This is a genomic window from Vibrio jasicida 090810c, from assembly GCF_002887615.1.
GTDB lineage: Bacteria > Pseudomonadota > Gammaproteobacteria > Enterobacterales > Vibrionaceae > Vibrio > Vibrio jasicida.
The window spans coordinates 2,190,851-2,299,042 of the sequence record NZ_CP025793.1; the positions used below are offsets into that span (position 1 = coordinate 2,190,851).

General features: G+C 46.0%; 94 protein-coding genes, 6 tRNA genes and 3 rRNA genes (1 of these 103 running past the window's edge). 38 read left to right on the forward strand and 65 right to left on the reverse strand.

Features of this window, described 5'->3' with window-relative positions; genetic code table 11:
- Together C1S73_RS27205 and C1S73_RS27210 are read right to left on the reverse strand one after the other, a co-directional pair.
- Positions 1-866, reverse strand: the 5' portion of a protein-coding gene (locus C1S73_RS27205; RefSeq protein WP_038868244.1) for an FAD-dependent oxidoreductase. The gene continues 535 nt to the left of window position 1, outside the view; 866 of the gene's 1,401 nt are visible here — the first part of the coding sequence; its start codon is at positions 864-866; the stop codon falls past the left edge of the window.
- A 257-nt stretch (positions 867-1,123) separates the two neighbouring features.
- A complete protein-coding gene (locus C1S73_RS27210) occupies positions 1,124-1,483 on the reverse strand; it encodes a DUF3316 domain-containing protein (protein ID WP_038868241.1) in 360 nt (119 codons plus the stop codon).
- Positions 1,484-1,966: 483 nt separating this feature from the next.
- Between C1S73_RS27210 and C1S73_RS27215 the strand changes: the two genes are divergently transcribed.
- Together C1S73_RS27215 and C1S73_RS27220 are read left to right on the forward strand one after the other, a co-directional pair.
- Positions 1,967-2,872 carry a VirK/YbjX family protein gene (locus C1S73_RS27215; protein ID WP_038868239.1) on the forward strand — a complete coding sequence of 302 codons (906 nt, stop codon included), beginning with the start codon at positions 1,967-1,969 and terminating at the stop codon, positions 2,870-2,872.
- Between the two features lie 37 nt (positions 2,873-2,909).
- On the forward strand, positions 2,910-3,461 hold the full coding sequence (locus C1S73_RS27220) for an outer membrane beta-barrel protein (RefSeq protein ID WP_038868237.1): 552 nt from the start codon (positions 2,910-2,912) through the stop codon (positions 3,459-3,461).
- Positions 3,462-3,553: 92 nt separating this feature from the next.
- On the opposite strand, the gene C1S73_RS27225 is transcribed toward C1S73_RS27220, so the two are convergent.
- The 5 genes from C1S73_RS27225 to C1S73_RS27255 all read right to left on the reverse strand — a co-directional run bounded on the left by C1S73_RS27225 (position 3,554) and on the right by C1S73_RS27255 (position 11,081).
- Complete coding sequence (locus C1S73_RS27225; protein WP_038868236.1) at positions 3,554-4,459, reverse strand: EamA family transporter; 906 nt, start codon at positions 4,457-4,459, stop codon at positions 3,554-3,556.
- A gap of 58 nt (positions 4,460-4,517) precedes the next feature.
- Positions 4,518-5,222, reverse strand: a complete 705-nt coding sequence (gene phnR / locus C1S73_RS27230; RefSeq protein WP_005442366.1) for a phosphonate utilization transcriptional regulator PhnR — start codon at positions 5,220-5,222, stop codon at positions 4,518-4,520.
- A gap of 9 nt (positions 5,223-5,231) precedes the next feature.
- The gene (locus C1S73_RS27235) at positions 5,232-6,956 is read right to left on the reverse strand and encodes a putative 2-aminoethylphosphonate ABC transporter permease subunit (protein ID WP_038868233.1); all 1,725 of its coding nucleotides are present in this window, start codon (positions 6,954-6,956) and stop codon (positions 5,232-5,234) included.
- 8 nt (positions 6,957-6,964) lie between these two features.
- Positions 6,965-8,071 carry a putative 2-aminoethylphosphonate ABC transporter ATP-binding protein gene (locus C1S73_RS27240; protein WP_005432488.1) on the reverse strand — a complete coding sequence of 369 codons (1,107 nt, stop codon included), beginning with the start codon at positions 8,069-8,071 and terminating at the stop codon, positions 6,965-6,967.
- 1,999 nt (positions 8,072-10,070) lie between these two features.
- Positions 10,071-11,081, reverse strand: coding sequence for a putative 2-aminoethylphosphonate ABC transporter substrate-binding protein (locus C1S73_RS27255; protein ID WP_102778995.1), 1,011 nt, complete (start codon positions 11,079-11,081; stop codon positions 10,071-10,073).
- Between the two features lie 266 nt (positions 11,082-11,347).
- On the opposite strand from C1S73_RS27255, the gene phnW reads away from it, so the two are divergent.
- From phnW to phnX, 3 genes are all read left to right on the forward strand, one after another.
- Positions 11,348-12,451 carry a 2-aminoethylphosphonate--pyruvate transaminase gene (phnW, locus tag C1S73_RS27260; RefSeq protein WP_038873158.1) on the forward strand — a complete coding sequence of 368 codons (1,104 nt, stop codon included), beginning with the start codon at positions 11,348-11,350 and terminating at the stop codon, positions 12,449-12,451.
- Positions 12,452-12,477: 26 nt separating this feature from the next.
- Positions 12,478-13,857, forward strand: coding sequence for an aspartate aminotransferase family protein (locus C1S73_RS27265; protein ID WP_038873154.1), 1,380 nt, complete (start codon positions 12,478-12,480; stop codon positions 13,855-13,857).
- Between the two features lie 357 nt (positions 13,858-14,214).
- Positions 14,215-15,030, forward strand: a complete 816-nt coding sequence (gene phnX / locus C1S73_RS27270) for a phosphonoacetaldehyde hydrolase (RefSeq protein WP_038873151.1) — start codon at positions 14,215-14,217, stop codon at positions 15,028-15,030.
- A gap of 86 nt (positions 15,031-15,116) precedes the next feature.
- Here phnX and C1S73_RS27275 read toward each other — a convergent pair whose 3' ends face one another.
- Positions 15,117-15,479, reverse strand: a complete 363-nt coding sequence (locus tag C1S73_RS27275; RefSeq protein ID WP_038873148.1) for a hypothetical protein — start codon at positions 15,477-15,479, stop codon at positions 15,117-15,119.
- A 9-nt stretch (positions 15,480-15,488) separates the two neighbouring features.
- On the reverse strand, positions 15,489-17,864 hold the full coding sequence (locus tag C1S73_RS27280; RefSeq protein WP_038873145.1) for a S8 family serine peptidase: 2,376 nt from the start codon (positions 17,862-17,864) through the stop codon (positions 15,489-15,491).
- 434 nt (positions 17,865-18,298) lie between these two features.
- On the opposite strand from C1S73_RS27280, the gene C1S73_RS27285 reads away from it, so the two are divergent.
- Positions 18,299-19,558, forward strand: coding sequence for an SGNH/GDSL hydrolase family protein (locus C1S73_RS27285; RefSeq protein WP_102778996.1), 1,260 nt, complete (start codon positions 18,299-18,301; stop codon positions 19,556-19,558).
- A 127-nt stretch (positions 19,559-19,685) separates the two neighbouring features.
- Complete coding sequence (locus tag C1S73_RS27290) at positions 19,686-20,537, forward strand: DUF3626 domain-containing protein (RefSeq protein WP_038873162.1); 852 nt, start codon at positions 19,686-19,688, stop codon at positions 20,535-20,537.
- Here the strand turns inward: C1S73_RS27290 and C1S73_RS27295 are convergent.
- Positions 20,534-21,037, reverse strand: coding sequence for a hypothetical protein (locus C1S73_RS27295; protein WP_038873139.1), 504 nt, complete (start codon positions 21,035-21,037; stop codon positions 20,534-20,536). The two genes, C1S73_RS27290 and C1S73_RS27295, sit on opposite strands and share 4 nt — an antisense overlap.
- Positions 21,038-21,219: 182 nt before the next feature.
- Between C1S73_RS27295 and C1S73_RS27300 the strand changes: the two genes are divergently transcribed.
- The 3 genes from C1S73_RS27300 to C1S73_RS27310 are packed head-to-tail and all read left to right on the forward strand — an operon-like array spanning position 21,220 to position 22,355.
- A complete protein-coding gene (locus C1S73_RS27300; protein ID WP_038873136.1) occupies positions 21,220-21,558 on the forward strand; it encodes a hypothetical protein in 339 nt (112 codons plus the stop codon).
- Between the two features lie 18 nt (positions 21,559-21,576).
- A complete protein-coding gene (locus tag C1S73_RS27305; protein ID WP_038873133.1) occupies positions 21,577-21,897 on the forward strand; it encodes a DUF4377 domain-containing protein in 321 nt (106 codons plus the stop codon).
- A 35-nt stretch (positions 21,898-21,932) separates the two neighbouring features.
- A complete protein-coding gene (locus tag C1S73_RS27310) occupies positions 21,933-22,355 on the forward strand; it encodes a hypothetical protein (RefSeq protein ID WP_038873130.1) in 423 nt (140 codons plus the stop codon).
- Between the two features lie 136 nt (positions 22,356-22,491).
- Here C1S73_RS27310 and C1S73_RS27315 read toward each other — a convergent pair whose 3' ends face one another.
- Positions 22,492-23,031 carry an NUDIX domain-containing protein gene (locus C1S73_RS27315; protein WP_038873125.1) on the reverse strand — a complete coding sequence of 180 codons (540 nt, stop codon included), beginning with the start codon at positions 23,029-23,031 and terminating at the stop codon, positions 22,492-22,494.
- A gap of 259 nt (positions 23,032-23,290) precedes the next feature.
- Between C1S73_RS27315 and C1S73_RS27320 the strand changes: the two genes are divergently transcribed.
- Entirely contained in the window at positions 23,291-23,782 is a 492-nt protein-coding gene (locus tag C1S73_RS27320; protein ID WP_005442324.1) for a hypothetical protein, read from the forward strand.
- 281 nt (positions 23,783-24,063) lie between these two features.
- Here C1S73_RS27320 and C1S73_RS27325 read toward each other — a convergent pair whose 3' ends face one another.
- Positions 24,064-25,077, reverse strand: coding sequence for an IS110 family RNA-guided transposase (locus C1S73_RS27325; protein WP_102778931.1), 1,014 nt, complete (start codon positions 25,075-25,077; stop codon positions 24,064-24,066).
- A gap of 113 nt (positions 25,078-25,190) precedes the next feature.
- On the reverse strand, positions 25,191-25,865 hold the full coding sequence (gene yjjG / locus C1S73_RS27330; protein ID WP_038868567.1) for a pyrimidine 5'-nucleotidase: 675 nt from the start codon (positions 25,863-25,865) through the stop codon (positions 25,191-25,193).
- A 150-nt stretch (positions 25,866-26,015) separates the two neighbouring features.
- Between yjjG and C1S73_RS27335 the strand changes: the two genes are divergently transcribed.
- Complete coding sequence (locus tag C1S73_RS27335; protein WP_038868565.1) at positions 26,016-26,924, forward strand: LysR family transcriptional regulator; 909 nt, start codon at positions 26,016-26,018, stop codon at positions 26,922-26,924.
- A 131-nt stretch (positions 26,925-27,055) separates the two neighbouring features.
- The gene (locus C1S73_RS27340) at positions 27,056-27,238 is read left to right on the forward strand and encodes a hypothetical protein (RefSeq protein WP_005445428.1); all 183 of its coding nucleotides are present in this window, start codon (positions 27,056-27,058) and stop codon (positions 27,236-27,238) included.
- A 67-nt stretch (positions 27,239-27,305) separates the two neighbouring features.
- On the opposite strand, the gene C1S73_RS27345 is transcribed toward C1S73_RS27340, so the two are convergent.
- The 3 genes from C1S73_RS27345 to C1S73_RS27355 form a co-directional block, all read right to left on the reverse strand.
- Complete coding sequence (locus tag C1S73_RS27345) at positions 27,306-27,539, reverse strand: hypothetical protein (RefSeq protein WP_038868564.1); 234 nt, start codon at positions 27,537-27,539, stop codon at positions 27,306-27,308.
- Between the two features lie 149 nt (positions 27,540-27,688).
- Positions 27,689-28,243 carry a sugar O-acetyltransferase gene (locus tag C1S73_RS27350; RefSeq protein ID WP_038868563.1) on the reverse strand — a complete coding sequence of 185 codons (555 nt, stop codon included), beginning with the start codon at positions 28,241-28,243 and terminating at the stop codon, positions 27,689-27,691.
- 111 nt (positions 28,244-28,354) lie between these two features.
- Positions 28,355-28,753: an OsmC family protein gene (locus C1S73_RS27355; RefSeq protein WP_038868562.1), complete on the reverse strand. Its 399-nt coding sequence runs from the start codon at positions 28,751-28,753 to the stop codon at positions 28,355-28,357.
- Positions 28,754-28,938: 185 nt separating this feature from the next.
- On the opposite strand from C1S73_RS27355, the gene msrB reads away from it, so the two are divergent.
- A complete protein-coding gene (gene msrB / locus C1S73_RS27360; protein WP_038868576.1) occupies positions 28,939-30,081 on the forward strand; it encodes a peptide-methionine (R)-S-oxide reductase MsrB in 1,143 nt (380 codons plus the stop codon).
- A 37-nt stretch (positions 30,082-30,118) separates the two neighbouring features.
- Positions 30,119-30,265, forward strand: coding sequence for a DUF2256 domain-containing protein (locus C1S73_RS27365; RefSeq protein WP_005374142.1), 147 nt, complete (start codon positions 30,119-30,121; stop codon positions 30,263-30,265).
- A 61-nt stretch (positions 30,266-30,326) separates the two neighbouring features.
- On the opposite strand, the gene C1S73_RS27370 is transcribed toward C1S73_RS27365, so the two are convergent.
- From C1S73_RS27370 to C1S73_RS27380, 3 genes are read right to left on the reverse strand one after another with little or no spacing between them, the layout of a single operon-like run.
- On the reverse strand, positions 30,327-31,034 hold the full coding sequence (locus tag C1S73_RS27370; protein ID WP_038868561.1) for an SDR family oxidoreductase: 708 nt from the start codon (positions 31,032-31,034) through the stop codon (positions 30,327-30,329).
- The gene (locus C1S73_RS27375) at positions 31,034-32,578 is read right to left on the reverse strand and encodes a cryptochrome/photolyase family protein (RefSeq protein ID WP_038868560.1); all 1,545 of its coding nucleotides are present in this window, start codon (positions 32,576-32,578) and stop codon (positions 31,034-31,036) included. Before C1S73_RS27375 ends, C1S73_RS27370 begins: the two co-directional genes overlap by 1 nt.
- Positions 32,578-33,930, reverse strand: a complete 1,353-nt coding sequence (locus C1S73_RS27380) for a DASH family cryptochrome (RefSeq protein ID WP_038868559.1) — start codon at positions 33,928-33,930, stop codon at positions 32,578-32,580. The genes C1S73_RS27375 and C1S73_RS27380 overlap by 1 nt, the downstream gene beginning before the upstream one ends.
- A 298-nt stretch (positions 33,931-34,228) precedes the next feature.
- On the opposite strand from C1S73_RS27380, the gene gefA reads away from it, so the two are divergent.
- A complete protein-coding gene (gene gefA, locus C1S73_RS27385; RefSeq protein ID WP_038868575.1) occupies positions 34,229-35,242 on the forward strand; it encodes a diguanylate cyclase GefA in 1,014 nt (337 codons plus the stop codon).
- A 102-nt stretch (positions 35,243-35,344) separates the two neighbouring features.
- Here gefA and C1S73_RS27390 read toward each other — a convergent pair whose 3' ends face one another.
- The gene (locus tag C1S73_RS27390; protein WP_038868558.1) at positions 35,345-35,923 is read right to left on the reverse strand and encodes an aldolase/citrate lyase/malate synthase family protein; all 579 of its coding nucleotides are present in this window, start codon (positions 35,921-35,923) and stop codon (positions 35,345-35,347) included.
- Between the two features lie 174 nt (positions 35,924-36,097).
- Here C1S73_RS27390 and C1S73_RS27395 point away from each other — a divergent pair, with 174 nt between their 5' ends.
- Positions 36,098-37,654 (forward strand): DUF3612 domain-containing protein, encoded by a 1,557-nt coding sequence (locus C1S73_RS27395; RefSeq protein ID WP_081634765.1) that lies wholly within the window; start codon positions 36,098-36,100, stop codon positions 37,652-37,654.
- 372 nt (positions 37,655-38,026) lie between these two features.
- Here C1S73_RS27395 and C1S73_RS27400 read toward each other — a convergent pair whose 3' ends face one another.
- On the reverse strand, positions 38,027-39,385 hold the full coding sequence (locus C1S73_RS27400) for a diguanylate cyclase (protein ID WP_038868556.1): 1,359 nt from the start codon (positions 39,383-39,385) through the stop codon (positions 38,027-38,029).
- Positions 39,386-39,525: 140 nt separating this feature from the next.
- Here C1S73_RS27400 and C1S73_RS27405 point away from each other — a divergent pair, with 140 nt between their 5' ends.
- Complete coding sequence (locus C1S73_RS27405; RefSeq protein WP_038868554.1) at positions 39,526-40,134, forward strand: alpha-ketoglutarate-dependent dioxygenase AlkB family protein; 609 nt, start codon at positions 39,526-39,528, stop codon at positions 40,132-40,134.
- 69 nt (positions 40,135-40,203) lie between these two features.
- The gene (locus C1S73_RS27410) at positions 40,204-41,289 is read left to right on the forward strand and encodes a DUF3541 domain-containing protein (RefSeq protein WP_038868553.1); all 1,086 of its coding nucleotides are present in this window, start codon (positions 40,204-40,206) and stop codon (positions 41,287-41,289) included.
- 24 nt (positions 41,290-41,313) lie between these two features.
- Here C1S73_RS27410 and C1S73_RS27415 read toward each other — a convergent pair whose 3' ends face one another.
- The 3 genes from C1S73_RS27415 to C1S73_RS27425 all read right to left on the reverse strand — a co-directional run bounded on the left by C1S73_RS27415 (position 41,314) and on the right by C1S73_RS27425 (position 44,913).
- The gene (locus C1S73_RS27415) at positions 41,314-42,111 is read right to left on the reverse strand and encodes a helix-turn-helix domain-containing protein (protein WP_038868552.1); all 798 of its coding nucleotides are present in this window, start codon (positions 42,109-42,111) and stop codon (positions 41,314-41,316) included.
- Positions 42,112-42,222: 111 nt separating this feature from the next.
- Positions 42,223-43,497, reverse strand: a complete 1,275-nt coding sequence (locus tag C1S73_RS27420) for a sugar phosphate nucleotidyltransferase (protein ID WP_038868551.1) — start codon at positions 43,495-43,497, stop codon at positions 42,223-42,225.
- A 207-nt stretch (positions 43,498-43,704) separates the two neighbouring features.
- The gene (locus C1S73_RS27425) at positions 43,705-44,913 is read right to left on the reverse strand and encodes a NupC/NupG family nucleoside CNT transporter (protein WP_038868550.1); all 1,209 of its coding nucleotides are present in this window, start codon (positions 44,911-44,913) and stop codon (positions 43,705-43,707) included.
- A gap of 561 nt (positions 44,914-45,474) precedes the next feature.
- On the opposite strand from C1S73_RS27425, the gene C1S73_RS27435 reads away from it, so the two are divergent.
- Both C1S73_RS27435 and C1S73_RS27440 read left to right on the forward strand, forming a co-directional pair.
- A tRNA-Leu gene (locus C1S73_RS27435) sits at positions 45,475-45,558 on the forward strand.
- Positions 45,559-45,588: 30 nt separating this feature from the next.
- Complete coding sequence (locus tag C1S73_RS27440; protein WP_038868549.1) at positions 45,589-46,200, forward strand: DUF2913 family protein; 612 nt, start codon at positions 45,589-45,591, stop codon at positions 46,198-46,200.
- A gap of 99 nt (positions 46,201-46,299) precedes the next feature.
- On the opposite strand, the gene C1S73_RS27445 is transcribed toward C1S73_RS27440, so the two are convergent.
- Both C1S73_RS27445 and C1S73_RS27450 read right to left on the reverse strand, forming a co-directional pair.
- On the reverse strand, positions 46,300-47,700 hold the full coding sequence (locus C1S73_RS27445) for a tryptophanase (protein ID WP_038868547.1): 1,401 nt from the start codon (positions 47,698-47,700) through the stop codon (positions 46,300-46,302).
- 294 nt (positions 47,701-47,994) lie between these two features.
- Positions 47,995-49,239 carry an NADH:ubiquinone reductase (Na(+)-transporting) subunit B gene (locus C1S73_RS27450; RefSeq protein ID WP_038868546.1) on the reverse strand — a complete coding sequence of 415 codons (1,245 nt, stop codon included), beginning with the start codon at positions 49,237-49,239 and terminating at the stop codon, positions 47,995-47,997.
- Between the two features lie 169 nt (positions 49,240-49,408).
- Between C1S73_RS27450 and C1S73_RS27455 the strand changes: the two genes are divergently transcribed.
- A complete protein-coding gene (locus C1S73_RS27455) occupies positions 49,409-49,816 on the forward strand; it encodes a cystatin (RefSeq protein WP_038868545.1) in 408 nt (135 codons plus the stop codon).
- A gap of 32 nt (positions 49,817-49,848) precedes the next feature.
- Here the strand turns inward: C1S73_RS27455 and C1S73_RS28175 are convergent, their stop codons facing one another.
- The 4 genes from C1S73_RS28175 to C1S73_RS27475 all read right to left on the reverse strand — a co-directional run bounded on the left by C1S73_RS28175 (position 49,849) and on the right by C1S73_RS27475 (position 55,702).
- Positions 49,849-51,015 (reverse strand): glycoside hydrolase family 19 protein, encoded by a 1,167-nt coding sequence (locus C1S73_RS28175; protein ID WP_227740535.1) that lies wholly within the window; start codon positions 51,013-51,015, stop codon positions 49,849-49,851.
- A gap of 223 nt (positions 51,016-51,238) precedes the next feature.
- Positions 51,239-52,471, reverse strand: a complete 1,233-nt coding sequence (gene lhgO, locus C1S73_RS27465; RefSeq protein WP_038868544.1) for an L-2-hydroxyglutarate oxidase — start codon at positions 52,469-52,471, stop codon at positions 51,239-51,241.
- 8 nt (positions 52,472-52,479) lie between these two features.
- Complete coding sequence (locus tag C1S73_RS27470) at positions 52,480-54,603, reverse strand: TRAP transporter permease (RefSeq protein WP_038868543.1); 2,124 nt, start codon at positions 54,601-54,603, stop codon at positions 52,480-52,482.
- Positions 54,604-54,691: 88 nt separating this feature from the next.
- Entirely contained in the window at positions 54,692-55,702 is a 1,011-nt protein-coding gene (locus C1S73_RS27475; RefSeq protein ID WP_038868542.1) for a TAXI family TRAP transporter solute-binding subunit, read from the reverse strand.
- Between the two features lie 836 nt (positions 55,703-56,538).
- On the opposite strand from C1S73_RS27475, the gene brnQ reads away from it, so the two are divergent.
- Positions 56,539-57,849 carry a branched-chain amino acid transport system II carrier protein gene (brnQ, locus tag C1S73_RS27485; RefSeq protein ID WP_038868541.1) on the forward strand — a complete coding sequence of 437 codons (1,311 nt, stop codon included), beginning with the start codon at positions 56,539-56,541 and terminating at the stop codon, positions 57,847-57,849.
- A gap of 62 nt (positions 57,850-57,911) precedes the next feature.
- On the opposite strand, the gene C1S73_RS27490 is transcribed toward brnQ, so the two are convergent.
- Entirely contained in the window at positions 57,912-59,261 is a 1,350-nt protein-coding gene (locus C1S73_RS27490; protein ID WP_038868540.1) for a sigma-54-dependent transcriptional regulator, read from the reverse strand.
- A 178-nt stretch (positions 59,262-59,439) separates the two neighbouring features.
- Here C1S73_RS27490 and C1S73_RS27495 point away from each other — a divergent pair, with 178 nt between their 5' ends.
- Both C1S73_RS27495 and C1S73_RS27500 read left to right on the forward strand, forming a co-directional pair.
- Positions 59,440-61,500 (forward strand): sensor histidine kinase, encoded by a 2,061-nt coding sequence (locus tag C1S73_RS27495; protein ID WP_038868538.1) that lies wholly within the window; start codon positions 59,440-59,442, stop codon positions 61,498-61,500.
- Positions 61,501-61,647: 147 nt separating this feature from the next.
- A complete protein-coding gene (locus C1S73_RS27500) occupies positions 61,648-63,039 on the forward strand; it encodes a glycoside hydrolase family 1 protein (RefSeq protein ID WP_038868537.1) in 1,392 nt (463 codons plus the stop codon).
- A 111-nt stretch (positions 63,040-63,150) separates the two neighbouring features.
- On the opposite strand, the gene C1S73_RS27505 is transcribed toward C1S73_RS27500, so the two are convergent.
- On the reverse strand, positions 63,151-65,187 hold the full coding sequence (locus C1S73_RS27505; protein ID WP_038868536.1) for a PhoX family protein: 2,037 nt from the start codon (positions 65,185-65,187) through the stop codon (positions 63,151-63,153).
- Between the two features lie 219 nt (positions 65,188-65,406).
- Here C1S73_RS27505 and C1S73_RS27510 point away from each other — a divergent pair, with 219 nt between their 5' ends.
- Entirely contained in the window at positions 65,407-65,745 is a 339-nt protein-coding gene (locus C1S73_RS27510; protein ID WP_005438242.1) for a YggL 50S ribosome-binding family protein, read from the forward strand.
- A gap of 689 nt (positions 65,746-66,434) precedes the next feature.
- Here C1S73_RS27510 and C1S73_RS27515 read toward each other — a convergent pair.
- Complete coding sequence (locus C1S73_RS27515) at positions 66,435-67,301, reverse strand: helix-turn-helix domain-containing protein (protein WP_038868534.1); 867 nt, start codon at positions 67,299-67,301, stop codon at positions 66,435-66,437.
- 167 nt (positions 67,302-67,468) lie between these two features.
- Between C1S73_RS27515 and C1S73_RS27520 the strand changes: the two genes are divergently transcribed.
- Both C1S73_RS27520 and C1S73_RS27525 read left to right on the forward strand, forming a co-directional pair.
- Positions 67,469-67,714, forward strand: coding sequence for a hypothetical protein (locus C1S73_RS27520; RefSeq protein WP_038868532.1), 246 nt, complete (start codon positions 67,469-67,471; stop codon positions 67,712-67,714).
- A 526-nt stretch (positions 67,715-68,240) separates the two neighbouring features.
- Complete coding sequence (locus C1S73_RS27525) at positions 68,241-69,140, forward strand: LysR family transcriptional regulator (RefSeq protein WP_038868531.1); 900 nt, start codon at positions 68,241-68,243, stop codon at positions 69,138-69,140.
- Here the strand turns inward: C1S73_RS27525 and C1S73_RS27530 are convergent.
- Together C1S73_RS27530 and C1S73_RS27535 are read right to left on the reverse strand one after the other, a co-directional pair.
- Entirely contained in the window at positions 69,108-69,452 is a 345-nt protein-coding gene (locus tag C1S73_RS27530) for a DUF5329 family protein (protein ID WP_038868530.1), read from the reverse strand. The two genes, C1S73_RS27525 and C1S73_RS27530, sit on opposite strands and share 33 nt — an antisense overlap.
- A 96-nt stretch (positions 69,453-69,548) precedes the next feature.
- Positions 69,549-70,562, reverse strand: coding sequence for an MBL fold metallo-hydrolase (locus C1S73_RS27535; protein ID WP_038868528.1), 1,014 nt, complete (start codon positions 70,560-70,562; stop codon positions 69,549-69,551).
- A gap of 155 nt (positions 70,563-70,717) precedes the next feature.
- On the opposite strand from C1S73_RS27535, the gene C1S73_RS27540 reads away from it, so the two are divergent.
- From C1S73_RS27540 to C1S73_RS27555, 3 genes are all read left to right on the forward strand, one after another.
- Positions 70,718-71,332, forward strand: a complete 615-nt coding sequence (locus C1S73_RS27540; protein ID WP_038868526.1) for a TetR/AcrR family transcriptional regulator — start codon at positions 70,718-70,720, stop codon at positions 71,330-71,332.
- 323 nt (positions 71,333-71,655) lie between these two features.
- Positions 71,656-72,561: a 30S ribosomal protein S6--L-glutamate ligase gene (gene rimK, locus C1S73_RS27550; RefSeq protein ID WP_005438260.1), complete on the forward strand. Its 906-nt coding sequence runs from the start codon at positions 71,656-71,658 to the stop codon at positions 72,559-72,561.
- 61 nt (positions 72,562-72,622) lie between these two features.
- Positions 72,623-73,051, forward strand: a complete 429-nt coding sequence (locus C1S73_RS27555; RefSeq protein WP_005432588.1) for an ATP-dependent zinc protease family protein — start codon at positions 72,623-72,625, stop codon at positions 73,049-73,051.
- Between the two features lie 59 nt (positions 73,052-73,110).
- Here C1S73_RS27555 and C1S73_RS27560 read toward each other — a convergent pair whose 3' ends face one another.
- Positions 73,111-73,860: an MBL fold metallo-hydrolase gene (locus C1S73_RS27560; RefSeq protein WP_038868572.1), complete on the reverse strand. Its 750-nt coding sequence runs from the start codon at positions 73,858-73,860 to the stop codon at positions 73,111-73,113.
- A 336-nt stretch (positions 73,861-74,196) separates the two neighbouring features.
- Here C1S73_RS27560 and speA point away from each other — a divergent pair, with 336 nt between their 5' ends.
- From speA to C1S73_RS27580, 4 genes are all read left to right on the forward strand, one after another.
- The gene (gene speA, locus C1S73_RS27565; RefSeq protein ID WP_038868570.1) at positions 74,197-76,107 is read left to right on the forward strand and encodes an arginine decarboxylase; all 1,911 of its coding nucleotides are present in this window, start codon (positions 74,197-74,199) and stop codon (positions 76,105-76,107) included.
- Position 76,108: 1 nt separating this feature from the next.
- Positions 76,109-77,029 (forward strand): agmatinase, encoded by a 921-nt coding sequence (gene speB / locus C1S73_RS27570; protein ID WP_038868525.1) that lies wholly within the window; start codon positions 76,109-76,111, stop codon positions 77,027-77,029.
- A 261-nt stretch (positions 77,030-77,290) separates the two neighbouring features.
- The gene (gene emrD, locus C1S73_RS27575; protein WP_038868524.1) at positions 77,291-78,496 is read left to right on the forward strand and encodes a multidrug efflux MFS transporter EmrD; all 1,206 of its coding nucleotides are present in this window, start codon (positions 77,291-77,293) and stop codon (positions 78,494-78,496) included.
- Positions 78,497-78,762: 266 nt separating this feature from the next.
- Positions 78,763-80,928, forward strand: coding sequence for a S9 family peptidase (locus C1S73_RS27580; protein ID WP_038868523.1), 2,166 nt, complete (start codon positions 78,763-78,765; stop codon positions 80,926-80,928).
- A gap of 109 nt (positions 80,929-81,037) precedes the next feature.
- On the opposite strand, the gene C1S73_RS27585 is transcribed toward C1S73_RS27580, so the two are convergent.
- The 20 genes from C1S73_RS27585 to C1S73_RS27680 form a co-directional block, all read right to left on the reverse strand.
- Positions 81,038-82,018: a porin gene (locus tag C1S73_RS27585; RefSeq protein ID WP_038868521.1), complete on the reverse strand. Its 981-nt coding sequence runs from the start codon at positions 82,016-82,018 to the stop codon at positions 81,038-81,040.
- Between the two features lie 216 nt (positions 82,019-82,234).
- The gene (locus C1S73_RS27590; RefSeq protein WP_038868520.1) at positions 82,235-83,104 is read right to left on the reverse strand and encodes a metal ABC transporter solute-binding protein, Zn/Mn family; all 870 of its coding nucleotides are present in this window, start codon (positions 83,102-83,104) and stop codon (positions 82,235-82,237) included.
- Positions 83,105-83,120: 16 nt separating this feature from the next.
- Positions 83,121-83,996, reverse strand: a complete 876-nt coding sequence (locus C1S73_RS27595; protein WP_009705126.1) for a metal ABC transporter permease — start codon at positions 83,994-83,996, stop codon at positions 83,121-83,123.
- Positions 83,996-84,730 carry a metal ABC transporter ATP-binding protein gene (locus C1S73_RS27600; protein WP_038868519.1) on the reverse strand — a complete coding sequence of 245 codons (735 nt, stop codon included), beginning with the start codon at positions 84,728-84,730 and terminating at the stop codon, positions 83,996-83,998. Before C1S73_RS27600 ends, C1S73_RS27595 begins: the two co-directional genes overlap by 1 nt.
- Positions 84,730-85,656 carry a metal ABC transporter solute-binding protein, Zn/Mn family gene (locus C1S73_RS27605; RefSeq protein WP_038868518.1) on the reverse strand — a complete coding sequence of 309 codons (927 nt, stop codon included), beginning with the start codon at positions 85,654-85,656 and terminating at the stop codon, positions 84,730-84,732. Before C1S73_RS27605 ends, C1S73_RS27600 begins: the two co-directional genes overlap by 1 nt.
- A 23-nt stretch (positions 85,657-85,679) precedes the next feature.
- Positions 85,680-86,234, reverse strand: coding sequence for a DUF6162 family protein (locus C1S73_RS27610; protein WP_038868517.1), 555 nt, complete (start codon positions 86,232-86,234; stop codon positions 85,680-85,682).
- Complete coding sequence (locus C1S73_RS27615) at positions 86,231-86,551, reverse strand: hypothetical protein (RefSeq protein ID WP_005438283.1); 321 nt, start codon at positions 86,549-86,551, stop codon at positions 86,231-86,233. Before C1S73_RS27615 ends, C1S73_RS27610 begins: the two co-directional genes overlap by 4 nt.
- Before the next feature lie 44 nt (positions 86,552-86,595).
- Positions 86,596-87,426 (reverse strand): DUF4198 domain-containing protein, encoded by an 831-nt coding sequence (locus C1S73_RS27620; RefSeq protein ID WP_038868516.1) that lies wholly within the window; start codon positions 87,424-87,426, stop codon positions 86,596-86,598.
- 16 nt (positions 87,427-87,442) lie between these two features.
- Positions 87,443-87,982, reverse strand: coding sequence for a DUF2271 domain-containing protein (locus tag C1S73_RS27625; protein ID WP_038868515.1), 540 nt, complete (start codon positions 87,980-87,982; stop codon positions 87,443-87,445).
- Positions 87,983-88,005: 23 nt separating this feature from the next.
- Entirely contained in the window at positions 88,006-88,635 is a 630-nt protein-coding gene (locus C1S73_RS27630; RefSeq protein ID WP_038868514.1) for a PepSY-associated TM helix domain-containing protein, read from the reverse strand.
- A 137-nt stretch (positions 88,636-88,772) separates the two neighbouring features.
- Complete coding sequence (locus C1S73_RS27635) at positions 88,773-89,630, reverse strand: CPBP family intramembrane glutamic endopeptidase (protein WP_038868513.1); 858 nt, start codon at positions 89,628-89,630, stop codon at positions 88,773-88,775.
- Positions 89,631-89,803: 173 nt separating this feature from the next.
- A complete protein-coding gene (locus tag C1S73_RS27640; protein WP_038868511.1) occupies positions 89,804-90,976 on the reverse strand; it encodes a tetratricopeptide repeat protein in 1,173 nt (390 codons plus the stop codon).
- Complete coding sequence (locus C1S73_RS27645) at positions 90,973-91,593, reverse strand: energy transducer TonB (protein ID WP_038868510.1); 621 nt, start codon at positions 91,591-91,593, stop codon at positions 90,973-90,975. The genes C1S73_RS27640 and C1S73_RS27645 overlap by 4 nt, the downstream gene beginning before the upstream one ends.
- Positions 91,593-91,997, reverse strand: coding sequence for an ExbD/TolR family protein (locus tag C1S73_RS27650; RefSeq protein ID WP_005438299.1), 405 nt, complete (start codon positions 91,995-91,997; stop codon positions 91,593-91,595). The genes C1S73_RS27645 and C1S73_RS27650 overlap by 1 nt, the downstream gene beginning before the upstream one ends.
- On the reverse strand, positions 91,994-92,548 hold the full coding sequence (locus tag C1S73_RS27655; protein WP_009705136.1) for a MotA/TolQ/ExbB proton channel family protein: 555 nt from the start codon (positions 92,546-92,548) through the stop codon (positions 91,994-91,996). Before C1S73_RS27655 ends, C1S73_RS27650 begins: the two co-directional genes overlap by 4 nt.
- Positions 92,548-93,915, reverse strand: coding sequence for a MotA/TolQ/ExbB proton channel family protein (locus tag C1S73_RS27660; protein WP_038868509.1), 1,368 nt, complete (start codon positions 93,913-93,915; stop codon positions 92,548-92,550). The genes C1S73_RS27655 and C1S73_RS27660 overlap by 1 nt, the downstream gene beginning before the upstream one ends.
- Positions 93,916-94,683 carry a DUF3450 domain-containing protein gene (locus tag C1S73_RS27665; RefSeq protein ID WP_038868508.1) on the reverse strand — a complete coding sequence of 256 codons (768 nt, stop codon included), beginning with the start codon at positions 94,681-94,683 and terminating at the stop codon, positions 93,916-93,918.
- Between the two features lie 75 nt (positions 94,684-94,758).
- Entirely contained in the window at positions 94,759-96,849 is a 2,091-nt protein-coding gene (locus tag C1S73_RS27670; protein WP_038868569.1) for a TonB-dependent siderophore receptor, read from the reverse strand.
- 206 nt (positions 96,850-97,055) lie between these two features.
- Positions 97,056-98,429, reverse strand: a complete 1,374-nt coding sequence (locus C1S73_RS27675; protein WP_038868506.1) for a sensor histidine kinase — start codon at positions 98,427-98,429, stop codon at positions 97,056-97,058.
- Positions 98,429-99,094, reverse strand: a complete 666-nt coding sequence (locus tag C1S73_RS27680; RefSeq protein ID WP_038868505.1) for a response regulator transcription factor — start codon at positions 99,092-99,094, stop codon at positions 98,429-98,431. The genes C1S73_RS27675 and C1S73_RS27680 overlap by 1 nt, the downstream gene beginning before the upstream one ends.
- A 287-nt stretch (positions 99,095-99,381) precedes the next feature.
- Here C1S73_RS27680 and C1S73_RS27685 point away from each other — a divergent pair, with 287 nt between their 5' ends.
- Positions 99,382-100,089, forward strand: a complete 708-nt coding sequence (locus C1S73_RS27685; protein ID WP_038868504.1) for a glycerophosphodiester phosphodiesterase family protein — start codon at positions 99,382-99,384, stop codon at positions 100,087-100,089.
- Positions 100,090-100,118: 29 nt separating this feature from the next.
- Here the strand turns inward: C1S73_RS27685 and C1S73_RS27690 are convergent, their stop codons facing one another.
- Complete coding sequence (locus C1S73_RS27690; RefSeq protein ID WP_038868568.1) at positions 100,119-100,601, reverse strand: L,D-transpeptidase family protein; 483 nt, start codon at positions 100,599-100,601, stop codon at positions 100,119-100,121.
- 176 nt (positions 100,602-100,777) lie between these two features.
- Between C1S73_RS27690 and C1S73_RS27695 the strand changes: the two genes are divergently transcribed.
- Together C1S73_RS27695 and C1S73_RS27700 are read left to right on the forward strand one after the other, a co-directional pair.
- Complete coding sequence (locus C1S73_RS27695) at positions 100,778-101,773, forward strand: 2-hydroxyacid dehydrogenase (RefSeq protein ID WP_038868503.1); 996 nt, start codon at positions 100,778-100,780, stop codon at positions 101,771-101,773.
- A gap of 85 nt (positions 101,774-101,858) precedes the next feature.
- On the forward strand, positions 101,859-102,215 hold the full coding sequence (locus C1S73_RS27700) for a YibL family ribosome-associated protein (RefSeq protein ID WP_038868502.1): 357 nt from the start codon (positions 101,859-101,861) through the stop codon (positions 102,213-102,215).
- A gap of 349 nt (positions 102,216-102,564) precedes the next feature.
- On the opposite strand, the gene C1S73_RS27705 is transcribed toward C1S73_RS27700, so the two are convergent.
- The 8 genes from C1S73_RS27705 to C1S73_RS27740 form a co-directional block, all read right to left on the reverse strand.
- A tRNA-Ser gene (locus tag C1S73_RS27705) sits at positions 102,565-102,655 on the reverse strand.
- A gap of 90 nt (positions 102,656-102,745) precedes the next feature.
- Positions 102,746-102,862, reverse strand: a 5S ribosomal RNA gene (rrf, locus tag C1S73_RS27710).
- A 90-nt stretch (positions 102,863-102,952) separates the two neighbouring features.
- A 23S ribosomal RNA gene (locus C1S73_RS27715) occupies positions 102,953-105,843 on the reverse strand.
- A 327-nt stretch (positions 105,844-106,170) separates the two neighbouring features.
- Positions 106,171-106,246, reverse strand: a tRNA-Val gene (locus tag C1S73_RS27720).
- Between the two features lie 35 nt (positions 106,247-106,281).
- Positions 106,282-106,357, reverse strand: a tRNA-Ala gene (locus C1S73_RS27725).
- Between the two features lie 9 nt (positions 106,358-106,366).
- Positions 106,367-106,442 (reverse strand) — tRNA-Lys (locus C1S73_RS27730).
- A gap of 2 nt (positions 106,443-106,444) precedes the next feature.
- Positions 106,445-106,520, reverse strand: a tRNA-Glu gene (locus tag C1S73_RS27735).
- Between the two features lie 126 nt (positions 106,521-106,646).
- Positions 106,647-108,192, reverse strand: a 16S ribosomal RNA gene (locus C1S73_RS27740).
- The 16S, 23S and 5S rRNA genes sit together here with 5 tRNA genes alongside, the layout of an rRNA operon.

The window sequence follows — 108,192 nt, forward strand, 5'->3', positions numbered from 1 at the left end:
TAGTGGACGAAGATACGTGAATCCAACACGCTAGAACCTGACTGCCAACCAGATTGAGTCAGCGCGTCACCAAGCGGTTTGGTGATCACCATGTCGGAAGAAACCACCACGATACTGCTTTTGAATTGCTTAAACTGCTCCACCATCCAAGCGTTTAATGCCAACACCACCTGCTGCGCTTGAATATTCCCTTTAGGTGTAGAAACAGTAGCAGGTTTTCCATAATCTAAACGCGTCATCGGCGTGTTCTCATAGATCTCAACACCCAACTCCATTGCGACGCGTCTTAATCCTCTCGCCAACAAAGCAGGCTGAACACTGGCTGCAACCGGAGAGTGAAAGCCTTCTATATTGCGCGGCGATCCTGCATTGGCACGCAATTCCTCAGATTGACAGCGGCGCCAGCTGTTCACATCTAGACGCTTTAACTCGTCTACCACTGGCTGCATTCCCCCCGTCTGAGACTGATTGGTCGCCGTGTAGTAGACGCCTTTTAACGACAATTGCGCATCGATATTGTACTGCTGACAGAATTCGTCAATCTCCAATACCGCTTGCTCCGATTCCTTCACCAACCACGCTGCGTGTTCTTCACCAAATAAACGCTTTAATGTAGGGAACTTAGTCGACCATGTCAGCATGCAACCGCCATTAGCCCCGGAAGCACCGCTACCGCACAAGCCTTTTTCAACCACTATTATGTGTTTCTCCGGCGATTGTTGCTTGATCATGATTGCCGTCCAGAGCCCAGTGTATCCACCACCAACAATGGCGACATCAGCTTGGATATTTTGTTGAAGTGGTTTGGCGGTTTCTGGTTGCTCGGCTTCAAGCGCTTGCTTAAACCAATATGAAGGGTGAGTCATTACGTATCCTTTGTAAGTGTGCGCATACAATGTTGCTTTGTTGCCACTTTACAAACGATCCAAATCATCAACGAGCTAGAAAAACTGACGCTGAGCGTTAGAAAATATTAAACCTAAATTAGTCATTTATTTCATTCACCATAATTATGTATATTAAAATAATAAAAAAGGGGAGCAAAACTCCCCAAATTCAATAAGAATAAATATATGGCAACGATAATATTGAAAACAAAATATTTTGCTAGCGAGTAGATGTATTAACGATTACCTGGCTCACGCATGCGGTATTCATATTTCACATTCAATATTGGTTGATAGGCAATCTGACCGTTATCTTGAAGAAACTCATCAACGGTAACTTTTGCATTAGTAATGGAAAACGACTGACGGTCTACCATATCAAATGCACTCTTAAACTCATCTCGTAGCTCTTTAGAAGACTTGCTTTGGTAGTTTTTAATCATTTCAAAACCCATGTCGTAGGCAGCTTGCTTACTATCCACAACATTACCTTGGATCGTTTTGCTGTTATTCGTCCATTGGTAACCACCAGCGAATGCCGCGACAGGAGTGGCAGTTAATACGATAAGACTGACTAGAGAGATTAAACGTTTCATAATATGCTCCTTACTTACCTTTTAAAATATCGAGTTCCAAATACTCGATGAATGTAGGTTACGTATAGAGACCTTTAGCTCGTCAAATTAATTTCAAAAAACATTCAATTATTTTTCAAGTTATTTTTAATTAAACGTAAGGCATAAAACTGCCATTTATTATTCATAATAAAAATATCTTAAAAAGCAGTCACTAAATAGCTTTTATTGTCTTATAAAGAAACCTTTATGGCTACTTTGCCACTCAGCCATGACACTCCCTTACCAAGCCATACAATACCTCTTGCCCCTTTTCTCTTAGAATCCTGCACAAACGAACACCGTTCAAAACGATCGTAATGGCACTGCGTCTGACACCAGAACACCACCTTTTGATGCCTCGGCGTCCTCTTTATCTTTTGGTGTTTTTCGACCATGACCAACAAGGCACTGCACAGATAACGAACTTAGGCTCGCCGAAAAGCCAGTCTGGAGTGAAATGACATGAATAAATCTATCCTTCATCACAGCAAAACCATTTACTCAGACGAGTACGCTGAGATCTATCACCCTATTTGGACATACCGCGCTAAGTTTATCGCGCGTGCACTGTTCTATCGCAAGTCATTCAACTATCTGGCGGACAATATTGAGGCGTCACTTCTAGAGATGCTTTGTTCTCGTACGCATCGTTTCTTAGAAAAGCCATTTCGTCCGTATATCGTAAAAAATAGCCCTGCGATTGATCGTTCAGCGCTTGTGGTTGATCACTACAACACTGTGTCGGAACTCGTCTCGCCTGATCTAATGAAACAGATCTATACCGATGCCAAGGGGCTCACTCTGATGACCTTTGAGATCGAGGATATTCTCTACACGGTCAAATTGGTTTATGAAGCTCGCTACCAAAAAGAAGGCGACATGAGCTTGGTATTACACAGCCAAGAAGATGGCCACTTCTATACTCTGTCGTTCACATTGGGACACGAGAACGGCGCTCGCAGCATCATGATTGGTGGCTTACAAGGCCCACGCAGCAACGAAAATAGCAATGAAAAAATCAAAAAGCTGACTCGTAAATTGTACGGTCAACGCCCAAAAAGTTTGATGGTCAGTCTGCTGGATCTTCTGGCTCAGATTTGGGGTGTTGAAACCATTCTTGCAGTGAAAACCCAGTCACACACTTATGCCGCTAAACGTTATAGCAAAGGACGAATCAAAACGGATTACGATGCATTGTGGAAGGAACTTGGCGGTACTGAGTACGATCGCAACTTCTACTCACTCCCAGTGAATGCTCCGCGTCGTGATATTGAAGGTATGTCGCGATCTAAACGTTCGATGTACCGTCGTCGTTATGAATGGCTAGACAACACCAAAGCAACATTCGAACAAGTACTAAGAAACTAAAAAAGCTAAAAGGCTAAAAAGCTGAGGAGAAACGTTCATGCGTTATTCATTCGTTGCTGCTCTGGTGTTGTCGACTCTTTCCCTATCGGCGAACGCTAGTACAAGCCAGCACATCATAGGCACGAACCTAGGTTATGGCGGTGTAAGCTATGACGCCCCCGCAAGTGAAGAATCCGGTGATATGTTTCTTGGTGAAGTTTATTACCGATACATGCCGACGCAAAACTTCGGGATTGAAGCGGGCTTCAAAGGGGCGTTTGATGGTATTGGTTCAACGCTGTTAAGCCCAATTTCAGAGGTTACCGACACGAGCTTTTCTGGCCCACGATTAAGCGGTTATGCCAGCTATCCACTTGGTGCCGGTTTCGAACTTTATGGTAAAGCAGGTATGACGCTCTACACCCTTGAGTACACTTACAAGGTGAATGGACAGAGCCGAAACATTGAACACACTAGCGTTGGTGGTGAAGCAGCAGCAGGATTAGGATGGAGCTACAAGCACTTTGGTTTAAACGCAGAGTATGTGTACTCAAAGAACAGTGATTTTGATTCTGGTGGCGTGATGTTCGGCGCTCAATTGCGTTTCTGACGTCCCTTATACTCCTACCCCTTCCCCAAAAACTAAAAAAGAAAAAGGCAGCGATGGCCTGAGTCGCTGCCTTTTTCTTTCATCAATACGAGTCAGTTCGTCAACGCAAGAATGATCCCCGCCACGATCGAAGTAACGCCAAGCCCTCGGGTGAGATACCATTTCTCAGACAAAAACCAAATCCCCATAAACAATCCAAACACAATGCTGATTTGCCTTAGTGCTACGACCAAGCTCACGTTGTCGGTCATGGTCATCGCAAACAGCACCAAGCCGTAGGTGGATGCCATCATTACCCCTGCCATGCTGGCTGTTTTGCGGATCTGCCACGCTGTCTTAATCTCATCTGGCTTGCCCATAACTAAGCACCATACAAGGGCTGGAATACCAATCGCCCAAAACTGCACGCCCAAGTAGAAGATTGCACTGTACTGATCATTCAAGATCTCTGATGCTTGTCCTGTGAGTAAACTCAGCGCTTCTTTATCGACTACCGAGTAACCCGTTGTGCCTATTGCGGCAATCAATGCCCAGAACACACCAACGTTCAAATAAGAGCCCAATGTCATCTGACGAAAATTCGTCAGTGGTACCAGCATACAACCAAGAGTAATTAGTAAGAATCCAAGCCACTGCTGACTAGATAATTCATGTCCCAATGCAACACTGATTGCGCCGACCATCATCACAGGCAGTGCCCGAGCAATCGGATAAACCACCCCCACATCAGCGTGCTTATAAGCGACAATCAAACCGACCAGATAAACCATTTGTGAAATGCCGCTAATGAACAGCAATCCCCAAAATTCACTCGGTAATGATGCCCAGCCAATGGTTACCAAATACCAAATCAAATAAGGGGTAAGGATGAAACATGCAGAAAAGCTGGCCGCCATGGTAAACGCGAGCCCAGAGCCAGAATTGCTTTTACCAAGGATATTCCAACCCGCATGGAGAACAGCAGAAAAAACGACGAGACCAATCGCCAACAAATCCATTTCAATGTTCCTGTCTGAATAAAATAAAGGCCCCGAGATGGAGCCTTAGATAATCCACTTAACGATTGAGTTCCGCCAGAGATTCAATGCTGATGGCATCGTGTCGCCAATACTCGATATCGCAATCAATCAACTCGCCGTGTTGGTTGTAGTTGATGCGCTCGACCACCATCGCTGGCGTACCGGCTGTCGCGCGCAATGCCTGAGCCATTTCACCTAACAAAGTGCTGGTTGAAATGCGGTATCGAATCTTTTGATATGTAACGCCATAATGATCGCGATAAATGTCCGTCAGTGAATTTGATAAATCGTAGTCCAGCAGGTTCGGAAACAGCTCTGGGCGAATGTAGTTTGTTACGAATACCACAGGTCTGTCTTCAAGGTATCGCACACGGTCGACTCGATACACGTCCGAGAAAGGTTGCAAGTCCAGCAAGCGCGCCGCTTGTTTGTTTGCCAACGTTCCTTTTGCTGCGACCAACTCCGTTTTTGGCACGCGATTTTGCGCTTTCGCCATGTTCGGGAAGTTCAGCGTTTGGGTTGGGTCGTAACGCAATGGCTCAGGTGAGATAAACCAACCTCGGCGATCTTCGCGATAGATTCGACCTTCCGCTTCTAGCAATGATAAAGCTTCACGCAGAGTGACGCGTGTAGTATCGAACGACTCCGCCAACTTACGCTCTGCTGGCAGTTTTTGACGCGGCGATAGCATGCCCGCTTCAATCTGTTCAACAATCGAATCTTTAATTTTTACGTATTGCACGAAGTGTCCTTATCTTTTGCGCCAAGCTTGTGTGCGATTCTCTAACAATTTACCCAAAGTCATCTGAACAGTCTTCGCAATTGCGGCAGCAATCATGATCATCACAGCCATCGCTGCTGCAGCGCCAGTTTGACCTGCATCGTCCATATTCAGAATTGAGACCGAAGCCGGAATCGTATCAGTTGAGTAAAGGAATACTACCGCAGAAGTGGTGGTCAATGCATTAACAAACAAGTAAGTCGCAATGTCCAAAATCGCAGGTAAACACACAGGTAATGTCACTTTAAAGAACAACTTGTATTGAGGAAGCTTCACCGATGCCGCCGTGGCTTCAATCTCCGATGGCAACTGCTTTAGCGCTGTCAGGGCGGTCATGTGACCCACTGTGTAGTAATGCACTACCGTGTTAATCACCAAGAATGCCATGGTGCCATAAAGTACGTTCAGAGGATTGTTCGCATCGTTGAAGTAAAAGATGTAACCCAAGCCAAGCACCATACCCGGAACCGCCATTGGCACCACGCTAAGCATTTGCATCACCTGACGAATTGGACCAAACGCACGCCCTTTCTCAATGCAGTAAGCACCGACAAAGATAATGGCTGTACCAATAACTGCCGTCCAACCTGCCAGCGTTAGCGAGTTGAAGAATGGGCTCCAACCGTAAGTGCTCATTTCGGCAAAGTTGTAGTTGTTTAGCGTCAGCGCTTTGTTCCAAGGCCAGAACGTAACTAACGAGCCATACACCGCCATGCCAAGCACAGCCAACACTGCGATAGAAATGATGCTGCAGTAAACCAAACAAATGCTGTCGCGCCCTTTGTTGGGCTCTGGCTGATATGGCACCGAGCGAGTGTCAAATAAGCTCTTTTGTTTTTTCTGTACCCAGCGGTCTGCGCCGAACGCCATTACCGCAGGGAATAGAAGCATAATGCTTGTCACCGCACCCATGGCAAAGTTTTGCTGTCCCACAACTTGTTTGAAGATGTCAGTCGCCAAAACGTTGTAGCTGCCCCCAATCACTTTCGGCACACCAAAATCCGTGATAACTAGCGTAAAGACGACGATAAGCGTACTGATCAAACCGTATTTCGCCGCAGGTAACGTCACCATAAAGAAAGTTTTGATGGGTGAAGTTTTAAGTGCGCGGGCTGCTTCATACAAACGGGCATCTGAAGTGCGCAGTGAAGTGGTCAAAATCATCAATGCATGAGGGAAGGTCCAGAAAATCAAACCCATCGAGATACCAATCACGCCATAAATCGAGTTTCCTAACAGTATCTCTTTAGCAATGCCTTGATTGCCGAAAAGGAAGATCAAACTGATCGCCGGCAACAACGAAGGCGCAAGGATCGGCGCAGTACCTAGAATTTGAAACAAACCTTTAAACGGCATGCATGAACGAGTCAGCGCGTAGGCATAACCGAACGCAAGCACACCCACTACCGAGGTCACTATCACGCCCAAAGTGAAGGTGTTGCCCACTGACACCCACAAGCTTGAAGAGGAAAAGTATGTCGCAAAGTTTGCCAATCCGACAAATTCGCCATTGGCATTTTGCACACTCTTGGTCAACATTGCCCAAAGCGGCATTAAGATGAACAACACCATCATGGTCGACAAACCAGCAAGCAAACCAAACAACACAAGGTTGTCGCGGCTAACACGTCCGAGTAAGGATTTTGCTTTGTCTTGTGTGGTCAGGCTATTCATCGTCATTGTCTTCGCATCCATGTTTACACCTACGCTGCTAGCGCTTTATCAACCGAGGGCACGGCGTAACCATGCAGCCCTTCTTCAGCAAACTGGATGTAACGTACATCGCCCGCCTTGATATTGAGTTTTTGAACCGTTTCCACAGGCACATCCACGACGATGGTTTTCGTTGAGCTGTCGTTTTGCAATACGCAATCAATGCGGAAAAACGCCCCCAAAAACTCGGTTGCCGTAACTCGCACAGGTAAAGAGTTGGTGTAGTTTTCAACGAACTTGATGCTTTCAGGACGCACCGCAAGGTCGAAGCGATCACCACGTTGGATCTTACGATTGGTCAAGCTTGGCGCTGGCATTAGGGTTTCCGCAATGCGCACTTGGGAGTCGGTTGCGACTGAAGTTTCTATAAAGTTCATGCTGCCGACAAACTCAGCGACAAAGCGCGTAGCTGGTTGTTGGTAGATCTCTTGAGGTGTGCCGACTTGCTCAATCACACCATGGTTCATTACCACGATACGATCCGCCATCGACAGCGCTTCGTCCTGATCGTGCGTAACCATGATGGTGGTGATGCCAAGCTTACGTTGCAGCTTACAAATCTCGTCACGTAAGTGAACACGTACTTTTGCATCCAGCGCTGACAGCGGCTCATCAAGTAACAGTAGACCCGGAGACAACGCTAATGCGCGAGCGAGTGCCACACGCTGCTGTTGACCACCAGAAAGTTGGTTAGGAAATTTCTCGCCGGAGGTTGGAAGACCAATGGTTTCTAACCAATAATCCACCTTCTCTAACGCTTCTTTGGTCGACATGCCTTGGTTCTTCAAACCCACCGCAATGTTCTCTTGCACAGTTAGGTTCGGAAACAGCGCGTAAGATTGGAATACGATGCCGAAATCGCGCTTCTCTGGCGGTAGGAATGTGGTCTCTTGACCGTTTTGAAAAATCGCACCAGACGTTGGCAAGTCTAAACCTGCAATGGCACGTAGCAGAGTGGTTTTACCGCAGCCAGAAGGACCAAGAAAACAAACAAACTCGCCCTTTTCAATCGCTAGCGAGATTTTCTTTAATGCAGTGAACTGTCCGAATTGCTTCACTACATTTTCGATATTTAGGTAATGTTGGTTAGTTGACATAACACACGCTCCAAATGGTATATACCAACTTTAGTTTTGGAGTGTTACGTTCCAATGACAAATTTATAGCCAGAAGATGACAAATAGATGAAGGGCGATGAGGTTTGTTTCTACGCTTGCAACCCCCTCCAACTCCCCCTTTTCTTGACATGATTTGCCAAGCATTTGAATGTGGTTATCAAGGGGGAGAGCTTTTCTTTGCTGCGGTGAGCTCCGTGCTTTCCCAACGTCATTCTGAAGGAGCCTAGGCGAGTATTCAGAATCTACTTGAAGCGCGTTGGATGTTGCATTGTGAATTAAATTATCCACCAATGCAGAACCAGTCCCTCCCCTTTACCAGCACGACTATTATAGTTTCCCGAAGTTGAAGCCAAGGGGAGGTTAGGTGGGGTTGGTGGTTTAACGTTGAGTTATGTGCTTCCAACCCCCTCCAACTCCCCCTTTTCTCGACATGCTTTGCCAAGCATTTGAATGTCATTATCAAGGGGGAGAGCTGTTCTTTGCTGCGATGCGCTCCGTGCTTTCCCAACGTCATTCTGAAGGAGCCTAGACGAGTATTCATAATCTACTTGAAGCGCGTAGTGATGTTGCATTGTGAATTAAACTATCCGCGAATGCAGAACCAGTCCCTCCCCTTTACCAGCATGACTATTATAGTCCCCCGTAGGTAAAGCCAAGGGGAGGCTAGGTGGGGTTGATGGTTTAACGTTGAGTTAGGTGCTTCCAACCCCCTCCAACTCCCCCTTTTCTTGACATGATTTGCCAAGCATTTGAATGCGGTTATCAAGGGGGAGAGCTGTTCTTTGATGCGGTGAGCTCCGTGCTTTCCCGACGTCATTCTGGAGGAGTCTAGGCGAGTATTCAGAATCTACTCGAAGCGCGTTGGATGTTGCATTGTGAATTAAATTATCCGCGAATACAGAACCAATCCCTCCCCTTTACCAGCATGATTGCTGTAGTCCCCCGAAATTAAAGCCAAAGGGAGGTTAGGTGGGGTTGGTGGTTTAACGCTAGGTTCGGTGCCTACAACCCCCTCCAACTCCCCCCTTCTCTCGACATGGTTTGCCAAGCATTTGAATGCGGTTATCAAGGGGGAGATCTGTTCTTTGCTGCGGTGAGCTCCGTGCTTTCCCAACGTCATTCTGAAAGAGCCTGGGCGAGTATTCAGAATCTACTTGAAGCGCGTTGGATGTTGCATTGTGAATTAAACTATCCGCGAATGCAGAACCAGTCCCTCCCCTTTACCAGCATGACTGTTGTAGTCCCGCGAAGTTGAAGCCAAAGGGAGGTTAGGTGGGGTTGGTGGTTTAATGCTAGGTTCGGTGCCTACAACCCCCTCCAACTCCCCCTTTTCTTGACATGATTTGCCAAGCATTTGAATGTGGTTATCAAGGGGGAGAGCTGTTCTTTGCTGCGGTGAGTTCCGTGCTTTCCCAACGTCATTCTGAAAGAGCCTAGGCGAGTATTCAGAATCTACTTGAAGCCCGTTAGATGTTGCATTGTGAATTAAACTATCCGCGAATGCAGAACCAGTCCCTCCCCTTTACCAGCATGACTATTGTAGTCTCCCGAAGTTGAAGCCAAGGAGAGGTTAGGTGGGGTTGATGGTTTAACGTTGAGTTAGGTGCTTCCAACCCCCTCCAACTCCCCCTTTTCTTGACATGATTTGCCAAGCATTTGAATGCGGTTATCAAGGGGGAGAGCTGTTCTTTGCTGCGGTGAGCTCCGTGCTTTCCCAACGTCATTCTGAAAGAGCCTGGGCGAGTATTCAGAATCTACTTGAAGCCCGTTGGATGTTGCATTGTGAATTAAATTATCCGCGAATGCAGAACCAATCCCTCCCCTTTACCAGCATGACTATTGTAGTCTCCCGAAGTTGAAGCCAAGGGGAGGTTAGGTGGGGTTGCTGCTTTAAGGCTTTTGACTCTCGCCTCTTCTAAAAACAAAAAATCCACCTCAACCGAGGTGGATTTCAATATTCAAATCAAAGCAAATTCAATTAAGACTTTGGCTCTGATTTCGCGTCGAACTTCTCAGACCATGCAGCTAGGATTTCTGCACGCTTACTGCCCATTTGCGCGAAGTCCATCTTCGCCATGTTCTCTTGAACGTTCGGGAAGTTAGACACGGTCGCTTTCACTTCTTTATGTGCAACCACTGGGTACATTTCTACGTAAAGCTCGTTTGCTGCTTTAGAGATTGACCAGTCGACAACACGCTTCGCTGCATCCGACTCTTTTACTAGACCAACGGCTTCTGATTCCCAGCCGATGCCTTTTGGTGTGATTACCGCTAGTGGTGCACCTTGTGTTTTCAGCTTCGCGCCGCGGCTTGCCATCGAAATACCGATAGCCACTTCACCCATACCCGCTTGAACACATGGTTTAGAGCCCGAGTGCGTATAGTGTGCAATGTTCTTATCTAAGTCACGCATGTAGTTCCATGCCTGATCTTCTCCCATGTTTTGTAGCCAAGCAGAAACCTGCATATAGCCAGTGCCTGAAGAAGCTGGGTTCGGCATTGCAATGTGACCTTTGTAAACCGACTTTGTTAGGTCTCCCCAAGACGTTGGTTTCGGTAGGTTAAGTTGTTTCGCTACCGCTTCGTTGAAACAAACTGCGTTAAAGAACGCATCGTTACCGAACCAAGCTTGGTTTGATTGAGGGTCGTTTAGATTCGCATGCAGCTCTTCCAAACCTTTTGGTGTGTAAGGCTTAAGAAGACCTTCATCTTTAAGCAGTGCCATTGACGAGCCAGCAAGACCCCAAACCACTTCCGCTTGAGGGTTGTTCTTTTCTGCCAGCAATTTCGCCGTCATGATACCGGTTGAATCGCGAACCCACTTAATCTTGATATCTGGGTTATCTTTCTCAAACGCAGACTTGTATTTCGCAAGAATGTCAGTTTCGAAAGCGGTGTAAACCGTGACTTCCTGTGCTGCCATTGCATTCGTAGCTAGCAGAGAAACAAGTGCAGCCAGCGATCCTTTCATCAAACGGTTTTTCATCATTTTCTCCAGTTAATTTGGCTAAGCTTTAATTTGGTCTGTACCAGTTGACGATATACACCCTACTGAGCCTTTATGACGAATTCATGACCATTAAATGGCAGTTTTACGAAAATTATCGATGAATAATCGTTCAATTGATCCGCCATTTTCTGGATATTAAAGTTTTATGAAATTGGATATTCGCCTATTTACTGCCCTTTTCTTCCTAGCTAGAGTGAACTTGAAATTTGGTGTAGACCAATTAGCCTATTCTGATGGAAATCGAGATGAAAAACGAATACCTACTACTGACTCCAGGTCCTCTATCTACTTCTGAAACGGTACGTAAAGCCATGCTTAAAGACTGGTGTACTTGGGATGATGAATACAACAAAGACGTCGTAGAAGTGATCCGCACTAAGCTTGTAAAACTGGCGACGGAGCAAGACGGCTACACCAGCGTACTAATGCAAGGTAGCGGCACCGCATCAGTAGAAGCGACGATAGGCAGCGCCATTGGCAAAGATGGAAAATTGTTGGTTGTCGACAACGGTGCTTACGGTGCGCGTATCGCTCAGATCGCTGATTACCTAAATATTCCATGCCATGTAGTTTCCCCAGGCGAAACATCACAGCCACACTTGAACGAGGTGGAAACTGCATTGGCATCGGATCCTGCGATCACACACGTGGCGATTGTTCACTGTGAGACAACCACTGGCATGCTTAACCCAATTGAGGCATTTGCTTCTGCGGCAAAAGCACACAGTAAAGTGGTGATTCTCGATGCCATGTCGAGCTTTGGTGGCATTCCTATTGATATCGCCGACCTAGGCATCGATTTTATGATCAGCTCTGCAAACAAATGTATTCAAGGCGTGCCGGGCTTTGGCTTTGTGATTGCGAAACAAACTGAGCTCGAAAAGTGCCAAGGTCAAGCGCGTTCTTTGAGCCTTGATCTTTACGACCAATGGCATTGCATGGAAATGAACCACGGCAAATGGCGTTTTACGTCTCCAACGCACACGGTTCGCGCTTTCTACCAAGCATTGTTAGAGCTAGAACAAGAAGGCGGAATCGAAGCCCGTCACGACCGCTACCAGACTAACCAGAAAACACTGGTTGCAGGTATGCGCTCTTTGGGGTTTGAGCCACTACTGAGTGATGACCTTCATTCGCCAATCATCACTTCTTTCTACTCTCCGACGCACAGTGATTACCAGTTCAAAGCGTTCTACACACGTTTAAAAGAGCAAGGTTTTGTGATTTATCCGGGTAAGGTATCGAACGCAGATTGCTTCCGTATCGGCAACATTGGCGAAGTTTACCCAGCAGATATCGAGCGCTTAATCGGTGCAATTGAAAAAGCAATGTACTGGCAAGTTGCGTAAAGCAGCCTTCTGATTGAGAGAGCGTTATGACTCAGAATATCAAACCGACCCATTTCCGCAGCGAAGGCGATGTCAACACAACACCAGCGCGCCAAGCTTGGAATGCATCGATGGACGACGAACGCACGCAAGCATTATTGAAGCGTGATTCGGAGGTCTTTCTTCATCAAGCCATGTCGACGCCTTGCTTAGATACCTTGGAAGCAGCAGAAGGCATCTACATCCAAGATGCCACCGGCAAAAAGTACATGGACTTTCATGGCAATAACGTCCACCAGCTAGGCTATGGTCATCCGCATGTGATTAACCGTGTGCAAGAGCAAATTTCCAAACTGCCGTTTTCACCACGTCGTTTTACCAATGAAACTGCGATTGAATGTGCCGAAAAACTCACCCAAATCTGTGGCGGCGAATTGAACCGCGTGCTGTTTGCTCCGGGTGGCACATCTGCGGTTGGTATGGCTCTTAAATTAGCACGCCACATCACGGGCAACTACAAGGTGGTGTCGTTGTGGGACTCCTTCCACGGCGCATCATTGGATGCCATTTCAGTAGGTGGCGAAGCGTGTTTCCGCCAAGGTATGGGACCATTAATGGCAGGTGTTGAGCGCATTCCACCAGCGGTGTCTTACCGCGGTGCTTTCCCAGTCGCGGACGGCAGCGATGTGCATTACGCCGATTACCTCGAATACGTGATTGAGAAAGAAGGCGGCGTGGGCGCGTTTATCGCAGAAGCAGTTCGTAATACCGACGTACAAGTGCCGAGCAAAGCCTACTGGAAACGCATTCGCGAAATCTGTGACAAACACAATGTCATGTTGATCATCGACGACATCCCGAATGGCATGGGTCGCAGTGGTGAATGGTTTACCTACCAAGCCTATGACATCGAGCCAGATATGCTCTGCATCGGTAAAGGTTTGGGCGGAGGGTTAGTGCCTATCGCTGCCATGGTAACCAAAGACAAATACAACACTGCTGAGCAAATCTCCATGGGTCATTACACTCATGAGAAAAGCCCTATCGGTTGTGCTGCAGCACTGGCAACCATGGAAGCCATTGAGCAAGACGACTTGCTAGATAAAGCCAAAGCCGACAGCCAGTTCATGCGTGAAAAGCTGCTAGAGATGAAAGCCAAATACCCAGTGATTGGTGATGTGCGTGGCATCGGCATGTTATGGGGCATTGAACTGGTCACTGACCACGAAAGCAAAGCACGCGCGTATGACGAAGCGGAAGCTGTGTTGTACCAATGCCTCAACAACGGCGTGAGCTTCAAGGTGTCTCAAGGTAACGTGATTCAACTCAGCCCACCGCTGATCATCACTCGCGAACAACTAACAGAAGCGTTGGCAATTTTCGAAGAAGCCATCGCCAAAGTGTGTAAAGACTTTAACTACATTTAGGTTTTGTTGACCTTTTGAGCTGATTTTTGCAGCAGTTTGTGGGTTCTTTATGCAAGGCAGAGGCTTTGAGTTGTAGCTGTTCTACCTGATAAGCCGATAACGCAGAAGAAAGGAACCACAAACGCTGCCCGAAGGGTTCGGCTAAAAGCGTTTTACTCTTTGTTGTGAGGTGTTGTGCTTAGAATGACTAGGCTACAAACCTCTCGCCGCGATTAAAACGCTTTTATCTCGAACAAAATTTAACCGCAAAAGGTCAACAAAACCTAGAGTCAATAGACCTCAACAAAAACCCATTTACCCAGAGCGCGGTTCCAACGTGTAGGCAAGCGCTCTAGTAAGCAAGAAAAAGGATTGAACATGAGCAACTCACCAATTCAAGCAGTGATCTTTGACTGGGCTGGCACTATCGTCGATTTCGGCTCTTTTGCGCCAACCAGCATCTTTGTAGAAGCATTCAAACAAGGTTTTGATTTTGATATCAACCTTGAAGAAGCTCGCGAACCAATGGGGCTTGGTAAATGGGATCACATCCAAGCTGTGGGTCGCATTCCTGCGGTTGATAAGCGTTGGAATGATAAGTTTGGTCGCTCAATGACCAGCGAAGACATCGACGCTATCTACGCGGCATTCATGCCTCTGCAAAAAGCAAAAGTGGCTGACCATGCAGACCCAATCCTTAATGCGATTGACGTTGTAAACGGTCTGAAAGACAAAGGCATCAAGATCGGTTCTTGTTCTGGTTACCCTCGCGAAGTGATGGACGTGCTGATTCCAGTGGCAGCGGATTACGGTTACAAACCGGATTACGTGGTAGCAACGGATGACCTGCCTCAAGGTGGTCGCCCAGCACCATTTATGGCACTGAAGAACGTGATTGAGCTGAATGTTACCGACGTTAATGCGTGTATCAAAGTGGATGACGCCGCCCCGGGCATCGATGAAGGTCACAACGCCGGTATGTGGACCGTTGGTCTGCTGCTTTCTGGTAACGAAGCGGGTCTGACATTTGAGGAATACCAAGCTGCGGACGAAACAACACTTAATGCTGCTCGTGAAAAAGCGCGTGCAAAATTGCTCATGAGCTCGCCGCACTACCTCATCGATACGATTGCTGACTTCCCAGAAGTAGTTGCAGATATCGAACGTCGCCTAGCAGCAGGTGAACGTCCGTAATCTTCATCTTCCACCAATAAATGAAAACAAACGCCCCTCACGTGAGGGGCGTTTTTCTTTTTGACGCTATCTTAAAGAGGCTAGGCTTATTGAAGCGTACTTCCATTAGATAGCAGCTTCCTTGTCGGCTCTTGCTCGGTGTATTCGACCGCATCTTGATCCGCGAGCTTATCGACTTCCGCCTGTTCACCCACCACAACCAACACGTGTTGTTTCACCAGAGCGTCGACCACTTCAATGTTGTGCTGACGAAGAAGCGCTCTCACTTCGCTCTCTTTTCCTTCATGATACTTAACAAAGTAACGTGCAGGTTGCTGCTCGGCTTGATCTTGGCGTTCATCCACGAGAGGAAATCCTTGATTGTTTGCCAAGCAGCTTGAGCTCAGTCCGATTGCCAATAGTGCGGTAGCACCTACCGCAGACAAAGAAAGTAAGGTCAACTTCTTCATAGTCACTCCTTATTGAAAGGTCAGAGTCCAACTGTTGATGGTGCCTGTGTCTCTTCTGGCATTGTCCACCGCTTTAAGTTCCCATGTGCCTTGTGATTCAAAACCAGAGAAATCCGCTTGGAAATTGGTTTTAATGTCGTTTGCACCACCACCCGCATTGTCGTGCAGTACTACTTGACCACCGTCAGGTGACGTTAGCGTGACACGAAGATCGCCAATGTAGGTGTGAGTGATATCCAAGTCGATAGTCACTGAACCTGCATCGCCAGAGCGAGCCACATCTAATGGGCTTACGATACCTGCAGAGCTGTTGTCAGGAATCGCTACTGCATTCGAGTTGGTGTAGCTAGAAGGTGCAGAACCGCCACCTGATGAATCGCCCGAACCGTTGTGCGCTGCAACAAGAGAAACACCAGAGTACGCACTGTAGCCGTAAACCAATACTTCATATTGCCCTGCACCAGATACGTTCAAGCTACAGCTTTCGCCATTACCGCCCGCCCATGAACGACAGTCGTAAGTGCTGGTGCTTGGTGTGCCATTAAAACGCACGTAAAGGTCAGCATCACCAGAGCCGCCACTCATGTTGAATGTCGCTTGCGTTGCATCCGCAGGGACGTCAAACACAAATACAGTGCTTGATTTGCTGCCACCAGAAAGCTGCGTCTTCGCCACGCCATTTTCTAGAACGTTGTCGTTGCCAGAGCCGCCGCCATCCGGACCATTACAACCTGCGTCTAAGTATTGTTTCGCGGCTTCAGCATTCACAAGACCGTGACCAGTGCGGTTATCACGACCTGTTACGTCGATGTCCGTTGCGGTCTTGATCAGTGCATTACGTACTTGCGCAGCGGTACAAGTTGGATGGTAGCTCCACACCAAACCCGCAACACCCGTTACGTGCGGCGTAGCCATCGAAGTACCGTTGTAGTACTCGTAGTCTTCACCCTTGGTGGTCGATACGGTTATGTCTTGACCAACATAGCCCAACAGTTCCTGACCGAAGGCACGATCAACCGTCACTGACACAATACGCGCCGCGTTGTTTTGATCGACGAGGAAAGGATTCTGCAAACCCGGTAGCTCAGAGTTACTGTACACAATCGCCGCACTTGCGCCTGCGTTGTAACACGCTTGAACTGCATCGATTTCTGGGTAGTTGCCCGATGATTGGTTACTCACACGCTCGGTCAAACAGATCTTGCCCGACATATCGCCACAGCTGAAGCTGCTACCGGATACATCACAGCTTGCTAGTGTCGCCGTGATGGAACCGGCTACTGGATCAGGACCGTAACTGCCGCCCGATTGGATCAAGCGGTTGTGAGGAACGATGCCACGATCGAACTGGCTAACACCGTTCAAGCGAATGTCTGAAAGCTTACCCTCGCCCACTGTCACCGTAGACAGAATTGCTACACCCGGACCTGCGATTTCAACTTGGTCTGTCGCTTGAGAAAACGCCGCGTGATCACGCTTATCATCCACTGCCGCAACCGACATTACTGAATCGTAAGACGCTGGGTAGCTGTGCGCAGTATTACCATCGTTACCCGCAGCGGCAATCAGCAGCACGCCTTGGTCGTAAATGGTTTGCAACGCGTTTTTCTCCGTCACACTCGATTGGCTACCACCAAGGCTCATGTTGACGACGTTCGCGCCGTTGTCAGCACAAGTTTGTACCGCTTTCACCAAGCTGGATGAGTAGCCCCACCCCGCTTCATTGAACACCTTTACGATGTGCAAATTCACGTTTTGGTTTGGCATAACACCTTTGATGCCTTCCGTGTTGGCAATCGCAGCAATCGTACCTGCTACGTGCGTCCCGTGAGCGTTGTTGTTCCCCGGAACACTCCAAGAGCCGGTACCGCTGTCGTTTGTACCCGACACTCGGTTACCACTCAGATCGTTGTGCGCCAGATCGTAACCCGAGTCGATGATACACACGGTGCGATTCCCTGCGTTCGAGTCATCCAGAAGCTGAGCGTTCACCGCCTCATAGCCCCAAGGGATAGTCTCACTTAACAGATAACGCGGTGGGTCAATTTCAACGTATTCCACATCGCTGCGGTTACGCAATTGCCCCAATTCCGAGTCTTCCATCTCCACGCTGTAGATCGCGCGGTTTCCTAGCTTTTCCACTTTACGCGCTTTGAGCTGATCTAATACCGACTCTTGCGCGATGCGTGGCCCCCAGAATGAGTTCCCACCCAATGCTGAAGGACTGGACGTATCTTCTTTAAATTTGACGATGTATTTGGTCGGCAAGTTAGATTCGTCGAACCCCGTTAGAGGAGCCGCATGCGCTGACATCGAAAATGTCAGTGCTACTGCAACGGCAGACAATGAAAACAAGCCATTTAATTTAGTTGTTGTGTGATGCATTTGCTCTATTCCTTGTTGAGCTGATTTTTATTCACTTTTTACTCATGAAAAGTCATTCAAACCTCATTAACATGAGTTATTCAGCTATAGGTTATTTGTTAAAAAATCCAAACAATTCATTTTATGAATACATAATTGTTAATAAAAGATCATTTAATAAACAGAAATAGTGAACATTTAAAATCAACCAATTTACTTATAAAGCAATTACTTATTAACAAGAAAAGTGCATGTTAAATTAATGTTAGTGAGTAATTATTCTAGATTTTATAAAATTGTTCTATTTACCAAATCTATTGAAATACGATTGCGGTACCAAAATTGACAATTTGAATAATTAGATATTTGACTGAATAGCGTATTTACCCAGAATGAGGAGAGTTGATGAGATAACTTCTCATCTAAATCATGACGATAATCATTATAGAGAGTGAATCATGAACAAAACCATTACGTTACTTAGTGCATTATTACTACCACTCAATCTTGCTCACGCTGCCGAATCAACACTGTCTCCGGAGATGATCAGTGCTTCACAAGTAAGAAGCACACAAGACAAGCAAACTTACACATACGTTCGCTGCTGGTATCGAACTAGTTATTCACACGATGACCCAGCAACTGATTGGGAATGGGCAGAAAACCCAGATGGCAGCTACTTCACTATTAACGGTTATTGGTGGAACGCACTCTCATTCAAAAACATGTTCTATACCGATACGCCACAAAATGTTATCAAACAACGTTGTGAAGAAACGCTCGATCTAGCGAATGAAAACGCCGATATCACTTTCTTTGCCGCTGATAATCGTTGGTCATACAATCATTCGATCTGGAGTAACGATCCTGTAATGCAGCCAGATCAGATCAACAAAGTGGTCGCGTTGGGCGATAGCTTGTCGGACACGGGCAACATCTTTAACGCATCACAATGGCGCTTCCCGAATCCAAATAGCTGGTTCTTAGGGCATTTCTCTAACGGGTTTGTATGGACAGAGTACATTGCTCAGGCGAAGAACCTACCGCTCTACAACTGGGCTGTAGGTGGCGCTGCGGGTGAAAACCAATACATCGCTCTGACAGGAGTGGGTGAGCAAGTTTCCTCTTACTTAGCGTATGCGAAACTGGCAAAAAACTACAAACCAGCCAATACCTTATTTACCCTTGAGTTCGGTTTGAATGATTTTATGAACTATAACCGCAGCGTTCCAGAGGTAAAATCAGACTACGCTGAAGCTTTGATCAAGCTGACGGATGCAGGCGCAGAAAACTTTCTCCTGATGACGCTACCCGATGCCACGTATGCGCCTCAGTTTAAGTATTCCACTCAAGAAGAGATCGCAACTATTCGAGCAAAAATTCTTGAGATGAACGAATTTATCAAAGCACAAGCTGATTACTACTCAGCGCAAGGTTTAAACATCACATTGCACGATACTCATGCACTGTTTGAAGGCCTAACAGCAAACCCTGAGCAACATGGGTTTGTAAATGCAAGCCAAGCCTGCCAAGACATCAATCGCTCATCGGCAGCAGACTACTTGTACAAACATTCGCTACGTTCTGAGTGTGCCTCTTCGGGCTCAGACAAGTTTGTATTCTGGGATGTGACTCACCCAACTACGGCCACGCATCGCTACGTAGCAGAGAAGATGCTAGAAAGCAGTGATCAGCTATCAAACCACCCTTTCTAAGCGGTCTATTAGAACCTCTCAAATATTGAGAGGTTCTGTCCTCTAAATCTCTCTTTACATTCATAGTCTGAGATTGAATTAGCAGGCTGAACTCGGTAAGTTGAAAGAAAAACCAGAGGTCAATGTCGTGCTCGATCATCCATTTACTCAACGCGCTCTTGATGTGATTCGCTCGAAATCCGCAGGAGTACCGCAGTCACATCCTTTCGCAGTGACCATCAACTTTCATCCCGATCGAACCACTTCTGAGGGCGAACCGCTGCTTAAAGCAATAGCCCAAGATGGTAAGCTCAAATCCCAATTTGAAACCGGTACAAGCAACGGCGGACTGACGGCTTACGAAGGTGGGGAGCGTTGGCGTTGGGAGCAGCGCGTGTTTGATGGTGTTTACGACAATAGCCAACCAAATCAACGCCCAAAGTATGGCGCGTTAAACTTCTCTAGTTCAGAAGTTGGCGCATCACCAAGATTTGGTTCTAGCTACTTCTTATTGAAACCAGAGATCAGCAAGCGAGCGACATTTTGTTATCCAGATAGCTTCTTCGAGCCAGAGCACTTCGCCACTATTGAACGCATTCACCCCTTGTTGGATGAGTTAAACGCACAAGCGCCAGACAGGTTGGACGCCTATATCGAAACTCAAATCCACGGCGATTTGCACTTGAAGGAAGATATTCAAGCCTTGGTGCTCGACCCTTCATTTAAAGGCACTGAGGTAGAAGGTTACGCTCGTGAGTTACCAGTTGAGATTCGTTGGCATAGTGGTTTTTGTGTCTCAATAGAAGACATCAATCTTTATCCAGATTATCGAGGACAAGCCATTTTAGACATCGCAAATCAGGTTGCAGAAAATGGCATGCTAACGCCACGCATTATTGGTGAAGCGGTAAAAGTAAAAGCGTTTGACGAGCAAGACTTGAAGAAAGTCTGGCACTACTTAGCGCGATTTGGGTTTGATTATCGACAGACTGGCGATTAAAAGCCACCAGCCCATTTGTCGAAATCGTCGATCACGTTAAGCTCTTGTTGAGTGCGAGGGCGCGGATAATACGGCAGAGCAAGTAACTTCTCTGATGGCATTAACAGCCAATCTGGTGACATCTTCATGCGCACCAACTCTTGCTCATCATCGCGGCGAACAAACATGTAATAGCCATTTGCGTGGGTATTGGCGTAGCTGGCGATTTGCACAATCTCGCCGCTTGGCAGTTTTATTTTGCGTCCCAAAGGATACAAACGATGCAGCGCAAAGCTCACATGCGCATCTTCGAGATACCCCTTTTTAAAACGCGATAAACCAATCGCAGTGGACGTCGTGCGATGAGACCACCCAGCTAGCTTCAACCCTTTGAGAGAGTCTTTGAATGGTTGTCCTTTTGGCTCGCCTTCGTTGGAGATAAATTGCACCGTTAATGCGTCAGCTTGCTCATCTAAAATTTGCAAAAATTGCTCGCCCGTTTTATCTGCCAATAATTTCACGTTACTGCTCCGCCAAGATATGTGAATGGAATACTATAAAGACCTTAACGCAAAGTTCAAGGTCATCTTTTTAATCGTTTTTGCTTGTGATTTACACCCTCTAAAACAAGAATACAAAGCGACAGATTTTATAAATCATGTCAATGTATTGCTTCATAAAACAATGATAACTAGGGATCAGTTTGCTTAGATTATTACAAATAGTCGTACTGATAAATGCGGTCGCGGCAGTGATCGTATTTGGACTTTCTCACTTTGTGCCTCAATTTCAATCGACCCAATTGAGTGACTTTTTGTTTTTTGTCCTCGTCGTCATCTGGGTATTAGCAAAACTGACTTGGGAGGGCGGTATGTATTCTCGTCATTCGCTCCTCGATGATGAATTCACGGATAAAGTGCACTCAATGGTCGACCGTCAGCATTTCGAGACAGACACAAGCAAAAACTATCAGCTTGGGTTTATCTTTTTTATCGCGGGTTTACCATCACTTTTCGTCAATCTTGCTATGATGATTTGGTAACCCTTTAAGGAGCAAAGAATGAATCTAAAACGCTATGTTATGTTGCCTATGATGGCAGCAGCACTATTTGGCTGTGCTCAACACGAATCCGATGACACCGCAAAAATCATGACCGTCAATGTGGGTTCAGAATTGGTGGATTGTGTGGGTGTCGGGCCAATGAAATGCATGGTGGTCGATGGTAACTACTTCTATGACCAAATCGACGGTTTTGAATTTAAATCAGGTTCCGAGTACACGTTAAAAATCAAACGTACTCAGCGATTTACCCCAGAGAATGCACCAGCCGATGCGAGCTTGTATCGATATGAGCTGATTGAAGTGTTAGAGAAGCGATAGCCGTAACATTCACCACCCATAGAAAAGGAAGTTTTATGTTTGGAAATTGGAAACGAAACCGCCAAATTCGTGAGGTAGCAAAGGACATCACGCCAAAACTAGCACTCAAGTATGGTGAGAAAGCAGATTACTCGAAGGAAGAGATCGATTGGGCGCTGAAAGAAAATGGTAAGACAGATGATGCCTTTGCCCTGATCGCATACGGCATGTTGATTAGCCAAGCCGCTTACGTGCCGATGGGCCTAAGCCATGAGCTAGGGGAACATGCTGAATTCCAATCAGAAGTCTCACTTGCCTTATTTGACCAAGCGACGGATCTGGTGAGCGTCAGTGCCTTACTGACTTACGCGGAGATTCAAGACAGCCACAAACAACAGCCCGCTACCGATTCGGATGATTTCGATGCAGATGGTGGAGACTTTGGAGGAGACGGCGGTGGGGATGGTGGCGGTGAATAGCATCACGCCAGCATCTGTGGCGATAAGCACCTGAGGCAATATAAAGCGGCGCTAAGTCATCTCAATATTAAACACGAAAAGGCTCATCGCGAGCCTTTAGCTTATCACCTTGGGTAACTTAGTAGCTTCGTTTTGCTTACACCAAACCTTTCAATTTCGCCAAACCATAAGCGGCGATAGTCACGCAGTCTTTGATTTCACCCTCTATCATCATTTGCTCGAACGCTTCAACGGAGAACGAGCGTGTGATCAAGTCTTCCTCTTCACTGTCTAACTGATTGCCTACTTCAGACAACTCACTCGCGAAGTACACGTGGCAAGTCTGGTTTAAGAACCCATAAGCGATAAACTGCGCACCAACGTACTCCATCTTATTGGCTTGCATACCCGTCTCTTCTCGAAGCTCACCTTTTGCTAGCTCAAGATGATCCGCATCTGGATTTGATTCCCAAGCACCTTGTGGGATTTCCCAACAACGTTGCCCTACGGTGTAACGAAACTGCTGTACTAAGTGAATCACGCCGTTATCGATCGCCAGAATTGCTGCACAGTCTGGCTTGTCGACTACACCGTAGATGCCTTCTGCTCCACTAGGACGTTGGATCTTATCTTCACGTACCGTCATCCATTTGTTTTGATACACCACTTTGCTGTCGAGCTGCTTGATGTCTGCCATGAGAGTCCTTACTGCTTGATTCTTCGAAATTAGTTATTGGATTAGAAGCCATTCTAACGCTGTTTGCGTGTCAGTTTGTAGACGGTTTTCAAAATCAACGCGCTTATTGGTATTCAATATATCCAATCAAAACAATCATTCATCGCAATGATTAGGATGGCGCGAAATGGCAAGTTTTCAATTCGAGGAACTCATATAGTTAACCCATCGACGCAAGGCATGGCTTTGCAAACTTGTTCATTATTGATTGAGGGTTCTTATGAGCGCATCGGATAAAGTCTACGGTTTCAACACTCCACAACGTCTGTTTGTTGGTTATACCTTGGCGGTATTGGTAGACCTTACGGTACTGAACTTCTATGACGAATATTGGGATTTCGTAACCATTGATTCATTTACGATTTCTTTCGCCGCGGCATTGCTGCTTCAGTTGCTCTTGAAGCTGTCTATCAAAGCGGAACACAAAATCGCAGAGTACTTTAAATCGAAGCCGGGTACGGCACCTAAGATTTACCGTGGTATCTCGACTTACGTTATCTTGGTCGGTTCGAAGTTCGTAATGCTAGAAGCCATTAACATTCTGTTCGGTGACAAGGTTGACTTTAGTGGTCCTTGGAACGGTGTCGTCGCCTTCTTTGCGGTGGTGTTTACTATCCTGATTTCAGAAGTCATCGTCGGTAAGATTTACTTCAAACTTGGTGAGAAAGAACAACAAGCACAACGTGAATTGGCTGAAAATAACGCTAGTTAATAAGCAAGCTCGATAAATACAAAACAGCATCGATAGAAACAAAAATGTATGGTCCGCCCCGTTATTGCAACTACAATTTAGTAATAACGGAGTTGGTTTGCGCTAATGTATTCGGAGTCCTTGTTGGGAGCACTAGCTTCCCAGCTCCACGATGATATCCGCGCCAGATTATCCTTAAAAGCCCCAAAGCAACTAGGTGCTATTTTTTGTATCAGGTTACTAATCTGGCCGATAGACCGTTTTTGTCATCACGTTCATTGGCGTTGCAAACTTGGTTATGGCTATACAGCCTTAAAAGCTTGGCGGTGGTACAACACCGCCCAAGCTATTCTTGCTAGCTTATTGGCAAGTGCGACTACCACTACATTAAACGGCTTTGTTGCTCGTAAATTGACTAACCAATCTCCAAACACTTTTCCTGTTGTTTCTATCCTAGATAGCACGGACCTCGCTCCATGTATAAATAGAGCGCGAAGGTGTTTGTTCCCTCGTTTACTCATGCCTAATAACTTTGATTTGCCACCCGTTGAATACTGCCTTGGAACGAGCCCTAGCCATGCTGCCATCTCGCGACCTCCACCAAAGTTTGAAGGAGAACTGATATTGGCCACACACAACGTTGCTGTTAAATCACCAATACCAGGAATACTCTTCAAAAGTTCGGCATTTTCATTATTTTCAGTAATCGCTTTCAGTTTTCTATCTTGAGTAGATACTTGCTCATTTAGGTATTTATAGTGCTCATGAATCGAGAGCAACTCAGCGACCAGACTCGGTGGTAACTTTATATCTTGCTCGGCCAACCACTGAAATAGCGCTTTCATCTTGGCATGGCCTTTAGGAAAACTCAGCCCAAACTCAAGTAGTATTGCTCCAATTCGGCTCATACAAGCCGTTCGTTCTTTGATATAACCATCCCTCACTCGATGGATAGCTGCGATTACCTGAGCTTCCTCTGACTTGGCAGAGACAAATCTCATGCTTGGTCGACTCGCTGCTTCTGCTATCGCAGCCGCATCAATAAAGTCGTTCTTATTACCTTTGACGTAAGGTTTTACATATTGAGGCGGGATAAGTCGAACTCGATGCCCATAGGCTTCACACTTTCTCGCAAGCCAGTGAGCACCACCACAGGCTTCAAAAGCGATGATGGTAGGTTCAAGTACAGATAAGAAACGGAGTAGTTGGCTTCGACTAAACTTACGGCGAATAACGTCTTTGCCAGTGTGATTGTTGCCAACCGCATGAAAGCAGTGCTTGCCTAAATCGATACCTAAGATGTGAATGGTAGACATATGTTTCACCTCGTTCTGAGAGCCTACTCTAAGCGTAGGGCTTGAGAGTGAGGCGGACCATATAATTAGCGCTGAGAAATCAGCGCTTTTTTTGATTATTCGTTCGCTTAAGCTTAAGCGACGAGGATGTTCTTAAGCTCGTTCAACGATTCCACCGTGTAGCTTGGTGCAATACGCTCATCCACACTCGCACCTGTGGTGTTCAACCAACACGTTTCAATACCAAAGTTGTTACCGCCCAAGATATCGGAATGCAGGTTATCGCCCACCATCAATACGCGCGTCTTACATGGGTTGCCCATTTGCGTCATCGCGTATTCAAAAATACCCAGATCCGGCTTAGCAATACCAACTTGCTCAGAAATCACCACTTGCTCGAAGTAATCGCTCATACCTGTACGTTCTAGGCGAATCGCTTGCAGTTCAGTAAAACCATTGGTGATGATGCCCATTTTGGCTTTACCTTGCAGCGCTTCCATCAACTCTTTCGCACCCGGCAACAAAGTACAGATATCTGCCATCGCTTCTAAGAATGCAGTGTTGAGATCTGCCGTTGTGGTATTGAGCTTTTCGGCCCACTCAGTAAAGCGTTTGTGCTTGAGCTCATCTGCCGTCACTTTACCATCTTGGTAATCTACCCAAAGTGGCTTGTTGACCGTTTGGTAGTGCGCAAAATCTTGCTCGGTGAAATCTACGCCTTTGCGAGAAAACATCAGCTGCAAACCTTTGAAGGCATCAAAGTGAAACAAGGTTTCGTCAGCGTCAAACAAGATCCAATCGTATTTCATTTTCTTCTTTCCAATATCCAGGTCGTTTTCTGCCGCATAGTCTAATTGTTTTCTTCTTGAAGATAATATCTATAATTGGAAAATGATTGTATCGTTTTTCTCAACAATAAAATTAATAATAGATAACCCCCAATAACCTAGGAGCACGCCGTGAATGCCATTGCGTCACTGCCAGTATTTGTCGCTGTCGTCGAATGCGGCAGCTTTTCCCTTGCCGCCAAGCAGTTAAACCTGACTAAATCGGCGATAAGCAAACGCATAAACCAACTCGAAGATGACCTCGGCATTCGCTTGCTTAATCGAACCACAAGAAAGCTCAGCCTAACCGAAGCTGGACGCCGATACTTCGAGTACGCTTCACAAGCAGTGAATCTTGCTCAACAAGGCGTCGATGCTGTTTCTGAACTGCAAGGCTCACCGCAAGGCCGGCTCAAAATCACCGCACCGATGTCTTTTGGCGTTTTACACGTTGCACCACTTATCAGCGAATTTCTTGCACGTTACCCGAAAATTGAGGTCGATTTACAGCTAGAAGACGCCATGGTGGATTTGGTTGAACAAGGCTTTGATTTGGGGATTCGCATTGGCGAACTTGCGATTTCTAACCTTGTCGCTAAGCGCCTTGCTCCGTGTAAAAGCGTGCTGTGTGCCTCTCCCGAATACCTAGAAGAGTTTGGCGTACCAACCAAACCAAGCGACTTGGTGACACACAACTGTTTGCGTTATTCGTATTTCCGAGGCGGCGTCGAGTGGATGTTTATCAACAGCGGTAGCGAGTATAAAGTGCTACCCAAAGGCAACTTTGTGGTCAACAACAGCGAAGCGATTCGCCAATTGCTATTAAGAGGCTCTGGCATAGCGCAATTACCAACTTTCATCGCCGCGAAAGACTTTGCAGCCGGTAACTTAAAACCGCTGATGGAAGAATTCTCTCTCCCAGAGCATGCCATCTATGCTGTGTTTCCAGAACGCAAACACATGCCATTGAAAGTACGTGTGTTTATTGACTTCATCAGCGAAAAGCTCGGCACCGATACACCGTACTGGGATCGCTATTGATAGGTTCTAATGCTCCATCACATTTGATGCAATAACATTTAGTTAATCTAATGTTTCATTTTTAACAGGTGCGCAACCAGCATTGGAGCGCTAACTTAAGTAGCACGTCAACCACACCGGAGTGTGAAGCTATGAAAGTACTGATTCAATACACCCAAGCGGGTAAATATCGTGACCAAGCGTGGGAATCGCTGACGCTAAAAGCAAAAGGCGAGATTCAAGCCGTAACGCCCTCTTACGCAGCTCAGCTTATCGAGCAAAACAAAGCGACGCTTGTAATGACGGAAGACGAGCAAGTGATCTTCCATTCTTAAAAAACATCGATAAAAATGAGCTCTACACCCGAGCTCATTTTTTTGATTAGTAGGAGAGTTACTACGCTCAATCTTGAATGATTTTATTGCCGCAGTTTTCGCAGATTAGATGACGAGAGAAGTCATCCATAGAAGCAAGGAAAGCACCAAATACTGTGCTTTTTAGAAAGCCAGAAATGAACTCCTTCTTACTGCGATTCTTATCTCCCTCAAAAGCACTTTTCTTTCTGACCAACACCACGACATGATGCGTTTCCACACCACACGAAGGACACATAACAACTTCCGTCTTATTTGACATATCAACCCCTAAACTTCAAACGGGTGAATTCATTCTCGTTAAAAACGTCATAGCTTTCGATATAAGCACTTGAGATTTATAAATTAATGAAACCGATATGTAAACAAGCGCTTATTGATTATGGGAATAAGCGCCGTGAGTATGTGTGATTACTCGTCCTCGTTTAAGCGACGAATCAATTTGGCAGGCGTACCGCCATATAGACAATCTGGTGGAACATCGCTGTTTACCACTGAGTTAGCGGCAATGACTGAGCGAGCACCAATGGTTACCCCTTGGTTGATCACCGAGTTGCCACCAATCCAGACACTATCTTCAATTATGATTGGCTTACAAAACGTTTCCCACTTAAGTCGGCTACGGTAATCCAACGAATGTGATGCCGTGTAAAGTTGCACACTAGGGCCAATAAGTACGTGGCTACCAATGGTGATTTTGGCTCCATCAAGCATGACGACATTCATGTTGATGAAGGTCTCTTCACCGATTTCAATCGTCTTACCAAACTCACAATGGAATGGCGCTCGGATCATACTCATCCCAACTTTACCAAACAGATCCTTTTGCAAAGCATCACGTTGAGACTCATCGGTATTGTTATTGAAGGCCTTCAACGCATGAGTTGCGTGAGTACGGATCGCTTCGATCTCTTCGTCTGTACCGTTAAACACTTGGCCAGACATCATTTTTTCTAATTCAGTCACTGGATCATTCCTACAACTTTTGACCACGATAGATTAGCGTAAAAGAGGAATAAAAAAAGAGAAAAGCACGGGCTTTTCTCTTTCCTATTTTGTCGTTGTATCACGTCGGGGTTATACGATTTCCCAGCTGTGAGTCATCTCAACGCCTTCGCCCAACATCAGACATACTGAGCAGTATTTTTCTAATGAGTCCGCCGCCACTTTAGCTACGATTTCTGGGTCCAGTGTTTCACCAGAGACTTCAAAGTGAATGTTCACCTGAGTGAAGATACGTGGAGCCGTTTCACGGCGTTCCGTGGTGAGTTTCGCGTTGACAGAAGCCACTTTCTGACCTGCTGTTTTTAGACCATCAACAACGTCCACAGAGCTACAACCACCAGCAGCCATCAATACCATTTCCATTGGGCTTGGTGCCGTTGCACCGCCATTGCCATCCATCACGACTGAGTGACCAGATTGAGACTGACCGAGGAATTTAAAGTCTTCGACCCATTTTACTTCTGCTTGCATGGTTTCCCTCATTATTGCTTTTGCCTCATCGGAAACCTTCTACCAATGAGCGCTTGTTTCGTGCCGTTACTGTAGCCCTGTTGTGAGAAAGGGCAAAGAATTTTTCGTAATCACTGCAATTTTTTCGCTCTTACTTCTGTCTTCTTACGTAACATTCATTGAGAAAAATGACGTTTGAGGAAGTTATGAAGAAAGTATCTAAGCTATTGGTGGGCTTCTCATTCACACTCCCTGTACTGTTCATCTTGCTAAGTAAAACAGGTACGGCCGATACCATGGATAAGATGAACGCATCTGGTAAAACTGACATCGCAACACTCGCAGGTGGCTGCTTCTGGTGTACGGAATCAGATTTAGAACAATTGCCCGGCGTGTTAGACGTTGTCTCTGGTTACTCAGGTGGTGATTTAGAAAACCCAACTTATCGACAAGTCTCTTCTGGTAAATCAGGCCATATTGAAGTGATTGAGGTGAAGTACGATCCTGCTTTCGTGAACTACGAACAAGTGCTGGACTACTTCTTCCGCCATATCGACCCGACTGACGACAAAGGCTCATTCGTCGACCGTGGTCCTCAATATCGCCCGGCGATCTTCTATCATAATGCGGAGCAAAAGCAGATAGCTGAGCAGTTTATGATGGAAATCGACAAGGCGATGATCTATCCAAAACCGTTGAAAACAGAACTGATCGAGTTTGAAAAGTTCTACCCTGCGGAGTCGTACCATCAGGATTACTACAAGAATAGTAGCCTGAAGTACAAATACTACCGCTACGCATCAGGTCGCGATAAGTACCTCGACGAAGTGTTTGGTGAAGATCGTAAAGACAACCCAAAAACACTGCGTGAACTTATCAACGAAAAAGAGTTGGTGACGAAAGTGAAGGTATACGAGAAACCTTCAGACAAAGAAATCAAAGCTAAATTGACTGAGCTTCAATACTACGTGACACAAGAAGAAGGTACAGAGCGCCCTTTCAACAACAAGTATTGGGACAACAAAGAAGCAGGCATTTACGTTGATATCGTCACTGGTGAGCCATTGTTCTCGTCAACGGATAAGTACAAATCGGGTACAGGTTGGCCAAGCTTTACGAGACCAATTAACCCAGGCTACATCGTAGAGAAAACCGACTTTAAACTGGTTTATCCACGCACAGAGATCCGCAGTAAGTTTGGTGATTCGCATATTGGTCATGTATTTAAAGATGGTCCTAAGCCAACGGGATTACGTTACTGCATGAACTCAGCCGCAATGGAGTTTGTACCAGCGAACAAGATGGCGAGTTTAGGCTACGGCGATTATCTGTACCTATTTGATAAGTAGCTAGTTGTAACCAAATTAGGAGTGAACATTCAGCGCAATGAAAGGTTTTAAATCCAACCTTCCCATGAAAGTCTGTCCGGTCTGTCAGCGCCCATTTTCTTGGAGAAAGAAGTGGGCGCGAAATTGGGAGGAAATCGTTTATTGTTCTGAGCGTTGCCGAAGAAATAAATCAACGAAAACGTAGGTCACTCCAACCCTCTATAGAAAACGCTATTTCCTTTGTAATAACGTTTGTACGTGTTCTTTTACCAAGGCAATAACGTCCCATCATAAGCCCAAAACGCCCCGCTATCTTGCGGGGTCGCTTTTTCTATCAAGCCTAATAAATCCTTTGCGACTCGCTCTGGTGTAAACAGCTTTCCCTCTGGCACATTGGTTTGAAAAGGTGCCGACAAAGCAGTGTCCGTAGTACCTGGATGAAGTGAAAGCACCGTGCCATGTTTGACCATTCTTTGCCATTCGATCGACATGGTTTTGAGGAACATGTTTAATGCGGCTTTCGATGCACGATAGCTGTACCAACCACCGAGCTGGTTATCGCTAATGCTGCCAACTTTGGCCGAAATGGTCGCAAATTTAGGTGCAGTACTGCGTTTTAGTTTGGGCGTGAAGTATTTCGCCAACAGCAAACTTGGCAAAGTATTAACCGTGATGGTTTGCTGAAAAAAGTCTGCGTCGAGCGAGTTAAGATTCTTCTCTGGGCCTTTCTCTTGGGTGTGCAACATACCAACGCAGTTCACCAACCAATCGACATGTTCAATGTGCTCACTGAACGCTTTTACCTGCTCGTCTTGCGATACATCCACTTGATACCAAATTACATTTGGGTGTTGCCAATCTGGTTGCAGCTTACGATAAGTGGCATGCACACGAGCTTGAGGGAACCGCAAAGTGGCTTCTTGAACCATCGCTAAACCAATGCCACCGTTGCCACCAACAATCAGGATGTCCATCACAAGCTCTCCAAGTTTTTCATATAATGCTCTGCGGTTTGTAATATCGCATTCCGCTTTTCTTCTTCCATATTGTCCCAAGAACGAAAAATCATTCCGATACGTGGATTGGTTGCGAGACGTTTATCGTGCTTGTTCATAAAGCGCCAATAAAGACTGTTAAACGGACACGATCCTTCCCCGCTCCTCGCCTTATTGTCGTAATGGCAGCCCTTACAGTAATCGCTCATTTTATTGATGTAAGAACCGCTCGCTGCATAGGGCTTGGTACCAACAATGCCGCCGTCCGCAAACAATGCCATGCCGCGTGTGTTAGGCATTTCGACCCATTCAATCGCATCAACATAGATACCGAGATACCACTCATCCACTTGGTCTGGGTCGATTTCGGTTAGCAAACAAAAATTACCAGTGACCATCAAGCGTTGGATGTGGTGTGCGTAGGCATAATCGAGGGACTGACCAATCGCATTATGCATACAAGCCATTTTGGTTTCGCCATTCCAAAAGAAGTCCGGCAACTTTCTTTCTGCGTCCAACTCGTTCTTTTTCGGGTAATGAGGCATGTTCGCCCAATAGACGCCTCGGATGTACTCTCGCCATCCTAAGATTTGGCGAATAAACCCTTCGACTTGAGAAATGTCGATGTCCGCGTTGGAATGAAATGCCTTGAGTGATGCATCAATGACTTCTCTCGGGTGCAGCAATTTGCTGTTGAGCGAGAATGAAATTCGGCTGTGATACAAGCTCCATTTAGCATCGTGCTGACCTGTCATGGCGTCTTGAAAACGGCCGAACAACGGTAGACAGACTTGGCAGAAATGCGCGAGTAAAGACAAGCTTTGCGCGCGATTAATCGGCCACAACAAGTCCCCTTCGAGATTTCCGATGGTTTTGATGTCATGTTCTGCCAACCGCTCAAGAATGCCGCGGACGTCGGTACTGAACATCAAAGGTTGTGGCAGTTGTTCAATGTCTTTGGCTTTGAGCTTGTTACGATTATTGGCATCGTAATTCCATTTTCCGCCGACGGGTTTTCCGTCTTGCATTAAGATGTCGAAGCGCTTTCGCATCCGGCGGTAGAAGTGCTCCATCATAATGTGTTTGCCTTGAGGAAACTGCGATTCTATTTCTTCAAACGGCAACAAAAAGTGTTCCGAATCGACACAACCCGCCACAACCCCATCAAGCTTTAGTTTGGCTAACTGCTCTAGTAAACGGTATTCATCGGGGCGTTGATATTCAAACTTACTTGCACCAACCTCGCTCACGTAGTGTTGCAAGACTTGCTCAAGATCGTCGAAGGATTGTGTGTCATCCAACGTGAGATGCAAAACTTGATGCCCCTCGCTCTGACGCTCTTTCGCAAACTGTTCCATTGCAGAAAAGAACGCACAAACTTTCTGAATATGGTGCGTGGCGTAAGTATTCTCTTGCTTGAGCTCCGCAATCAGGTAAAGCACTTGCTCATCCGGTTGCTGAAACCAAGAGTGCTTACTGTTGAGTTGATCGCCCAAGATCAATCGTACGGTTTCAAATTGCATTACGGTTTCTCCGATGACGAAGCTTTGTCACTACTGCCCATCACAATCGGCCAATCGACCATGTCTACACTATCCAAATGCGCGCCAGCGCAACGACCTTGCCACCTATCGATGAACTCCATGTGCGGATCGTACATTTCGGTTTGCTTTTCGAGGTTGAATTGTCGTGAACCACGCGGGTCAGCACCGACGCCCGCTAGGTATTGCCAATTTCCCCAGTTTGATGCCACATCGTAATCAACCAGTTGTGACTCAAAGTACGCCGCGCCATAACGCCAATCAAGGCCAAGCTCATGCACCAAACAACTGGCGACTAACTGTCTACCACGATTCGACATATAACCGGTTTCATTAAGCTGGTGCATACACGCGTTCACGATAGGAAATGGCGTTTCACCTTTCTTCCATTGCTGGAAACGGTGCGCGTAAAAGCTGGTGAGTGGTGCTTGATTTTGGATGCCACCAAATCGGAAGAACTGCCGCTTGTATCGACGGGCATACCAATAAAAGTATTCACGCCAAAGCAGTTCGAAGTAAATCCAGTAGGTTGAATCATTTGCACCATTCGCGGCTTCATAACGTTTAAGCATGGCATCAATGGTTTTCGGAGAAAGACACCCATGAGCTAACCAAGGAGAGAACTTGGTGGAGTAATCCATACCATCTAAACCGTTGCGCGTTTGTTTGTATTCACTCGCTAATGTTGAGGCAAAATACTGACGACAATGTTCAAGCCCTGCTCGCTCACCACCAGTAAACAGGCTTGGCTGGACATCTCGGGTCAAACTCAACGTCGGCAGTACGAGTTCGTCTGGCAGTGAAGGCAACGTTGTTACTGCTTCTACAGGTTCAGTTAGAGCAAGGTTCTCAACCTTTTTTCGGAACTTGGTGAAGGTGTCAGAAAGCGCTTCAAGCTCAAACGGTAAATCTTCGACACAGAACAAGCTGCGAACTTCACTTTGGACAACAGCCAAATGCGGCGCTTGTGCTTGAATCTTATCGACAACATCTTGCTCATCTGATCCAGAGACCGCATCTACAAAGAGATGGGTCACATCAAGCTTGTCAGTAACATATTTGATTGCTTGGTAAGGAGGTAAGTCAACGACCTGTAGACGTTGATTAAGTGCATTCAATGACAAGCTGAGGCAATGCAGTGACTCGTCCAAAAACTGTTGTTTGGCGGACCCAAATTCCGGAGTTTGTGCGTATTGCTTTAGGTAGGGCGACATTTTTGGATAGCAGTATATACAAATGAGCTCTTCGACCTCAGCAGAGGCTCGGAGCAGGAGCGGATTGTCATGCAATCTCAAATCGTTGGTGAACCAATACAATCCTATAGTCTTGTTCAAGTGACGCTCCTTACTACTCTATTCTGTTATGCGCATGCCAAGTTTTACGCATCACCATTGGTCACGATCATCGCATCATTTAGATTGCTGAAATCTTCATCAAACAAACTTCTTTAGTAAACAAAATGTTATGGATAAATTTATAAGTTATGAAAGATTAAGTAATAATTCATGAAACCGTTTGATTATTCGCTCAAGTTTTTTAAAAAAACCGTACAAAAATGACAAAAATTAAAGCGATATTGTTTTATATCCGTTACCCTTAGCCCAATTGCATTTTGCTTGTAACACCGCAGAAATGACCGACGAATTTAAAAAATCGACCGCTAATTTAAAAAAAGCGGTGCCCTTAATGATCAAAAACCACGTAGCGGCAACACCAGCCAACTACGCGCTTTGGTATACCTACGTAGATAAGACCATTCCAGAGTTGAACCAAGAAATGGATATGGTTCTGGAAAATTACGACGTATGCCCTCCTGCTATGCACAAACTGCTCTACAACAACTATGTAGCAAGCAAAGCAGAGACCAGCATAGAAGATCTTAAAACCAACGTAGAAGTGCTGTTGGGTGAGGTCTCCAGCTCTATGACAGACACCATCACTGATACGTCCTCCTTTTCTGACATGGTCGACAAAAGCTTTAATAAGCTAGAGAAAGTCGAAGACAGCAGCCTCAGCATTGAAGAAGTCATGAATGTTGTACGACAGCTTGTTGTTGAGTCTCGTGAAATTCGCCATTCAACCAAGTTTCTCAACAGCCAACTGACCAATGCGAGCGAAGAAATTTCTCGTCTCAAAAATCAGCTTGCTGAAGTACAGAAAGACGCCTTATTTGACGGCCTCTCCAAGCTGTATAATCGTCGTGCCTTCGATAACGACCTACGTATGCTGATTGACAGCAAACAGGCAATGACACTGATTATGCTTGATATCGACCATTTCAAAGCATTTAACGACAATTATGGTCACTTATTCGGTGATACGGTGATCAAAGCGATTGCGCGTCGCTTACAACAAAGCTGTCGAGATGGCATCAGTGCCTACCGTTTTGGTGGAGAAGAGTTTGCGGTGATTGTGCCAAACAAATCATTGAGAATCTCTCGTCAATACGCGGATACGTTGAGACGAATGATTGAGAAGTTGCGTGTCCGCGACAAACGCTCAGGTAGCCAAGTGCACAGTATTACTGCCTCGTTTGGAGTTGCGGAATTTGAAATCGGCGACACGCCAGAAAGCTTGGTCAACAAAGCCGACAAACAACTTTATGAGGCGAAGCAACTCGGCCGCAACCGTGTCATGCCGCTGTAAGACTGATTTCCCGGTAAATAAAACACTCAAACAAAACCCCAAGCACGTGCTTGGGGTTTTGCTTTCTTGGGCTGGATCGTTATTTTTTCGCTTCTTAAAGCATCAGTCAATGCTGTAGCAGTAACTTAAGAAGTAATCTTCACCGTTTTTCGCGGTAAATTCTTTATCTTCACTGCACGCCATTGGTTTGCCTTTTTTGTCGCCTTTGATCAAGCTGATCCAATGACGCATGGCTGTTGGGGCGTTACCCGTCAGCTCAGGGCTAAACGTGGTACGGGTTTCTAGTTGGATATCGTCGATGTCCATCAACTCAACACAACCGGTGCCTTTGTGACAACCAAACAGCACTTCAGCGTGGCTTCCAGATTCGTCTTTAAACAGAATCGATTTCGGATCTTCTTTCTCACCAGTGTACGCTACGAAGTGCTTTGGACTTTTAAGGCCACTGTGCGTACCGTCTTTGAAGTAAGCCATTACATGTCGGTAGTCGATAACGTAACTGGATACATCTTGGTGTGACCCATTCTCTAGTGGGAACATTCGGTCTAGTAGTTGCTTCGCCTTAATTTGCTTTTCGCTTTGCTGCTCAGCACTTACCGCCTCGACGGCAAATACGGCTTCAGCGATAATTGGGCGTTGTTGTTCTTGGATGTCTTTTTTATCGAAGTTCAGCATATTCATCGTCGTTTCCTCTCACTTAAACACTCTTCTTAGAGTAAAAACTTAAAACCTCTGTTTAAGTTTCAGGCAAATTTGTGAAGTTGATGGTTAATTTCCTTGCCTGCTCAGTATGTAGACTAGCGAAATATTGACTACAATTTCACAACAAAAATTTTACAATGTGAATTTTACAAAATGTCTGTGTCAAAAAGTCTTATCCGCCAATCTCATTTCTTGGGTACGAAAATTCGCAACCTAAGGAAAAACAACCATTTAACGATGGAGGATTTGTCTGCGCGTTGTGTAAGGATCAATCCTGAATACGCGCCGTCGGTTTCTTATCTGTCGATGATCGAACGTGGAAAACGCGTACCGAGCATCGATATGTTGGAAGTGATCGCCGAAGTTTTCCAAAAAGAACCCGCTTGGTTTTTGGACGATGAGCCAGAGCTAGAGGCCATCACGCCAAATAAAGGCAACCGTGGCGGCATTAACGGGATGGCGCTCGAACCCAGCTTCCTGTTCTCTAACGATATCTTGCAAATCGCGATACCAGAAATGCTCTCCCAAACTGGTATCACAGGGCGGCAGTTTGCTCATCTATTGATTCGAGCACACCAAGAAAACCACCAAAACCACTTCCCAGACTTAGAACGGGCAGCAGAAGAAGTGGGCTTAAAGCGACTTAATCTGTCAGTGGAAGATCTGATCGACATTGCGAAAAGCATGGGGTTGGATATTCGTTGGGTAGACCGCGCACCACAAGATGTGATTGATGAGCTTGGCGTGAGTGCAAAGCAGTTGATCACGTCGTTTATGGAAGCGCCAGGGACGATTTACCTCAACAAACGCATGCGTGATTACCCAACACGTTTGAAGTACGACTTAGCCGTGTACATCGGCCATCGGGTGCTGCACAGCAGTGATGGTATGAGTAACGTGCTGTCTATTGGGCATCAGAACAACTGGGAGCAAAGTGGCTCGCAGGTTTCAAACTCTGAGCTCAACTCACAAGACATTCTGCAAGCATGGCGCGATTTTGAGTCGAGCTTCTTTGCTGGCGCCTTGCTTTGCCCTAAAGTGCCATTTCGCCAGTTGCTCGATCGCTCAGGTTATGAAATCGATGTTCACAAAAAAGCGGGCGTCTCCCCTTCTGTCGCAATGCGCCGCATGACGGTGGTATCGCCGTACCCACATTGGCATTACTTTGATGCTTATGGACCAGGTAAGCTCAAAGCGGTTTATCGTGGTAATGGTATTCCACTCCCTTGGGGGAACATGCGCAAAGTGAATGACCCTTGTCAACACTGGGCAGTCTTCCGTCGTCTGTCACAGCCGCTAGATACCAGCTCAGCACAGATCTCGATTCTCAATGTTGGTAATGAACCACGCATCTACTGTTGTGAATCAGTCAATGTATTTGATCCAGCAGGAAACAATCGCGTGCTTTGTGCTGGCATAGACCTCAACCCGGCTATTTCTGCACAGGGTGGGGATGCGATTGCAATTGCAGAAGAGCTAAAATCGCTGTGTGTCTCTTCAGGGGGCAGCACGGTGATTCCACAGCACATCAAAAAGGATCTGACGACGATAGCTAAGATCCTCAATATCAATTGGATTGAACGAGGAATTCAAACTCAAGCAAGATTGATTTGTTCAAGAGGCGCGGTATGTCCAAGACAACCGAGTTGCTATAACAAGTGTGGTGATTCAGGAGATACTGGAGACGAGGTGCAAGTTCTTGACCTATAGAAAGAAAAAACGCCAATCACAATAAAGGTGATTGGCGGTATATACTTGTGAACAATGTGTATTCACTAACAACGTCAGTTGGCTAGGTGACCCTCGGCTTAATAAGGGTCAATCTGTATAAAGCACGATGCGTGCCAACTTTTAAAACACCATTTTTTCTTCGATCCTGATGCATATTGATGATTTATTGAGCACACATTTTGCAAATCGCATTTGCAAAATGCAAAGAACTGCAAAATATGCTACAGATCGCATTGCTACTAATCCCTTTATCAGCAATAGCCTCGTTGATGAGTACACCCCTTTAAAATGAAAATCAGTCAAAAGCGGGAAGACACTGACTGTGTTTAAAGCACTATTAACGTTTAAGTATTACCCGCCATAATGCTTTTGCTGATACATCCGCTCATCTGCAATTTTCATCATTTGTTCTGGCGATGTCATGACAGGATCAAACATCGCGTAACCCATGCTAGTGCGCAGATAAATCAGTTCTCCGTCATAGATAACTGGTGTGGAGCACAATGCCGTTCTTAACTTTTTCAAAAGTGTTTGGATATTTTCTTCTGTTTTCGGGTTATGGACCACCACCAAAAACTCGTCCCCGCCCATACGTGCGACAATATCAGAGCGACGCAAGCTGCTTTTGATTCGCTCTGCACAAGCAACAAGTACTTTGTCTCCAGCATCATGTCCATGAGTGTCATTGATGTGCTTGAAATGATCTAAATCGATGTTCACAAGAGCGAAGCGATAACGTTTTTTATAACGCTTTGCGATTTCAAACTGATGCTTGTACGACTGCATAAAGTAACGTCGATTTGGCAACTGAGTCAGCTCGTCATGCAGCGCACGGCTATCTGCCACAATGTACAAACGATAAATCACCATCAATGCGATGCTCATCGCTAGTACAATGGGATAACCGACGAGTCGTGCAATATGAAGTCGGTGCCAAGACACTTGTTTTTCCAACTCTCCGTTGGCATAGACCGTAATACTCCAACCGCCATAAGGGAAATGCACTTGCTCTTTGGCATACACTTGGCCGTTTTCGCTCGTTTGACCAAAGAAAACATCGCCAAGTTCGCCACCACTATCATAGCCACGAATCGTCATGTAATAACGATATGAAAACTCGATAACCCCCGTATCTCTCAGCAAACCGTCAAAGTCGATAACGGTACTGATCACGCCCCAATAATCATTGTTTATCGGTGGATCACGAAAGACAGGGACACGCACAATCAACCCTTTCCCACCTTGCACTAGCTCGATAGGGCCAGCGATAAAGATTTCTTCAATTTCCTTAGCTTTTTGAACTTGTACCCATTGTTCTGGCACAGTCCGATAATCCAAGCCAACCACGGCTTCATTCCCTTTTAAGGGAAAGATATGGCTGACCACGTCGTTTTCGGCCATGCCAATCACTGTGATGTGCTTGCTTTTGTTTAGGATTCGATTGGCTGCAAGATTAAGCTTGCGCTCCTCATCTTTAGGCAGCAAAGTAATGAGTGTAGCAAGGGTGCTGGCTTTATAGATATCAGCCATAAGTTCCGCTTCCAAATTGGAACGGAGAATAGAAAGTTGTTCTTTGGCCTCAACTTGAACTCGCTCTTGGTAGAGGCTTTGCTGATTCCGATGTAACAGCTCAATCACCCCAATACACAAGGCAAAAAAAGTGAGAAAGAACAATGCAAAATAGCCCTGCTTTCTGGGTGAATAGCGCATTTGTTCCTCACTATCTCGTCCTGACTACAACGAAACTTATTCATTATTGTTAAAATGCTTATTTACCTTAAGAATAACCAATAGCTATCGTAAAGGTAATAAATATCGACCATTTTTATAAATGAGAAAGGTAAAGTGAGATGCAAGTACAAGGTGATTTATTTAAAAGCTCATTTTGGCAAGAAGTAGCACAGGGCAGAATTTACTATGACCCTAACTTTCTCAGTAACTTAGAAGCTGATCGTTATTTCTCTAACCTTCGCTCTACTCTCCCATGGCAACAAGAGCGCATCACCATGTTCGGCCGCTCAGTACTGCAACCTCGGTTACAAGCTTGGCATGGCGATGTTGCCTATACATATTCAGGGTTAACCATGTCTCCACACCCTTGGACACCGGATCTCAATGAGCTAAAAACGCGCTGTGAAGCCATTGCCAACGTTCAATTCAACTCGGTCTTAGCAAACCTATATCGTCATGGACAGGACTCCATGGGATGGCACCAAGATAATGAGCCAGAGCTTGGTAGAAATCCGGTTATCGCTTCTGTAAACCTTGGCGAAACTCGACGCTTTTTACTGCGGAATTTACATTGTAAAACTCAGCTAGAGTATGAACTTAGCCATGGTGCCTTGTTACTTATGGCAGGAGAACTGCAGCATCATTGGAAACACGCGGTGCCCAAAACGGCAAAACCGAAAGGTGAACGTATCAACCTGACCTTCCGCCATATCGTGACCAACTATTGACTGAGGCATTACATAGCAAAGAAGCATTGATGCTAGGTTTGAATTCTGGGCTTTTTGTGGAATGTAATTATGCGTATCAAACCTCTCAACTTAGCTATCTTGCTCTCTTGTTCGTTGGTCTTTAACGTTCAAGCCGACCAGGACTCACCCGTGTTGAGCTACCCTCAATCTGCACAGTTAATAAAAGATACGTTTGAGTCGCAGCTTTATTCCCTACCAGCATTTAAAGAAGGCCACTTTGGGTTGCGCATGTACCGCCAAACTCTAGATGATAAATACCTTCCTGCGGTGTGGACAGACATGGCTCAAGTCGCCAGCCGTTTGAATCACTTTGCCAGTGATGTGAATACGCCAGAACAAATCATATTGTATTCAGAAAAACGCCTTGCCAATTACCATGACCAAGAAGACGAACGAGGCCAGCGCCGCTATACCGTGACCAAGCATCAACCTGAGTATTTTTATCTAGGGGTCGATTTGCTGGGTGCAATGGCAAGAGCTGACGAATACGGCCTTAAACACAAACACGATAAGACCTTAAGAAGCGTCATTCGACGTTATGATTTCACCAAATACGCGACCGATCCTGAAATGATCGAGGCATGGGCAGCGCAACTGGCCAATCAAGTTTATTGGCTACGCCAACTGGGTGAGCAAGATGTCGTCAATGACTTCACCAAAGCGTTTAAAAGCACCTATCCAGATTCACAGGATAAGAAGTTGTCACCGCAGCAATACAGCAACAAAATCTACGGCATGACACACATTATTTTTGGTGATTCTCAGTACTATCAAAAACAGGTCAATGAATCTGATCATCAATGGATATACGATTACTTCCGCGACAATATCGATACGATTATCTTACGCTCTAAAGAAGATGTGATTGCCGAAGTGGGTATTACGTTTCTTCTTGCGGGGCTAGAGAATGACCCAGTCGTCGAGAAAACACGTCAAGCGATTCAAGGCTCAATCAATCTCGAACAAGGCATGATCCCATCGGTCGATGGCGACTTCGACTTAAAATATGGAGAGCATAGAAATGTCTTGGCTATCATGTTATTGGACTGGAAGGGTGTTCACCAAGCTCCGACGGTTGCCAATCAGCCATTCGCTTTTCAATCGTTACCCTACGGGCTGGTTCCGAAATCGTAATATGGTGCTATTTAAACAATAAGGTTAGACCTTCTGCTTTTTCTGTACTTGTTCATAGCGGACTAAACGAAAATCTTGATAGCCTTCCATCACACTGAGAATCATCGGGTTATCAAAAAACTGTTCACTGGTTCCAACATAAAAGGTGACGCTGCGGCTATAACAGCACTTTTCTAGGAAGCAGTCACTCATAAACTGCTTGAGGCTGCGGTCTCGAATCGGAAAATACACCATCAAACCTCGGCTGATCTCCGCGATATGATTAAGTAATGCGGTTCGAATGGTTTTAGTGAGAAAGACCACACTGATAAGATAAATCGCCCCTTGCTTTAGCTCATACAATACATGACCAACCAACATCTTCTTATAGTAAAAGCAAAACACTTTAGGCTGGGTCAAACATAAGGCATCAAACGTATCTGTGACTGCATTGCCATTTTGCCTGAAATGAGAATCGAAGATCAGCTGTTTGTCGTCCTCGTCCAGCTTATCAAAAGCAACATGACTGCGATGCGTGATTTCATAGTCATACACCGTATTCAGATTTTGGAAATTCACAGGATGTTGCAGTGCTTTTTTGACACTTTTTAGCTCTTGTTCATCATAGTGATAAGGCTGCTGAAAGAAATGAGCAATCCCGAGGCGGCGCAGTAGAGTGGGTTCAATCTTCCCCCTTTCCCACTGGCTCAATGTAGCTTGGTTTAAACTAGAAAAAACACGATGAGCGGAGGAGAGGAGTTCGGCCAACCCATCCTGCGAGTAGTTTGATTTTTTTCGGTAATGCTTCAATGCATTTGCAAAATGAAGACGATCGAACTTCATCCTCTCTCCTAGCCAACTGGGCTCAATATCAATGTGTTATAAATCTTTTAATTAAAATAGATAAGATTTCAGTATTTCGTAAAATGAAAAACACAATAAACCTTACCGGACTTAAATCGTATTCGCTGTAACGTCTTCAGGGTAATTGTCATGCAGTGACGTCAGTGGTTGTTCAAAACCGACTCGACTGCCTTTGGGAATCACGATCAATCCCCCCTCCGTTACGAAAAACCGCTCACTGTCTTTCTCAAATTTCTCACCAATGACTGTCCCTGGAGCGATATGGACATCCTCTTCAATAATGGCACGTGTAATGCGGCTGTTTGCTCCAATCTTACAGCGCGCCATCAATACCGCCTCATGCAACATGCTGTTTCTACCTAAATCACAATCAACCCCAATCACAGAGCGGATAGAGCACGCCCCTTCAATTCGGCAGCCTGAAGCGATATAGCTGTCTTTAATGCGAACTTTAATGCCTCCCGCATCATTACATAAGCTGGATCGCTGCGAGACGACTTCTTTACTAAGCAATGGCTCTGAGCTTTTCTTTTGCGTATCATTTTGCTCAACCAACATCGCCATTTGCACCGACCAATAGTCATCAACACTATTCAAACCATGCCAATACAAAGGGGCTTGGTCTGAATCAACGGCTCCCAAATCGAATATTGCCACTTTGACCTTCTGAACCAGTTTACCAATCACATCACAAGTTAAATCATGTCGTCCGTCTAAGTTTTTTGCATTGGTGAACAAGCCTTTGACTAAGGTCGCACGCTTAAGCACATAGTTCTCGGTAAGCACAAGAGAGAGGCCTGGCTTATTTGGTATCTCTGCAGGTTGTTGTGGCTGGTGCTGAATGCTTGTTACTTGGTTTTGCTCATCCAGTTCCACAACATGATAAGCAGACGCTCGCTCGGTAGGAACTTGAGCTACAACAAGCGTTAACTCAGACGCTTGGATTCTGTGGTATTGCAGCAATGAAGAAAGGTAGCGCCGATGAATTTGTTCTCCACCAACTAACAGCACATGCTCATCAGTCGGACGGTTAATGGCCTCTAGGTTTTGCAGCAAAGCATCCGTCCAATTGTACTGCAACGCAGGCAAAAACTTATTATGGGGGTATGCCGGCTCAAGAATGTCGATGCTCGCTTCGTACTTGCTCCAAGCACGCTTAATGTGTTCATTTAAAGCAGGGCAATGAAATCGACTTAAGACAAGATTACGCTTGATGCCAGATTGAATTAGATTGCTCAACGCAAAGTCAATCAAACGATGGGCACCCGCGAATGGGGTAATAGATTTACAGCACGTTCCTGAGAGCGGCTCGAACCCACCACTCTCCTTATCGGCTAACACGATCGATACTACTTTTGACGTCATGTTTCACTTCCTTGTCTTATTTATAGTTTAGAAAGTAAACGTAAACCGTACGGCAGTACTATTCAATATTGGGGGCAATGTGCTCAAAAAATAATATTACAGAGCAATGTTCTCTTAAATATTTAAGCAATCTCTCATTCAAGCGTTTTATAAACAAAAACCCGCTATGGAAGCGGGTTTTGATTTATTTTTATGTGCGGGCATCCCTTAAAGAGAAATAAAGATACCGGCTAAACAAGCGCTCATTAGGTTTGCTAGGGTACCTGCTGCTACCGCTTTCAGTCCCATATTTGCTACGTCTTTACGACGCTCTGGTGCCATCACACCAATTGAACCAAGTTGAATCGCAATCGAACCGATGTTGGCAAAGCCACACAAAGCAAAAGTAATGATAATTTGCGTGTGCTCAGTCAGTGTCGCTTTATGTTGTACGAAGTCGATAAATGCGACGAATTCGTTCATTACGATTTTCTGACCGATATAAGAGCCCGCTGTAAGTACTTCGTGGCCCGGAACGCCAATCAACCATGCTAGAGGTGCAAATAGGTAACCGAAAATAGCCTGTAGCGTGATGCCAGCAAAACCGAACATTTCACCTAAGTTTTCTAAACCCGTGTTTACCATCGCAATCACACTCACGAAGGCAATAAGCATCGTACCGACCGCAACAGCAACTTTCATACCGCCCATCGCACCGCTTGCTAGCGCATCGATTACGTTGCTTTCTTCTGATTTATCCAGCTCGATGTTGTTGTAATCACTTGGGGTTTGACGCTCAGGCACGATGATTTTTGCCATCAACAAGCTACCTGGTGCTGCCATGAAGCTTGCTGCGATTAGGTATTTCAACTCTACACCTAGACCTGCGTAACCACCCAAAACACTACCTGCGACTGACGCCATACCACCAGCCATTACCGCAAACAGCTCAGAGCGGGTCATGTTTTGTAGAAATGGACGGATAAGAAGTGGTGATTCGCCTTGGGATAGGAAGATGTTACCTGTTGCAACCAATGATTCTGCTTTGCTGGTACCCAAAAACTTTTGGATAGCACCGCCAATAAATTGAATCACTTTTTGCATGATACCCAAGTAGTAAAGGGCAGAGATAAGAGCGCTGAAGAAAATGATGATAGGAAGAACGCGGACAGCAAAGATAAAACCAGTAGAAGCAAGGTCACCAAAGAGGAATTTGATCCCTTCATCAGCAAAACTTAAAAGACCCGCAACACCACTACTCAAACTGGCCAACGCGGCTTGCCCCCAAGGGAAGTAAAGCACTAGAGCAGCAAAACCCATTTGGAGCAACAAAGCACGAGATACGGTTTTCCAATTGATTGAAGAACGGCTCTCTGACAGTAGGAACGCACAACCTAGTAGTGCAACAATACCAAATAAACTAAATAGAACACTCATGAATCAGACCTACTGAACGTTGAAAAAGAAAGAAACGCCAAAGGAATTGGCAAAAGAAAGGGACAACGTGTCGAGTGACAAGGCACTCGTAGATCTAACATGGCGACAGAACGGATAGTTCGACATCTTATTTTTACCTTATACAAGCAATTGAACTTAGCTGGTCCGGTCCGTGGGGTCATTCACTGCTGGAGAGTATTCGACTCATCCCGCTCCATGTGACGGCTTGTATGGGTAAGGGTCCTGAACAACGAACCCTAATTCCCGCTTAAACGGGTCGCAAGTATAGCCATCAAAACGAGAGTTTCATCACATTTATTTACGCAAACGTTCAAGCGTTCATTTTTTGCGCAAGAATGCCAATTTGTGTTCATACTTGTAGTGAAAATAGGGGTATTAAGAGGGGAACGCATGGTGAAACGGCCAAAAACGGACAATAAATGTTCAATCGAACACCAAAGTCCAAAAATGAGTAATTTTGCTCTCGCCAATCTATGGATTTTGGATATACAATTTGGAACGCTTCTTTCCGAAGCCTCTGTGTATTCAGAGCATCATGATGCCGAGATGGTGAAATTGGTAGACACGCTAGCATGAGGTGCTAGTGCCTTAGGTGTGAGGGTTCGAGTCCCTCTCTCGGCACCATTATTCTTCCTATAAGAAATTTAGAGTGTAATGCAAAGTTCTAAGCAGGCAAGACAATCCGCTGATGCTAACCAACTTCTAAGCGAGCTTGCAGTGCACGCCCTATTACACCTGCACTTCAAACTCCATGCGTCCTCGCGACCAATTCCCTTAAAAGAACGTAACGACTTACTGCAAAAATGGCTTAAGCCTAAGCTTAAAAGTAACCGCTACAAACTGATTAAAAAGCCGTTAAAGTCTCTGACTCAACAGGCCAAAGGGGAAAATGGCAACCTTGAAGCTTTGCTTGAACGCTGTGTGGGTGCGAATAAACCGAGCAATCCGCAACCTCACCTCGATAGTTACTTGCTACTGATTAACGAAGTAGAGAAAAAACTCGGTACGACCGTACTGCTCTCGCGTCCTGAAGATGTCGATTTATCACACGACCAGCATGGCTGCTTACTGTGTGTCCTCTCTGACAACTTAAACCAACATTTCGACGACAATAATGCCATGATCGCACCTATTTCGATGCTTTTCCGTGGCCCAATGAGTCAACGTTCACTGTTCTTAGGTAGCATTTATGCCAGCAACACCTTCAATTATGAAGTTCAATATCAAGACGAACAATTTGTACGTATCTCACTCGAGTTAGCGTAAGTTTGATTGATATAAACATACCATTAACGTTGTAAGCCAAGTTCTAAAAGGCCGCGAATTTCGCGGCCTTTTGCTTATCGAAACATAACGTTTTCTCGATCAATCCAGCTCGCGAAAGCGTGCCGTAAAGTGACGAAGTACCGGAGGCTCATAATCAAAGGTGAGTCCCTTTAACTCATGCGAGCGGTTCTTCAATTCAATAATGGCATCGGCGATATAATCCATATGGTCGTTGGTGTAGACGCGACGCGGGATGGTCAAGCGCATCAATTCGAGTTCTGATGCTTTCTGTTCACCCGTTTCCGGATCTCGACCAAGCAACAGTGAACCAATCTCTACTGCACGAATCCCCGCTTCTAAGTACAAAGCATTACACAACACTTGTGCTGGAAATTGATCCGCGGGTATATGAGGTAGGATTTTCGCTGCATCAACAAACACGGCATGACCACCCGTTGGATATTGAATTGGAATGCCACCCTCGCGTAGACGCTCACCCAAGTATTGCACTTGGCTGATGCGGTAGTGAAGGTAATCCTCATCCGCACCTTCATACAGACCACGAGCCAAGGCTTCCATATCACGGCCAGCCATACCACCGTAAGTCACAAAGCCTTCCATCGGTACACATCGTGTTTGAACCGCTTGGAACAGCTCTTGATGATCGCGAATACAACACATACCACCAATGTTTACCATTGGGTCCTTCTTCGCTGACATAGTGAGCATGTCGCCGTATTGGTACATCTCGCGGATGATTTCAAGAATCGATTTGGTCTCGTAGTCCGCTTCGCGTTGCTTGATAAAGTAAGCGTTCTCACAGTAACGAGCCGAATCAATCACCACTGGAATGTCGTACTTGGTTGCGATTTCGTACACGCTGCGCATGTTTTCCATCGACACAGGCTGACCGCCTGAACTGTTACACGTAACCGTTGTGATGATCGCACAGATGTTGTGAGAACCATGCTCTTCAATCGTTGCCACCAGCTTATTAAGGTCAAAGTTCCCCTTCCAGTCGTATGGCGTGGTAGTGTCGAATGCTTCTTCTGTTACCACGTTAATCGCTTTACCGCCATTGAGCTCAATGTGACCCGCTGTGGTGTCGAAGTGGTAATTTGATATAAACACTGGTGTCTCACCACCGCGAACCTGACGCATACGTTCAATCAAGGCTGGGAATAAGATTTGCTCGGCACCACGGCCTTGGTGTGCTGGCACAGTAAGCTTGTAGCCAAAGAAATGCTCTACTGCATCACACAAGTTGTAGTAGTTGCGACTCCCCGCGTAGGACTCATCACCCATCATGATACCTGCCCACTGGTTGTCACTCATGGCACCTGTACCAGAGTCGGTCAGCAGGTCGATATAAACATCATCACTACGAAGAAGAAATGGGTTAAAGCCCGCTTGTTTAAGGGCAACTTCTCGGTCAGCCAAGGTCGTCATTTTGATTGGCTCAACCATTTTGATACGGAACGGTTCTGGGATACGTTTCATTGTTAATTTCCTTATACGCATGACCCTACGCACTTAAGCGAAGAGTAAAACAAACAGATAAATTGCTTTTCAATGCGAGAGCATTGAGGAAATTAACGACCAGAAATTTTACTAAGAAGAGACAGGCAGAAGTCTAGGTTGTACCAGAACGACAGCACCAAACGGCTATCAAGAATATTCTTGACTCTCATCGTCTTCGTCCTCCTGATAAAAAGAAAAGCCAGAAACCCCATGTCCCTGACCTTTTCAATATAGTGCAGTTTTCAATCAAATTTCAGTGAAGCTCACCTCATTTCACGAAGGTCTTGCCCTTTTCATTCTACGCTTAATGCTGCTCTCTTTGACCATGTAGTCGAACAATGGAGCAAACAAGTTGGCAAACAAAATCGCTAGCATGATGCCTTCTGGGTAGGCGGGGTTTAGCACTCGAATAAATATCGTCATCACACCAATCAGAATACCGTAAGCCCATTTACCGCCATTTGTGAAGGCAGCCGATACTGGGTCTGTCGCCATAAAGAAGGTACCAAACGCAACACCACCAATCACAAAGTGCCAGTAAAACGGCATAGAGAACATAGGATTGGTATTCGACCCGATCGCATTAAGCAGTAGCGACGTCACAGCTAAGCCAACAAAGACCCCCGCAACGATTCGCCACGAAGCGATCTTCATAAAGATCAGCACCAGACCTGTAAGCGCGATCAGCAGGGTCGAAACTTCTCCCATAGAACCCGGCAAATTACCGACGAAAGCGTCCATCCAAGAGATAGGCTGGCCTGTCATATTGTTGGTCAAAGCGCTCTGTCCACCTTCGTACCATTGGCTAAGAGGGGTTGCACCAGAGTAGCCATCAGCCGAAACCCAAACGGCACCGCCAGACATATTGGCTGGATAGGCGAAGTACAAGAACGCACGCCCTGCCAATGCGGGATTTAAGAAGTTACGCCCCGTACCACCGAAGATTTCTTTCGCCACCACAATACCAAAAGTGATACCTAACGCGGCTTGCCACAACGGAATGGTGGGCGGGAGAATTAACGCAAACAGAATGGAGCTAACAAAGAAGCCTTCATTCACCTCGTGCTTGCGGACGATAGCAAACAGCACTTCCCAGAACCCACCAACCACAAACACAGTCGCATAGACAGGCAGAAAGTAGGTTGCGCCAACCAACATTTTGCTCGCCCAACCTGCTTGGCTCGCTGCTTCTACTGAGCCCCAAACCCAACTCAGCCCCCAAGAGGCATCGATCGCTTGTTGCGCGGCAACTTGGTCAAGACCATAAAGCAGAGCATCGCTGGATTGCTGACCGATGTTATACATGCCCCAAAACATCGCGGGGAATACAGCTAACCACACCATGATCATGATGCGCTTCAAATCGATGCTGTCTCGAACATGGGTGACGCCGTGGTTCACTTTACCCGGCGTATAAAAAAGGGTTTCAACAGCTTCGAAGAGTGGGTAGAACTTGTGGTATTGGCCTCCCGGTTCAAACTTTGGTGAGACCTTTTCAAAATAATGCTTCAGACTCATAACGTCTCCTCCTCTAAAGAATGTTACGAGCCGCTATCAAAAGCGATCGTTTTTAGCTTGTTTAACTCCCCCATTACGTATTTATTTGTTGGCACAGAAAACCTTACTATTATGTAAACCGTGAAAGGCGTGCTTATACTCAATCAATAACAAAACAATGGAGTGGATTATGAAGTTAAGGATGATGTGGACCGCGATGATGTCGTTGGCCGCTTTTTCATTTGCAGGTAATGCATTGGCCGTAGACAAGCAAATGTCCCCTGGTTTGAAGAAGAAAATGCAAGCCATCTGCGGTTCGAAAAGTGGTGTCCCTGGAGGTTGGCAAGTGGCGAAAGTGACACCGGATGCAGAACGCTCGCTCAGCATGATTCTGCATCAAATGAATGCGACAGATAAGTTAAAGCAAATCAATGATGTCAGAACTCAAATCGTCGGCGGTACACACTATGCGATGGAGTTCGAGCTTAAAGATGGAGAAGTTTGGAACGCGATTGTCCTGCACAGTGCTCGCGGCGATTACATGATCGAGAGACACGCCAAAAAAGGCGAACTCTGCCCGAAAGACGGCAACTCCTAATTCCCAGATTCAAATACAATAAAGGCGACAGTTTAGTCGCCTTTGTTCTTTTCTGGTTTAGCGACGGCTTCAAACGCTCGTGTAAACTGATAACTCATAATCTGGGGGCGAATCAAATCACATACTAAGTCAGACACATCATGCTTGGTGAATGGTAAATGTTCCGATAGAACCTCTTTGGACTCTTTATCAACCGTTTGAAAAGATTCAACAATTCTTAGAGGAACGTGAAACTGATGGTCTCTCACGAGAAAGAAATAGTATTGGAGATGTTCGCCATACGTCGCTGCGTTGTTAATTTCGCTACCAATTTTCACCGCTTCAACACGGCTGCCTTCACAATCAAATTTAAGCACATTGGTAATTTCTGCTTCCATAGAACCTGGCACGTAGACCATATAATCTGACTCCAACTCGTGACCTGATAACAAATATGCATCATTAAAACTCAAGATTTGAAAACTTAAAGATGGAGTAGGTACCAACAACATCGTCAAAAAAAAACTACCTAAAAATATCTTTGAATGTACCTTTTTTATACAGCCCAGCAAAATCTCATGTCGTTGTCCATATGAATCTGTATTTTTATTAACTACCGCTGTAATACTATCCGTGACAGTACGAGAGGCTCCTTTGTCAGCTTTCAAATATAACTTGTTATTTAACCAAAAAATCATCGCAGTCCTTACTGCATATTTTGGTTTAGCCACAAGGTTTGGGGAGGAAACAAAACTCACATCTTCATCCCAGATGTTGGCGTGTACTCCTTCTATTGCAGCATAATTCCCCTTACCTGTAAGCTGTATCATTCCTCTACCGCGGTACTTCCAGCCATCACCAGTGCTTTCACTTCCATTCCCTATTCTCATAGCATACGCATTGTTTGCTATTGCTTGTTGATTGGCTTTTTGATTGATTGCGGCGTTTCTTCCATGTTTTTCTGCTAGCTCTGGATTTTTACGATAGGTTTTGAATGTATTTTTTAATCCCTGAACTGAATAATTGAAATTCTCTTCAAGCGTGATATAAGGACCTACCTCTTTTACCAATTGAGCAATGAAGTGCGATATTCGTAATTCGCTATCTAACTTACATTCAACTAGCTTTGATGAAAGTTCTTCGCTTATAACTAGTAAATATTCATCTGAAACTCTCGCTTCATTCTTCCAAACTTTCCTAAGATGTTGCTTCGTAATCATAACTCCTCCAATAAATACAAATTTAAATAGAAAGAGCTAGAAAACATCTTAAAAATGTAAGTTAAACGCTGCCATACGTCACCTTTAAATCGCTTTATACATATAAATTACGTTATCTTGCGATACAATCCACACTCGAAGAATAGCGCACGATATCAACAAACTCCTGTCGCCATGCAGGCTCATGTTTAACGACGTCTACTTTGTGATTGGCTTTTTACTGTTAAACCGTCTCGGTTTTCGCCTCTATCTTCTCATTCACTTTATCGCAAATGTACTCCCCAATCGGCATTGCAGATGTCGCCGCGGGAGAGGGGGCGTTGCAAACATGCAGGCTTCTCGCGCTTTCGGCAAACAAGAAGTCATGAACCAAGGTTCCATCGGATAACACTGCTTGCGCGCGAATACCCGCAGGATATGGTTTGAGGTCTTCGACCTTGATGCTTGGGCAATATTTGTTGACCAATTTCAGATAGCTCGGCTTCCACCACGAGTTCTTAAACTCATCCAATCCGGTTTTTAGATGCTTTTGTGTCACCTTCCAAAAGCCGGAGAAACTGAGCATTTGCATGGTATCTTGCAGGCTGAAGTTAACCTTGTCGTACCCTTCTCGCTTCCAGCCTTGCACCGCATTTGGACCAACGGTCACACTGCCATCAATCATGCGAGTCAGGTGGACGCCCAAGAATGGCAAATCAGGGTCTGGAATTGGATAAATAAGATGATTCACCACTTGGTCGTGTTTGCTATCTAAACGGTAGTATTCGCCGCGATAAGGGATTATTTGGAAATCGGTTGGAATAGACATCATCTTAGTCATGCGATCCGCCATCAAGCCGCTGCAAGTGACCAAGAACTTGGCATTGAGCTGCATGGTTTGCCCGTCTGAAATGCAGGTCAGTTGGACTTCTTCATCCTTCTCTTCGGCAGCCACCACTTTGGTTCTCAAGCTAATTTGCCCGCCGAGATTTTGGAACTCTTCCGCCATCTGCTCAGTGACCAAACGATAATCGACAATACTGGTAGTTTTGACATAAATCGCGCCTAAGCCAGTGATGTTTGGCTCAGCCAGCTTGAGTTGAACTTCATCGAGTAGCTTTACGTCGATGCCGTTGACATGACAGCGCTTATAGAGGGCATTCATGCGTTCGACTTCTTGCTCATTGGTCGCAACCAGTAACTTGCCACAGTTCTCCACCGGAATATCGTGCTCGGCACAGAACGAAATGGTTCGCTCTACCCCACGCTTACAAAAATCCGCTTTTAAGCTGCTCGGAGCGTAGTACACCCCGGCATGAATCACGCCGCTATTGTGTCCGGTTTGGTGCTTGGCAAAACCGGACTCTTTCTCAACCAATAAAATGGATTTGTCTGGATGACGTTGCTGCAGTTGCCATGCCGTCGACACACCAACGATACCGCCACCAACAATGATGTAGTCATAGACTGATTTCATACGACCTCTTATAAAACCGATAGTTGAGATTGTTGCAATTTGAACTTGCGACCACTGTAAATGAACACCGCGACAAATACCGCGCAGCTTGCCACACGAACCAACATTGGGATGTCGTGCCAAACCAGCAAAGTACCCACCACAACCAACAAGAGACGCGTCAGAATGTTTAGAGGACCTTCCAAGTAACCTTCAATCGCACCAATCAATGCATAGGTTCCGATGATGGCGAAGAAGCCCACGGTAATTACCGACGTTACATCCCAACTTACCAAGCCTGTGTAAGCAATCAGCAGCGGTACAAGATACAAACCTTTAGCGATTTTCCATGCCATCAAACCGGTACGCATTGGCGGTGTTTTAGCGATGGTTGCCGCAGCAAATGCAGTCAAACACACTGGAGGCGTTACGTTACTGTCTTGCGATAACCAGAAGATGATGAGGTGAGCAGCCAGCAATGCCAAGCCTACCGCTTCCATACCCAAACTTTGCTCTAGTAGGGTTTCCATAAAGTCCGCAGGTACTAACGCCACCATTTCTTTCGCGGTTTCCAACGCCATTGGTGCATTAAGAAGTTCCAACTTTTCTGGCGCCGCCAACATAAAGATGGCTTTTGCTTGTTCAGGCAATTGACCCGACACCATCAATTCAAGCAATTGGTTTTCCGCAATCAACTTGTAAAGCGCAGGGGCAGACAGTGTGCCCAATACAATATACGCCGCTGTCACGGGTAACCCCATGCCCAATACCAGAGAAGCGAGCGCAATCAGAACGATCATGATGAACAAGTCACCATTCGCCCAACCGTCGATCATCAATGAGAACGTATTACCAATGCCCGTCGTGCTGATCACGTTGACCACCAAACCGATACCTACCAGCAATACGGCGGTTGTCGCCATGTTTTTCGCACCTTGTGAAAGTGCTTCGATGATCGCTTTTGGTCCCATCTTATGATCTTTCGAAAACCAAGAAGCCACCACCACTGAAATGATCGACAAGCCCGCAGCGTAAGTCGGCGTAAAGCCTTGAACCAACAAAGTGACCAATACCGCCAGTGGAATAAGGTTGTGCCATCCGCTGATCACTACTTTTAGTAGAGACTCATCACTGGTCGTGATCTTTTGAACGCCGCTGCGTTTGGCTTCGATACGCACAAAGAACGCCACAGACAAGAAATAAATAAGAGCAGGAATAAAGGAAACCGCGATGATATCGACATAAGGAATTTGCGTGTAAGACGCCATGATGAAAGCACCCGCGCCCATCACTGGGGGCATCAGCTGACCACCTGTTGACGCTGCGGCTTCAACGCCCGCAGCAAAGCGCGAAGGGAAACCTGCTTTCTGCATTAAAGGAATACTGATAACACCGGTTGAAACCGTATTTGCCACACTGGAGCCCGATACTGAGCCCATCAATCCCGAGCCAATCACCGCAATAAAACCGGGACCACCGATGATTTTGCCTGCCGCAGCACGTGCCACGTTGATAATGTAATCACCAACACCAGAGCGAACAAGAAACGCACCAAACAGAATGAACATGAATACGAAAGTCCAACTGATGCGCGAGATAGAACCAAACATGCCCTCAGAAGAATAAAAGCTGCGGTAGAGCAAGGTTTCCATGCTCAAACCCGGGAAGTGGAAAATGCCTGTCGCCCACTTACCCCAAAACACAACGTAACTCAGACACACCACAATCAACACTGGAATAAACCAGCCCATGGTGCGTCGAATCAGTTCGATAACAATCAAAATTGCCATGATGGCGAAGACCCAATCGCTGGTCACGAACTTCACACCGCGTTCGTACAGCGCATCTTCGGCATAAGGAATGTAGAGCAAACACGCGACCGCGCCCATAGCAATCAACACATCGATACCGAGTGCAATCTTACTCTGCTTGAGAGAGATATGAGCCGGATACCAAAGCGCACAAATCACCGCGAAGCCAGCAAAGTGGGTCGCGGAAATCCATAACTCTGGTAAGGTCGATAAGGTATTAAACCAAATGTGCAAAGCAGACAACACCACGCCAAACACTGTAATTGTGGTGGTTACCCACGGAAAGTCAGTGCGCGTGGGCAGCTCAAACTTCTGTAATTCCTTTTCTATTGAGTCGCTCATCTCATACTCCAAGCTCTGGCGGCTTTTTCCATCTTAGAAATCGGTAGGGATAAAATGCCCCGAGCCGAAACTCGGGGCTAAGTAGGCGTTATTTCGCCATTAGATCTGATGGGATTTCGATGCCCATTTCTTTGTAGTAACGCGCCGCGCCTGGGTGAAGAGGCACTGGCAAACCCGCAATCGCTTTTTCCATTGCCATTGCTTTGGTTGCTTTGTGGATGCCTTGTAGGAATGGCAAGTTCTCGTATATTGCTTTCGTTAGCTGGTATACGTCTTCTTCCGAGATATCTTCACGAACGGCCAAGAAGTTTGGTTGTGCGATAGTCGTGATCGGCTTGTCCAGACCTGGGTAGGTGTTGGCTGGGATCTCGTATTTCGTCCAAAGGTTATAGTGGCCATTCGCCTCTTTGATTTGTTCGTCTGTAAACGAAAGAATCGAGATGTCTTTACCTAGCGCAGCAAAAGCTTGAGTGACCGCCCCAACGGGGACTCCCGCTGGCGTGTTCATGCCGTCAATAGTGCCGTTTTGAAGCGCACTCGCGCTACCGCCGTAGCCCATGTAGGCTAGATTGAATTTATCTGGGTCGACATTCAGACCTTTCATGATTTGACGACCAGAATTCTCTGTACCAGAGTTTTTCTTACCGATGGAGAACTTCTTACCATCTAGGTTGTTTAGATCTGTCACTGTGCCCGTTTTTGCTAGGTCAGAACGAACAATAAAGTGCTCAACGTTTTGCCACAACATAGAGACCGAACGCAGCTGCTCTTGGCGACCGCTTTTCTCATAAGGACCTTCGCCAGACCAAGCCCACGCACCGTAAAGACCTTGTAGAATCGCGAACTGTGCTTCATTTTCGTTCAGCAGTTTGACGTTTTCACCAGAGCCCGCAGAGCTGATTGCAGAAAGGGAGAAGTGGTGCTTTGGTGCCAATTTCACTTTGCTTAACGTCGCCAACGCTACGCCCACAGGGTAGTAAGTACCACCTGTCGATGCCGTTGCAAGAATGTAGCTACGATCTTCTGCCGCAGCGTTAGCAGCAATACCAAAAGAAGTCACAGCGACAGCCAAAGCTTTTACCAGCTTATTCATTTTCATTATTACTCTCCGTGTAGTCGTTTCACGATTGGGGATTTACATCATGTTAAATCTTTATTAACAACACATTCCCTAGAGCAATTGAAATGCCAACTTTTAACCCTTTGTATTTATTGAACTAAGTGCTGAAAGACATCAAAAATGAGCAAAATCATGCTGATTTGATAGCAAAGTAATGAGCAAGATCTTGCTCATTGAAGAGAAGAAGGTTGTACGCCTAGATCGCAAAAGGTTAATAAAATGTGATCAAGACAAAATAAATGCACGATTCACTAATAAGCAATATTTTGCCGATGCAATTTTGGGTTGAACTGCAACTAATGAGCGTCTTAACAATAAGAAGAAAAAGCGCATCATTCTAAACTGCTCACTTTATCAGCGGAGGTTTATAGCCTAAACGACTACAAATAGCACAAAAATACAGCAAAACAAGTCATGTTACAGAAATGAAAAGTCATTTATTCTAATTTTGAATTTAAAAAGCAGTTCGATCCACCAGTTCAGAAACAAACGTTGACCGTATCAACTTATTTTCTACTTCGGGGTTGTGCCAATAGCCCTATGTTCGTTAGGGTAGAAACACGCCAAGGCAAACGTATTCCTTGGTATTTTTTCGTCATTAAGGATCATCCATGTCAGCAACTGCGCAATTACAATTCGCTTTAAAACGCCCATCAGGCGTTGCTGCTGCGATCCTCCTGCTCTCTCTGAAACTGATTTAGAGCTGACAGGCTATATCTAAACTTTCTGTCAGCTTGAGAAGAAGCTGACGGGAACACCACATACTCCTCCCATTCCTTTCAGTTTCTTCCAAGCGAAACATAAGAGGAATAACAATGTTAAGCGCACGCAATATCGCCGCTTTGGGCTTCATGACTTTCGCCATGTACTTAGGCGCGGGTAACCTGATCTTCCCTCCATTTTTGGGCTACCAAGCAGGTGAAAACTTTCTGAGCGGGATGTCTGGCTTCCTCTTAACGGGCGTAGGTCTGCCTGCGATGGCACTGGTGATGGTGGCTATCGTGAACGGTTCAGACAAATTAACCGCTGCCCTACCTAAACCTTTGGCGACCAGTTTTTGGGTAATGGTGTTTATCGTGATTGGTCCTGCGTTCGTAATACCACGTGCCATTACCGTCGCTTACCAATTTAGCTTTGCACCAATGTTTGGTAATGCCGCTTTGGTGCCTTTCACTATTGCCTTCTGTGCTATCACCATTCTATTTGCCCTATATCCGGGTAAGTTGGTCGACAACCTAGGTAAGATCTTAACGCCTGCCTTGATGGCTATCTTAATCATCATGTCTGTGACGGCTTTGATTTCTCCTGCAGGTGAGCTAACTGCCGCAACAGGACCATACGTATCTGGCGCATTTGCTGAAGGCTTGACCCAAGGCTACATGACCATGGATGCGCTAGGTTCTATCGGTTTTGGTTGGATTATCTTCCGCGCGATTCGTAGCATGGGTGTGGATTGTCCGAAAGCCACTGCAAAATACACGCTAATCGCAGCTCTGATGTACGCGGTTGCCATGGCATTTGTTTACATCTCATTAGCTTACATTGGTTCGACGAGCTCGTACTTGGGTTCTGAGTTCAGCAATGGTGGCGACATCTTAACGGCGTTCACCTTCAGCCACTTCGGCGCATTTGGCTCACTATTACTAGGTGCCGTGATGGTATTGGCGTGTTTGACTACTGCTATCGGCGTAACCACAGCAGGCAGTGAGTTTTACGACAACACTTTCAGCAAAGTGAACTACAAAGGCTGCGTGATCACGACCATGGTATTGGCAGGTTTGATCGCTAACGTAGGTCTAGAGCAACTATTGGCGATCACATTGCCAGCGGTTGTGGCGCTTCACCCAGTCGCGATTGCGTTGATGATCATGGCACCAGTGCGCAACAAGATGTCGCAAATCATGGTGGTCGCGACCGCATTCACTGCTCTAACGTTTGGTTGTGTTGATGCGCTGCACATCCTAGGTTACATGCCAGAAGCCGCAAACCAATGGTTAGACAGCAACATGCCGCTATACCACTACTTTGCAAGCTGGATTGTTCCGACCATTGCTATGGTGATTGTGGGTGTAGCCTTTACCCGCAAGGCAAGCCAACAACAAGCCGAGTTGGTGAACCAAGCCTAGATTGGTGAATACCTCAACAAAAAATACCTCGACAAAAAACGGCTTCCTCAGAAGCCGTTTTTTTATGTGTAATCAGAGCGATTCAAACCAAATTTCTGCATCTTTTGGTTGAGGGTTCGGCGCGGTAAATCTAGCTCGACCATCACATCCGTGATTCGCCCTTGGTGTCGAACTAGCGAATCATGCAGCACTTTACGCTCAAAATTATGTAGCTGAATCGCCAACGGAACGCCCGCTTGTGTCTCTTCGGTTGTAGAAGATGGTCGACTGGAAAGAATTTCCATCACGGAGACGGTTTCATCCAGAGCAAAACGCATCGCGACATTCCTTAGCTCACGCACGTTACCGGGCCAAGCGTAAGCAAGAATGGCTTTTCTATCGGCTTCACTAAGCGGACGACTCTCAGGGTTACTTTTCAGGGCAAAGTGTTCGAACAAGATCAACGCGTCTTCTTCTCGCTCACGTAGTGGTGGCAAATAGATCTGCGCTACATTGAGGCGATAGTACAAATCCTGACGAAACTCATCATGATCATTGAGATCTTCTTTCGCGGCGGCGATCACTCTCAAATTAACCGAGATCTGCTGATTGCCTCCAACGCGCTCAACTGTATGTTCCTGTAATGAACGTAACACTTTCACCTGCATGGACAGCGGCATACTCTCGATTTCATCAAAAAATAAGGTGCCTTTATCCGCGTATTCCAATTTACCAATGCGCTTTTTACCCGCTCCAGTAAATGCCCCAGCTTCGTGCCCAAACAGCTCACTTTCAAACAAGTTCTCAGGAATAGCGCCACAGTTGATTGGCACAAAATGATGGGTTCTACGTTGGCTTTCATTATGCAAGCTCGTCGCCACCAGCTCTTTACCACAACCTGTTTCGCCGTAAATGATCACGTTAGTATCAATGCGCGCTAACTTGGCTACTTGTTCTCTAAGCTGTTGCATCACTCGGCTTCGCCCAATCAACACTTCTTCTAAGCCGCTAACACTAGATAGGTACTCTTGGCGATCTTGAGTAGACGTTTGTGCGCGATAACTCTCGACCGCTTCGGTCACACGTTGAGATAAGCGCTCAGGTTGGAAAGGTTTCTCGATAAAATCGAACGCACCGTTTTGTAACGCCCCGACAGCCATGTCAACGTCACCATGCCCGGTGATCAAGATAACCGGCGTTGGAATGTGATTAGCAATCAGACTTTCTAGTATCGACAAACCATCGGTGTCTGGCAGGCGAACATCACTGACAATCGCATCAAATTCTTGGCTAAGAATGGCCGCTTTGCCCTCTTCGCCTAAACTGAATGCGGTCACGTCAAACCCCGCCAGTTGCAGCCATTGGCTGGTAGCCTGACGAACAATGTCATCGTCTTCGATAAGTGCAATTTTAGGGGTGTCGTCAAAAGCCATGAGTTACTGCCTGCTTTATGGGGTAGGAAAGAAATCGCTCTTTATTAACGGTAGCAAAAACCACTGAGGAGAAAAGGAGCTAGATCTCACTTCTTACTTACAAGTCTTTAACATCCAACCAGTTAGGCGCACTCTTTAATGACTGTCGATGAGAACGCACTAGCTGAATGGAGTCGGTATGCAGCGCAAAAGGAATGGCAAAACATGGCTTGTGGTCGCAATTGCGGCAGTGCTGATGTTGTCTTGCTATAGCGCCAGCAGAGAGGTGGCTCGTCAGTGGTTGAGCGTACAAACTCAAACCGAAGCTCAACAAAAACTGCTCGACTATATTGGTGAAGTTCGCCGTGCACTCAAACGCTTCTATCACCTGCCTTACCTCGTCACCAATAACCCAGAAACCATCGCTTTTGTGAAAGGGAATCTGACTTATTACGAACCGTTGCAAACCCAACTGACTCAACTCGATAAAGCCGCCAATACGGAAGGCTGGCTAATCCTGTCTAACTCTGGCGAAGTATTGGTCTCGAGTTTAATCGAAGAGCGCTTTAGCCTGTCTGACCGAAAAGCCATTGTGGAACAAATTCACAATCAAGGCGGTGGGGTTTCCTTGGTGAACAAAACCAAAGGTTCGAGCCCGTTGTATTATCTTGCAGCCCCTATCTATGATGGTTTGGATATCGCAGGTATTGTCGTGGTGCAAATCAACCTCAGCCTGTTGACCGAACAGACCATTACCAGCCAAGACATCATTACGTTGCAAAATCGCCAGCAACGCTTTTTCCTATCAAGCAGCTCGCTTTATAACGCAGACTGGTTTAACGAACCGAGCAACACCGTTCAATTAGAAACTCAACGTTTATACGACAACACCAATATCAGTGTGTGGACGCTCAATCAGCAACGCTATTTTGCGCACACCGTTAAATTGGATGATTTGAATTGGTACGTCAGCTACCTCACCCCTTCTAAGCCGATTCAACAAACCATCAACGTGATTGGTTGGAGCGTAGCAGCGCTGCTCTTATTGGTTGTATTGCTCGTCATCATTGGCTTACAACGACGACAAAAGCACATCAATCAACAACGAATTCAAGCTCTGTTGGAAGAGTCTCAACGCCGCTTGAAACAGATGATCAATAAAACCCACGTTGGTTTGCTATTGATTGATGAACAAGGAAGACTGTTCGATCTCAACCCAATGGCGAAGCGTTTGTTCTGTCTACCAGAAAGCGTCAATCGACATGCTTTTGCTTGGGAGTTATTCGATGCAGGCAATCCTAATTCCACCACACTTAAGTTGCTCAAGGACTTACCTAAACATAAAGAGCTCGCAGAGATCAGTACGGTCGAAACCATTGCCAGACGCAGTGACGGTAGCGTCTTCCCTGTCTTGTTCTCACTGACCAGTTTCCCTTGGCATGGCGAGCAGTATTTCCTTGCGACGATCATCGACATCAGTAAGCGGAAAAAAGCCGAGCAATCACTGCAACAGGTCAACCAAGAACTGGCGCAGCGAGTAGAAGAGCGAACTCAAGCGCTAAAAGAAGCACAAAGCCAGTTGATTGAATCGAGCAAAATGGCCGCCTTGGGTCGCATGTCGAGCGCGATTACTCATGAACTCAATCAGCCACTGACGGGCTTGCGTACCCTGCTCACAACAAACGAACTGTTAGCAGAACGTGGCGAAACCGAGATGATGAAAGCCAACAACGTATTAGTGCAGAAGCTGATTGATCGCATGGCGAGCATGACCAGTCAGTTAAAGACGTTCGCCTACAACAAACCAGAAAGCCTACAAGCGATTTCTCTTACCTCCGCACTCGAAGAAACCTTACGCGTTTATCAATCCCAATTAGACAAGGTGGATGTGCGTGTTCGAGTTCCTCATGACTTACCTAACATCATGGGCGAAGAACAACGACTGCTTCAGGTGCTCGGTAATCTTGTCTCGAATGCGCTAGACGCAATGAACAATACCACCAACCCGCAGCTCAGCTTGATCGTCAACCCAACCAGCAATCAGGTCGAACTGATCGTCAGTGATAATGGCTGCGGCGTGTCGAATGAGATGCTTGAATCCATGTTCGAGCCCTTCCAAACCTCAAAGAAAATTGGTGAAGGATTGGGGTTGGGGCTAGCGATTACGGCCAATAATATGCGTGATATGAACGGACAAATTGCCGTGCAAAAGAATGAACAAAATGGGCTGACTTTCACTTTGTTGTTCAAATCAGCTTAAGCTGATATTGATTACAAAATCATCATTAGAACTAGGCATCCCCGCTGTTTGAGAAAAACACGATCTCGATACAAGAATCCCTCCTTGACCTACACTATTCTCAAGCAAATAAAACGAATAACTTCCGAACGATAAAGAGTGAGAAACATGATTAAGTTTCCTGAACATTTTCTTTGGGGCGGTGCCATTGCTGCAAACCAAGTAGAAGGGTCGTACAACCTTGGGGGTAAAGGGTTATCGACATCAGACATGCTGCCAAACGGTATTTTGAGTCCGCATCAAACCCGTGAAGAACGTACGCCGGGTATCAAAGACGTGGCGATCGACTTCTACAATCGCTACCCAGAAGACATTGCGCTATTCAAAGAGATGGGCTTTAACTGTCTGCGCCTATCTTTGGCATGGAGCCGCATCTTCCCGAACGGTGACGAGCTAGAACCTAACGAAGAAGGTTTGGCGTTCTACGATAAAATCTTTGACGAACTTGCCGAGCACAACATCCAACCTTTTGTGACCTTATCTCACTACGAAATGCCTTACGCACTGGTTGAAAACTACGGTGGTTGGGGCGATCGTCGCGTCATCGAATTCTTCGAACGTTATGCTCGCACTGTGCTGGAACGCTACAAAGACAAAGTGAAGCTGTGGTTAACGTTCAACGAAATCAACATGTCACTGCACGCACCATTTACCGGTGTTGGTTTGCAAGAAGACGCCAGTGAACAAGAGATTTACCAAGCGATTCACCACCAGCTAGTCGCAAACGCAAAAGCGGTAAAACTGTGTCAGCAAATCGTACCAAACGGCAAGATTGGTAACATGCTGCTTGGCGCAATCAACTACCCATATACCTGTAATCCTGATGACGTGCTTGCTGCAATGCATGAAAACAACAAGTGGTTGTTCTTCGGTGATGTACAAACACGTGGTCAATACCCTGGCTACATGAAGCGTTACTTCCGTGAAAATGGCATTGAAATTCAGATGGAAGCAGGCGACTTAGAAGAGATCGCATCAGCAAGCGTCGATTTCATCTCATTCAGCTACTACGCAAGTGGTTGTGCGAGCGCGGATCCGAAACAAAAAGAAGTGGGTAACATCGTCGATAGCGTACCAAACCCATACCTTGAAAAGAGCCAATGGGGTTGGTTAATCGATCCAAAAGGCCTTCGAGTTCTGCTGAACTTCCTTCACGATCGCTACCAAAAACCACTGTTCGTCGTAGAAAACGGCTTGGGCGCGCGTGATGAACTCGATGAAAACGGTGAGATTCAAGATGATTACCGCATCGCTTACTTGAACGACCACCTTGTACAAGCACACGAAGCAATTCTTGATGGCGTTGAGCTGATGGGCTTCACCAGTTGGGGACCAATCGATTTGGTCGCAAACTCGACCGCTGAGATGAGCAAGCGCTACGGTTTCATTTATGTGGATCGTCATAACGATGGTCAAGGTACGTTAGAACGTAAACGCAAGAAGAGCTTCTTCTGGTATCAAGATGTGATTCGCACTGGTGGCGCTTCCTTAGAAAGCTAAGTTTGTTCTTATCTAGATATAAAGTGCATGTTTATTTAGATAGAAAACGACAAAAGCCCTGCAAATTCAGGGCTTTTCTTATTCCCGATTTTCAGTCGTATGACCTATTGGTTAAACACCAATTTCACCACCGTCTTCACGGCGAATAACCACCGTCGCGGCACGTGGACGCAGTGTCATTCCTGCAGGTGTTTCTTCCGCAGCATTGTCGCTGTATGGCCAGTTGCCTGGGTGCTGAATGTTCACAAACAGAGATTTGTAATCTGGGCTGATGGTAAAGCCCGTCACTTCACAGCCGTTAGGGCCAACAAAGAAACGTTTCAACTCAGCTTGGTTTTCTGCACCGATCACTTCTTGTGTGCCGTTTGAATCCGTCAGCTTAGAAGGTACAACTGCAAGCATTTGGTCATTGGTGTAAGACGTCACTTCATCTGCACCGTTGTCCGTTTGAATCCATAGGATTCCGCGAGGGTCAAACGCTAAGCCGTCTGGGCTCGCAAACTGGTTAAGCTCGGTCAAACTCGAACGGTTAGTGTCCGCATCACCGTTTGCCGGAGAACCAAACACGAAGATATCCCACGTGAAGTCTGTTGCTGCTTCGCCTTCATCCCAACGGATTACGTGACCAAACTTATTATTCAAACGTGGGTTTGCAGGGTTAGTTTCCTCTGTACGCTTAGTGTTATTCGTTAGCGTCAGGTAAACCGAACCTGTGAATGGGTCAACAGTACACCACTCTGGGCGATCCATTGGCGTCGCACCCACAAGGTCTGCTGCGCCAGCCGTATTCAGGATGATTTCTGCTAGAGAATTGAAGCTATCTGCCAAAGTACCACCAGAAACCGTCGTGCTGTCTAGTGTCAGTGGTAACCAAGTACCAGAGCTGTCTTCGTTGAAGCGCGCCACATACAGTGTGCCTTCATCCATGTACTTGTCACCCATCGCCAAGCGATTATCAGGGTTAGCATCCGCAGGATCCCACGCTGCCGCAGATTCAAATTTGTATAGGTACTCAAAGCGAGAGTCGTGACCAGAATAAAATACTACTGGTTTGCCTTCTTCAAGCTTGCCGAATGTACAGCCTTCATGACGAAAGCGGCCTAGTGCAGTACGCTTCTTCGCACGTGAGTTTTGCGTGTAAGGGTCAATTTCAACAATGTAACCATGGCCGTTGGCCTCGTTACGGTAATCGTCCAATGCGCTTGCGCCTGTTGGTTCTACATTGAATCGCGTGAATTCGTCCAAACGCTCTTCGGCATTACCCGCTAACGTTTCCCATAGGTAACGAGTGCTTGTGTCATCAACACCAATACGATCTTGCTCTTCAGTGCGAACACCTGCGTTGACGAAGTAACCCGGCCAGTTCTCTTCACACGTTAGGTACGTGCCCCAAGGCGAGAAACCATTACCACAGTTGTTCAGTGTGCCACGTGCTTGGCTGCCATCTTGCGAGAAGCGAGTTACGGTCAATTCTGTATTCGCGACAGGGCCAGAAAGATCCATAACCGTTGCACCAGTGTAGCGTCGGTTTAGTGGATCAGTATCGACTAACTTCCACATATTGTCTTCGAGCTGTATGCGAACCACAGACACGCCGTGTGCATTAATTTCCTTACGAACTTCATCGACGATAGTACGCACACCGCCCACAACTGTTGGGCCACTTGGGTGCAGTGCTGAAGTATCAATGTACTCGTGGTTGATACACAACAAGCCGTCCGTGTCGCTATCGTTTAGCGAGAAAAAGTGCATGCCGTCGTGGTGCATACCCAATGCATTAAGCTGGTCAGTACTCGTGTTGCTGCCATCGTCTTTCCATGCATTACCTTGTGCGTTTAAAGGCGTACCCCATGGCACCAATACTTGTGCGACGTAACCTTGCGGAATCGATACTGCATCCGTTAGTGAGCCTGGAATCGAATCAAAATTCAGGACTGCACTTGAAACGCCAGAGCCGCCACCAGCAGAAGTGCCTGAACTAGAAGAGTTGCACCCTGATAGACCAAATGCGCCAAAAGCGGTCATCGCACTGATACCTAGGCCACCTTTCAGGATACTGCGTCGAGATAGGCTCGCTTCCAGTACTTCTTCAAAAGGCTTGTTATTACTCTGGTTGTAACGCGTCGCGTCGAAGGTTTCCTTACTCATGGTGTTGCTTTCCCAGTGTTAGGTTGAATTATAGGTTTGTAAATCATTGAGCGAGGGGAAGTTTGGAAGAGAAAAGTGACAGAACTAGTCTATCTTTATGAACTTTGTGTTTAGAAAATGTTATAAATCACCCCTCTATTCTACGTACTTTCGATTTTGCTTGGGCTGAGCTAGATTTGGAGGTATAAGGTTTACTCAAATCATCTACGAGAAATAATCATGAAACTAGATAAAATCGATAACAAAAATCGTCGTCTTCGCAAGAAGCTGTTCCTAGGCGAATTCGCAATCCTAGGTTTTGAGATCAGCTGTGAGACTGACATCAACGACTTTGACCGTTACGATGCATTCGTTGATGAGTTTATCGACTACATTGATGGCCTAAACCTTTGCTTCGGTGGCGGTGGCCTAGAGCTGTTTGAAGGCTTCCTATGTTCAACAGAGCGTTACGAAAGCGCAACTGAAGAACAAAAAGCACAAGTTCTAGCTTGGCTACAAGCTCGCCCAGAAGTAAGCAGCGCAAAAGCTGGCGAACTGGTTGACGCAAACTACCTGTAATTACGGAATCACTCTGTAATAAATAGAGTTGAGCAAGTAATGAGAAAGCTGGTCTTCGGACTGGCTTTTTTGCATTTAAGGCGATGGTTTTGTGCTGAAATGTTGAATCTAGAAAGAGTGGAACGTTTGGTTTTTTTGGGAAGCTTAGTTTAGGAAAGCTGGAGTCTTGGAAAGTATGGATGCGCTAGATAATTTTAGAGCTGGCATTTTATGGAAGGTTATCCGTCCATTGCCAGCTCAGTGCCATTGAGTATGGTTTACTATGCTTTTTTAGCAGTCTCAGTCTTTGTGTCTTTCCAGTATTGGATGCGAACACGGTGTAGCTGAGCTCTTCTCATCTTTTTCATAGCAATCTCCCTCATCTATATAGGTAACGCTCATCTTGAGCTTATTGTCTAAGGTTGTATTCCTCTTCAATTTATCGAGGAACGAATCAATTAACCGTGACTAATTTCACAACATAATGATAAAAGTAGAAGCGTTGCAGTCATTTTTTGACCAGTAAAACTGCTTTTATCTTGTTGATACGGTCAACTTACTCATCACTTATGACAGAAATATGGCAATCAAGTTCCCTATTTAACCTGTCATCGAATCTTAATAACGATTCTTAGATAACCTAGCAAATAATATACCAGTTGCACATAAATTCCAGTTCAGTACACAACAAAAGTACTCACATGTTCAAACTAAGGTTGGATTCGCTGCTGGTAATGCTGTCGGTAATCTCTCGGAGTCAGCCCCTTGTAGGTCTTGAAATGGCGATTAAACAAAGCTTGATTGCGATAACCTACTCGTTCAAACACAATTCCTATTGGTAACTCCGTCGATTGCAACAAATCAGCGGCATGGTTGATTCTTAGCTTCATCAAACGTTGGCTAAACGGCTCTTTAAAGTGCTTTTGAAACAATCGTGTGACCGCACTTTCACTCAACGACAAGTAATTGGCTAAATCAGCCAATGTCACCTTGCTGGCAAAATGCTGCTCAAGATACGCGTTCACACTTGCGACGCGCGCTCTTTCTTGTTGCTCGTGTTCACTCATCGAAAGATAAGAATGGGTCATCAAGGTTTTCGCCGCTTCGTCATGGGCAACCAAAGATAAGATATGAATGAATCTCGACAATTGTTCCATCGCGGGCACTTTCATCAACTCTTGCAGAAGATCCACTACTTGCTGTGCCGTTCGCTCAGAGAACACCACTCCTTTATTTGCGGCTTTCAATAACGGGTCTAGTTTGCGTAGCTCAGTACAATAGAACATTAGGTTCGCGATCCACTCACGCTTAAACCAAATCACATGAGTCTCGCAATTGCTTTCTACCGACGTGGAGTGAATAGAGTGAGGCACACCTGGCGCAATTAGCAGCATCTGATTGTGGGTCACCTCTAGCTCGTGATGCCCAATGTGCAAAGTCCCCGTAAAGTGGCGGTGGATGACCAACTCAAAAACATCATCGTGAAAATGAAAATCGTATTCTTTCGCTGGTTCATCAATACGACGGTAGCGCCAAGAAAAACCAGGCCTTTGCGGTACTTTTTCGATGTGCGCCATTTGATACCCCACAAGATAGTATTGTTTCACGCGCAAATAATATCAGTATTACCGACATATTCTTCATCACGCCTCAATAGTATTGATATTGAGCGGCATACTATCAACTAAGCCTCATCACGCTCCTTATTCTTCTCTTGTAAAGATAAGCTAACTAAGGAGCTTTTATGAGTAACTTTAAAACCAAGCTACGCCAGATTATGCAAAAAACTCGTGATGAGTGGGCTGCGTTTGCGATAAAGGAAATGGGAATTTCATCTAAAGCCATCGCCAAATCTTATGGCTACAAGTCGAGTTGTGATCTTGAGCAAACTCTCAAACAAGACGAAAAAGACGCCGATTCGTACATTCGCTCGGCACCTTGTGCGAGATCTCTCACAAGCGATGTAAGCAAAACGACCATTTTTGACTAAGAACAAATCGAACAACAAACCTAACTAACTGAAAATTAATAATTATCCTTTTTTAAGCAATATTCGCTGCCAAAGTTTTTTTACCTAGCTGATTGAGAGTAATCAGCAAAACAACAATACTAAGTGTGTCGACAGGATGTTGGCGGGAACAGGAAAAAGCCTAAAGGATTGGGTATCTTCAGGATGAAGATTTGATAGCTTAGGATGAGTTGTCAGCAAGGATGTAGTTAAGCTCTAGGATAGAGTTCGCCCGTCAGGATGATAGGCAAGAATGGACACCGCTAGGAAGGCGATGAACAAGGAACTCGGTTAAAGGACTTAGCCACAATCAAGGATAGATGCAGGGAGCACCTATTAGTAGCCGGATTGCTGCGAAAAAGAATAAGCCCCGTCTGGGAAACCAGGCGGGGTTTTATTTTGCCTATCATTTAGCATCCTCCTCTGCGTTATTCCACGCATCATGCTATTATTTCTACACTTTATCTCGAAACGCTTTCTTTAATAAACGCTGAGCAAACAACGTCCTATGCTTAATCCAGTTTGGTTACACACATTCAAAACTCTTGTCGAAGTCGGCCACTTCACTCAAACAGCAGAAAAGCTCTATATGACCCAGCCCGGTGTCAGTCAGCACATCAAAAAGCTAGAGCAAGCTTGTCAGCACCCATTGATTAAGCGCGAGAACAAAAGCTTTGAACTGACAGAGCAAGGCCGAATGGTGTACGCCTACGCATTAGAGTTGGAAGAGAAAGAGAAAAACTTACTGGAAGATCTGAGCTTCGATGATCCCTTTGCAGGTCATTGCAAGCTGGCTTGTTCCGGAGCACTTGCCTTGATGCTGTTTGATCCACTGCTTGAAAAGCAAACCCAGCATCGCGGATTGTCGATTCACTTGGAAGCGGCGCCGAATCAGTCGATTCTAAATGGGGTTGCTGACGGCCGTATTGATATGGGCATCGTGACATACTCTCCCAACAAGAGTGTTTTCCAAAGTGAACAAATTGGCAGAGAAGCGCTGTGTCTGATCTTACCAAAGTCTTATCATGGTAAAACGTTAACACCTGAGCTGCTTCGAAGTTGCGGCGTGATTGGTCACCCAGATGCTGAACATTATATGACGTTGTTTTTCGACCAATGTGCAGAACCTTTACTCAAAGAGATCAAGGTCAGTGACATGCCATTATCGGGCTACGTCAACCAACTCAGTCAGATTCTATTGCCCGTCAGCAAAGGACTGGGTTTTACCGTTTTGCCCTACAGTGCGGTGGAAAGCTTTTCATTAAGAGAAGAGTTGTATGTGGCTGAGTTAAAACAACCGGTGTACGAAGATTTGTTTTTGGTGAGAAAACGCAGCCGCACACTGCCACTGCGATACCAGACCATCAAAGAAGTATTATTGGATGTGATTGGTGGAGCTCATCAATGAAGTTAGCCACTCTTCGCTGGTAATGCGTTTGTCTTGGCAATCCACCCAATAGGGTTTGCCAGATAACCAGCTCTTTGACGCGACCTCTTTTATAAACACATCCACGGAATCAACGTCATCTTTGGCGTAATCCCATTTATTGCGCATGTGTTCTGCCGCTTCTTGATTAGTGTACGCCTTGCCGTTGCGGATAAAGGTACAAGAGGATTGCTCAACTCGCTTTATCAACGTCGAGACATCTTGCTCTACCCCTGCGAGTGCAAAGATAGGCAGAATGCTTAATGTAAGTAACAGTGTCCACTTTGCTTTCATTGCATCTTTATCCTTATCCCTGACCACGTAACTAATACCAAGTAGCTACTAATAAGTGACTTAACTATTCTGGTGTTTGGCTGTTTAGCTCAGACATTATTGCCACCATGCCTTAGCAGGCTGAGGCTCCGCAATCGCCAAGCGTTGACCAATCTCAGGGCTCACTAACGTTACACCGCGCTTCTCACTGATGTCTAACGCGCGTTGCATCGGTTCATTCCAATCGTGCATCGACAGATCAAACGTACTGTTGTGAATCGGCATCATTACTTTGCCCTGCACATCAATGTGTGCTTGAACACTTTGCTCTGGGAACATGTGAATGTCTGACCAAAGTTCATTGTATGCGCCGGTTTCAATCATAGTGAAATCAAACGGACCATACTTTCCACCAATCTCTTTAAAGCCATTGAAGTAACCGGAGTCACCACTGAAGAACACTTTGTGTTGTTGTGCATTAATAACCCAACTGCCCCACAGCGTCGTATCACGGTCTGTCAAACCTCGACCAGAGAAATGCTGAGTCGGAGTCAGTGTATATTCAATACCGTCAACAGAATGTGACTCCCACCAATCTAGCTCGATCACTTTCTCCTTAGGCACGCCCCAGTTGACTAGCAACTGACCGACTTTTAACGGCACCAAGAAAGTGCCCACTTTGTCGCCTAATACTTTAATAGAAGCTTTATCTAGGTGATCGTAATGGTCATGGCTGATCACCACCACATCGATGCTTGGTAAACCTTCTAGCGTGATTGGGGTTTGGTGAAAACGTTTTGGCCCCGCCCATTGCACAGGAGACGCGCGATCACTGAATACAGGGTCAGTCATGACCAGTTTGCCATCGAGCTTCATTAATACGCTTGAATGACCTAAACGGTAGATAACATCATCTTGCTCCTCTAACAATTGATTCGCAGTCATTGCATGAACCGGAATTTCAATCGTTGGTGTTGGATTGAGGCGCTCAGTCGTAAAGTAGGCTTTCATGATGCCGAACATGTCGCCCAAGCTGCTTTTGTATTCCAACTCTGTGTTTGCAAATTTGTCCGGGTATGTTGGCGCTTTTTCAGTATCAACATTAGAACAAGAAATCATTGATGTACCCATCGCGAACGCTCCTACTGTGGCTAGCAAAGTTTTTTTCATAAAAAGTTAACCCGAACAAAAGTAAACTACACGGTGCAGTTTACATTCTAATTATCAAAAGTAAACTACTTAGTGTAAAATAGGTCTAGAAATGATCTTATTAACTCGGCAAGTTTATGAATGTAAAAAAAAAAGGTCGCAGTGAGACCAAAAGAGAAGCCATCCTGTGCGCAGCAAAGCAAGCGTTCCAAGAGTTTGGGGTGCAAAACACCAGCATGGATAAGCTCTCTGCTATCGCGCAAGTCTCTAAACGCACGGTCTACAACCACTTCCCTTCTAAAGAAGCGATCGTGACAGAGTTACTAACCGAACTATGGCGTTCTTCAATGATGGATAGCGACATTGAACGTTTACCAACACTCCCGCTAAAAGATCAACTGGTCGAATTGTTGTACAGCGAAATTATCGTGGTAACCGCACCTGATTATATTGAACTGGCGAAAGTGGCTTTCGGACATTTCTTGTTTAAGCCGGAAGATCTCAAAGAACAAGCGGAACACATGTCGAAGCAAGAAACGGCCTTGTACCGTTGGCTCACGCAGCAATCAGAAAAAAACACATTGAAGGTTGATGATGTGGACGTGGCAAGCATTCAATTGCACAACTTAATTAAAGGCAGCGCATTCTGGCCACAATTGATGGGGATGCGAGCTTCGCTAAACTTGGAAGAATCTAGGGGTTTAGCCACCCAAACGGCTGAACTCTTCTTAAGTCATTACTTAGTTCAATAACAAAAAGCGGCTGAATGGCCGCTTTTTTGTGATTTATGCCATAGTAAATTGATGTAATTTTGACTCATTTTTCTTTTTCATTCCCTTGACAGTCGCATGCAGCAAGGCGTGAGAGTTCGATAAATTATTTTTGTCGTATCGACGATATTTTTTCGTTTTCATCTACTGAGAAAACGCCCTAAGGTTCGCACCTCTGACGACGTGGTTGTCCAACCACAATTCTAAGTCGCTGAAGAGAGTGGATTCTGTCACATCAATTACACCCACTCACTATACTCTATACTTACATTTTTAATTTGGTACTGACTTACTAAGGAATTGCCATGCGTATTGCTATTCTTTCTCGTAATGAGAATCTATATTCAACCATGCGCCTAAAGCAGGCGGGTGAAGAGCGCGGACATCAAGTTGATGTTATCGATACTCTGCACTGTTATATGGATATTACGAGTAACAACCCTAAGATCCGTTACATGGGTGAAGAATTGCCAAAGTACGACGCGGTTATTCCACGCATCGGTGCATCTATCACTTTCTACGGTACAGCGGTTGTACGTCAGTTTGAAATGATGGGCACATTCTGTGTGAACGAGTCAGTAGCAATCAGCCGCTCTCGTGACAAGCTACGCTCTATGCAGCTGCTATCACGTAAAGGCATTGGTCTACCTCGCACGGGTTTTGCTCACCACCCTGATAACATTCAGGACGTGATCAAAAACGTTGGCGGCGCACCATTGGTTATCAAGCTACTTGAAGGTACTCAAGGTATCGGTGTTGTTCTTGCTGAGACTACGAAAGCAGCAGAAAGCGTGATCGAAGCATTCATGGGCCTTAAAGCAAACATCATGGTGCAAGAGTTCATTGAAGAAGCAAACGGCGCAGACATCCGTTGTTTCGTAGTGGGTAACAAAGTTATCGCAGCAATGAAACGCCAAGCAAAAGAAGGCGAGTTCCGCTCTAACCTTCACCGTGGTGGTTCTGCTCAGCTTGTAAAACTAAGCAAAGAAGAACGCGCAACCGCAATCAACGCAGCGAAAGTGATGGGGCTAAACCTATGTGGTGTTGATATTCTTCAATCGAAGAACGGCCCTGTGGTAATGGAAGTGAACTCTTCTCCAGGCCTTGAAGGTATCGAATCAGCAACTGAAAAAGACGTTGCAGGCATGATCTTCGACTTCATCGAGAAGAACGCAAAACCAAACGCTAACCGTACTCGCGGTAAAGGCTGATAATTGTTTGAGTGAGAGCCTGATAAAGGGCTCTCTTTTGACTCATCGCTAGGATGACACTATGAATCAGAAAATGATCATTGGGAACGCCGAAGCAATTTGCTTACCTGAGTTAGGGATTACTCACCTTGAAGCGCGTATTGATACAGGCGCACAGACTTCTTCTCTGCACGTAGATAACCTAGAGTGCACTGAACAAGACGGTCAGTCATACGTGGAGTTCGATCTACACCCAGATGTTTACCACTTAGAGCAAGTCGTTCGCTGTAAAGCTCCACTGAAGGCGAACCGCAAAGTGAAATCATCAAACGGCACTTTCGAACACCGCTGCGTGATCACAACGATGCTACGCATGGGCGACCAAGAGTGGCCAATCGACATCACGCTGACTAACCGTGAAAAGATGACTTACATGATGTTGTTAGGTCGTCAGGGTATGGCAGACAAAGTTCTGGTAGACCCGAGCCAATCTCATTTATTGGCTCCATAATCCCCGTAGCTTCAGATGAGCGAACTCCGTGGTCGCTCATCTGGCTCTTCTCTGATTTTCTAGCTGCCCTTCTCCTGTCTATCGTTCTTCCTTTTCAGAACAGAACGCATTAATCCTTTCAGTTTTATCTTCGTTACTCGCCAATGCGTAATGGGTCTAACCGGTGCGGTATTGATGATGTGTTGATACGCGTCTTCATCAAACTCAACCTCTCCCCCATGTGCCGCCAATAAACAGCTTGGTTTCATCTCAAAAACGCGCTTTAACGAACTTCGATATTGGTTAGGATGAAAGATAGGAAATGGCGCTATCAAATGGCTTTTTACCTGTACCATTAAATCCGCTACGTACAACACACTCTGTTCGGCATGATAAACCGATAAATCCCTGTCGGTATGCCCCGGAGTGTCCAATATCTGCCAATCAGCAAAACCGGGAATCACCTCTCCATCCACCAGCTCAATATCCGGCCTTAGTTTTCGCGAATACCATAAGTTGCGCTTGGGTTTGCGCATTCGGTTCGCCATCCAACGTGCCAAAATCAAATCCGTAAGATGCATTAGCCAACCATCAAAACCGCCATACCAATGTGTGTCTCGTTTGGCTGCCAATAGCTTGCAGCCCGTCAAATCTCTTAGCTTGTGCGCCGCACCAGCATGGTCTGGGTGCATGTGGGTAACGACGACCAACTTTAGGTCTGTGAATGGGCGATTGAGCTGATGCTCGATAAAATCTTTGAGGTGAGGAATATCCGCTCGACTTGCGCCATCAAGCAGCATCAATTTGTCTGGATACTCGGCGAGATACATGGTTTGGATGTATCCCTGAATTCTGTGCAGCTGCAAAACATGTCCTTGTTTTGTTGAGTCTTTGTTCTTATTTTTTGTCGACCAAATCCTTACTGGTCAGACCAACTATAACAGCAGAATGGACAGTCTGTTAAATAAATGTTTACACCAACCATCAACAACAGTTGTTAATCGAAAGCACAAATTTTAATCATTAGACTCTGGTTGGGTTTTATCCGTTAATGCGCGCACACGGAGTTCGTGTCAGGGTATGAGGTTAGCGCCTCATGATTTGCTTTTTTGTATTTTCTCCTCTATTTCCAATGAGGGCTTAAATACATTTTTGTGAGAATCGAGTTGGAAAAAGCAACTAAATTAGACCGCATCCGCGCGGACTACAATGTTCACTACTGGAGCCAAGGCTTCTACGGAATTGATGACCAAGGCGAGGTATACGTATCTCCTCGTAGTGACCGTGCACACCAAATCCCTTTCAGTGCGATTGTAAATGAACTAGAAGCTAAGCAGTTGAATCTGCCTGTGTTAGTGCGCTTCCCACAAATCGTACACCAACGCGTGCATGGCATTTGCCAAGCTTTCAACCAAGCAATTGAAGAATACCAATATCCAAACAAATACCTGTTGGTGTACCCAATTAAAGTAAACCAACAGCGTGAAGTGGTTGATGAGATCTTAGCAAGCCAAGCACAGCTAGAAAATAAACAGCTGGGTCTTGAAGCAGGCAGTAAGCCAGAGCTATTGGCAGTACTTGCACTGGCTCAACAAGGCAGCTCCGTGATCGTGTGTAATGGCTACAAAGACCGTGAATACGTGCGTCTAGCACTGATCGGTGAAAAGCTAGGTCACAAAGTATTTATCGTACTAGAGAAGCTATCTGAGCTTGATCTAGTACTTGAAGAAGCAAAAAGCTTGGGCGTAACACCACGTCTTGGCTTGCGTATCCGCCTTGCATCTCAAGGTGCGGGTAAATGGCAAGCAAGCGGCGGTGAGAAATCGAAGTTCGGTCTATCTGCGTCTCAAGTATTGAGCGTGATTGATCGTCTAAAACGCGAAGACAAACTGGACACCATGCAGTTGGTTCACTTCCACCTTGGCTCACAGATGGCAAACATCCGTGACGTGCGTAATGGCGTAAACGAATCAGCACGTTTCTACTGTGAATTACGTGCCATGGGTGCAAACATTGATTACTTCGATGTTGGCGGCGGTTTAGCAGTAGACTACGACGGCACACGCAGCCAATCTTCGAACTCGATGAACTACGGCCTTGCAGAATACGCGCGCAACATCGTAAATACCGTCGGTGATGTGTGTCAGCAGTACGAACAACCGATGCCAGTGATTATCTCTGAATCGGGTCGCTCTTTAACTGCACACCACGCTGTACTTATCTCTAACGTCATTGGTACTGAAACATACCAACCGGAAGAAGTGTTCGAGCCAGCTGCAGACGCTCCATTCTTGCTACAAAACATGTGGCGAAACTGGGAGAACCTGCAAGATGGTACGGATGCGCGTGCATTAATTGAAATTTACAACGATACCCAAAGCGATTTGGTAGAGGTTCACTCACAATTCGCGACTGGCGTACTAAACCTTGAACAACGTGCGTGGGCAGAGCAACTGTCACTACGCATTTACTTCGAACTAAGTCGTCAAATGAGTACTAAGAACCGTTTCCACCGTCCTATTTTGGATGAGTTGAGCGAACGTCTTGCAGACAAGTTCTTCGTGAACTTCTCTCTTTTCCAATCCCTGCCAGATGCATGGGGTATTGATCAGGTCTTCCCTGTTCTGCCGCTTTCTGGTCTCGGTGATGTAGAAGAGCGTCGTGCGGTGATGTTGGACATCACTTGTGACTCCGATGGCGTAATTGACCACTACGTTGATGGCCAAGGCATTGAGAGCACGCTACCAGTACCAGCATGGAGCAAAGACAAACCGTACCTAATGGGCTTCTTCCTAGTAGGCGCATACCAAGAAATCCTTGGCGACATGCACAACCTATTTGGAGATACCCACAGTGCAGTAGTCAACGTTGATGAAGAAGGTCAGTTTGAGATCAGCTACATCAACGAAGGTGATAGCGTAGAAGACATGATGCGCTACGTTCACATCGACGTAGATGCGATTCGTGACAATTACAAACAATTGGTTTCAGCACGTGTTGAAGCCAGTGAACAAGAACAAATCCTAGCTGAACTAGAACAAGGTTTGGCAGGCTACACCTATTTAGAGGACTTCTGATATGAATGATTTGTTTACTAAAACCGATTATTCGCTTTACTCCAACTCTATGTCGTTTCTACGTCGACCGTACATCAAAAATCCAGTATCGGCTGACGCAGACGTTGTAGTGCTAGGGGTTCCTCTGGACATGGCGACTTCTGGTCGTCCTGGTGCGCGTATGGGTCCAGATGCGATCCGTCGTGCGTCAGTAAACCTTGCTTGGGAAGGCAAGAAGTTCCCTTGGGACTTCAACGTATTTGATAAATTGAAAGTGATCGACGCAGGTGACCTTGTGTTCGATTGTGGTGATGCTGAAGATTTCACTTACCGCCTAGAAGCGGCAACAAGTGAGATTCTAAAGAGCGGCAAGACAATGCTAGGCTTGGGTGGTGACCACTTCATCACGCTACCAATCCTACGTGCTTACGCAAAACACCATGGTCAAATGGCACTGATTCACTTCGATGCGCACACTGACACGTACGCAAACGGCAGTTCTTACGACCACGGTACTATGTTCTACCATGCACCAAAAGAAGGTCTGATTTCTGCGAAGAACTCAGTTCAAATTGGTATTCGTACTGAATATGACCAACAAGATCACGGCTTCAATGTGATCAACGCAATGCAAGCGAACGACATGTCGGTAGAAGAGATTCTGGCAGAGGTTAGTCGCACGGTTGCGGATAAGCCTGTGTATGTCACTTTTGACATCGACTGTCTGGATCCGGCGTTTGCACCGGGTACAGGTACACCAGTTTGTGGCGGTCTGAACTCAGATAAAATTCTGAAGATCATTCGTGGTTTCGCTGGCATGAACATCGTAGGTATGGACGTAGTGGAAGTCTCCCCTCCTTACGACCACAGCGATGTAACGGCATTGGCTGGCGCAACTGTCGCACTTGAGTTGCTTTACGCCTACGCTTCAGGTCGCGAATAACAAAAGTTGTTTTAAGTAAACGCTGTTTTTTAAAGGGAGTCTCGGCTCCCTTTTCTGTTTTTAAAGCACCTCAAAATTAGATTAGTTTTTCTAATCCAAATCATAGATTTTTATCTTGCTCAACTTCACACTTTTTGATTGCTAAGTCGGCACTCAAGCTCTAATATCTCGCGCCTAGATTCCCTAATCGCCTTATTCATTTGGCTCTCCTTAATGGAGCGCTAAGGCTTTTTACGTCCTAATTTTTAGAGAGATACGCAAATGTCCGCCTCGTTTCCATTAGCGAAACTTACCTTTTTAATCGCAATTCTGACTGCCGTAGGTCAAATGACTCAAACGATGTACGTGCCTTCTATCGGTCATATGGCGGGTGAGTTCTTGGTATCAGCGTCGTCACTTCAAGCCGTGATGGCGTGTTACCTGATCCCTTACGGTCTATCGCAATTCATCTATGGTCCGCTTTCTGATCGCCTCGGTCGTAAACCAATTATCGTTGCTGGCTTGATCATCTACATTCTTGGCACTTTGGTGGCGCTATTTGCTCATGAGTACGAATGGTTTCTAGCGGGTAGCTTCATCCAAGGTTTGGGTATCGGCTGTGGTGGAGCTATGTCTCGAACTCTGACTCGTGACTGTTTTGAAGGCGCAGAGCTGCACCGTGCAAACAGCTTGATCAGCATGTGTGTGATTTTCTCACCATTGATGGCCCCTGTACTGGGCGGTTACCTAACTGAAGCTTTCGGTTGGCGCTCTAGCTACTTATTCCTCGCACTATTTGGTATCGCGGTGGTCATTACCATGATGACAAGCATGATGGAAACCTTGCCGAAAGAGCGCCGCAAACATGAATCTGTGGCAAAGAGCTACAAGTTCGTGCTTTCAGACAAACGCTTCCAAGGCTTTTTATTGGTGTTGGTTGCTACGTTCGCAGGCGTGGCAGTATTTGAAGCAGCAGCCGGTGTACTATTAGGCGGCGTACTTGATTTACCAGCAACCACTGTCAGTTTGCTGTTTGTTTTACCGATTCCAGGTTACTTAATCGGTGCAGGTCTATCGAGCTATATCGCGCAACGTCGTTCTGAGCGCCGTGCTTTGAATGTTGGTCTAGTCGCTATCTTAGTTGGCTCAGCAGTGGTATTGATTCCGGGTCTGTTTGGTCTCACAACGGCGTTGACTCTGATTGGCGGTGCAACTATTTACTTCTTGGGGGCGGGCATTTTGTTCCCAGCGGCAACAACAGGTGCACTTTCACCGTTCCCATACCACGCGGGCACTGGCGGTGCGATTTTGGGTGGCATGCAAAACCTAGGTGCGGGCATCGCGACGCTGTTGGCTTCGTTCTTCCCGGCACAAGACCAAATGCCGCTAGGTTGTTTGATGATGGCAATGTCGATCATCGCCATGCTTGGTCTGCGTTGGGTTAATCGCAAGCACGACCACTCAAACGAAATGCCATTGGCGATCTAAAATCTGACGCTCATCACCCAAAAGGGACATACTGAAAAGTGTGTCCCTTTTTTGTTGCACACATCTTACCCTTTAGCTCTCATCCACCAGCAATTGCATTTAACATCCCATCCAATCTTTGCTAAAAAGAACAGTTGCTTATACAGAAATTATTCGTTTGCCATTCGATATAAAGATATTCACTGGAAGAACACAAACGTACTTTTACTCGCAAGATAAATGAATGGCGAAAAAACACGAGAAGAGTACACAATAAGGATACACAGATGCGTTTCACTTTAACCACGTTGGCCGTATCGGTCGCGCTAGTCGTCGGATGCAGCAATCAAGGATTACCAACCATGAACCATTACTCCCAATCGCAACTCGTTGCTCAACAAACCCAAGCACCCGTTGCTAAGAAAGTTCCTCATGCAATGAATATTCATGGTGATACACGAATCGATAATTACTACTGGATGCGTGATGATGAGCGCCAAGAACCAGAAATCTTGCAACACCTTGAGCAAGAGAATCAGTACGCAGAAACTGTTTTAAAACACACCGAAGCACTACAAGAACAGCTTTTTGAAGAGATCAAAGGTCGTATTGCGAAAGATGACAATTCAGTACCCGTTCGAAAAGGCAGTTACTACTACTCGAATGAAGTGACGGGCGATAACGAATACGAAGTACATCTGCGAGCAAAAGACTTTGCAGGTAAAGATAAGCAAGTCATCTTAGATGTAAACGACCTGGCAAAAGAACATGAGTTTTTCAGTATTGGCGGATTAACGATCAGCCCAAATGAAAACTTGTTGGCTTATGGCGAAGATACGCTGAGTCGCCGTATTTACACCATCAAGATCAAAGACCTCACGACGGGTGAATATCTAAAAGATGAAATTGAAGGTGCTTCAAGTGCGATTGCATGGCAAAACGACAACCAAGCTTTCTACTACATCAAGAAAGACCCTCAAACACTTTTAGGTTATCAGGTTTACCGCCATGTATTAGGCACGCCTCAGACTAGCGATGAGCTGATCTACGAAGAAACCGACAGCGCTTACTACACCTTCTTGAGTAAGAGTAAAGACGGTGAGCAAGTTTACATTTGGCACTCAAGCACAGAAACAAGTGGCGTGTCTGTGATTGATGCTAACAACCCGAACGCCAAAGCTGAAGCTTTCTACCCTAGAGAGACTGGTATTGAGTACAGCATCGCTAAATTAGGTGATTGGTACTACATCTACACCAACTATCAAGCCGTAAACTTCCGTTTAATGAAAGTGAAAGCTGAAGAGATGCATGACCGCTCTAAATGGGTCGATGTCATTCCTGCTAATGACAATTCTCAGCTAGTCGATTTCGACTTGTTTGACGATCACCTTGTTTATGAGCAGCGTACGAATGGCTTGTCGACTGTGAAGGTTCGTCAATTATCAACAGGCAAAGAGTTTCCACTCGAGTTCAACGATACGGCTTTTGCTGCTTACCTAACCGGCAACCTTGAACTAGACAATTCAAAAGTTCGCATCTACTACAGCAGCCTGACGACACCGGGGACTTACTATGATTTCGACCTAAATACAGGTGAGTCTGAAATCATGAAGCAAACTCCAGTACTTGGTGATTTTGATGCTGATAACTATCAATCAGAGCGCATCATGGTTGCTGCTCGTGATGGTAAGCAAGTGCCAGTCTCATTGGTTTACCGCAAAGACCTATTCAAGAAAGACGGCACTAACCCAATCTACCAGTACGGTTACGGCTCATACGGTTCCACCATCGAGCCAACATTCCGCTCAACCCGCCTGAGCTTACTTGATCGCGGATTTGTATACGCAATCGCTCACATTCGTGGTTCAGAAATGCTTGGTCGTCCTTGGTATGAAGATGGCAAAAAGCTGACTAAACAAAACACCTTCAATGACTTCATCGACGTAACCAAAGGACTGGTTGAAGAAGGCTACGGTGCCAAAGATAAAGTGTTTGCTGTTGGTGGCTCTGCAGGTGGCCTATTGATGGGCGCTATTATCAACCAAGCACCAGAGCTCTACCGTAGTATTAGCGCGCACGTTCCGTTTGTTGACGTAGTGACGACCATGTTGGATGAGTCGATTCCTCTCACGACCAACGAATACGATGAGTGGGGTAACCCGAATGATAAAACCTACTACGACTACATGCTGAGCTACTCACCGTACGACAACGTGAAGGCTCAGAATTATCCGAACATGTTAGTGACAACGGGTTTGCATGACTCACAAGTCCAGTACTTTGAGCCAATGAAGTGGGTAGCCAAACTTCGTGAAATGAAAACCGATGATAATGTCTTGCTGTTCAAAACCGATATGGAAGCAGGCCATGGCGGCGCTTCTGGTCGATTCAAACGATTAAAAGAAGACGCGCTTGAGTACGCTTTCTTCTTAGACTTGTTGGAAACGAAATAAGCTCTATTAGGGCCTGCTTTTGAGCTGATATAAAAAGAAAAACGCCTACTCACAGCGAGTAGGCGTTAACACAATAAATGTGTTTAGGCAGTAGAAACTGTCCTATTTATTAGAAGTAGTAACGAGCACCTAGAGTCCAGTAGTCGTTTTCTTCGTTGTTGTAGTCGTTACCTAGATCAAACTGGTAAGCAGCAAACGTGTAGAAAGATGGCGTCACTGCATACTCAGCTTGTAGAGCCGTTTCGCTAGTAACTGTCTTGTTGTCTTTCTCGTCTTCCACGCCTTCGTAGTTAACACTGAATGTCCAGTTGTTAACGCCGTAAGCCAATAGACCTTCAAGCTGGCTTGTTTCTTCACGCATATCGTAGAAGTAGTCATTCATGCCATATACTATTGCTGCGTATAAACCTGAACCATAAGTACCGTAGTTAGCAGAGAATACGTGAGAAGTTGCTGACTCGTTTTTAGCACCAACCTCAACGTCACCACCACTGTATACGTAGCCTAGACCGAAGCCTGCAAGCTCAGTGCTTAGAGCGATTTGGCCACGTTGGTCATAAATTGATTGTTCACCCTGCCAGCCTAGACCAACGTTCAGACCAAACCCTTCACCAAACTGAAAGCCCTTGCGGTAGCTAAGCATTTTGTCCGCACGTGCAGTACCTAGGTTGCCTTGGTTGTCGTATAAGAAGTCATTGGCAAACGCGATTGGTAAATCCGCAACGCCAGCTACGTCGTAGTATGGTGCCCATTGAGTACCTGCAACTACACGTCCGTATTGCTCATGTGTCGCGCCAATGTAACCTAAACGTGTTTTGAATGAAGTGTCGCCACCATTAAGGTAATTAAGTGCCCATTCACCTTTAGCATCGATAGTTACGCCGTTACCGATGTCTTTTTTACCGCCGATGTTAATACGCGGCGATACTTGGTGAACTTTAACTTCTTCTTCAAAGTACTCACCAACGCCCACAGATACGTGGCCGCCGATAGAAAGAGATGTGCCGTCGCTGTTGTAAACTTCTGCTGCGAAGACCTGAGAACCACCTGCTAGTGCCGCCACTGCAACGGCTAGAGTTTTCATTTTCATTGTTAACATCCATATAGTTGTTTGTACTGGTTCGCCCCGACAACAAAAGCAAAAAGCATCAATCGCAACGAACAGATAACAAAGTAGTAATGAAATATAAATGAAACAAATACTTTCTTATGCAACTGGTATTATTTGTGGTTAATTTTTGATCTTGATCCCATAAAAAAAGGGAACTTTTCAGTTCCCTTCATAATTTGTGTGGTGTTTTGCGTGTTACAACTGCCAGCGTGCGAGTGGCTTCTCAGTTTTGATACCTTTACTGCCCCATCGGTCAATAACATCAATTTGCAGTATGCGATCCTGTGAAACTAATGAAGTTAACGTTTTTGACGGGCGTTTATCAGTGATCAGCCACAGAGTTTCATCTTCCTCAAATTGAGCTTTTAAAGATAGTTTCTCTGCCTCTGACCATTCCAATTCTGGTTTGAATTGGCGATCGACCACAAACAGTTGGTTTCCTGATGCAAAATCTTCTAACGATTCACCCAACAATACCACCGAATCGATCTCTTTTTCGAAAATTACTTCTTGTTGTTGATTGATCAGCTCCCGCACGTCTAGCATCAAGGCTTGCTGGTTCTTTTCAATCTGAGCTTGATGTTGAGGGTATACCTTTTGTAAATCTTCACCGACAATCGCTGCCATTCGAATCAAGTTACTCGGATTCATCCATGCGTATTTTGACGTCTCACCATTATCCAACGTCAATGCCGCAACACCTTGTGCTCTCGGTGAAATCGCTTGAGAGGCATCAATCTCTATCAAGCGTACATTTCCCTGGCGCGCATACACAAAAGTAGGGTCTTGATGCCAAACAGCACCTAGCGTGATCGCTACCGTTGCGCTCTTTCCTGCAGCGGTAGCTTGTTCATGTCCTTTACTTGCAAACCAATTCACCAAACGCTCAATCCCGTAACGTTTAGGCGGCAAGTAAGTCGTCTCGATATCCGTACCTTGCATCAACTGCTGAGCCAACATGTAGGTCACAGGAGTGCTCGTAACAATGTCTTTGGCAAAAGCAAACGGCGCTGCTGTACTCGCTATTGCCAAGCTCAATCCCATAATTATCTTTTTCGTGTTCATATTCGAATATCCAGATTTAAGCTTTGCGCACAATGCGATACATGGTTGCAGTTAAAAAGAAGATTGCCGAAACAATGATGATCGACGCACCAGATGGCACAGGTAGTTCCAACTCCATCGGTAAGACAGTGCCAACCAAGCACGCGATGGTCGCCAGTAATGATGAGAGCAACACAAAGCTCCCCATTCTCTTCGTAAGAAGGCGGGCTGTTGCACCAGGAATCAGCAGTAATGCCCCGACTAATACGGCGCCAATGATCTTCACCGCTGCAATGGTCACAAGCGTGATCATCATGACGAACAAGTAATCGTAGAAGCTGGTATTGAATCCACGGACACGCGCAATATCTGGGCTGATGCAAGTCAGTAATATGCGGTTAAATGTCGGGATCAAAAGCAATAAGATGATCAAACAACTCACGGCAAGAATCGTAATGTCTCTGTCTGTTACCGTCAGAATTGAACCAAATAGAACATTCTCCAGCATGTGGATATTGATCTTGCGTGCCACGTACATCAGCAAGGCTGCACCGACGGCTAGGGCCAGTGCTAGAAATACGCCGACTAATGTATCGTAAGGAACATTGGTTCGATTTCGCACGAAATGCAGCAGCAGTGCGAAGATCATGCAGAAGCTAAATAATCCAATGAATGGGTTTTCTGGTGGCTCACCAAGCAGTACACCAATCGCAATACCTGTTAGTGCAGCATGACCGACGGCCTCAGAAAAGAACGCTAAACGCTTCGCAATGACTAGCGTACCTAAACCACCCAGTAAGGGACCAAGAATGAGTGCAGCCACTATCGCGTTGACCATAAACGCGTAAGCAAAACTGTCACTTAGCCAACCAGCTTCCACACCATGCAGAGCGAGATCTCTTAACCAATCCATTACGCCGCCTCCACTTTTGCTGTGTAGTGCTTAAACAACGACTCGATACGTTCTGGACTCAATACTTCTGAGTGGTGCCCTGACGCAACAATTTGACGATTCACGACATGGACCTGAGCATCCAAACGACGTACAGCCGTTACATCATGATGCACAGCAAGCACGGTTTTACCTTCCCCAACCACTTCATGAATTAAGCTTTCAAGGTAACGAACACCTTGCTCATCCATGCCTGTCGTTGGCTCATCCAAAACAAGCAGACTAGGTTCGTCTAATAACGCTTGAGCGAACAAAACACGCTGCTGCTCACCACCCGATAACTGCCCCATTCGTCGGTCACTACGCGAAGCCATACCAACGCGCTCTAGTTGAGCAAGCGCTTGTTGAATTTGCTTGGTCTTACGTCGCCAAAACAGAGGCACTCTGGTTTGGTTAAGCAAAACGAAATCCATAACCGTGAGCGGCAGACTAGCTTCAAACATGGCTTTTTGTGGTACATAACCAATATTGCCCGCTTTTTTCGTATGCGCTGGTTCCGGCCAATGAACTGAGATATCGCCAGTAAAAGGCGTTAGCCCCAATACAGAACGCAACAAAGATGTTTTACCACCGCCATTTGGCCCCATGATGACGTGGCATTGACCAGCATCAAATTGGGTGTGAATGTCTTGTAGAATCAGGTTGTCACCATATTGAAGGCTTACCCTGTCGAGAGAGATAGAAGGCCCTAACATCAAGCTTTCTCCTGTTCGTGCTTGCTTGCAACGAACTTCATCGCTTCAATCAGAGTTGCGACGTTCTCACGCATCTCGACTTCAACCTTGTTGGCTTCATACTCTCCATGAGTCATGTGAGAAAAACGGTAAAGCTGTACACCAGTAGCTTCTTCAATCGTATCCACAAAGCGGTTTGGCATGTTTAATTCGTAAAACAGCACATCAATACCAGATTGACGAATCTTCTCTATCGTTTCTTGTAACTGGCTTGCGCTTGGCTCTACACCATGAGCAGGTTCGATAACTGCTGCGACGTCAACGCCGAATTCCTGCAAGATGTAACCATAAGCATTATGCGTAGTAGCGACCTTCATACCTGCAGTATCAAGTTGCCCTAAAGACAACATGGCGTCACGCTTCAAAAGGCGAAATGTTTTTGCGTAAGAGCGCGCATTCTTGCGATAAAACGCCGCGTTTTCTGGGTCAAGCTTGCTTAGCTCACTCGCAATCGTGTAAACTTTTTGAATCGTGGTCGATAAACCAACAAACGTATGCGGGTTAACTGCGCCTTTACCGACTGATTGACCCATCGCAGGTAGCAGTGGCACTTCTTTGTTCGCCTCTATCACCACGAGGTCGTCACGTTGTGCAGCTTGAATCACTTTAAGAGCAAAATCATCGTGCCCGATACCATTGACCACAATCACATCCATTTGCTTCAAACGCTTTAGATCATTAGGTTGAGGTAAATAGTTATGAGGGTTAAAACCTGCATCCACCAGCGGTAGAATTTCTGCTTTGTCACCGACCACAGCTTTCACATAGCTGTAGTATGGTTGAAGCGTAATACCAATATTGAGCTTATCTGCTGCAAAGCTCGATGAAGCTACTGCCAGCAATGCACTAGCCGTTATAATTCGACGTAGAAAAGATCGTTTCATCATAGTTTTTATCGTTAAAATTGAGCTTAATGGGAGTGAGCATTTGAAGACGTAGCAGGGACAAGAACTATTTGTTGCCAACCTTGCTTCTGGCGTTCGCTTATTTCCGCAAGAGATAAATCAGACGCCTTTGCTGTGGATTGAATAAACCAAATGTCAGCGTGTTCATTCCGACTATCGAGAAGCATGGAAGCCGCGCCTTTTTCATCTTGCCTTACACCGAGATAAATCCCTGCATCTAAGCGTTGCCATTGATGAGAGCCTTTTCGCTGCCAGCTTTGGTCTTGCACAAATGGGGCAACCCAAAATTCTTCCAATTCGCTGACGTCAGGCCACTCGCCAGCATCTAGATGAAGATCTCGAATCTCTTCATGTGCCAACTTTAGCTCGGCGATCATCGCAAGTTCTTCTTGTTCAAGATCAGTGATGAGCACTTGATGAGACTGCACGTCAGTATGTTCAGTTTCTGTCTGATGATGAGGCAGCAAAATCGTGGAGACCGCAAGAATACCTGCGATGGTTAGAGCAACCCATTTACCTTCTCGACTGCCGTTATCCGGTCTGATCTTCTGGGTAATCATTTCTCTTTCAACTCAACGATATCCACTTCTACTGGGTTTTCATGCCCCGCATCGAAAACCAAATAAAAATCGGTTTGAGGATGTGTGAACTCAGCAATGGAGCGTTTATCTGTCGTTACTTTGGCGATCAAGTTGTCGTCGTAATCGTACATTTCAACGTCATAGTCCACTGCGGTAGAACCGTCTGAATAGCCTGCCTCGCAAATCACTTTATCTTGCTCTAAATGGCAACTCATCAATGGAAAGTGCGCGAACGCTTGAGAAGAGATAAAACCAGCAACCAACACTGAGGTTTTGAGAATAGAAACGTTTTTCATGATGCATCCAAATTGGCTCAGCGTAAGGCTGAGCCAAATTTTGATTAGTTAAGTTGAGTTTCAAACGTTAGGTGAACGTTCATGCTTGCTTTGTCCGCAAGTGGATCGTTTTTCAGCTCACCCTTGTAGTTTGCTTTCATTAAGTAGCGACCTGCTACATCTGGCGTGAAGGTGATTTTTCCATCCTTGTCACTGACCACATCGATTTGCTCTTGATGGTTGCGATACAGAGTACCTTCACGCGTAATTTCCGCCGTGACACCTTGCTGAGGCTCGCCGTTAAAGAAGAATTGGAATATCACTTCTTCACCTTCAATAATGTCTGAAGGGTGCGTAATCGGCTTCATTTCCAACAGCTTACCTTCAATCTCTAGCGCCTTTTCTGTTGGCATACCAACCGTTACATAGCTTTCTGCACGTGTGTAACTAAGTTGGGTAACAACATCACGTGCCTTTTCAGGAATCACACTTGCGCGATCTGCTTTGCTCGCTTTCGCCCACTTAACCGTGTCACGACGGCCTGCTTTGTACTGGGTGTAGTAGCTAGGTTGGTTATTGATAGCCACTTTGTGTGTGCCTTCTTCTTCGAAGTAGAAGTCAAACATCGAACGGCGCTTACCGCGTACCACAAAGTTCGGACGCTCAGAACGACCATCTGGCATGATCACGAACGCTTGCTCGCTACCTGCTGGCTTATCGAATACAAACGTACCGTGAGACGCTGTCACATCGAACGTTAGCCAATCACCGCCTTCTTTTGATACCGTAAAGTGAGAAGGGAGAACCCAACGAGGGTGCGCTTGTGCTGTTGTCGCGGCCGCTAGCCCCATTGCCATTACACTTGCTAATGCCACCGCTTTCATCTTGGTTTTCATTATTATTCCTTCTCTATCACTTAATTTGGTAATTGACGGTAATGACACCCGTCTCTTCCGTTGGTTTTATTTGGTAGCGTACTTCACTGTCCGCTAACTGCATTTTTTGACGTAAGTAATTACGGCCACCGTGTTCACGCACGACTTCGACATGTAAGGTGTAATTGCCCTGCTCGAGTCGTTGACCATCATCATTAGTGCCATCCCAAACGAATCGGTATTGGCCTGCAGGTCGAGTGGCTGACGTTACGGCATCGACCAATTCGCGGTCGTAACGACCTACTTTGCGCCACCAGCTGCGAAGATCTTTCAACCACTCATCTTTACCAACCCAAAGCTGAATGGTTTTGACTGGCTTACGCTTTTCATCTTCGATCCATACTGCGACATAAGGTCTTGCGTACATCGAGGTATCAATCTTTGGTAACTCAAACTCAAAGTCGACTTTGGCATTATCTGGAAAGGGAGCGGCCATAAGCGGCAAAGGAGATAAAGCCGCGATCAATGCGGCTTTACTAAACGGGTGACGGCGAAAAATTCGGCCTATGTTTAACATTGGTTTTTTCTCTGAATAGGCTGTTATGGCACAGCGAAAAAATAAATAACGAGTGATAACGCAGTCCCAAAACTCATCCACTGCATTGATGTTCTAAAAGTCTTTTTCTTTGGAAGCAGCAAACACACACCGGTCAGCACAAAAAACACCATTAGCAGGGCTGTTATGTCGATAAACCATTTCCATGTATCACCACTGTTGCGACCTTTATGTAGGTCGTTTAGCAGCGCAACCATGCCGTAGTTGGTGGTTTCAACTTCAGCTTCACCCGTCGTCATATCGACGAAAACGGTGGCGTTGTAGCCTGGGCCTTTGAAATCTAAAGAGAGTTCACCAATCATCAATTCACCATCCTCAACCTCGGTATACACATCGAGTGCTGATGGTGTGCCTCGTAGGTCTGTTTCTTGTGTTAAGAAACTTAACAGGGCAGAGCGATTGGGTTGGAAGCTTCCTTCATTCGCAAATAGTTGCTCGGAAGGAACTGTGAGTGTGTGTTGCTGAATGATGGGTTCACTGCGCTCAAACAATTCTGGTCGGTTCAACGTAATACCAGTTACCGCAAAAAACAGCGTCACCAATAAAAGAGCCATAGAAATATAAACGTGCAGACGGCGTGCCCAAGTCTGGACGCCTTTGCTTTTGAACAACATAGAAAACAATCATCACCAGTAAATGAGGGAGTAATTTAGGTGATAATCATTCGTATTGGCATTTAATTTACATTGTTTACGTTTGATCAAAAAGCATTGCTCCCGTCGATACTGACGGGAGCAAATAAGAGGGGGCGTTATCGAGCGAGAATGGGATAAGTAAAGAAAACCAAGTGACAGAAATTAAACACGAAGTGAGCGAGCACAGCGCACCATAAACGGCCAGTAAAATGGAAGACCAAACCGTACCCAGCCCCTGCAAGCGCGGCAAATACCATTAATAGTGGACCACCAGCAAAATGAGCCAAACCAAACAAAAGACTCGCAACTACCAAGCCAACTCGCCAGTCAAAGCGACGGGATAACGCCTGCTGTATAAATCCACGAAATAGCGCTTCTTCTGCCACACAAGTCAGGACTAAGTTGTTTAAAGCAAATAACCACCACCAAGATGGCAAACTCAATTCAGGCCTTAAAGCTCCAAGCACTGACGCAATAGGCAGCAATAAGAGCAAAGGAATCATCACCAGCAATGCCGGTTTGACTCTTACCTTTGACTCACCACCTAACAAAATAGGACAAGCCAATAAGAGCGCAAAGAAGGCAAGCGGCTTGTCTAAGTTAAGGTACATAGAGAACGGAGCGCTCAACGGCCCCGCAGATACCTTGTCGAGCACTTGCAGATTATTGAATCCCGGGATCAGATGGACAAACCACAAGACACACCAAACAATCACGATTCCCCACCCCAAATAGAAAATGGGTTTCATTTTTGGCTGCGCTTTTAGCCTTGAAGCGAGACTGGGAATTCGGTATGACACGACAAGCACAAACAAAGAGCTGACCAAGGCAATAAGCTCAATACGGCCAAGAATAAAGCCGCCAAACAAGGTGATGCCAAGCAATACGAGTGCGACTCCAGTATGGCGGAGAAAAGCCGCTGCTATCGCCAAAATTAACGGGCACCATAGCCAGATGTCAGAATCGAGAATCATTGTATTATCCTTATAAAAAAAGCTGACGTTCCAGTCTTATCGCTGGATAACGGTAATATAACGTTATGATATTTAAAAAGAGATCGAACCAGACTCAATATTTACAAACAAAAAGACCCGAGATATAACCCGGGTCTTTCGATCGTTGATGCATGTTCTATTATCACATGGACTTAGCTGTTCTGGCTCGCTTTCACTTTACGTAACTGAGATAGGTATTTCACCCAACTCTCAGCTTGAGTTGAGGGCTCAATCTCATTGGCGCGTTTTGCGTTGGCAAGAGCGTCTTCAATGCGTTTCAGCTTGTAGTAGGCACGAGTCTTAACCAATGCCACATCCGCTTTGCGACCCGAGACTTTATCCAATGCAATCAGAGCATCTTTGTAGTGCCCTTCTTGGACAAGCAATTGAGACAAGTTCCAATAGTATTGGCGATCTAGCTTCGAGGCTACGCGCCAACTCGCTATCGACTTATCCCATTCTTTCGCCATTTGCCAGTACGTAGCTTGCTGCGCTTTAAGTTTGCTATCTGAGTTAACTTCATTTAACTCACCCAGCACTTTTGCCGCACGCTCTGGAATACCGCGCTTGCCATACAGCTGAGCAAGAAGTTTGAGGTCATCTTGGTTCAACTCTACGCCTTTCAGCTTCGCAAGAGCCAAAGCATCAAGAGCACGCTTATCATCATCCACACGTAGATACAGAGCAACAAGCTGACGCCACCATTCCACACGCTCAGGCTCGATCGCAATCAAACGTTTGATCGTGCCAATCGCAGGCTGCCACTTTTTCAGCTCTAGCTCTGCAGATAGCTTGATGGACAGTGGTGCCATTTCGTCTGGCTGGCCATATTTCTCATAACGAGCCATTGCAGAGAGAACTTTATTCCACTGACTTAACTGGTAATGAGACTGTGCAATACGCAGCCAAATTTCATGCGCCTTTTGGCTCTCAGGAACGGATTTACTCAAGTCGTAATAATGTGGCAAAGCTTTAGAGAACTGTTGTTCATTGAGCAACATATCAGCCAGCATCTTACGTGTTTGCCAAGCTTGCTCGTCTTTCAACAGACCGCTATTCACAGCGATCTCCAGTTGTTTGATGGCAGGCTTAACTTGCTCATTCTGCCAGTAGAAAATACCCAGCATTCGCGCCACAAACGCTTGATCGTAACCACGAGATAAATCAAGGCCTTCAAGAGTTGAAATGGCTTCTTGCAGCTTTTCTTCTTGCGCTAGGTTATGAGCGCGTTGAACACGAGTCGCCGTGTATTGACTCAGTTCATTCGCGACGGTGGTAAAAGCACTTAGGCTTAATACCGCACCGATTAAGAATTGCTTCATCATTTGGCTAACTTGAACTCCACTTTAGCGGTTTGTCCGAACTGCTCAATTGAGACACCATCTTCAACTTTCGGTTGATATTTCCATTTCTTAAGCGCTCGAATCGCTTCTTTTTCAAACATACGCTTTGGCTTGGCATCAATCACTTCAATATCTTTTGGGCGACCCGTGGCATCTATCGTGAATCGCATGATGACGTAACCTTCCATTTTACGTTTCAGTGCTTTGCTCGGATAACGAGGATCAACGCGGTACAGAGGTAATGCTTGCTGGTTACCCATCGTGCCTTTTAAATTAGGAGCACTGATCGCAATGCCATCCAGTGCAGTGTTCAAACCCAATGCGCTAATTGGCGTCACTTGGCTCATCGGCTCTACTTGGGTTTCCGCTTGAGACAAATCCATCGATTCTGGTGCTTTTGGTGGTTCTGGCTGTTCAGGAACAGAACGTTGACGACGTTGAACATCAGCATCATTCTCGACCATCACCATGTCAAAGCGCACCGCCTCTGATGGTTGAGGTGCGCGTTGATTGCCTTTATCGACCATCCACGCCATAAAGCTAAACAAGCTCACCGCAATCAAAATTGACGCTGGTAGCGCGAGTAGTAGCCTGCCCATTAAGGTTTCTCCGCTGCCAATGCGATGTTCTTCACGCCAGCACCTTTCGCCGCATCCATCACCTTCACAACCGTTCCGTTGTATGCATGTTCATCCGCTTGAATGACAAGTGATGCCTCTGGTTGCTCAAGTAACAAGTGCTCAATGGTCGCTTCTACACGTTCGATATCCACCAAACGTTTATCGATGTACACATCGTTCGCTGCTGTCACCGCAATAAAAATGCCTGCGTCTTTTTGGCTAACCACATTCGATGCTTGTGGTCGGTTAACTTCTACACCTGACTCACGTACAAATGAACTGGTCACAATGAAGAAGATTAGCATGATGAACACGATATCCAGCATCGATGTTAGATCGATCTGGGCTTCATCTTGTTGATTATTTCTACGTCCGAGTCTCACTTCTGACTCCTTAAAGATTGTTCTAACTGGAGGGCTTTACGCTCACACACTTTGCTCAAACGTGCATGGACAAACATGCCTGCAAGTGCCGCAACCATACCTGCCATGGTTGGCAGTGTTGCAAGTGAAATGCCTGAAGCCATCAATTTTGGATTGCTACTGCCTTGTGTGGCCATCACATCAAAAACCGTGATCATGCCAGTCACCGTACCTAGCAAACCTAACATCGGGCAAATCGCCACGAGTACTTTGATGGTTGATAGGTTTTGGCGCAGTTCAATGTGTGCTTTTGCAATCCATCCTTCGCGGATTTGATGCGCGTACCAAGAGTGGTGGTCAGGTCTTGCTAGCCACTGCTCACAAAGCTGTTTCTTCACCTTCGGAAACTCCGTTGTCAGGTAAAGTACACGCTCCATAACCAGTAGCCAGCACACCGCAACAACGGCCGCTAGCCACCATAGGATTTGGCCACCTTGCTGCATAAAGCTCATCAAGGTTGAGGCCCAATCCTCACTGATCAAACCCAATGTGTTGAGTAGGATCTGCTCCATTACGCTGCGTTCTCCGCTGTCGTGTTAGGGTTGTTTTTGCCTTTTGGCATATCGCGCTCAGCTTGTTCCGCAACAAGACCAATGCCTTGCTTTTCAAGAATATTGCGAATGTTCTCTGCTTGAGAGCTCAAGACGTTATGAGCAAGAAGCAATGGCATTGCCGCAACAAGACCAAGAACAGTTGTAACTAGCGCCATAGAGATACCACCTGCCATGACTTTTGGATCGCCATTACCAAACTGAGTGATCACTTGGAACGTTTCGATCATGCCTGTTACCGTACCTAATAGACCAAGCATCGGTGCTAGAGCAGCAAGCAGTTTCAGCATCGACAACCCCTTCTCAAGGTGAGTTTGCTCGTCAACTACCGCTTCTAATAAGCGAAGCTCTAATGCTTCAACGCTACGATGTTTGTCTTTTTGGTATACCGCAAGGATACGACCAAGCGGGTTGTCTTCTGGTTGAGTTGGGTTCTTTAACTGTTTGGCGATTTTTTGGCGAGCAATCATCAATGACACACCACGAACCAACGCGATGATCAAACCAACCGCTAATAATCCAAGAATGATTTGACCAACGACACCACCTGCATTCAGGCGATCCGTCATTGTCGGTGAATTTGCCAATTGCTCAAGCAAGATGCCGCGTGATGGGTCAATCACTAAAGAATCGATTTCACCCGAGTTCAGCGAGCTTGATGTTGGTCCATTTTCTGGTTGGCGGAGGTAGCTCACTGCATCGCCGCGTTGACCGTTCCACTTAACGTAACCAGCGTCATCCAATAGCGCCATTGAGCCAAGGCGAACACCATTGACCGTTTGTTCACGACCTTCACCATCAAGCAGAGTGAATGACACTTTCGCCATCTCACCACTGGCTTTAACTTGTTCTTCCATACTGCGCCACATCGCTTGAAGCTGAGGCAGAGTAGGCAGTAATTTCGCCGCTACGATATCATCGATGTTTTGTTGGAAAGTGTTCGCGTCTACACCAGTGACCGAGTGCTTAAGCTCTGCTTCCAGCTCTTTTGCATTTTGACGAACAACACCAAACAACTCACCCAAGCTACCTGTTTCTAAACGTAGTTTTTCTTCTAGTTTCGCCAGTTCAGCTTCGTTTTCACTAAAAGTAACACCAAGCGTGTCAGCTTCTGCTTGTAGCGCCGCACGTTCTGCTACAAGCTTATTCTTCATTGCCTGTAGCTCTTGCTGAGTCTTGTTAAAACCAGATTCACGAGCCACGTTATGGGATTGCTGTTGGCGATTTTCTTGTTGTGCTTTTTGCAGCAGAGTGTCACTTGCAAACGTCGTATGCGGTAAAAGCGCAGCAGTAGAAATCAATGCAACCGATAGCCATTTCTTCATCATTTATTTGCCCTCCGCTACGTTTAGAGACACTGGCAGAGTTAGCATGCTTGGTGCGATCTGTTTATTTGCCATGGCAAACGCTTTATCGAGTTCAGATTTTTGTTCTGAACCAACGGACTGCCATGCGTTCTGTGGTTGTGACCAGCTCCAGAAGTGTTCACCAGATAGGCTACGCGCAACTAGCGACACGCGACCTAAGTAAAGAATATCAGCCTCAACTTGGTCGTTACCTTCCAATGTAATCTTGCCTTGGTAGATACCAATCTTAGTGCCGTAGTCCATTTCGATTTGGTACGCTTCTAGAATACGACGGAACTTCTCAGCATCCGCGACATCTGCTCGAGTCATCATGGCATCAAGCTTAGCAATACGCTCCTCACGCTGCGCTTTGCGGATCGGCTTATCATTCGCAACGATAGTCTTTAGACCATCCAGCATGTGATACATAAGCGGGACCACACCTTGACGAGTTTGAGCGATTTGTTCAATTTGCTCATTCAAACTTGCCACTTCCTCGTTTTGGCTATCAACAAGGTTTGAAAGGTGGTCGCGATAAATCGTCAAGTTGCTGACTTCTTCATTCAACTGTTCAATTTCAGCTTCTAGTGACAAAGACTTCTCAGCACTTGCATCGATACGCTTCTGGCTTACCGCAGACGCTTGGTTAGTTTTACTCTGCACAGCTTGAGCATCGTTAAGATTTTCCGCTTGAACGGGAATCAAAACCGATGTGATCAACAGAGCGATACTTGATTTCATTAGATTCATACGAGTTATATTTTCTGTTTTCCAAAAACGACTAAAGGGGAAGACAACTCTTCCCCTTTAAAAATCAGTTTGTTATCAGTACTTGAACTGAATTGTCGCCATGTAGTTTCGGCCCTCGCCTATCACTACACCGCTAGCTCCTTCTTGTTTACTGTTGGTGCTACCCCCACCTGCTAGGTAGTCAGTATCAAACAAGTTTTCTACATTGAATCGAGCCACAATATCTAAGTTCTCATCATACTTGTGAGTGTACGCAACGCCCATATCAATACGTGCATACCCATCTTTCTTAAATGTGTTCGCTGCGTCACCGTAGCGCTCACCTTCATAAATCAGACCTAGGTTCACATCTGTGTTGTTCTGAACTTTGTAGCTCGACCAAACACTTGCTGAAAACTCAGGAACGTCCGCTGGACGGTTGCCTTTGTAATCCGCACTTTCTGTGATTTCTGCGTCTAAGTACATTGCAGAAGCCGTTAGCGAAAGTTCTTCTGTAACAAAACCTTGAGCTAGGATTTCTGCACCGCGGTGTACTTGCTCACCATCTTGAGTCTTCTTGTACATAACGTCACCGCCAGCGTTAACGCCATTTTCAACATCAAGCGCGATGTTTTCTAGCGTGATATCGAACACAGCACCAGAGACCAATAGACGCTCGTCAAACAGTTCCCATTTAGTACCCATCTCATAAGAGATCCCGCGTTCTGCATCAAGCTCTTCACCATCGTTGGTGTAATCTGTGCCATTTACCGTACCTTGAGGCATAAAGCTTTCAGAGTACTGAACGTAAATAGAACCATTGCTTGCAGGGTGGAAAATCACACCTAGTTTTGGTGACACCTGACTTTCTGTCAGCTCATCGCTGCGTTTTTCATCGTAACGAACACCCGCAAGTACTTGCCAATAATCGTTAATCGTCATCATGTTTTGTGCGTAGATACCCCAAGTATCATATTCGCTTGTTGGCCATCTCTTTGAGCTTGTTGGCTCTGGCTTCACAACCGTCTCACCAGCTGGTACATACTCGCCATCATGGAAAGCCATAAAACGGTCGTAGCTGTAATCCAAGTAGTTTGCACCGACTAAGAAAGTGTTATCTGTACCAAACAGAGAAAAGTCAGTCGTCACATCTACATAAGCAGTATCAAATACCCAGTGATCAGAACGCTCGTTACCCTTATGCTTGATCGTACCGTTTTCTTCGTACATATCGAATTTAGGGTAAGACTCTACGTCGAAACGTTTGAAGTCTTGACGGTTATAGCCCGCTTTCACGTTAACGCTGTCCGTCACCTGTGCATTAATGTCGATGCCGTAGTTTTCAACATCGTTGTCAATCTCTGACCACTGTGCATCCCAGATGTACTTGTCACCACGAACGGCTTTGCCATCAACGATGTAAGCACCGGAATCAACGCCGCCGTCATCTTTCGTACGGTCATAGTGTGCTGAAACCATGATGTTTTCTGTGATGTCATATTCCACGACCAAACCACCTACTACGCGGTCAGTTTGTGGCTCTGTACCATCACCGTATTTACGCCATGAGCCGTAGCTTTCTTTTGCAAGAATCGCACGCGCACGTAATGTTTCAGCATCATTCAGCGCACCACTGACATCAAGTACAGTTCGTGAATGATCATTTGAGCCGATATCTTGGCTTAAGCTTGCTTGCGTTTCTGTTGTTGGCTTCTTAGAAACCATGTTCACAAGACCACCTGGTTCTGACTTACCGTAAAGTAGACCTGATGGACCTTTAAGAACTTCAACACGCTCTAAAAGCTCAATTGGTTGACGGTAGTGTGACCAATGCTGACGACCATCACGTAGGAAGCCGTCTGAACTGCTCAGTTCAAAACCACGTAGCGAGAAACGTTCGCGGTTACGGCTTGTACCGCCCGCACTAACACTTGCGTCATTTTGTAGAACTTCACCTAACGTGCTTGCACGCTGCTCATCGATTACCGCTTCATCAATCACAGCAACTTGTCCTGGAGTTTCCAGTTGCGTCATTTCCATGCGCATTGCTGTTGTATTCGTATCCGCTTTGTAACCGAATTCGCGACCTTCTACGACTAGGTGCTCATCCGTATTTTGAACTTCTGCCACTGCAGGTGCTGCTAACACCGCACCGATCACTAATGCCAATTGGCTCTTAGAAAACATACCCATTCACTCCGATTATTGGGTAGCACATAACTGCTATGTGGTTCCCTCTTAGTTATTTCGCGAGTGAATATAAGTGATAACTATTACTATTTGCATTAAATTTACATTCTTTGCATTCGTAAAGTTTTGTAAAGCGGTAAAGGGTCATACTCGCCAACAATCGAGATCTAGATCACATTAAATCTGCACTTTTGACATGAATTTTACTGTCTAAAAAGTAATGTCACTACAAGCCCGCCTTCTGAACGATTGCTTGCAACGGCTTTCCCACCCATCATTCGCATGGATTCTTTTACAATGGCCAACCCCAGACCGTAACCACCTAACTTTTTGTCTCGGGAAGCATCTAATCGTGTGAACGGGTCAAAGATATCTGTCAGTTTATCTTGTGGAATGCCGGGTCCATTGTCGGCTATCGTCACGGCTAAGTAGCTGTGCTTGTCCGTTGTTTTGTTCGCCAGAGAAACATCAATCTGGGCTGACTTACCAGCATACTTAATGGCATTGCCAATCAAATTATTCAAACAACGCACGACGAGCGTATCGTCACATTGCGCTTTTGTTCTTGTCGCCTCAGAAACAAACGTAAGGTTTTGCTGTATTTGCAAATCGATTTTGCAACGTTCTACTTGAGGCGCCAATAGTACTTCTAAATCGCTGCGTTTTAATTCCGTATCGTAGCGAGCATTCTCTAAACGGCTGAATTCCAGGATTTCACCAATAAGATGATTTAGCTCATTGGCCTCTTCTTCCATACGCGTCACTAGGGTTTGTTCATTTTCCCCTACTCGCTTGCGCAATAGATGTAACACTAAATTTTGGCGCGCTAATGGTGTACGTAACTCATGGGAAACATCACGAATCAAGCGACGCTGCTTTTCAGCAAGAGAATGAATCTCTTTTGTCATGTGGTCGAAGTCTTGCGCTAATTCGTTGAATTCGCGGGTGTTCGACTTAAGCTCATCCACCACACTGACGTTAAAGTCACCATTCGATAGCTTTTTACTGGCTTCTCTTAAGCGGTCCAATGGTTGTTGTAAATTCCGTGCCATTAACAAAGAGAACAGCGCCAAGATGACCGCCGCAATCACAACCTTTAATACAGAGAAATAAAGGATGAAATCATGAGCCGGGTGCAAACGATGAGGCAACTGAATCACTAGGCTGTTGTTTCCGACAAGAGGAATATTGAATATCGGACGACTTACTCGGCCTTCTAGTTGTTCGTCCAAACGTCGCTTAAATTTCAACTTGAATTCAAAGTGAGGGTGCATCAAACGGTGTGTAAGAGGGCGCTGATTTTCGTCGAGTACAAACAAGTAAAAGTGCTGTGCATTTGCCCAATCGGCCAGCTCGTCCATGTCACCTTCTTCGATCAACACGTTAGCTTGATGCGCTAAGTCCAACATTTCAGTCTTTACACTAGCAGGTACCTTTAGCATGGCTTTGACTAGGGCTTGTTCGGCAACCGCTTGAACAGCCAAGATGCTAATGACGATAGCCGTCATGTAACTAAAAAGCTGAAATGCGAGGCTGTCTCTTCGTTTCACAAAGTAGGATGGACACACAAATCGCATTAGCCAGTCACAGCCTCTAAGTAGCTATAACCCTTACCACGAAACGTTTTGATGTGCTGTTTGGATAAGCCCGCTTCAACTAACTTGCGACGAATATTACTGATATGCATATCGAGGTTACGGTCAAAAGGACTCAACTCTTTCTTTAGAACTTTGGTCTGCAGTTCCGCCTTAGAGATTACCACGCCTTGGTTTTTTACTAGGTAGCACAATAGTTCAGCCTCTGTACCAGTCAAAGGAAGGCTGTTGAGATGGTCACTCATGCTCTGTACAGTACAACACATAGCCTGTCGTTGACGCTCTAAGCCAACACGACGAAGAATCGCCTTAATACGCATAAGCAGTTCGGGGACGTTGAATGGCTTACCGATGTATTGGTCAGCGCCAGCTTGGTAGCCATCAAGCATCGAGTTCTCATCGTTTAATGCTGTCAACATCAGTATAGGGGTAGCGAATCGTTGGCAAATACGGCGAGCCACCTGCATACCACTGAGGTTAGGTAACATCACATCGAGTAAGACGAGGTCAACAGGCGTTTTTTCCATGTACTGTAACGCGCTTTCACCACAGTGAACTGACGAGACCGTATACCCTTCTTCTTGTAACACGGCTTCCAATAGTTCACACAACGGAACATCGTCATCTACGACCAAAATTCGTGACATCATCCACTACCAGTTAAATAAAAATGGTTCGCATTCTATTACTCATTTGCAGATTAAACAACTATAGTTTTTAGGGTTTTTGAACATAAAAAATACAAAAAAAGCCCTTATCAAAAAGGGCTAAACAAACCAATTAGTTATGTTCTCATCGCCGCTGTTTATAGATGAAATACCTTTCTTTAATATGCATCGATAATTATTGGATACCACAAGAAGCAAAACTCGCACTCTATTTTCCATAAAAAAGAGTACAATTCTGTGCAGTTTCTTATTGAGCATAGACGTATATGACAACGCTATTGATTGGCCACCGAGGTGTGGCAGGTAAGTTCCCCGAAAATACGAAAGTCAGCGTTCAAGCTGCGATCGATTTAGGGTTAAATTGGGTTGAAGTCGACGTACAACCGACCAAAGACAATGTACTGGTAGTTTGCCATGATCATACCGTGAACCGCTGTAGTAACGGTAAAGGTCGAGTTGACCAAATGACATTATCTGAGCTCAAAGCGTTAGATTTTGGTCGTTGGTTCGGCGATGAATTCGCCAATGAATCCATCATGACACTATCTGAGCTCCTAGAGCTTGCTGCAGAAAATGACCTAAATCTTAACATCGAGGTTAAAGTAGATCATCACTCTGCCAATGACGTTGCTCAAATGGCGGCTAAAACTCTTCTAGACGGTCCTTTACCAAAAGAACGCATCCTTTTATCAAGCTTTAGTCATGACGTAATTAGAGCACTGCACAAGCATTGTGAGGGTTATAGACTAGGTGTGCTAAGTGAATTCCTTAGTCGAAAAGACCGATTATTGCTCGAAGAAGTAGATGCCTACAGCTGTAACCTCAATATTAACTGGGTTCGCTCACGCCAAATCAATAAGCTACAAAAAGCAGGCTACAAGGTGATGTGTTACACAGTGAACAATCCCAAAAAACTAAAACACCTGCCAATGTTGGATGGCATCTTTAGTGACCATCCAAGTCGTTTTATGTAGTAGCTGAGATGTCGATATTAGGAACTCCATTACCATTCAATAGTAATTGGGGTTCCCATTTTGACTAGCTTGATAAATTCGTCCATTTCTTCGTTAGTAATGGCAATGCAACCGTTAGTCCAATCGAAGCTTTGAATAAATTGAGGTGATTGAGTCTCACCATTTTTAAGACCGTGAATTTTAATTGCCCCTCCAGGTGCGACACCGCGACGATGCGCTTCCAAACGATCAATCGCATCAGGATAACTGATATGCACAGAACGGTAGAAAGCAGAATCGTTGATCACGTAATCTAACGTGTAATCACCTTCTGGAGTTCTATTGTCACCCTCTTCTTGCTTGTGTCCTTTTGGATTAGCACCCAATGCGATGCGATACTCTTTAACGACCTCGCCATTCTCCATCAGGTACATCCTACGCTTCGACTTATCAACTTTTACCAAATCGACCGCTGCGTGAGCACCGGACATAAACGTACAACACAAGATCAAAGACAACCATTTTACTGACATCGCCAGAACGCCTAACTCATCCACTTAAGGGGAACACAAAAAAGAGCCACCATGCTAGTCAGATGGTCACACTAAAGCAAACTTAATGTGTGCAAATTTAACTACTCATTACACTAAAATTGGCTTACTTTATAAGGAGATTACTTTACAAATTCAGCACAAATAGAGAGGGTATTATGCTCAACATTGCTTTTTTCAGTGCAAAATCCTATGACGAAGCCTCTTTCAACAAAATCAAAAACAACCGGGACTTCGAATTCCACTATCATGATTTTAGATTAACGTCTAAAACTGCAAAAATGGCACAGGGTTGCGAGGTTGTTTGCGCCTTCGTAAACGATGACCTGTCTGCTCCAGTTCTAAAACAACTTTCCATTGGCGGCACGAAACTGATCGCGATGCGTTGTGCAGGTTTCGACAAGGTTGATTTGGAAGCGGCGAAAGAACTTGGCCTACAAGTTGTCCGCGTTCCTGCTTATTCACCAGAAGCCGTGGCGGAACACACTGTCGGTATGATGATGTGTCTGAATCGACGCTTGCATAAAGCTTACCAGCGTACCCGTGACGCAAACTTCAACCTAGAAGGTCTAGTCGGCTTTAACTTTTATAGCAAGACTGTTGGTGTCGTAGGGACAGGTAAGATAGGTATCGCCACCATGCGCATCTTTAAAGGGCTGGGGATGGAAGTCTTATGTTATGACCCATATGAAAACCCTCTTGCGTTGGAGATGGGCGCGCGTTACTGCTCTCTTGAAGAGATCTATGCTAACGCTGACGTCATTTCTCTGCACTGTCCAATGAGTGAAGAAAACTACCACCTATTGAATGAAAAAGCCTTCGTTCAAATGAAAGACGGTGTCATGATCATCAATACCAGTCGTGGTGAGTTACTTGATTCTGTAGCTGCCATTGAAGCGCTTAAACAAGGCAAAATTGGCGCGCTCGGCTTAGATGTTTATGACAACGAAAAAGACCTGTTCTTCCAAGATAAATCGAACGATGTCATCGTAGATGACGTATTCCGCCGCTTATCAGCTTGCCACAATGTGCTATTTACTGGGCATCAGGCCTTCTTGACCCATGAGGCTCTAAACAACATCGCCTCTGTTACGCTAAATAACGTCGAAGCGTTCTTTTCAGAGCAGGCTTCAGGCAATGAATTGATCAAGTAAAGTGGGGATATCGAGCAGTATAGTAGAGCGTTGAATTTCAGCTATGCTATACTCCTCGACCATAAAAAATTTGAGTCTAATTACCATGAGCATTAAAACTGACATTCAAAAGCTGCACAACCGTTTAGATACTTGCCAACGTAAACTTGATGCGGCGCGTTCTCGTGGTGATCACGAAATGATTACTAAATTCACGAATGAAGTTGATGACTTAACGAAGAAGCTGAATCAACTTAAGCACAAGCAAACATACGAGCTAAACAAAGAGCGTAAGAGCCTGCTTGATATGCCATTCTCTCGTGAAATTACAAAAGCAGAACAAGCGGATATCGGCAAACTTAAGAAGCGTGTGAAAGGTCTAGTTATCGTTCATCCACTGACTAAAGTTGGTAAAGAACTTCGCCTAGATGCAATGACAGGCTTCGCACCAAAAGAGTTTTAATTAACTCTATCTAAGCCGTTAAATATAAAAAGCCCAAGCAGAACGCTTGGGCTTTTTTGTATCTCAAATTCAACAAGTTAAGCTTAGGATTATCGCCATTGTAGAAACTGGGTGACAGCGCGACCTGCTAAGTTTTCAAACTAATAAAAGATAGAACCTTAGACCACTTTCGAATGCTAAAAACGACGAAAGCCCGCTGATTTTTCAGCGGGCTTTCTATGTAGTGGCCTAGCTCGGGAATGCCTAGCCTAGGGTTGTGACTAACTGGAACTTAATGCAAACCCCGTCTAATTCTCAAACATCAGAAAATGAAAAAAGCCTCGCTATTTCTAGCGAGGCTTCTTAATAGTGGCGGAGAGATAGGGATTTGAACCCTAGGTACGCTATTAACGTACGCCGGTTTTCAAGACCGGTGCTTTCAACCACTCAGCCATCTCTCCACAAATTGTTACTAAAACTTAGTCTTACTTAAATAATGCTAAATCTCAGTTTTGCCTTTAGATTTTTTAAAATCTAAAAACAGTAAGCAAGCCTGGCGATGTCCTACTCTCACATGGGGAAACCCCACACTACCATCGGCGCTAATTCGTTTCACTTCTGAGTTCGGAATGGAAGTCAGGTGGGTCCAAATCGCTATGGTCGCCAAGCAAATTCTTTAATTCGGAAAACTGATTTTAAGTTCTACTACACATTCAATCGTTCTTGCATTGAGTCCATCAAAACCCCTTGGGTGTTGTATGGTTAAGCCTCACGGGCAATTAGTACAGGTTAGCTCAACGCCTCACAACGCTTACACACCCTGCCTATCAACGTTCTAGTCTCGAACAACCCTTTAGGATACTTAAAGTATCAGGGAAGACTCATCTCAGGGCTCGCTTCCCGCTTAGATGCTTTCAGCGGTTATCGATTCCGAACTTAGCTACCGGGCAATGCGTCTGGCGACACAACCCGAACACCAGAGGTTCGTCCACTCCGGTCCTCTCGTACTAGGAGCAGCCCCCTTCAATCTTCCAACGCCCACGGCAGATAGGGACCGAACTGTCTCACGACGTTCTAAACCCAGCTCGCGTACCACTTTAAATGGCGAACAGCCATACCCTTGGGACCGACTTCAGCCCCAGGATGTGATGAGCCGACATCGAGGTGCCAAACACCGCCGTCGATATGAACTCTTGGGCGGTATCAGCCTGTTATCCCCGGAGTACCTTTTATCCGTTGAGCGATGGCCCTTCCATACAGAACCACCGGATCACTATGACCTGCTTTCGCACCTGCTCGAATTGTCATTCTCGCAGTCAAGCGGGCTTATGCCATTGCACTAACCTCACGATGTCCAACCGTGATTAGCCCACCTTCGTGCTCCTCCGTTACTCTTTGGGAGGAGACCGCCCCAGTCAAACTACCCACCAGGCACTGTCCGCAACCCCGATAAGGGGTCGACGTTAGAACATCAACACTACAAGGGTGGTATTTCAAGGACGGCTCCACACAATCTAGCGACTGTGCTTCAAAGCCTCCCACCTATCCTACACATGTAGGGTCAATGTTCAGTGCCAAGCTGTAGTAAAGGTTCACGGGGTCTTTCCGTCTAGCCGCGGGTACACTGCATCTTCACAGCGATTTCAATTTCACTGAGTCTCGGGTGGAGACAGCGTGGCCATCATTACGCCATTCGTGCAGGTCGGAACTTACCCGACAAGGAATTTCGCTACCTTAGGACCGTTATAGTTACGGCCGCCGTTTACCGGGGCTTCGATCAAGAGCTTCGACCGAAGTCTAACCCCATCAATTAACCTTCCGGCACCGGGCAGGCGTCACACCGTATACGTCATCTTACGATTTTGCACAGTGCTGTGTTTTTAATAAACAGTTGCAGCCACCTGGTATCTGCGACTCTCGTCAGCTCCATCCGCAAGGGACTTCACCATCAAGAGCGTACCTTCTCCCGAAGTTACGGTACCATTTTGCCTAGTTCCTTCACCCGAGTTCTCTCAAGCGCCTTGGTATTCTCTACCCGACCACCTGTGTCGGTTTGGGGTACGATTCCTTACAATCTGAAGCTTAGAGGCTTTTCCTGGAAGCATGGCATCAATGACTTCACTACCGTAGTAGCTCGACGTCGTGTCTCAGCCTTAAGAAGAGCCGGATTTACCTAACTCTTCAGCCTACGCACTTGAACCTGGACAACCGTCGCCAGGCCCACCTAGCCTTCTCCGTCCCCCCATCGCAATTGTAAGAAGTACGGGAATATTAACCCGTTTCCCATCGACTACGCCTTTCGGCCTCGCCTTAGGGGTCGACTTACCCTGCCCCGATTAACGTTGGACAGGAACCCTTGGTCTTCCGGCGAGGAGGTTTTTCACCCCCTTTATCGTTACTCATGTCAGCATTCGCACTTCTGATACCTCCAGCATGCTTTACAACACACCTTCAACGGCTTACAGAACGCTCCCCTACCCAATGAAGTAAACTTCATTGCCGCAGCTTCGGTTTATTACTTAGCCCCGTTACATCTTCCGCGCAGGCCGACTCGACCAGTGAGCTATTACGCTTTCTTTAAATGATGGCTGCTTCTAAGCCAACATCCTGGCTGTCTGAGCCTTCCCACATCGTTTCCCACTTAGTAATAATTTGGGACCTTAGCTGGCGGTCTGGGTTGTTTCCCTCTCCACGACGGACGTTAGCACCCGCCGTGTGTCTCCCGGATAGTACTTACTGGTATTCGGAGTTTGCAAAGGGTTGGTAAGTCGGGATGACCCCCTAGCCTTAACAGTGCTCTACCCCCAGTAGTATTCGTCCGAGGCGCTACCTAAATAGCTTTCGGGGAGAACCAGCTATCTCCAGGTTTGATTGGCCTTTCACCCCTAGCCACAAGTCATCCGCTAATTTTTCAACATTAGTCGGTTCGGTCCTCCAATTGATGTTACTCAATCTTCAACCTGCCCATGGCTAGATCACCTGGTTTCGGGTCTATATCCAGCGACTAAGTCGCGCAGTTAACACTCGCTTTCGCTACGGCTCCCCTAGATGGTTAACCTTGCCACTGAATATAAGTCGCTGACCCATTATACAAAAGGTACGCAGTCACACCACGAAGGTGCTCCTACTGCTTGTACGTACACGGTTTCAGGTTCTATTTCACTCCCCTCACAGGGGTTCTTTTCGCCTTTCCCTCACGGTACTGGTTCACTATCGGTCAGTCAGTAGTATTTAGCCTTGGAGGATGGTCCCCCCATATTCAGACAGGATATCACGTGTCCCGCCCTACTCGATTTCACTGAATGTGCGTTGTCAACTACGGGGCTATCACCCTTTATTGCCGGACTTTCCAGACCGTTCGTCTAACGCATATAAAGCTTAAGGGCTAGTCCAATTTCGCTCGCCGCTACTTTCGGAATCTCGGTTGATTTCTTTTCCTCGGGGTACTTAGATGTTTCAGTTCCCCCGGTTCGCCTCGCTGCGCTATGTATTCACGCAGCGATACTAGCTTATGCTAGTGGGTTTCCCCATTCGGAAATCCCAGACTCAAGTGGTTTTTACTACCTAATCTGGGCTTATCGCAAGTTAATACGTCCTTCATCGCCTCTGACTGCCAAGGCATCCACCGTGTACGCTTAGTCACTTAACCATACAACCCGAAGGAGTTTCGAGTTGATAATCAAATCACCAAAGTTGTCTCTCATTATTTGAATGAGCGAGAGACATTTCGATTTTGCCGGACTCAATTTCGAATAATCACTTAAAAGTGATATTCCCAAGAACACTTGAATGTGCTCGTTTAATTTCATTTTTGAAAAATGAAAACAAACAGTTGGTGTTTGTCATAAAGACAAACATTGAGAACTTTACAAGTAATCTTAAAGATTACTTTGTCAGCTTTCCAAATTGTTAAAGAGCTAATCACTTCTTATGAAGTAACCATTTTTAAAAACTCTCAAGAGAGAATGTTTAAAGATGGTGGGCGATACCGGGCTCGAACCAGTGACCCCCTGCTTGTAAGGCAGGTGCTCTCCCAACTGAGCTAATCGCCCACATTAGTTTTACGTCTCGTGGTAGACGTCTCGAATGGTGGAGCTATGCGGGATCGAACCGCAGACCTCCTGCGTGCAAGGCAGGCGCTCTCCCAGCTGAGCTATAGCCCCATCGAGAAATGGTGGGTCGTGCAGGATTCGAACCTGCGACCAATTGATTAAAAGTCAACTGCTCTACCAACTGAGCTAACGACCCAATGGTATCCCGTAGGGGAGTCGAACCCCTGTTACCGCCGTGAAAGGGCGGTGTCCTAGGCCTCTAGACGAACGGGACACTGGATTGAAGAGTTTGGGAACTCTTCCTCTCTTTACTTTATAAACCGTATCAATCTGTGTGGACACTCATCGTGACTCATTTGTCTTCACTTTTTAAAAGTGAAAGCAAACTATCCGTATCGTATAAGGAGGTGATCCAGCGCCAGGTTCCCCTAGCGCTACCTTGTTACGACTTCACCCCAGTCATGAACCACAAAGTGGTAAGCGTCCTCCCGAAGGTTAAACTACCTACTTCTTTTGCAGCCCACTCCCATGGTGTGACGGGCGGTGTGTACAAGGCCCGGGAACGTATTCACCGTGGCATTCTGATCCACGATTACTAGCGATTCCGACTTCATGGAGTCGAGTTGCAGACTCCAATCCGGACTACGACGCACTTTTTGGGATTCGCTCACTATCGCTAGCTTGCTGCCCTCTGTATGCGCCATTGTAGCACGTGTGTAGCCCTACTCGTAAGGGCCATGATGACTTGACGTCGTCCCCACCTTCCTCCGGTTTATCACCGGCAGTCTCCCTGGAGTTCCCGACATTACTCGCTGGCAAACAAGGATAAGGGTTGCGCTCGTTGCGGGACTTAACCCAACATTTCACAACACGAGCTGACGACAGCCATGCAGCACCTGTCTCAGAGTTCCCGAAGGCACCAATCCATCTCTGGAAAGTTCTCTGGATGTCAAGAGTAGGTAAGGTTCTTCGCGTTGCATCGAATTAAACCACATGCTCCACCGCTTGTGCGGGCCCCCGTCAATTCATTTGAGTTTTAATCTTGCGACCGTACTCCCCAGGCGGTCTACTTAACGCGTTAGCTCCGAAAGCCACGGCTCAAGGCCACAACCTCCAAGTAGACATCGTTTACGGCGTGGACTACCAGGGTATCTAATCCTGTTTGCTCCCCACGCTTTCGCATCTGAGTGTCAGTATCTGTCCAGGGGGCCGCCTTCGCCACCGGTATTCCTTCAGATCTCTACGCATTTCACCGCTACACCTGAAATTCTACCCCCCTCTACAGTACTCTAGTCTGCCAGTTTCAAATGCTATTCCGAGGTTGAGCCCCGGGCTTTCACATCTGACTTAACAAACCACCTGCATGCGCTTTACGCCCAGTAATTCCGATTAACGCTCGCACCCTCCGTATTACCGCGGCTGCTGGCACGGAGTTAGCCGGTGCTTCTTCTGTCGCTAACGTCAAATGATAGTGCTATTAACACTACCACCTTCCTCACGACTGAAAGTGCTTTACAACCCGAAGGCCTTCTTCACACACGCGGCATGGCTGCATCAGGCTTGCGCCCATTGTGCAATATTCCCCACTGCTGCCTCCCGTAGGAGTCTGGACCGTGTCTCAGTTCCAGTGTGGCTGATCATCCTCTCAGACCAGCTAGGGATCGTCGCCTTGGTGAGCCATTACCTCACCAACTAGCTAATCCCACCTAGGCATATCCTGACGCGAGAGGCCCGAAGGTCCCCCTCTTTGGCCCGTAGGCATTATGCGGTATTAGCCATCGTTTCCAATGGTTATCCCCCACATCAGGGCAATTTCCTAGGCATTACTCACCCGTCCGCCGCTCGACGCCCTTAACGTTCCCCGAAGGTTCAGTTAAGTCGTTTCCGCTCGACTTGCATGTGTTAGGCCTGCCGCCAGCGTTCAATCTGAGCCATGATCAAACTCT

Excerpts from the sequence above, each read along its gene's own strand:
- C1S73_RS27620 (WP_038868516.1), bottom strand. The coding sequence starts at position 87,426 with ATGAAAACCAAGATGAAAGCGGTGGCATTAGCAAGTGTAATGGCAATG.
- C1S73_RS27355 (WP_038868562.1), bottom strand. The coding sequence starts at position 28,753 with ATGCAAGCAGAAGTAAAATGGGTCGAAGACTTTAAATTCCTCGGTCAG.
- C1S73_RS27680 (WP_038868505.1), bottom strand. The coding sequence starts at position 99,094 with ATGTCACGAATTTTGGTCGTAGATGACGATGTTCCGTTGTGTGAACTA.
- C1S73_RS27585 (WP_038868521.1), bottom strand. The coding sequence starts at position 82,018 with ATGAAAATGAAAACTCTAGCCGTTGCAGTGGCGGCACTAGCAGGTGGT.
- yjjG (WP_038868567.1), bottom strand. The coding sequence starts at position 25,865 with ATGAAATACGATTGGATCTTGTTTGACGCTGACGAAACCTTGTTTCAC.
- C1S73_RS27700 (WP_038868502.1), top strand. The coding sequence starts at position 101,859 with ATGAGCATTAAAACTGACATTCAAAAGCTGCACAACCGTTTAGATACT.
- C1S73_RS27675 (WP_038868506.1), bottom strand. The coding sequence starts at position 98,429 with ATGCGATTTGTGTGTCCATCCTACTTTGTGAAACGAAGAGACAGCCTC.
- C1S73_RS27450 (WP_038868546.1), bottom strand. The coding sequence starts at position 49,239 with ATGAGTCTGAAGCATTATTTTGAAAAGGTCTCACCAAAGTTTGAACCG.
- C1S73_RS27275 (WP_038873148.1), bottom strand. The coding sequence starts at position 15,479 with ATGAAGAAGTTGACCTTACTTTCTTTGTCTGCGGTAGGTGCTACCGCA.
- C1S73_RS27445 (WP_038868547.1), bottom strand. The coding sequence starts at position 47,700 with ATGAAACGTATCCCAGAACCGTTCCGTATCAAAATGGTTGAGCCAATC.
- C1S73_RS27225 (WP_038868236.1), bottom strand. The coding sequence starts at position 4,459 with ATGGATTTGTTGGCGATTGGTCTCGTCGTTTTTTCTGCTGTTCTCCAT.
- C1S73_RS27540 (WP_038868526.1), top strand. The coding sequence starts at position 70,718 with ATGAATGTAAAAAAAAAAGGTCGCAGTGAGACCAAAAGAGAAGCCATC.
- C1S73_RS27645 (WP_038868510.1), bottom strand. The coding sequence starts at position 91,593 with ATGGGCAGGCTACTACTCGCGCTACCAGCGTCAATTTTGATTGCGGTG.
- C1S73_RS27515 (WP_038868534.1), bottom strand. The coding sequence starts at position 67,301 with ATGGCGCACATCGAAAAAGTACCGCAAAGGCCTGGTTTTTCTTGGCGC.
- C1S73_RS27235 (WP_038868233.1), bottom strand. The coding sequence starts at position 6,956 with ATGGATGCGAAGACAATGACGATGAATAGCCTGACCACACAAGACAAA.
- C1S73_RS27325 (WP_102778931.1), bottom strand. The coding sequence starts at position 25,077 with ATGTCTACCATTCACATCTTAGGTATCGATTTAGGCAAGCACTGCTTT.
- C1S73_RS27440 (WP_038868549.1), top strand. The coding sequence starts at position 45,589 with ATGCAAAGTTCTAAGCAGGCAAGACAATCCGCTGATGCTAACCAACTT.
- C1S73_RS27425 (WP_038868550.1), bottom strand. The coding sequence starts at position 44,913 with ATGAGTGTTCTATTTAGTTTATTTGGTATTGTTGCACTACTAGGTTGT.
- C1S73_RS27635 (WP_038868513.1), bottom strand. The coding sequence starts at position 89,630 with ATGATTCTCGATTCTGACATCTGGCTATGGTGCCCGTTAATTTTGGCG.
- lhgO (WP_038868544.1), bottom strand. The coding sequence starts at position 52,471 with ATGAAATCAGTCTATGACTACATCATTGTTGGTGGCGGTATCGTTGGT.
- C1S73_RS27605 (WP_038868518.1), bottom strand. The coding sequence starts at position 85,656 with ATGATGAAACGATCTTTTCTACGTCGAATTATAACGGCTAGTGCATTG.
- C1S73_RS27310 (WP_038873130.1), top strand. The coding sequence starts at position 21,933 with ATGTTTGGAAATTGGAAACGAAACCGCCAAATTCGTGAGGTAGCAAAG.
- gefA (WP_038868575.1), top strand. The coding sequence starts at position 34,229 with ATGACCGACGAATTTAAAAAATCGACCGCTAATTTAAAAAAAGCGGTG.
- C1S73_RS27615 (WP_005438283.1), bottom strand. The coding sequence starts at position 86,551 with ATGAAAAACGTTTCTATTCTCAAAACCTCAGTGTTGGTTGCTGGTTTT.
- C1S73_RS27630 (WP_038868514.1), bottom strand. The coding sequence starts at position 88,635 with ATGTTGTTCAAAAGCAAAGGCGTCCAGACTTGGGCACGCCGTCTGCAC.
- C1S73_RS27500 (WP_038868537.1), top strand. The coding sequence starts at position 61,648 with ATGATTAAGTTTCCTGAACATTTTCTTTGGGGCGGTGCCATTGCTGCA.
- C1S73_RS27320 (WP_005442324.1), top strand. The coding sequence starts at position 23,291 with ATGAGCGCATCGGATAAAGTCTACGGTTTCAACACTCCACAACGTCTG.
- C1S73_RS27640 (WP_038868511.1), bottom strand. The coding sequence starts at position 90,976 with ATGATGAAGCAATTCTTAATCGGTGCGGTATTAAGCCTAAGTGCTTTT.
- C1S73_RS27590 (WP_038868520.1), bottom strand. The coding sequence starts at position 83,104 with ATGAACACGAAAAAGATAATTATGGGATTGAGCTTGGCAATAGCGAGT.
- emrD (WP_038868524.1), top strand. The coding sequence starts at position 77,291 with ATGTCCGCCTCGTTTCCATTAGCGAAACTTACCTTTTTAATCGCAATT.
- C1S73_RS27220 (WP_038868237.1), top strand. The coding sequence starts at position 2,910 with ATGCGTTATTCATTCGTTGCTGCTCTGGTGTTGTCGACTCTTTCCCTA.
- C1S73_RS28175 (WP_227740535.1), bottom strand. The coding sequence starts at position 51,015 with ATGATTACGAAGCAACATCTTAGGAAAGTTTGGAAGAATGAAGCGAGA.
- C1S73_RS27365 (WP_005374142.1), top strand. The coding sequence starts at position 30,119 with ATGAAAGGTTTTAAATCCAACCTTCCCATGAAAGTCTGTCCGGTCTGT.
- C1S73_RS27415 (WP_038868552.1), bottom strand. The coding sequence starts at position 42,111 with ATGAAGTTCGATCGTCTTCATTTTGCAAATGCATTGAAGCATTACCGA.
- C1S73_RS27690 (WP_038868568.1), bottom strand. The coding sequence starts at position 100,601 with ATGTCAGTAAAATGGTTGTCTTTGATCTTGTGTTGTACGTTTATGTCC.
- C1S73_RS27375 (WP_038868560.1), bottom strand. The coding sequence starts at position 32,578 with ATGCAATTTGAAACCGTACGATTGATCTTGGGCGATCAACTCAACAGT.
- rimK (WP_005438260.1), top strand. The coding sequence starts at position 71,656 with ATGCGTATTGCTATTCTTTCTCGTAATGAGAATCTATATTCAACCATG.
- C1S73_RS27470 (WP_038868543.1), bottom strand. The coding sequence starts at position 54,603 with ATGAGCGACTCAATAGAAAAGGAATTACAGAAGTTTGAGCTGCCCACG.
- C1S73_RS27455 (WP_038868545.1), top strand. The coding sequence starts at position 49,409 with ATGAAGTTAAGGATGATGTGGACCGCGATGATGTCGTTGGCCGCTTTT.
- C1S73_RS27505 (WP_038868536.1), bottom strand. The coding sequence starts at position 65,187 with ATGAGTAAGGAAACCTTCGACGCGACGCGTTACAACCAGAGTAATAAC.
- C1S73_RS27305 (WP_038873133.1), top strand. The coding sequence starts at position 21,577 with ATGAATCTAAAACGCTATGTTATGTTGCCTATGATGGCAGCAGCACTA.
- C1S73_RS27345 (WP_038868564.1), bottom strand. The coding sequence starts at position 27,539 with ATGTCAAATAAGACGGAAGTTGTTATGTGTCCTTCGTGTGGTGTGGAA.
- phnX (WP_038873151.1), top strand. The coding sequence starts at position 14,215 with ATGAGCAACTCACCAATTCAAGCAGTGATCTTTGACTGGGCTGGCACT.
- C1S73_RS27265 (WP_038873154.1), top strand. The coding sequence starts at position 12,478 with ATGACTCAGAATATCAAACCGACCCATTTCCGCAGCGAAGGCGATGTC.
- C1S73_RS27555 (WP_005432588.1), top strand. The coding sequence starts at position 72,623 with ATGAATCAGAAAATGATCATTGGGAACGCCGAAGCAATTTGCTTACCT.
- C1S73_RS27215 (WP_038868239.1), top strand. The coding sequence starts at position 1,967 with ATGAATAAATCTATCCTTCATCACAGCAAAACCATTTACTCAGACGAG.
- msrB (WP_038868576.1), top strand. The coding sequence starts at position 28,939 with ATGAAGAAAGTATCTAAGCTATTGGTGGGCTTCTCATTCACACTCCCT.
- C1S73_RS27405 (WP_038868554.1), top strand. The coding sequence starts at position 39,526 with ATGCAAGTACAAGGTGATTTATTTAAAAGCTCATTTTGGCAAGAAGTA.
- C1S73_RS27665 (WP_038868508.1), bottom strand. The coding sequence starts at position 94,683 with ATGAATCTAATGAAATCAAGTATCGCTCTGTTGATCACATCGGTTTTG.
- C1S73_RS27625 (WP_038868515.1), bottom strand. The coding sequence starts at position 87,982 with ATGTTAAACATAGGCCGAATTTTTCGCCGTCACCCGTTTAGTAAAGCC.
- C1S73_RS27525 (WP_038868531.1), top strand. The coding sequence starts at position 68,241 with ATGCTTAATCCAGTTTGGTTACACACATTCAAAACTCTTGTCGAAGTC.
- C1S73_RS27520 (WP_038868532.1), top strand. The coding sequence starts at position 67,469 with ATGAGTAACTTTAAAACCAAGCTACGCCAGATTATGCAAAAAACTCGT.
- C1S73_RS27395 (WP_081634765.1), top strand. The coding sequence starts at position 36,098 with ATGTCTGTGTCAAAAAGTCTTATCCGCCAATCTCATTTCTTGGGTACG.
- C1S73_RS27600 (WP_038868519.1), bottom strand. The coding sequence starts at position 84,730 with ATGTTAGGGCCTTCTATCTCTCTCGACAGGGTAAGCCTTCAATATGGT.
- C1S73_RS27610 (WP_038868517.1), bottom strand. The coding sequence starts at position 86,234 with ATGATTACCCAGAAGATCAGACCGGATAACGGCAGTCGAGAAGGTAAA.
- C1S73_RS27535 (WP_038868528.1), bottom strand. The coding sequence starts at position 70,562 with ATGGGTACATCAATGATTTCTTGTTCTAATGTTGATACTGAAAAAGCG.
- C1S73_RS27495 (WP_038868538.1), top strand. The coding sequence starts at position 59,440 with ATGCAGCGCAAAAGGAATGGCAAAACATGGCTTGTGGTCGCAATTGCG.
- C1S73_RS27280 (WP_038873145.1), bottom strand. The coding sequence starts at position 17,864 with ATGCATCACACAACAACTAAATTAAATGGCTTGTTTTCATTGTCTGCC.
- speB (WP_038868525.1), top strand. The coding sequence starts at position 76,109 with ATGAATGATTTGTTTACTAAAACCGATTATTCGCTTTACTCCAACTCT.
- C1S73_RS27655 (WP_009705136.1), bottom strand. The coding sequence starts at position 92,548 with ATGGAGCAGATCCTACTCAACACATTGGGTTTGATCAGTGAGGATTGG.
- C1S73_RS27410 (WP_038868553.1), top strand. The coding sequence starts at position 40,204 with ATGCGTATCAAACCTCTCAACTTAGCTATCTTGCTCTCTTGTTCGTTG.
- C1S73_RS27530 (WP_038868530.1), bottom strand. The coding sequence starts at position 69,452 with ATGAAAGCAAAGTGGACACTGTTACTTACATTAAGCATTCTGCCTATC.
- C1S73_RS27670 (WP_038868569.1), bottom strand. The coding sequence starts at position 96,849 with ATGTTTTCTAAGAGCCAATTGGCATTAGTGATCGGTGCGGTGTTAGCA.
- C1S73_RS27210 (WP_038868241.1), bottom strand. The coding sequence starts at position 1,483 with ATGAAACGTTTAATCTCTCTAGTCAGTCTTATCGTATTAACTGCCACT.
- C1S73_RS27580 (WP_038868523.1), top strand. The coding sequence starts at position 78,763 with ATGCGTTTCACTTTAACCACGTTGGCCGTATCGGTCGCGCTAGTCGTC.
- C1S73_RS27560 (WP_038868572.1), bottom strand. The coding sequence starts at position 73,860 with ATGTATCTCGCCGAGTATCCAGACAAATTGATGCTGCTTGATGGCGCA.
- brnQ (WP_038868541.1), top strand. The coding sequence starts at position 56,539 with ATGTTAAGCGCACGCAATATCGCCGCTTTGGGCTTCATGACTTTCGCC.
- C1S73_RS27475 (WP_038868542.1), bottom strand. The coding sequence starts at position 55,702 with ATGAAAATGAATAAGCTGGTAAAAGCTTTGGCTGTCGCTGTGACTTCT.
- C1S73_RS27240 (WP_005432488.1), bottom strand. The coding sequence starts at position 8,071 with ATGTCAACTAACCAACATTACCTAAATATCGAAAATGTAGTGAAGCAA.
- C1S73_RS27370 (WP_038868561.1), bottom strand. The coding sequence starts at position 31,034 with ATGGACATCCTGATTGTTGGTGGCAACGGTGGCATTGGTTTAGCGATG.
- C1S73_RS27695 (WP_038868503.1), top strand. The coding sequence starts at position 100,778 with ATGCTCAACATTGCTTTTTTCAGTGCAAAATCCTATGACGAAGCCTCT.
- C1S73_RS27400 (WP_038868556.1), bottom strand. The coding sequence starts at position 39,385 with ATGCGCTATTCACCCAGAAAGCAGGGCTATTTTGCATTGTTCTTTCTC.
- C1S73_RS27340 (WP_005445428.1), top strand. The coding sequence starts at position 27,056 with ATGAAAGTACTGATTCAATACACCCAAGCGGGTAAATATCGTGACCAA.
- C1S73_RS27420 (WP_038868551.1), bottom strand. The coding sequence starts at position 43,497 with ATGACGTCAAAAGTAGTATCGATCGTGTTAGCCGATAAGGAGAGTGGT.
- C1S73_RS27510 (WP_005438242.1), top strand. The coding sequence starts at position 65,407 with ATGAAACTAGATAAAATCGATAACAAAAATCGTCGTCTTCGCAAGAAG.
- C1S73_RS27685 (WP_038868504.1), top strand. The coding sequence starts at position 99,382 with ATGACAACGCTATTGATTGGCCACCGAGGTGTGGCAGGTAAGTTCCCC.
- phnW (WP_038873158.1), top strand. The coding sequence starts at position 11,348 with ATGAAAAACGAATACCTACTACTGACTCCAGGTCCTCTATCTACTTCT.
- C1S73_RS27490 (WP_038868540.1), bottom strand. The coding sequence starts at position 59,261 with ATGGCTTTTGACGACACCCCTAAAATTGCACTTATCGAAGACGATGAC.
- C1S73_RS27660 (WP_038868509.1), bottom strand. The coding sequence starts at position 93,915 with ATGATGAAGAAATGGCTATCGGTTGCATTGATTTCTACTGCTGCGCTT.
- C1S73_RS27315 (WP_038873125.1), bottom strand. The coding sequence starts at position 23,031 with ATGGCAGACATCAAGCAGCTCGACAGCAAAGTGGTGTATCAAAACAAA.
- C1S73_RS27255 (WP_102778995.1), bottom strand. The coding sequence starts at position 11,081 with ATGATGAAAAACCGTTTGATGAAAGGATCGCTGGCTGCACTTGTTTCT.
- C1S73_RS27390 (WP_038868558.1), bottom strand. The coding sequence starts at position 35,923 with ATGAATATGCTGAACTTCGATAAAAAAGACATCCAAGAACAACAACGC.
- C1S73_RS27595 (WP_009705126.1), bottom strand. The coding sequence starts at position 83,996 with ATGGATTGGTTAAGAGATCTCGCTCTGCATGGTGTGGAAGCTGGTTGG.